This is a genomic window from Bradyrhizobium sp. SEMIA, assembly GCF_014844175.1.
Taxonomy (GTDB): Bacteria; Pseudomonadota; Alphaproteobacteria; order Rhizobiales; family Xanthobacteraceae; genus Bradyrhizobium; species Bradyrhizobium arachidis.
This window is the reverse complement of record NZ_CP046601.1, coordinates 8,419,061-8,534,403: the sequence shown is the minus strand read 5'-3', so window position 1 is coordinate 8,534,403 and position 115,343 is coordinate 8,419,061. Positions and strand designations below refer to the sequence as shown.

The 115,343-nt window shown below is 61.9% G+C and carries 97 protein-coding genes and 6 pseudogenes (2 of these 103 running past the window's edge); 64 read left to right on the top strand and 39 right to left on the bottom strand.

Features of this window, described 5'->3' with window-relative positions; translation table 11 throughout:
- Positions 1-379: the beginning of an urea ABC transporter substrate-binding protein gene (gene urtA, locus FOM02_RS40870; protein WP_027557088.1), read on the bottom strand. 881 nt of this gene lie to the left of the window's left edge; 379 of the gene's 1,260 nt are visible here — the first part of the coding sequence; its start codon is at positions 377-379; its stop codon lies beyond the left edge, outside the window.
- A gap of 171 nt (positions 380-550) precedes the next feature.
- Here urtA and FOM02_RS40865 point away from each other — a divergent pair, with 171 nt between their 5' ends.
- The 23 genes and pseudogenes from FOM02_RS40865 (at position 551) to FOM02_RS40755 (ending at position 27,542) form a co-directional block, all read left to right on the top strand.
- Positions 551-3,919, top strand: coding sequence for an ATP-binding protein (locus FOM02_RS40865; protein ID WP_027557087.1), 3,369 nt, complete (start codon positions 551-553; stop codon positions 3,917-3,919).
- Entirely contained in the window at positions 3,909-4,835 is a 927-nt protein-coding gene (locus FOM02_RS40860) for a DNA-binding response regulator (RefSeq protein WP_027557086.1), read from the top strand. The genes FOM02_RS40865 and FOM02_RS40860 overlap by 11 nt, the downstream gene beginning before the upstream one ends.
- A 303-nt stretch (positions 4,836-5,138) precedes the next feature.
- Positions 5,139-6,389 (top strand): ABC transporter substrate-binding protein, encoded by a 1,251-nt coding sequence (locus FOM02_RS40855; RefSeq protein ID WP_027557085.1) that lies wholly within the window; start codon positions 5,139-5,141, stop codon positions 6,387-6,389.
- Positions 6,390-6,513: 124 nt separating this feature from the next.
- Complete coding sequence (locus tag FOM02_RS40850) at positions 6,514-7,341, top strand: helix-turn-helix domain-containing protein (protein WP_027557084.1); 828 nt, start codon at positions 6,514-6,516, stop codon at positions 7,339-7,341.
- Positions 7,342-7,532: 191 nt separating this feature from the next.
- Entirely contained in the window at positions 7,533-8,543 is a 1,011-nt protein-coding gene (locus FOM02_RS40845; protein WP_027557083.1) for a branched-chain amino acid ABC transporter permease, read from the top strand.
- Between the two features lies 1 nt (position 8,544).
- Positions 8,545-9,627, top strand: a complete 1,083-nt coding sequence (locus FOM02_RS40840) for a branched-chain amino acid ABC transporter permease (protein WP_027557082.1) — start codon at positions 8,545-8,547, stop codon at positions 9,625-9,627.
- Positions 9,620-10,401, top strand: a pseudogene (locus tag FOM02_RS40835) (ABC transporter ATP-binding protein). Before FOM02_RS40840 ends, FOM02_RS40835 begins: the two are co-directional and overlap by 8 nt.
- A complete protein-coding gene (locus FOM02_RS40830) occupies positions 10,394-12,604 on the top strand; it encodes an ABC transporter permease (protein WP_027557080.1) in 2,211 nt (736 codons plus the stop codon). The pseudogene FOM02_RS40835 and the gene FOM02_RS40830 overlap by 8 nt, the downstream one beginning before the upstream one ends.
- 3 nt (positions 12,605-12,607) lie before the next feature.
- A complete protein-coding gene (locus FOM02_RS40825; RefSeq protein ID WP_027557079.1) occupies positions 12,608-13,441 on the top strand; it encodes a phosphoenolpyruvate hydrolase family protein in 834 nt (277 codons plus the stop codon).
- Between the two features lie 26 nt (positions 13,442-13,467).
- A pseudogene (locus tag FOM02_RS40820) lies at positions 13,468-16,338 on the top strand (flotillin domain-containing protein).
- Between the two features lie 10 nt (positions 16,339-16,348).
- Positions 16,349-16,786 (top strand): SRPBCC family protein, encoded by a 438-nt coding sequence (locus tag FOM02_RS40815; RefSeq protein ID WP_027557077.1) that lies wholly within the window; start codon positions 16,349-16,351, stop codon positions 16,784-16,786.
- A gap of 2 nt (positions 16,787-16,788) precedes the next feature.
- Positions 16,789-17,232: an SRPBCC family protein gene (locus FOM02_RS40810; RefSeq protein ID WP_027557076.1), complete on the top strand. Its 444-nt coding sequence runs from the start codon at positions 16,789-16,791 to the stop codon at positions 17,230-17,232.
- Positions 17,233-17,235: 3 nt separating this feature from the next.
- Entirely contained in the window at positions 17,236-18,054 is an 819-nt protein-coding gene (locus FOM02_RS40805; RefSeq protein WP_027557075.1) for an FAD binding domain-containing protein, read from the top strand.
- A gap of 6 nt (positions 18,055-18,060) precedes the next feature.
- Positions 18,061-18,537 carry a (2Fe-2S)-binding protein gene (locus FOM02_RS40800; protein ID WP_027557074.1) on the top strand — a complete coding sequence of 159 codons (477 nt, stop codon included), beginning with the start codon at positions 18,061-18,063 and terminating at the stop codon, positions 18,535-18,537.
- Positions 18,538-18,549: 12 nt separating this feature from the next.
- Positions 18,550-20,089: pseudogene (locus tag FOM02_RS40795) on the top strand (xanthine dehydrogenase family protein molybdopterin-binding subunit).
- 1 nt (position 20,090) lies between these two features.
- Positions 20,091-21,113 (top strand): xanthine dehydrogenase family protein molybdopterin-binding subunit, encoded by a 1,023-nt coding sequence (locus tag FOM02_RS40790; RefSeq protein ID WP_027557072.1) that lies wholly within the window; start codon positions 20,091-20,093, stop codon positions 21,111-21,113.
- Positions 21,114-21,123: 10 nt separating this feature from the next.
- Positions 21,124-22,005, top strand: a complete 882-nt coding sequence (locus FOM02_RS40785; RefSeq protein ID WP_027557071.1) for an AAA family ATPase — start codon at positions 21,124-21,126, stop codon at positions 22,003-22,005.
- Positions 22,002-23,113: pseudogene (locus tag FOM02_RS40780) on the top strand (vWA domain-containing protein). The gene FOM02_RS40785 and the pseudogene FOM02_RS40780 overlap by 4 nt, the downstream one beginning before the upstream one ends.
- On the top strand, positions 23,110-23,994 hold the full coding sequence (locus FOM02_RS40775) for an amidohydrolase family protein (protein ID WP_027557069.1): 885 nt from the start codon (positions 23,110-23,112) through the stop codon (positions 23,992-23,994). Before FOM02_RS40780 ends, FOM02_RS40775 begins: the two are co-directional and overlap by 4 nt.
- Positions 23,995-24,024: 30 nt before the next feature.
- Positions 24,025-24,873, top strand: coding sequence for an MBL fold metallo-hydrolase (locus tag FOM02_RS40770; RefSeq protein ID WP_027557068.1), 849 nt, complete (start codon positions 24,025-24,027; stop codon positions 24,871-24,873).
- 93 nt (positions 24,874-24,966) lie between these two features.
- Positions 24,967-26,541 (top strand): isochorismatase family protein, encoded by a 1,575-nt coding sequence (locus FOM02_RS40765; protein ID WP_027557067.1) that lies wholly within the window; start codon positions 24,967-24,969, stop codon positions 26,539-26,541.
- 3 nt (positions 26,542-26,544) lie between these two features.
- Positions 26,545-27,171, top strand: a complete 627-nt coding sequence (locus FOM02_RS40760) for an FMN-dependent NADH-azoreductase (RefSeq protein WP_027557066.1) — start codon at positions 26,545-26,547, stop codon at positions 27,169-27,171.
- Between the two features lie 26 nt (positions 27,172-27,197).
- Positions 27,198-27,542 carry a hypothetical protein gene (locus FOM02_RS40755; RefSeq protein ID WP_084334096.1) on the top strand — a complete coding sequence of 115 codons (345 nt, stop codon included), beginning with the start codon at positions 27,198-27,200 and terminating at the stop codon, positions 27,540-27,542.
- A gap of 33 nt (positions 27,543-27,575) precedes the next feature.
- Here the strand turns inward: FOM02_RS40755 and FOM02_RS40750 are convergent, their stop codons facing one another.
- Both FOM02_RS40750 and FOM02_RS40745 read right to left on the bottom strand, forming a co-directional pair.
- The gene (locus FOM02_RS40750; RefSeq protein WP_141262995.1) at positions 27,576-27,776 is read right to left on the bottom strand and encodes a hypothetical protein; all 201 of its coding nucleotides are present in this window, start codon (positions 27,774-27,776) and stop codon (positions 27,576-27,578) included.
- A 466-nt stretch (positions 27,777-28,242) separates the two neighbouring features.
- Positions 28,243-28,662 (bottom strand): annotated as a pseudogene (locus FOM02_RS40745) (SIS domain-containing protein); the annotation flags it as partial.
- 393 nt (positions 28,663-29,055) lie between these two features.
- On the opposite strand from FOM02_RS40745, the gene FOM02_RS40740 reads away from it, so the two are divergent.
- Positions 29,056-29,292, top strand: coding sequence for a DUF6894 family protein (locus FOM02_RS40740; RefSeq protein ID WP_027557062.1), 237 nt, complete (start codon positions 29,056-29,058; stop codon positions 29,290-29,292).
- A 115-nt stretch (positions 29,293-29,407) separates the two neighbouring features.
- Here the strand turns inward: FOM02_RS40740 and FOM02_RS40735 are convergent, their stop codons facing one another.
- Positions 29,408-30,070: a LuxR C-terminal-related transcriptional regulator gene (locus FOM02_RS40735; RefSeq protein ID WP_051377960.1), complete on the bottom strand. Its 663-nt coding sequence runs from the start codon at positions 30,068-30,070 to the stop codon at positions 29,408-29,410.
- A 548-nt stretch (positions 30,071-30,618) separates the two neighbouring features.
- On the opposite strand from FOM02_RS40735, the gene FOM02_RS40730 reads away from it, so the two are divergent.
- Positions 30,619-31,419 carry a LuxR C-terminal-related transcriptional regulator gene (locus FOM02_RS40730; RefSeq protein WP_084334094.1) on the top strand — a complete coding sequence of 267 codons (801 nt, stop codon included), beginning with the start codon at positions 30,619-30,621 and terminating at the stop codon, positions 31,417-31,419.
- A 452-nt stretch (positions 31,420-31,871) separates the two neighbouring features.
- Here FOM02_RS40730 and glmS read toward each other — a convergent pair whose 3' ends face one another.
- The gene (glmS, locus tag FOM02_RS40725) at positions 31,872-33,698 is read right to left on the bottom strand and encodes a glutamine--fructose-6-phosphate transaminase (isomerizing) (protein ID WP_027557061.1); all 1,827 of its coding nucleotides are present in this window, start codon (positions 33,696-33,698) and stop codon (positions 31,872-31,874) included.
- A 620-nt stretch (positions 33,699-34,318) separates the two neighbouring features.
- Here glmS and FOM02_RS40720 point away from each other — a divergent pair.
- Positions 34,319-34,555, top strand: a complete 237-nt coding sequence (locus FOM02_RS40720) for a DUF6894 family protein (protein WP_027557060.1) — start codon at positions 34,319-34,321, stop codon at positions 34,553-34,555.
- Between the two features lie 116 nt (positions 34,556-34,671).
- Here FOM02_RS40720 and FOM02_RS40715 read toward each other — a convergent pair whose 3' ends face one another.
- The gene (locus FOM02_RS40715) at positions 34,672-35,292 is read right to left on the bottom strand and encodes a LuxR C-terminal-related transcriptional regulator (protein ID WP_231164332.1); all 621 of its coding nucleotides are present in this window, start codon (positions 35,290-35,292) and stop codon (positions 34,672-34,674) included.
- A gap of 437 nt (positions 35,293-35,729) precedes the next feature.
- Between FOM02_RS40715 and FOM02_RS40710 the strand changes: the two genes are divergently transcribed.
- A complete protein-coding gene (locus tag FOM02_RS40710; RefSeq protein WP_051395235.1) occupies positions 35,730-36,536 on the top strand; it encodes a response regulator transcription factor in 807 nt (268 codons plus the stop codon).
- A 721-nt stretch (positions 36,537-37,257) separates the two neighbouring features.
- Complete coding sequence (locus FOM02_RS40705) at positions 37,258-37,473, top strand: DUF2934 domain-containing protein (protein ID WP_231164331.1); 216 nt, start codon at positions 37,258-37,260, stop codon at positions 37,471-37,473.
- Positions 37,474-37,857: 384 nt separating this feature from the next.
- Here FOM02_RS40705 and galE read toward each other — a convergent pair whose 3' ends face one another.
- The gene (galE, locus tag FOM02_RS40700) at positions 37,858-38,883 is read right to left on the bottom strand and encodes a UDP-glucose 4-epimerase GalE (RefSeq protein WP_027557058.1); all 1,026 of its coding nucleotides are present in this window, start codon (positions 38,881-38,883) and stop codon (positions 37,858-37,860) included.
- Positions 38,884-39,547: 664 nt separating this feature from the next.
- Between galE and FOM02_RS40695 the strand changes: the two genes are divergently transcribed.
- From FOM02_RS40695 to asnB, 4 genes are all read left to right on the top strand, one after another.
- Positions 39,548-40,327, top strand: a complete 780-nt coding sequence (locus FOM02_RS40695) for a 4'-phosphopantetheinyl transferase family protein (RefSeq protein WP_084334090.1) — start codon at positions 39,548-39,550, stop codon at positions 40,325-40,327.
- Positions 40,328-40,382: 55 nt separating this feature from the next.
- Complete coding sequence (locus FOM02_RS40690) at positions 40,383-43,289, top strand: non-ribosomal peptide synthetase (protein ID WP_231164330.1); 2,907 nt, start codon at positions 40,383-40,385, stop codon at positions 43,287-43,289.
- A gap of 69 nt (positions 43,290-43,358) precedes the next feature.
- Entirely contained in the window at positions 43,359-44,537 is a 1,179-nt protein-coding gene (locus tag FOM02_RS40685; protein ID WP_051378484.1) for an acyl-CoA dehydrogenase family protein, read from the top strand.
- A 105-nt stretch (positions 44,538-44,642) separates the two neighbouring features.
- Positions 44,643-46,595: an asparagine synthase B gene (asnB, locus tag FOM02_RS40680; RefSeq protein WP_265441022.1), complete on the top strand. Its 1,953-nt coding sequence runs from the start codon at positions 44,643-44,645 to the stop codon at positions 46,593-46,595.
- A gap of 121 nt (positions 46,596-46,716) precedes the next feature.
- Here asnB and FOM02_RS40675 read toward each other — a convergent pair whose 3' ends face one another.
- Together FOM02_RS40675 and FOM02_RS40670 are read right to left on the bottom strand one after the other, a co-directional pair.
- Complete coding sequence (locus FOM02_RS40675) at positions 46,717-47,724, bottom strand: NAD-dependent epimerase (protein ID WP_027557054.1); 1,008 nt, start codon at positions 47,722-47,724, stop codon at positions 46,717-46,719.
- A gap of 12 nt (positions 47,725-47,736) precedes the next feature.
- On the bottom strand, positions 47,737-49,020 hold the full coding sequence (locus FOM02_RS40670; RefSeq protein WP_027557053.1) for a nucleotide sugar dehydrogenase: 1,284 nt from the start codon (positions 49,018-49,020) through the stop codon (positions 47,737-47,739).
- Between the two features lie 811 nt (positions 49,021-49,831).
- On the opposite strand from FOM02_RS40670, the gene FOM02_RS40665 reads away from it, so the two are divergent.
- The 3 genes from FOM02_RS40665 to FOM02_RS40655 all read left to right on the top strand — a co-directional run bounded on the left by FOM02_RS40665 (position 49,832) and on the right by FOM02_RS40655 (position 55,243).
- Positions 49,832-51,583 (top strand): hypothetical protein, encoded by a 1,752-nt coding sequence (locus tag FOM02_RS40665; RefSeq protein WP_027557052.1) that lies wholly within the window; start codon positions 49,832-49,834, stop codon positions 51,581-51,583.
- 580 nt (positions 51,584-52,163) lie between these two features.
- Entirely contained in the window at positions 52,164-53,291 is a 1,128-nt protein-coding gene (locus tag FOM02_RS40660) for a glycosyltransferase (protein ID WP_027557051.1), read from the top strand.
- Positions 53,292-53,782: 491 nt separating this feature from the next.
- A complete protein-coding gene (locus FOM02_RS40655) occupies positions 53,783-55,243 on the top strand; it encodes a lipopolysaccharide biosynthesis protein (RefSeq protein WP_027557050.1) in 1,461 nt (486 codons plus the stop codon).
- A 765-nt stretch (positions 55,244-56,008) separates the two neighbouring features.
- Here the strand turns inward: FOM02_RS40655 and FOM02_RS40650 are convergent.
- From FOM02_RS40650 to FOM02_RS40640, 3 genes are all read right to left on the bottom strand, one after another.
- Complete coding sequence (locus FOM02_RS40650) at positions 56,009-57,409, bottom strand: O-antigen ligase family protein (protein WP_027557049.1); 1,401 nt, start codon at positions 57,407-57,409, stop codon at positions 56,009-56,011.
- A 67-nt stretch (positions 57,410-57,476) separates the two neighbouring features.
- Complete coding sequence (locus FOM02_RS40645; protein WP_159073910.1) at positions 57,477-58,361, bottom strand: heparin lyase I family protein; 885 nt, start codon at positions 58,359-58,361, stop codon at positions 57,477-57,479.
- Positions 58,362-58,381: 20 nt separating this feature from the next.
- Positions 58,382-59,467, bottom strand: a complete 1,086-nt coding sequence (locus FOM02_RS40640; RefSeq protein ID WP_208617492.1) for a hypothetical protein — start codon at positions 59,465-59,467, stop codon at positions 58,382-58,384.
- A 140-nt stretch (positions 59,468-59,607) separates the two neighbouring features.
- Between FOM02_RS40640 and FOM02_RS40635 the strand changes: the two genes are divergently transcribed.
- On the top strand, positions 59,608-60,777 hold the full coding sequence (locus tag FOM02_RS40635) for a glycosyltransferase family 4 protein (protein WP_027557047.1): 1,170 nt from the start codon (positions 59,608-59,610) through the stop codon (positions 60,775-60,777).
- 278 nt (positions 60,778-61,055) lie between these two features.
- Here the strand turns inward: FOM02_RS40635 and FOM02_RS40630 are convergent, their stop codons facing one another.
- Positions 61,056-62,429 (bottom strand): glycosyltransferase family 4 protein, encoded by a 1,374-nt coding sequence (locus tag FOM02_RS40630; protein WP_084335015.1) that lies wholly within the window; start codon positions 62,427-62,429, stop codon positions 61,056-61,058.
- Complete coding sequence (locus FOM02_RS40625; protein ID WP_027564558.1) at positions 62,410-63,672, bottom strand: nucleotide sugar dehydrogenase; 1,263 nt, start codon at positions 63,670-63,672, stop codon at positions 62,410-62,412. The genes FOM02_RS40630 and FOM02_RS40625 overlap by 20 nt, the downstream gene beginning before the upstream one ends.
- A gap of 446 nt (positions 63,673-64,118) precedes the next feature.
- On the opposite strand from FOM02_RS40625, the gene FOM02_RS40620 reads away from it, so the two are divergent.
- From FOM02_RS40620 to FOM02_RS40595, 6 genes are all read left to right on the top strand, one after another.
- Positions 64,119-64,718 (top strand): hypothetical protein, encoded by a 600-nt coding sequence (locus FOM02_RS40620; RefSeq protein ID WP_141263482.1) that lies wholly within the window; start codon positions 64,119-64,121, stop codon positions 64,716-64,718.
- 311 nt (positions 64,719-65,029) lie between these two features.
- A complete protein-coding gene (locus tag FOM02_RS40615; protein WP_051377966.1) occupies positions 65,030-66,154 on the top strand; it encodes a Gfo/Idh/MocA family protein in 1,125 nt (374 codons plus the stop codon).
- On the top strand, positions 66,141-66,800 hold the full coding sequence (locus FOM02_RS40610; RefSeq protein WP_035729934.1) for a sugar transferase: 660 nt from the start codon (positions 66,141-66,143) through the stop codon (positions 66,798-66,800). Before FOM02_RS40615 ends, FOM02_RS40610 begins: the two co-directional genes overlap by 14 nt.
- A gap of 42 nt (positions 66,801-66,842) precedes the next feature.
- The gene (locus FOM02_RS40605) at positions 66,843-68,024 is read left to right on the top strand and encodes a DegT/DnrJ/EryC1/StrS family aminotransferase (protein ID WP_265442264.1); all 1,182 of its coding nucleotides are present in this window, start codon (positions 66,843-66,845) and stop codon (positions 68,022-68,024) included.
- Positions 68,021-68,770 (top strand): N-acetyltransferase, encoded by a 750-nt coding sequence (locus FOM02_RS40600; RefSeq protein ID WP_035729937.1) that lies wholly within the window; start codon positions 68,021-68,023, stop codon positions 68,768-68,770. The genes FOM02_RS40605 and FOM02_RS40600 overlap by 4 nt, the downstream gene beginning before the upstream one ends.
- 40 nt (positions 68,771-68,810) lie before the next feature.
- Entirely contained in the window at positions 68,811-69,788 is a 978-nt protein-coding gene (locus FOM02_RS40595) for a glycosyltransferase (RefSeq protein ID WP_347336546.1), read from the top strand.
- A 449-nt stretch (positions 69,789-70,237) separates the two neighbouring features.
- Here the strand turns inward: FOM02_RS40595 and FOM02_RS40590 are convergent, their stop codons facing one another.
- The 5 genes from FOM02_RS40590 to FOM02_RS40570 form a co-directional block, all read right to left on the bottom strand.
- Positions 70,238-70,576, bottom strand: a complete 339-nt coding sequence (locus tag FOM02_RS40590; protein WP_265442263.1) for a polysaccharide deacetylase family protein — start codon at positions 70,574-70,576, stop codon at positions 70,238-70,240.
- Positions 70,530-71,726 carry an MFS transporter gene (locus FOM02_RS40585; protein WP_265441021.1) on the bottom strand — a complete coding sequence of 399 codons (1,197 nt, stop codon included), beginning with the start codon at positions 71,724-71,726 and terminating at the stop codon, positions 70,530-70,532. The genes FOM02_RS40590 and FOM02_RS40585 overlap by 47 nt, the downstream gene beginning before the upstream one ends.
- A gap of 165 nt (positions 71,727-71,891) precedes the next feature.
- Complete coding sequence (locus tag FOM02_RS40580) at positions 71,892-72,917, bottom strand: aldo/keto reductase (RefSeq protein ID WP_027559689.1); 1,026 nt, start codon at positions 72,915-72,917, stop codon at positions 71,892-71,894.
- Between the two features lie 116 nt (positions 72,918-73,033).
- Positions 73,034-73,270, bottom strand: a complete 237-nt coding sequence (locus FOM02_RS40575; RefSeq protein ID WP_027559688.1) for a hypothetical protein — start codon at positions 73,268-73,270, stop codon at positions 73,034-73,036.
- Between the two features lie 95 nt (positions 73,271-73,365).
- Positions 73,366-74,322, bottom strand: coding sequence for a helix-turn-helix domain-containing protein (locus tag FOM02_RS40570; protein WP_027559687.1), 957 nt, complete (start codon positions 74,320-74,322; stop codon positions 73,366-73,368).
- A 197-nt stretch (positions 74,323-74,519) separates the two neighbouring features.
- On the opposite strand from FOM02_RS40570, the gene FOM02_RS40565 reads away from it, so the two are divergent.
- Both FOM02_RS40565 and FOM02_RS40560 read left to right on the top strand, forming a co-directional pair.
- Positions 74,520-75,536: a carbon-nitrogen hydrolase family protein gene (locus tag FOM02_RS40565; RefSeq protein ID WP_027559686.1), complete on the top strand. Its 1,017-nt coding sequence runs from the start codon at positions 74,520-74,522 to the stop codon at positions 75,534-75,536.
- Between the two features lie 28 nt (positions 75,537-75,564).
- Positions 75,565-76,602, top strand: coding sequence for a phenylacetaldoxime dehydratase family protein (locus FOM02_RS40560; protein ID WP_027559685.1), 1,038 nt, complete (start codon positions 75,565-75,567; stop codon positions 76,600-76,602).
- A gap of 97 nt (positions 76,603-76,699) precedes the next feature.
- Here FOM02_RS40560 and FOM02_RS40555 read toward each other — a convergent pair whose 3' ends face one another.
- Together FOM02_RS40555 and FOM02_RS40550 are read right to left on the bottom strand one after the other, a co-directional pair.
- On the bottom strand, positions 76,700-77,338 hold the full coding sequence (locus FOM02_RS40555; protein WP_027559684.1) for an HAD family hydrolase: 639 nt from the start codon (positions 77,336-77,338) through the stop codon (positions 76,700-76,702).
- A gap of 72 nt (positions 77,339-77,410) precedes the next feature.
- Positions 77,411-78,427 (bottom strand): TRAP transporter substrate-binding protein, encoded by a 1,017-nt coding sequence (locus FOM02_RS40550; RefSeq protein WP_027559683.1) that lies wholly within the window; start codon positions 78,425-78,427, stop codon positions 77,411-77,413.
- 39 nt (positions 78,428-78,466) lie between these two features.
- Between FOM02_RS40550 and FOM02_RS40545 the strand changes: the two genes are divergently transcribed.
- The 4 genes from FOM02_RS40545 (at position 78,467) to tsaA (ending at position 81,210) form a co-directional block, all read left to right on the top strand.
- Entirely contained in the window at positions 78,467-79,489 is a 1,023-nt protein-coding gene (locus FOM02_RS40545; RefSeq protein ID WP_416207745.1) for a transglycosylase SLT domain-containing protein, read from the top strand.
- A gap of 70 nt (positions 79,490-79,559) precedes the next feature.
- Complete coding sequence (locus FOM02_RS40540) at positions 79,560-80,339, top strand: AzlC family ABC transporter permease (protein ID WP_265441019.1); 780 nt, start codon at positions 79,560-79,562, stop codon at positions 80,337-80,339.
- Entirely contained in the window at positions 80,336-80,686 is a 351-nt protein-coding gene (locus FOM02_RS40535; RefSeq protein ID WP_027559680.1) for an AzlD domain-containing protein, read from the top strand. The genes FOM02_RS40540 and FOM02_RS40535 overlap by 4 nt, the downstream gene beginning before the upstream one ends.
- Before the next feature lie 32 nt (positions 80,687-80,718).
- Entirely contained in the window at positions 80,719-81,210 is a 492-nt protein-coding gene (tsaA, locus tag FOM02_RS40530; protein ID WP_027559679.1) for a tRNA (N6-threonylcarbamoyladenosine(37)-N6)-methyltransferase TrmO, read from the top strand.
- A gap of 3 nt (positions 81,211-81,213) precedes the next feature.
- Here tsaA and FOM02_RS40525 read toward each other — a convergent pair whose 3' ends face one another.
- From FOM02_RS40525 to FOM02_RS40510, 4 genes are all read right to left on the bottom strand, one after another.
- Positions 81,214-81,639: an HIT family protein gene (locus tag FOM02_RS40525; RefSeq protein ID WP_027559678.1), complete on the bottom strand. Its 426-nt coding sequence runs from the start codon at positions 81,637-81,639 to the stop codon at positions 81,214-81,216.
- Positions 81,640-81,702: 63 nt separating this feature from the next.
- Positions 81,703-82,944, bottom strand: coding sequence for a GNAT family N-acetyltransferase (locus FOM02_RS40520; RefSeq protein ID WP_027559677.1), 1,242 nt, complete (start codon positions 82,942-82,944; stop codon positions 81,703-81,705).
- Between the two features lie 129 nt (positions 82,945-83,073).
- On the bottom strand, positions 83,074-83,820 hold the full coding sequence (locus FOM02_RS40515; RefSeq protein ID WP_027559676.1) for a glycerophosphodiester phosphodiesterase: 747 nt from the start codon (positions 83,818-83,820) through the stop codon (positions 83,074-83,076).
- 5 nt (positions 83,821-83,825) lie between these two features.
- Positions 83,826-84,293 carry a RidA family protein gene (locus FOM02_RS40510; protein ID WP_014494672.1) on the bottom strand — a complete coding sequence of 156 codons (468 nt, stop codon included), beginning with the start codon at positions 84,291-84,293 and terminating at the stop codon, positions 83,826-83,828.
- Positions 84,294-84,549: 256 nt separating this feature from the next.
- On the opposite strand from FOM02_RS40510, the gene FOM02_RS40505 reads away from it, so the two are divergent.
- Complete coding sequence (locus tag FOM02_RS40505) at positions 84,550-85,398, top strand: cell envelope integrity EipB family protein (protein ID WP_027559675.1); 849 nt, start codon at positions 84,550-84,552, stop codon at positions 85,396-85,398.
- A 121-nt stretch (positions 85,399-85,519) separates the two neighbouring features.
- Here FOM02_RS40505 and FOM02_RS40500 read toward each other — a convergent pair whose 3' ends face one another.
- Complete coding sequence (locus FOM02_RS40500; protein WP_265441018.1) at positions 85,520-87,256, bottom strand: hypothetical protein; 1,737 nt, start codon at positions 87,254-87,256, stop codon at positions 85,520-85,522.
- Between the two features lie 20 nt (positions 87,257-87,276).
- Complete coding sequence (locus FOM02_RS40495; protein ID WP_084334347.1) at positions 87,277-88,590, bottom strand: autotransporter strand-loop-strand O-heptosyltransferase; 1,314 nt, start codon at positions 88,588-88,590, stop codon at positions 87,277-87,279.
- A gap of 571 nt (positions 88,591-89,161) precedes the next feature.
- Between FOM02_RS40495 and FOM02_RS40490 the strand changes: the two genes are divergently transcribed.
- The 4 genes from FOM02_RS40490 (at position 89,162) to FOM02_RS40475 (ending at position 93,622) form a co-directional block, all read left to right on the top strand.
- Positions 89,162-91,300 carry a type I secretion system permease/ATPase gene (locus FOM02_RS40490; RefSeq protein WP_027559673.1) on the top strand — a complete coding sequence of 713 codons (2,139 nt, stop codon included), beginning with the start codon at positions 89,162-89,164 and terminating at the stop codon, positions 91,298-91,300.
- Entirely contained in the window at positions 91,287-92,720 is a 1,434-nt protein-coding gene (locus tag FOM02_RS40485; protein WP_027559672.1) for an HlyD family type I secretion periplasmic adaptor subunit, read from the top strand. The genes FOM02_RS40490 and FOM02_RS40485 overlap by 14 nt, the downstream gene beginning before the upstream one ends.
- Before the next feature lie 89 nt (positions 92,721-92,809).
- Entirely contained in the window at positions 92,810-93,211 is a 402-nt protein-coding gene (locus FOM02_RS40480; RefSeq protein ID WP_027559671.1) for a RidA family protein, read from the top strand.
- A gap of 51 nt (positions 93,212-93,262) precedes the next feature.
- Positions 93,263-93,622 (top strand): NUDIX hydrolase, encoded by a 360-nt coding sequence (locus FOM02_RS40475; protein WP_416207744.1) that lies wholly within the window; start codon positions 93,263-93,265, stop codon positions 93,620-93,622.
- 35 nt (positions 93,623-93,657) lie between these two features.
- On the opposite strand, the gene FOM02_RS40470 is transcribed toward FOM02_RS40475, so the two are convergent.
- Positions 93,658-94,065 (bottom strand): ACT domain-containing protein, encoded by a 408-nt coding sequence (locus tag FOM02_RS40470; protein WP_027559669.1) that lies wholly within the window; start codon positions 94,063-94,065, stop codon positions 93,658-93,660.
- Between the two features lie 200 nt (positions 94,066-94,265).
- Between FOM02_RS40470 and FOM02_RS40465 the strand changes: the two genes are divergently transcribed.
- The gene (locus tag FOM02_RS40465) at positions 94,266-94,421 is read left to right on the top strand and encodes a hypothetical protein (protein WP_167336498.1); all 156 of its coding nucleotides are present in this window, start codon (positions 94,266-94,268) and stop codon (positions 94,419-94,421) included.
- Positions 94,422-94,437: 16 nt separating this feature from the next.
- Here FOM02_RS40465 and FOM02_RS40460 read toward each other — a convergent pair whose 3' ends face one another.
- On the bottom strand, positions 94,438-95,727 hold the full coding sequence (locus tag FOM02_RS40460; RefSeq protein WP_027559668.1) for a DNA polymerase IV: 1,290 nt from the start codon (positions 95,725-95,727) through the stop codon (positions 94,438-94,440).
- The gene (locus FOM02_RS40455; RefSeq protein WP_027559667.1) at positions 95,724-96,035 is read right to left on the bottom strand and encodes a DUF3572 domain-containing protein; all 312 of its coding nucleotides are present in this window, start codon (positions 96,033-96,035) and stop codon (positions 95,724-95,726) included. The genes FOM02_RS40460 and FOM02_RS40455 overlap by 4 nt, the downstream gene beginning before the upstream one ends.
- A 238-nt stretch (positions 96,036-96,273) precedes the next feature.
- On the opposite strand from FOM02_RS40455, the gene FOM02_RS40450 reads away from it, so the two are divergent.
- Positions 96,274-96,639 (top strand): response regulator, encoded by a 366-nt coding sequence (locus FOM02_RS40450; protein ID WP_008566616.1) that lies wholly within the window; start codon positions 96,274-96,276, stop codon positions 96,637-96,639.
- Between the two features lie 14 nt (positions 96,640-96,653).
- Positions 96,654-98,027, top strand: coding sequence for a PleD family two-component system response regulator (locus tag FOM02_RS40445; protein WP_027559666.1), 1,374 nt, complete (start codon positions 96,654-96,656; stop codon positions 98,025-98,027).
- 336 nt (positions 98,028-98,363) lie between these two features.
- Here the strand turns inward: FOM02_RS40445 and FOM02_RS40440 are convergent, their stop codons facing one another.
- Complete coding sequence (locus FOM02_RS40440; RefSeq protein ID WP_027559665.1) at positions 98,364-98,969, bottom strand: TetR/AcrR family transcriptional regulator; 606 nt, start codon at positions 98,967-98,969, stop codon at positions 98,364-98,366.
- A 129-nt stretch (positions 98,970-99,098) separates the two neighbouring features.
- On the opposite strand from FOM02_RS40440, the gene FOM02_RS40435 reads away from it, so the two are divergent.
- On the top strand, positions 99,099-100,337 hold the full coding sequence (locus tag FOM02_RS40435; protein WP_027559664.1) for an MFS transporter: 1,239 nt from the start codon (positions 99,099-99,101) through the stop codon (positions 100,335-100,337).
- Positions 100,338-100,434: 97 nt separating this feature from the next.
- Here FOM02_RS40435 and FOM02_RS40430 read toward each other — a convergent pair whose 3' ends face one another.
- The gene (locus tag FOM02_RS40430; RefSeq protein WP_141263017.1) at positions 100,435-100,788 is read right to left on the bottom strand and encodes a hypothetical protein; all 354 of its coding nucleotides are present in this window, start codon (positions 100,786-100,788) and stop codon (positions 100,435-100,437) included.
- Between the two features lie 651 nt (positions 100,789-101,439).
- On the opposite strand from FOM02_RS40430, the gene FOM02_RS40425 reads away from it, so the two are divergent.
- The 5 genes from FOM02_RS40425 to FOM02_RS40405 all read left to right on the top strand — a co-directional run bounded on the left by FOM02_RS40425 (position 101,440) and on the right by FOM02_RS40405 (position 105,991).
- Positions 101,440-101,895 (top strand): cupin domain-containing protein, encoded by a 456-nt coding sequence (locus tag FOM02_RS40425; RefSeq protein ID WP_028146267.1) that lies wholly within the window; start codon positions 101,440-101,442, stop codon positions 101,893-101,895.
- 75 nt (positions 101,896-101,970) lie between these two features.
- Positions 101,971-102,459 (top strand): hypothetical protein, encoded by a 489-nt coding sequence (locus FOM02_RS40420; RefSeq protein WP_027559661.1) that lies wholly within the window; start codon positions 101,971-101,973, stop codon positions 102,457-102,459.
- Positions 102,460-103,034: 575 nt separating this feature from the next.
- The gene (locus tag FOM02_RS40415; protein WP_159073925.1) at positions 103,035-103,949 is read left to right on the top strand and encodes an alpha/beta fold hydrolase; all 915 of its coding nucleotides are present in this window, start codon (positions 103,035-103,037) and stop codon (positions 103,947-103,949) included.
- Between the two features lie 441 nt (positions 103,950-104,390).
- Complete coding sequence (locus FOM02_RS40410) at positions 104,391-105,329, top strand: hypothetical protein (RefSeq protein WP_027559660.1); 939 nt, start codon at positions 104,391-104,393, stop codon at positions 105,327-105,329.
- 227 nt (positions 105,330-105,556) lie between these two features.
- Positions 105,557-105,991, top strand: coding sequence for a hypothetical protein (locus tag FOM02_RS40405; protein ID WP_141263020.1), 435 nt, complete (start codon positions 105,557-105,559; stop codon positions 105,989-105,991).
- Positions 105,992-106,027: 36 nt separating this feature from the next.
- Here the strand turns inward: FOM02_RS40405 and FOM02_RS40400 are convergent, their stop codons facing one another.
- The 3 genes and pseudogenes from FOM02_RS40400 to FOM02_RS40390 form a co-directional block, all read right to left on the bottom strand.
- Positions 106,028-107,836 (bottom strand): adenylate/guanylate cyclase domain-containing protein, encoded by a 1,809-nt coding sequence (locus FOM02_RS40400; RefSeq protein WP_027559658.1) that lies wholly within the window; start codon positions 107,834-107,836, stop codon positions 106,028-106,030.
- 180 nt (positions 107,837-108,016) lie between these two features.
- Positions 108,017-108,245: pseudogene (locus FOM02_RS40395) on the bottom strand (transposase); the annotation flags it as partial.
- Positions 108,246-108,459: 214 nt separating this feature from the next.
- Positions 108,460-110,040 (bottom strand): glycosyl hydrolase family 17 protein, encoded by a 1,581-nt coding sequence (locus FOM02_RS40390; protein ID WP_027559657.1) that lies wholly within the window; start codon positions 110,038-110,040, stop codon positions 108,460-108,462.
- A gap of 500 nt (positions 110,041-110,540) precedes the next feature.
- Here FOM02_RS40390 and FOM02_RS40385 point away from each other — a divergent pair, with 500 nt between their 5' ends.
- Positions 110,541-110,717 (top strand): hypothetical protein, encoded by a 177-nt coding sequence (locus FOM02_RS40385; protein WP_156950851.1) that lies wholly within the window; start codon positions 110,541-110,543, stop codon positions 110,715-110,717.
- Between the two features lie 223 nt (positions 110,718-110,940).
- Here FOM02_RS40385 and FOM02_RS40380 read toward each other — a convergent pair whose 3' ends face one another.
- The 3 genes from FOM02_RS40380 to FOM02_RS40370 all read right to left on the bottom strand — a co-directional run bounded on the left by FOM02_RS40380 (position 110,941) and on the right by FOM02_RS40370 (position 114,079).
- Positions 110,941-112,218: a complex I NDUFA9 subunit family protein gene (locus FOM02_RS40380; RefSeq protein ID WP_231164045.1), complete on the bottom strand. Its 1,278-nt coding sequence runs from the start codon at positions 112,216-112,218 to the stop codon at positions 110,941-110,943.
- A gap of 239 nt (positions 112,219-112,457) precedes the next feature.
- Positions 112,458-113,582 carry an amidinotransferase gene (locus FOM02_RS40375; RefSeq protein WP_231164044.1) on the bottom strand — a complete coding sequence of 375 codons (1,125 nt, stop codon included), beginning with the start codon at positions 113,580-113,582 and terminating at the stop codon, positions 112,458-112,460.
- Between the two features lie 224 nt (positions 113,583-113,806).
- Positions 113,807-114,079, bottom strand: a complete 273-nt coding sequence (locus tag FOM02_RS40370) for a hypothetical protein (RefSeq protein WP_027559655.1) — start codon at positions 114,077-114,079, stop codon at positions 113,807-113,809.
- Positions 114,080-114,281: 202 nt separating this feature from the next.
- Between FOM02_RS40370 and FOM02_RS40365 the strand changes: the two genes are divergently transcribed.
- Positions 114,282-115,181, top strand: a complete 900-nt coding sequence (locus FOM02_RS40365; protein ID WP_084334341.1) for an alpha/beta fold hydrolase — start codon at positions 114,282-114,284, stop codon at positions 115,179-115,181.
- A gap of 75 nt (positions 115,182-115,256) precedes the next feature.
- Here the strand turns inward: FOM02_RS40365 and FOM02_RS40360 are convergent, their stop codons facing one another.
- Positions 115,257-115,343 carry the 3' portion of a phosphotransferase gene (locus tag FOM02_RS40360; RefSeq protein ID WP_027559653.1) on the bottom strand. Its footprint extends 735 nt past the window's final position, so only the last 87 of its 822 coding nucleotides appear in the window; the start codon falls outside the window, past its right edge; it ends in the stop codon at positions 115,257-115,259.

Sequence of the window (115,343 nt, the reverse complement as noted above, 5' to 3'; positions counted from 1 at the left end):
TGGCCGCGACCTTGTCGTTGACGAGGAGCTTCTTGGCCTTCTCCGCGAAGGTCGGCCAGTCGCTGGCGCCGTCTTCCTGGATGACCTTGATCTTGCGGCCGAGCACACCGCCGGCAGCGTTGATCTGCTCGATCGCGAGCTTCTCGGCTTCGATCGAGCCGGTCTCCGAGATCGCCATCGTGCCGGTGGCCGAGTGCAGGATGCCGACGGTGACTTCGGTATCGGTGACCGCGAGACCCGTAGTGTTGACTGCCGAGGTCGCCGGAGCCTGCGCGAAGGACGCCTTCGGCAGCATCGTAATGGCCGGCACAGCGGCCATTCCCATCAATAGTTTGCGCCGAAGCGGCGACAACAAGCCTTTATTTGCGTCTTCTGACATGAGCACCCCACTGTTTGTTTTCGAGGACACGCGATTGGTGCCGTGAGGATGGCTCGAATTTGTGCAGCGCAAGCATACGCAAGATCGCGTATACTGCACCGCAAAATGCCGACGTAGGCTTTTGGTACGGGATTTGCGTGGCTTGCGGGTCCGTATCGGGAGTGGGGTTAAGTGGCAGGGCGGCAGCGAATAGACCGCGTCAGGCGCCAATACAACCAGTGGGTTGCCAACCAGACGCTGGAAGACTACGCGCTGCGCTTCACCGCCAAGAGCGCGCGGCGCTGGTCCGCCGCCCGCGTCGCCAACACCGCGCTGGGCGCAATCTCCTTCCTTGCGCTTGAAGCGATCGGCGGCACCATCACGCTGAATTACGGCGCCAGCAACGCAACCGCAGCGATCCTGGTCGTCAGCGTCATCATCTTCCTGTGCGGACTGCCGATTGCCTATTATGCCGCCAAATGCGGCATCGATATCGACCTGCTGACCCGCGGCGCCGGTTTTGGCTATATCGGCTCGACGATCACTTCGCTGATCTACGCCTCCTTCACTTTTATCTTCTTCGCCTTCGAGGCGGTCATTCTGGCAGCGGCGCTGGAGATGTGCTTCGGCATTCCCCGTCCGCTCGGCTATCTCATCAGCGCCATCGTCATCATCCCGCTGGTGACCTACGGCATCACCCTGATCAGCCGCTTCCAGCTTTGGACGCAGCCACTATGGGTCGTCCTTCATCTCCTTCCGTTCCTGGCGATCGCCTGGGCCAATCCGCATTCGTTCACGGAGTGGCGACACTTCGCCGGCGAGCATGGCGATCCGAACGGGCATCTCGATCTCCTGCTGTTCGGCACCGCGGCGTCGGTGGTGTTTTCGCTGGTGGCGCAGATCGGTGAGCAGGTCGACTTCCTGCGCTTTCTGCCGCGCGACCGCCGCACCTCCAAGACCTCGTGGTGGATCGCCCTGCTCAGCGCCGGCCCGGGCTGGATCATCTTCGGCGCGCTCAAACTGCTGGTCGGCTCCTTCCTGGCCTATTTCGCACTGAGCCACGGCGTCGCGCTCGAACAAGCTGCCGAGCCCGCCAACATGTATCTGGAAGCGTTTCGCTACGTGCTGTCGCAGCCGGACCTGGCGCTGGCGCTGACCGGCACCTTCGTCGTCCTCTCGCAGGTCAAGATCAACGTCACCAACGCCTATGCCGGCTCGATCGCGTGGTCGAACTTCTTCTCGCGGTTGACGCACAGCCATCCCGGCCGCGTGGTCTGGCTGGTGTTCAACGTGATGGTGGCGCTGCTGCTGATGGAGATCGGCGTCTACAAGGCGCTGGAGCAGACGCTCGCGCTCTACTCCAACGTCGCGATCGCCTGGGTCGGCGCGCTGGTCGCCGATCTCGTGATCAACAAGCCACTCGGCCTCCGCCCGCCGCAGATCGAGTTCAAGCGCGCACATCTCTACGACATCAACCCGGTCGGCGTAGGCGCCATGACCATCGCGACCATTGTTTCGATCAGCGCGTTCTATGGCCTGTTCGGCCCGACCGCGAAGGCGCTGTCGGCTTTCGTCGCGCTCGCTGCGGCCTTCATCGCGGCGCCGCTGATCGCGTGGGCCACCGAAGGCAGGTACTACATCGCCCGCAAGCCGAAGCGGAGCTGGCAGAGCGTCGAGGCGATCCAGTGCTGCATCTGCGAGCATTCGTTCGAGCCGGAGGACATGGCCTCATGCCCCGCCTATGCCGGGCCAATCTGCTCGCTGTGCTGCTCGCTCGACGCCCGGTGCCATGATCTCTGCAAGCCGCACGCACGGGCCGGCGCGCAGGTGTCAGAAGCGCTCGGCAGGATGTTGCCCGAGGCGATCCATACCCGGATCAATTCGCAGTTCGGCCAGTATATCGGCGTGTTCGCGGTATCGGCCGGTCTCGTCGGGCTCGTGCTCGGACTGATCTACCTGCAAACCTCGGCGACCGTGCACGCCGATGCGCTGCTGGCTGACGTGTTATGGAAGGTGTTCTTCGCGCTGATCATCATCATCGGCGTTGTCGCCTGGCTGTTCGTGCTGGCGCAGCAGAGCCGTCGCGCGGCGGAGGAAGAGACGCGGCGGCAGACGGCGCTCTTGATCCAGGAAATCGACGCGCACAAGCGCACCGACGCCGAATTGCAGCGCGCCAAGGAGGTCGCGGAGTCCGCCAACCTCGCCAAGAGCCGCTATGTCGTTGGACTAAGCCACGAGCTCCGCTCGCCGCTGAACGCGATCTCCGGCTATGCGCAGCTGCTCGAGCAGGACAACAGTTTGCAGGCGCGACCGCGCGATCAGGTGCGCGTGGTCCGCCGCAGCGCGGATCATCTGTCGGGATTGATCGACGGCATCCTCGACATCTCCAAGATCGAGGCCGGACGGCTCTATCTGTCCCGCGACGAGGTTCGCCTCAACGATTTCCTCGATCAGCTCGTCGGCATGTTCCGCCTGCAGGCTGCCGCCAAAGGCATCGACTTCGTGTTCAAGCGGCCGGCGGTGCTGCCGGTCGTGGTCTATGCGGACGAAAAGCGGCTGCGGCAGATCCTGATCAACCTGCTCTCAAACGCGATCAAGTTCACGCAAACCGGCAGCGTCAAGTTCGTGGTGCATTATCGCAGCCCCGTGGCCGAGTTCGAGGTCGTCGATACCGGCCCCGGCATCCAGCCGGACGATCTCGAACGCATCTTCGCCCCCTTCGAGCGCGGCGCGCTCGGCGTGGCGCAGCCCCAGACCGGTACAGGTCTCGGCCTCACCATCAGCCGCCTCCTCGCGGGCGTGATGGGCGGCGACATCAAGGTGACGAGCACGGTCGGCGCCGGTGCGACCTTCCGCGTGAAACTCCTGCTCTCCGAGGTCACCAATCCCCGGCGTGATGCCCCGGTGGAGGCGCCGATCTACGGCTATCTCGGACCGCGCAAGACGATCCTGATCACCGATGACGATCCGACTCATCGCGATCTGCTGCGCGAGGTGCTGGCGCCGCTCGGCTTCATCCTGCTCAGCGCTCCCGACGGCCCCGGCTGCCTCGCGTTGGCGCAGCACTGCCGGCCCGATCTGTTCCTGCTCGACATCTCCATGGCAGGCATGGACGGCTGGGCGGTGGCGGAGACCTTGCGTGCCAACGGCCATCACACAGCGCGCATCCTGATGGTGTCGGCCAGCGCGCTGGAGGCGCATGGCGCGCCGCTGGCGCAGCCGTTCCATGACGGCTATCTGATGAAGCCGATCGACATCCCGCGGCTGCTGGAAACCATCCGCCAGTTGCTCAAGCTCGAATGGCAGTACGAGGCCGACCAGGTGCCGGTGCCGCTGTGGAAGCCGGAGAGCGGCTCGCGCCCTCCGGTGAAATATGTCGAGGAGCTGATCGACCTTGGCCGGCTCGGCTATGTCCGGGCGATCCAGCTCAAGCTCGACGAAATCGGCACCGAGCTGCCGGAGCACGCCGACTTTGTCACCCACATGCGCGCCCTGCTCGACCGCTTCGATCTCGACCAATACATGGCGACGCTGAAAACCTTGCACAGCTATGATCACTGATCCCAGAAAACGCGACGTCGCCCTCGTCGTCGACGACTCTCCCGAGACGCTGCGGCTCCTGACCGACGCGCTGGACGGCGCAGGCATGACCGTCATGGTCGCGCTCGATGGCGTATCCGCAATGCGGATCGTCGACCAGATCACGCCCGACATCGTGCTGCTCGATGCGGTGATGCCCGGCATGGACGGGTTTGAGACCTGCAAGCGGCTGAAGCGCGATGCCGGGCTCGACGGCGTGCCGATTATCTTCATGACGGGCCTTGCCGAGACCGAGCACATCGTGCGCGGGCTCGAAGCCGGCGGGGTCGACTATGTGACGAAGCCGATCGTGGTCGAGGAGATGCTGGCGCGGATCCGCGTCCACCTCGCCAATGCCCGGATGACCCAGAGCGCGCGCGCTGCCCTCGATGTCTCCGGCCGCTATCTGCTCGCGGTCAACAGCAAGGGCAAGTTGTTATGGGCGACGCCGCAGGCCCAAAGGCTTCTCGCGGATACGCTGGCCGACGACACCATCGACGAGTTCGTGCTGCCCGACCCTATGCCGCAATGGCTCGACCAGGTCCAGAAGGGCAAATCCGCCCCGAAGACCACGACCATGCCCGCTCTCCCCGGCAACGAGCAATTGCGGCTGCAATATATGGGCAAGCTCGGTCCGAACGAATTCCTGCTTCGTCTTGCCAAGGATTCCGGCGCCGATACGCCGGTGGAGTTTTCAAGAGAGCTAGGCCTTACCGCACGTGAAGCGGAAGTGCTGTCCTGGCTGTCCAAAGGAAAGACCAACCGGGATATCGCGCAAATCCTGGGTTTGAGCCCGCGGACCGTCGACAAGCATCTCGAGCAAATCTATTCCAAGCTGGGCGTCGAGAATCGCACCGCGGCGGCCGCGATCGCGGTCAAGGCCAAAGATTTGAAGTAAGAGAGGCGCGTCGCGCGAGCGTTCCGACGAGACTGAGCCGTGCGCAGCAGTCGTCTCCCAGATAATCGTGCAGGTGGCAGCCAGCCGCGACAGGCCCTTTTCCGGCGCGAGCTTCTGCTGCAGCGCGAAACCATCTGGGCCGCAACATTCAAAAATGAGACTGCCCGTCAAGCCGGACGAGGCCTCCGCGCAGGCACCGCATTCGACTTCGGATAGCTTCCCTCGAAAGCCGCGGGCCGCTGAGAGCCACGGGCGTCGCGCTGGTTTGGCGCGGCACAAATCGACGACACAGGGAGGAGCACAATGTCGAAATGCAGTATCGGACTGCTCGCGCTGAGCAGCCTGTTTCTTTCAGGCGCGGCGATCGCCCAGGAAAAAATCAAGGTGGGCGTGACCGCGACCCTCGAAGGCACCTATACGGTGCTCGGCGAGGACGGCATGCGCGGCCATCAGACGGCGCTCAACGTGCTGGGCAAGAAGATCGGCGACAAGGAGCTCGAATTCATCGTCGCCTCGACCGATGCGACGCCGGACTCCGCAGTGCGCGCAGTCCGCAAGCTGATCGAACAGGACAAGGTGCAGATCCTGCTGTCGCCGCTCTCCGGCGACGAAGGCATCGCGGTGAAGAACTTTGCCAAGACCCACCCCGAGCTGACCTTCATCAACGCCGCATCGGGCGCGCAGGAAACGACCTATGTCGATCCTGCCCCGAACTTCTTCCGCTACAACATGGACGGCGCCCAGTGGCAGGTCGGCCTCGGCAAATACGCCTATGAGGACAAGAAGTATCGCAAGATCGCGACCGTCGGCGAGGACTATTCCTTCATCTATACCCAGGTGTTCGGGCTGGTGCTCGAATTCTGCGGCATGGGCGGACAGGTGACCAACCGGCAATGGGTGCCGCTCGGAACCAAGGACTTCGCCTCGGTGATCGCCGCCCTGCCCGACGATGTCGATGCCATCTATCTCGGCCTCGGCGGCGCGGATGCCGTCAACTTCCTCAACCAGTATCAGCAGGCCGGCGGCAAGGCGCATCTGATGGGCGGTTCCATCATGATCGACCAGACCATCCTGTCGTCAAAGGGCAATGCCAAGAACGCCCTGATCGGCACCATCGCGGCGAGCGGCCAAGCCGACACCTGGGAGGATCCGGGCTGGCAGAAATTCGTGAAGGCCTATCAGGACGCGTTCCCGCCGAACAAGCGCTTCCCGAGCCCCTCGCTGCTGGCCACCAACTACTACGGCTCGACGATGGCCTTGATCCTCGCACTGCGCGAGGTCAACGGCGATCTCAGCGACAATCAGTCGAAATTCAAGGCTGCGCTGGCGAAGATCGAGCTCGACGCGCCGAACGGCAAGATCAAGCTCGACTCCAACCGCCAGGCGATCGGCACCAATTTCGTCACCGAGGTCGTCGATGACGGCAAGGGCGCGCTGTTCAGCAAGGTCGTGAAGGTGATCCCGAACGTGAACCAGACGCTCGGTTATGATCCTGCGGTGTTCTCGAAGATCGGCCTGCCGAGCCGCACCGTACCGGAATGTAAGAAGTACTGACGCATCACCATCGGCAAGAAGCAACCGGGGAGCGACTCGCTGACGCGGTCGCTCTCCGCTCTTGCAATCTCGGCGGCGTTGTTGAACGCTGGCTGAAAAGAAGAAACATTCGGGAGGGGAAGGCATGAGCCGTGCGCTCGCCGTCTTCCACGGCCGGTTCGGCCGGGCGACGGTTTATCAGTTGAACCGCCCTTTCAATATCCACGCCCATCGTGAAGGTCATCTGATCTTCCATGTCGGCGGCATGTCTGCATGCATTGATGTCTCAGACGGACACTATGATCTCACCGAGACCTCCGTGGTCGCCGTCAATCCGTGGGAGCCACACAACTTCCTGCCGAGCGATCTCGATGGCGGCGCCATCTTCTTCGTGCTCTATGTCAACGCCGAATGGTTCGCGCCCGATACCCCGGGCACCGACCGCCTACGGTTCGGCCGCACCCAGTTCAGGCGCACGCCTGCACTCGACAAGCACATCAGACGGACCGCCGCGCTCGTGTGCGGCGCACCATCCCTCTCCAGTCTCGATTCCGAGCTGAGGCGGCTGATCGACATCTGCTACGACGAAAGCTGGCAGCAGGCCGAGATCGCGCGCGATCCGCGCGCAAGCGGCTCCGTCACCGATTTCCGCGTGCGCAAATGCATCAAGATGATGTCGGAAAGCCCAGGCGCCGAGATCGAGCTCGATACGATCGCCCGCGAGTCCGGCCTGTCGCGCCCGCACTTCTACCGGCTGTTCCGTGTCCAGACCGGCGTCACCCCGAACCTCTACCTCAACACACTGATCATGGAACAGGCGCTCGAAGCGCTGGTGGCCAGCGAGACGCCGATCGCTGACATCGGCTTCGATCTCGGCTTCTCCTCGCAGAGCGGTTTCACCCGCTTCTTCGCCGCCAATGTGGGAATGGCCCCGACCGATTATCGCCGCGCAGCCAAGGTTTTGCGGGCCTGACCGCTGCACGAAAAGATACTCACGATCAAACGTCGCCCTCGCCGCCCGGCTAGGATGCGGGCAACGCGATCCAGAGATGATCGCGACCGACGGGAGCGCACGTCCATGGCAAGGCCTGCAGCCGCTGTAGGGCTGTCCGACCTGCATTTTACGAACTTTCGGCGTGTCGCCCGGACAAGCGGACGGCGCACATGAGCCGTTTCATCGAACGCCATCCCGCCTGGGCGCTGATCACGATCATCGCCGTTGCCGTCGTGCTCTGGCTGGTCTTCGCGGTCTGGCCGCCGGGTCTCGAAGAGGTGATCGGCCGCAAGCGCGTCTTCCTCAACGCCGTCTTCAACGGCATCACGCTCGGGGGCCTCTACTTCCTCGTCGCCAGCGGCTTCACGCTGATCTTCGGCCTGATGCGCAACGTCAATCTCGCGCACGGCTCGCTCTATCTGTTCGGCGGCTATGTCGGCTACGCCATCAGCACGGCGACCGGCTCCTGGCTGCTCAGCTTCATCGTCGCCTTCGTCCTGACGGCCCTGGTCGGCGTGCTGCTGCAGGTGATCGTGTTCCGGCGCATGGAGGGTCAGGACCTCAGGCAGACCATGGTGACGATCGGGCTGTCGATCGTGTTTGCCGATCTCATGCTGTGGGCCTGCGGCGGTGATTTCTATCAGATCCAGACCCCGAGCTGGCTGATCGGGCCCATAGACCTGCCGTTGATCACGGCGGTGAAGTCCTCGGGCGAGCCGGTCTATCTCAGATATCCGATGGTCCGGCTCGTGATCTTCGCCGCGTCCGTGGTCATTGGCGTTGCGATGTGGCTCGCGCTCAACCGCACCCGGATCGGCATGATCATCCGCGCCGGCGTCGATGATCGCGACATCCTGGCTGCGACCGGTGTGCGCATCCAGCTCGTCTTCGTCCTGGTGTTCGCATTTGGCGCTGGCCTTGCCGGCATCGCCGGCGTGGTCGGCGGCACGTTCCAGTCGTTGTCGCCGGGCGAGGACATCCGCTTCCTGCTGGCCTCGCTCGTGGTCGTGATCGTCGGCGGCATGGGCTCGATCCCCGGTGCGGCGCTCGGCGCGCTGATCATCGGCCTCGCCGAGCAGCTCGGCTCGGTCTACATCCCGACCTACGCCATCGTCGTGACCTTCCTGATCATGGTGCTGGTGCTGGCGATCCGGCCGCAAGGCCTGTTGGCGAGGCGCTGACATGTCGCTCGCGCACGATGCCCGCGTTGCCGTTCGTTCTGCCGCCGGAGCAGAGCGCCCCGCGCGGACCTGGCCGGAGATCGACAATCCCGCCGCCTGGGTCGTTGCGGCCATTCTTGTCATCATGCCGCTGATTGCCAACGGCTTCTTCCTGATCGAGATCTTCGCGACCACGCTGATCCTCGGCACAATGGCGCTGAGCCTGATGTTCCTCGCCGGTTATGGCGGCATGGTCAGCCTGATGCAGCTCACCATCGCGGGCTTCTCGGCCTACATGGTCGCCGTGTTCGGCGTCAGCGGCAACGCCAATATCAGCCTGGGCTGGCCCTGGTGGCTCGCCGTTCCCATGGCGCTCGCACTGGCGACTGCCTTCGGCACGCTCGGCGGCGCGCTCGCGGTGCGCACTGAAGGCATCTACACCATCATGATCACGCTCGCGATTGGAGCTGCCTTCTACTATTTCACCAACCAGAACTGGGCGATCTTCAACGGCCATACCGGCATCAACACCGTGGCAACGCCGCACTTCTGGGGCGTCAACTGGCGCGCCGACATCCCCTTCTACTATGTGGTGCTCGCGGTTGCCGCGCTCTGCTATTTCGCCGTCGAATATCTCTCGCGCGCACCCTTCGGCCTTGCGCTTCAGGGCGTCCGCGACAATCCGCGGCGCATGGCTGCGCTGGGCTTCAACGTCAACGCCCATCGCGTCGCCGCCTATGCCTTTGCGTCCTTCGTCGCCGCGCTCGCCGGCGTGCTCCAGGTCTGGAACTACCGGCAGATCTCGCCGGGCTCGGTCAGCGTCGGGGCCTGCATCGACGTGCTGATCATCTCCGTGGTCGGAGGCATCACCCGCCCGATCGGCCCCTTCATCGGCGCGCTGATCTTCGTGCTGCTGCGCACCTTCGCACTCGACTTCCTGGTCCGGCTCGGGCTCGACGGCAACCGCTTCCGCCTGCTGATCGGGCTCGGCTTCCTCGCCATCGTGTTCTGGTCTTCCGACGGCGTCGTCGGCCTGTGGCAGCGCTGGCGTCAGAGTCAGCGTCCTCGCGCGGACCGCCCAGGCGGAGGGCGCGGTCATGGATAGCGTCGCTCATCGCCTTTCCGCCGTCGGGCCGGCGCCGCGCTGGAACTACGCGGCGTGACCCGGCTGTTCGGCGCGCTCGCCGCGCTGACCGACGTCACCATCACGGTAAAGCCGGGTGAGCGGCGTGCCGTGCTCGGTTCAAACGGCGCCGGCAAGACCACGCTGTTCAACTGCATCACCGGCGACTTCCCGCCATCCTCCGGCACCATTCGCTTCTTCGGCGAGGACGTCACCCACTTCCCGCCCTATGAACGCATCCGCCGCGGGCTGCGCCGGACCTACCAGATCTCGGCGCTGTTCCCGGGCCTCACCGTTCAGGACAACGTCTATCTCGCCTGCCGCGGCGTCTCGCGCGGACGTTTCTCGTTCCTGCGCCCGGGGCAGAACGACGCGCTGATGCATGCCGCCGACAACCTCGTCCAGGCCGTGCATCTGTCGGCCGTGAAGGACCAGCGCGTGGCCGAGCTCGCGCACGGCCAGCAGCGCCAGCTCGAAATCGCGCTCGCGCTGGCCGGCGCCCCGCGCTTCGTCCTGTTCGACGAGCCGGCCGCGGGCCTGTCGCCGACCGAGCGGGCCGAGCTGATCGAGATCCTGACCTCTCTGCCGGCCCACATCGGCTACATCATCATCGAGCACGACATGGACGTCGCGCTGCGCGTCGTCGAGAGCGTCACGATGATGCACAACGGACGCGTCTTCAAGGAAGGCTTGCCGCAGGAGATCCAGTCCGATCCCGAGGTGCAGGAGCTCTATCTCGGAGGCGGCCATGAATGAGGCTCGCCGAACTTCCGCCGCGCTCGAGGTCCGTGGCCTCGACGTCTATTACGGCCACTCGCACGCGCTGCAGGGCGTCGACCTCACGCTGGAGAGCGGCGTGTTCTCCGTCGTCGGCCGCAACGGCATGGGCAAGACCACGCTGTGCAAGGCGATCATGGGGCTGGTCGGCGTGAGTGGCGGATCGATCCGCGTCCGCGGCGAGGATGTCACGCGGCGGCCACCGGCCCAGATCGCCCGGCTCGGCGTCGGTTATGTGCCGCAAGGTCGCCGTCTCTGGCGCTCGCTCAGCGTCGACGAGCATTTGCGGCTCGCCGGCGGGCTGCGCTCCGGCGCCTGGACCGTCGAGCGCATCTACGACACCTTCCCGCGGCTCGCTGAACGCAAGGATCACGGCGGCGGCCAGCTTTCCGGCGGAGAGCAGCAAATGCTGGCGATCTCGCGCGCGCTGCTCACCAATCCGCATCTCCTGATCATGGACGAGCCGACCGAGGGCCTTGCGCCCGTCATCGTCGCCCAGGTCGAGGAGATGCTGCTGCGGCTGGGCGAGGACGGTGACATGTCCGTGCTCGTGATCGAGCAGAACATCGGTGTTGCCACCGCGATCTCGCGCAACGTCGCGATCATGGTCAACGGCCGCGTCCACCGGATCATTGACTCCGCGCGGCTCGCTGCCGACCGCGAGCTGCAGCAGCGCCTGCTCGGCGTCGGGCTTCATGCGGAGCTGGAACCAGATGTCGATATATCTACGGCCGCTGCCGGCCCGAAACCGGCGCCGGCGCCACGCCCAGGCGGGCCGATCCGCATCTACATCTCCAACCCCGCGCCACCGACGCGATGGTCGCAGCCGGTGCCGATCGCGCGCATCGAGGCAGCGGCCCGCACACGGTCGACAGAGGTCACGCGGCTGGAGGAGACGACGCGGCGCAGGCGCGAGCCGATAGCGGCGCAGACCGCAGGACCGCCTGTCGTGCTGGTCGTCGGCACGCTCGATACCAAGGGCCAGGAGCTGCGCTTCATCCGCGACATCATCGCAGCAACCGGCCTTCGCACGCGGCTGGTCGACGTCTCGACCAGCGGCAAGCATTCCAGCTGCGATGTCTCTGCGCAGGAGATCGCGCTCAACCACGGCCGCGGCGGTGCGGCCGTGTTCGGCCCTGACCGCGGCGCCGCTGTGACCGCGATGGCCGATGCGTTCGCCAGCTGGCTGCGGCGACAAGGCAATGTCGCCGGCGTGATCTCGGCCGGCGGCTCGGGCGCGGCGTCGCTGGTTGCGCCGGGCATGCGTGCCCTGCCCGTCGGCGTGCCAAAACTGATCATCTCGTCCATCGCCTCAGGCGATGTCGGGCCCTATGTCGGCCCCGCCGACATCACCATGATGTACTCGGTCACCGACGTGCAGGGGCTGAATGCGATCTCGCGCGCCGTGCTGGGCAATGGCGCCAATGCGCTCGCCGGCATGGTCAAGGCAAGGCTCGATGCGCGTGCCGCCACAGGGCGAGAGGCCGGCGGCCTGCCCTCGGTCGGCATCACCATGTTTGGCGTCACCACACCGGCGGTGCAGAAGATCGCGGCCGAGCTGCGCGACGACTTCGAATGTCTCGTCTTCCACGCCACCGGCGTTGGCGGCCGCTCCATGGAAAAGCTCGTCGAGTCTGGTCAGCTTGCCGGCGTCATCGACCTCACCACGACCGAGATCTGCGACCTGCTGATGGGCGGCGTGTTTCCGGCGACCGAAGACCGCTTTGGCGCGGTCATCCGCAGCCGGCTGCCCTATGTCGGCTCGGTCGGCGCGCTCGACATGGTCAATTTCGGCGCGCCCGACACCATTCCCGAACGCTACCGCGGCCGCAAGTTCCACGTCCACAATCCGCAGGTGACGTTGATGCGGACCACGGCTGAGGAGAACGAGCGCATGGGCCGCTGGATCGCCGAGCGGCTGAACCAGATGGACGGCCCTGTCCGCTTCTTCCTGCCCGAGGGCGGCGTCTCTGCGCTCGATGCGCGCGGCCAGCCGTTCTGGGATCCGGACGCCGACGCGGCGCTGTTCCGCGCGCTGGAGCGCGACGTGCGCCAGACCAGCAACCGCCAGCTCATTCGCACGCCTAAGAACATCAACGATCCCGACTTCGCCGCCGCCATTGTCAGTGCGTTCCGAACTCTGTTCGGCCGAACCGGCGCGCGGCGGAGATTAGCGAGGTGACCGATGGCCAGGTTTGAACGCGCAGCCCTCCTGAAGAAGTTCCGCGACATGGCGAGGCGCGGCGAGCCGATCGTCGGCGGCGGTGCCGGCACCGGCCTGTCGGCCAAATGCGAGGAAGCCGGCGGCGTCGATCTCATCGTGATCTACAATTCCGGGCGCTACCGCATGGCCGGCCGCGGCTCGCTCGCCGGCCTGATGGCGTACGGCGATGCCAACGCCATCGTGCTCGAAATGGCCAGTGAAGTGCTCCCGGTGGTCGACCAGACCCCGGTGCTTGCGGGCGTCAACGGCACCGATCCGTTCCGCGACATGGATGTCTTCCTTGACCAGCTCAAGGCACTCGGGTTTGCGGGCGTCCAGAACTTCCCGACGGTCGGCCTGATCGACGGCACCTTCCGCGCCAATCTCGAAGAGACCGGCATGTCCTATGCGCTCGAGATCGACATGATCGCGAAGGCGCACGACAAGGACATGCTGACCACCCCCTACGTGTTCAGCGAGAAGGAAGCCGCCGCGATGGCGATCGCCGGCGCCGACATCATTGTCTGCCACATGGGTCTGACGACGGGCGGCACGATCGGCGCGCAGACGGCCCTGAAGCTCAAGGACTGCCCCGCGCGGATCGACACCTGGGCCACAGCAGCGCTCAGCGTCAATCCGGACATCCTGGTGCTGGCCCATGGCGGTCCGATCGCCGATCCCGCCGATGCCGATTTCATCATGAAGAACACCCGCCATTGCCACGGCTTCTACGGCGCCTCCTCGATGGAGCGGCTACCCGTGGAGCGGGCGCTGACGGAGCAGGTACGTCAATTCAAGGCGATCGGCGCGCGGTAACGCCGGAAGGTTCGAGGGAGGGAAAGATGTCAGGAATGCTGGTCGGTGAATTGATCCTCTGGCTGATCGTCGCGATCATCGTGATCGTGGTCGGCGTCTATATCGTCAACTGGCTCTACCACCGCTCCTCCAAAGAGACGTCATTCGTCCGGACCGGTTTCCTTGGCGAACGTGTGGTAATCAACGGCGGCGCCTTCGTACTGCCGTTCATCCACGACTACACGCCGGTCAACATGAACGTGCTGCCGATGGGCATCGTGCGTTCGAAGCAGGATGCCGTGATCACCCGCGACCGCATGCGCGTCGATATCGAGGCTGATTTTTATGTCCGGGTGCAGCCGACTCGCGAAGCCGTCTCGATTGCTGCCGCAACGCTCGGCCGCCGCACCATGGAACCGGGGCAGCTACATGCCCTGCTCGCCGGCAAGTTCATCTCGGCGATCCGTTCGGTCGCCTCCGAAATGACGATGGAGGAGATGCATGAGCGGCGCGGCGACTATGTCGCGCGGGTCAAGACCAACGCGGCCGAGGCGCTCGCGCAGAACGGGCTCGAGCTGGAGTCGGTCGCGATCACCGATCTCGACCAGACCGACCTCGAATTCTTCAACCCCTCGAACCGCTTCGACGCCGAAGGTCTGACGCGCCTGATGGAGGATATCGAGGCGAGGCGCAAGCTGCGCAACGACATCGAGCAGGACTCGATGATCAAGATCCGCTCCCGCAACCTGGAGGCCGAGCGGCAGGCGCTCGAAATCGAGCGCGAGAGCGAGACCGCGCGGCTGGAACAGGAACGCGACATCGAGATGCGCCGCGCGCTGCAGCGCACCGAAGTGGCCCGCGAGCGTGCACTGCGCGAGACCGAGGCCGAGCAAGCGCAGATCTCGGCACGCGAGGCCATCGAGCGCGCCCGCATCGCCAACGACCAGGCGATTGCGGAGGCGCGCATCGCCTCGGAGCGCGAGACCCGCCAGAGGGAGATCGAGCGAACCCGGACGATCGAGGAGAAGGAGCTGCTGGCTCGGGAGGAGATCGAGAAGACTCGGATCGCGAACCAGCGCTCGATCGACACCACCCGCATCGCCTCCGAGCGTGAGGTCCGCCAGCGCGAGATCGAGCGCATGCGCACGGTCGAGGAAGCCGAGATCGCCGCCCGCGAAGCCATCGAGAAGGCCCGCATCCAGCAGGATCGCGTCGTCACCGATGCCCGTATCGCCAAGTGAAGAGGAAACACGGCGCCGCGAGATCGAGCGCACCCGCGCCGTCGACGAGGCCGAAATCGCCGCGCGCGAGGCCACCGAAAAGGCCCGCATTGCCCAGACCATGACGGTCAATGTCGAGCGCATCTCCTCGGACGAGCGCACCCGCGCGCTGGAGATCCAGCAGGTGCGCACCATCCAGGAAGCCGAGATCGAGGCGCAGCGCGCGGTCGAAGCCGCCCGCATCGCCCGCGAGCGGACGCTCGCCGCAGAGCGCATCGCCGCCGAACAGAACACCCGGCAGCTGGAGATCGAGCGCAACCAGACGCTGGACGTCGCCGGCATCGCGGCCCGCGAAGCGACGGAAGCCTCCCGTATTGCGCAGGAGGAGCGCGTGCGGTCGCTCGAGATTGCCCGCAACCGCGCCGTCGAGGAAGCCGACATCGCCTCGCGCGAGGCGATCGAGGCGGCCCGCATCGCCCAAGAGAAGGCGGTCGCGGCCGAGCGCATCCAGGCCGACCGGGAGACCAGGGCGCTCGAGATCGAGCGGACCGGCACATTGGAGGCAGCCGAGCTGAAGCGGCGCGACGCCATCGAGCGCCAGCGCATCACGGTCGATCTGGCGCTCGAGGCCGAGCGCATCAATTCCTCCAAGAAACGCGAGGTGCTCAACATCGAGCAGAAGAAGGCCGTCGAGATCGCGGACGAGGACCGCGTCATCGCCCTCTCCACCAAACGCTCCGAGCGCATCGATGCCGACCGCCAGGTCAAGCAGGCCGAGATCGTCGCGCGCAAGGAGGTCGAGACCACCGACGTCTCGCGCGAGCAGGCGCTCGAGGCCGCCCGTATCGAGCGGCGGCGTGCGATCGAGCAGCTCGAGGTCGCCCGCGTCCAGTCGCTACAGGAGGCCGAAATCGCCGCGCGCGAGGAGGTCGAGCGTGCCCGCATCGCCTCTGACCGCGGGCTGGACGAGGCCCGCATCGGGCGCGAGCGCGAGCTGCGCAAGCTCGAGGTCAACCGCGAGAAGGATGTCGAGACCGTGCTGATGGAGAAGGCGATCGCCATCCATCAAAAGTCGCTGGAGGAGTCGGCGGCGCGCGCAGCCGCCGAGGAAGCGCGGATGCGAGCCACCGAAGCGGCCGAGCGCGTCGTCACCGCGCGCGAGAGCGAGATCGCCAAGCGTCGCAAGACCGTCGAAGTGCTGCTGGCCGAGAAGCAGGCCGAGGAGACCCGGATCGCGGCCGAAGCCGAGCGTGTGCGCGCCGCTGTCGAGGCCGAGGCCCAGCGGATGCTCAACGAGGCCGAGAACGTGCTGACCGACCAGGCGCGCTACTCGCTGTTCCGCCGCAAGCTGCTCGACCGCATCGAGGGTATCGTGCGCGAGAGCGTCAAGCCGATGGAGAAGATCGAGGGCATCCGCATCCTCCAGGTCGACGGCCTCAACGGCAACGGACATGGCGGCGGCAATGGCGGCCGCAGCGCCACCGACGAGGTGATCGACTCCGCCCTGCGCTACCGCGTCCAGGCGCCGCTGATCGATTCCATCCTGTCCGACATCGGCGTCGAGGGCGGCAGCCTGGCAAAGATGCCCGGACTGATCCGCGAGGCCCGCGACATGCAGGGCATCAAGGATTCCGCGCGCAAGGGTGGCGGTGGCGGCGACAAGCCGGCGCCGAGCGCGGTCCGCGGAAGAAGAGCTGAGGTCTAGGTCATGGCCCGCGTCTACGTCTCCACCGTCGTCAATGCCCGCAACGACCGAGTCTGGGCACGGGTGCGCGATTTCAATGGCATGCCGAACTGGCACCCGGCCATCGCCGAGAGCCGCATCGAGGGCGGCGAGCCCTCCGACAAGATCGGCTGCGTCAGGGACTTTCGCCTCCGCAACGGCGACCGCATCCGCGAGAAGCTGCTCGGCCTCTCCGACTACGACATGTTCTGCACCTATTCGATCCTGGAATCGCCGATGGGCGTCGAGAACTACGTGGCAACCCTGCGGCTCACGCCCGTTACCGACGGCGACCAGACTTTCATGGAATGGACCGCGGAATTCGACTGCGCGCCGGAACGGGAGAACGAGCTCGTGAGCAATATCGGCGGCGGCGTGTTTCAGGGCGGCTTCGACGCCCTGAAGCGTGTGTTCGGAGGCTAGCCGTGCCGCATGTTGTCAAGAGCACGATCCTGAACGCGCCGACCGACGCGGTGTGGGAGGTGCTGCGCGATTTTAACGGCCATGACCGCTGGCACCCGGCAGTTGCGACCTCCTCGATCGAACGCGCGCAATCCGCCGACAAGATCGGCTGCGTCAGGCGGTTCAAGCTCAAGGACGGCTCCGAGCTGCGCGAGCAATTGCTGGCGCTGTCCGACCTCGAACAGACCTTCAGCTATTGCCTGCTTGATACGCCGATCCCGATGTTCAACTACGTCGCCCACGTCCGCCTGCTGCCGGTGACCGACGGTGACCGCACCTTCTGGCACTGGGAGTCGCGGTTCACGACCAGGTCCGAGGACCGGGACCGTATCACCCACATGGTTGCCGAGGACATTTATCAGGTCGGGTTCGAGGCAATCCGCCGGCACATGAAGGAGGCCGCTTAAGCCATGGCCGTGACGGTAAAGACCTTTGCGAATGCGAGCGAAGCGGCCGGCGCGCTGTCCTCGGACCGCAGCGCGCGCTATCTCGGCGGCGGCACGCTGGTGATGCGGGCGCTGAACGAGGGCGACGTCTCGATCTCGACGATCGTTCGCGCCAGCGACCAGGCGCTGAGCCGGATCGATGCTTCCGGCCCGCGCGTGACGCTGGGCGCCGGCGTCACCTTCGCGCGCGTGCTCGCCGAACGCGACCTCGCCTTCCTGCACGCCCCTGCCCGCTCGATCGGCGGTCCGGCCGTGCGCAACATGGGGACCATTGGCGGCAATCTGTTCGCGCCGAGCCCTTACGGCGATTTCACCGTGGCGTTGCTCGCGCTCGACGCCACCGTCGCTGTCGCAGGCGGCTTCGGCACACGCGACATCCCGATCGAGGAGTTTCTGCAGGCGCGCGACCGGCAGGCCGGCACGCTGGTGCTCTCGGTGTCCTGCACCCGGCCGGCCAGCACGGAGGCCTTCCGCTATCGCAAGATCGCGCGCATCAAGCCGAAGGGCGGCTCGGTGATCACGCTCGCCGTGCACCTGCCGATCTCTGGCGGCCGGATTGCGGGCGCGCGGATCGCGCTGGGCTCGATGGCGCCGACGCAGATCCGCGCTCGCGCCGCCGAACGCGCACTGGAGGGCCGCTCGCTGGATGCCGCGACCATCGCGGCCGCGGCATCCGCCGCGAGCGAAGGAACATCACCATCGGACAACGCGCTCGGCAGCGCCTGGTACCGCCGCGAGATCGTCGGCGTGCATCTGCGGCGTCTGCTGTCCGGACAGGAATAGATCGCCATGTCGAAGATCCCCCTGCAATTTCGCCACAACGGCCGCGACGTCGCAATCTTCGTCGACGGTGGCACCAATCTCCTCGTTGCACTTCGCGAGCTGATCGGCGACATGACGCCGAAATTCGGCTGCGGCCAGGGCGGCTGCGGCACTTGCAGCGTGCTGGTCGAAGGCGAGCTGCACCTCTCCTGCCTGACTCTCGCCGAGACGGTCGCCGGCCGCTCGGTCGAGACGCTCGACGGCATGAAGCAGGGCCCGAACCTGCATCCGCTGCAGCGCGCTTTCGCCGACCATTTCGCCGCCCAGTGCGGCTATTGCACGCCGGGCATGCTGATGGCCGCCAAGGCCCTGCTCGACCGCAACCCGTCGCCGAGCCGCGACGAGGTCGTCGAGGCGATCTCCGGCAACATCTGCCGCTGCACCGGCTATGAGCCGATCATCAATGCCATCCTCGCCGCCGCGAGCGGCCGGGTCAGCGCGTAAGGGAACGCGACCATGCTGGAACTGCGCAAGGACATTTTTGCCGACGAGCGCGACGATAATTTGAAGGAGATCGGCAAGGGCACCCAGCGCCAGGACATGCTCGGCCATGTCACGGGCACGTCCAGCTATTTCAACGACCACAAGCTGCAGGGCATGCTGCACCTGAAGGTCGTGCGCTCGACCCACGCGCACGCAAGGCTGCGCCGGATCGACACCACCGAGGCGGAGCGCTCGGCGGGCGTGCGCCGGATCATTCGCGGGGCTGATGTGCCGGTCAATCTGAACACGCTCCTCAGCCTGATCAATTTCGGCAAGGACGACGAGCCCTCGCTTGCGGTCGACAAGGTCCGCTACAAGGGCGAGCCGATCGTCGCCATCGTCGCCGACAGCGAGCGCGAGGCCTTCGAGGCGGTCGCCAAGGTCAGGATCGATTACGAGCCGTTACCGGCCGTGTTCGACGTCGAGGATGCGCTGAAACCCGGTGCGCCCGTGGTCAACGAGACCTATCCCAAGAACACCTTCACTTATCACGACGTCTACGACCACCAGAAGCTGCGCTTTGGCGATGCGGATGCGGCGCTTGCAACCGCCGACCACGTGCTCGAGCAGCGCTATCAGATGTCGCCGATCGAGCATGCGCCGACGGAGACCAACGGCGCGATTGCCGCACCCGACACCAACGGCCGCTACGTCGTCTACACCTCGACCCAGGCGCTGTTCTTCTCGGTCGACACCTGCGCCAAGATCCTGGACGTGCCATCCAACACCTTCCACTTCATCGGCGGCACCGTCGGCGGCGGCTTCGGCGGCAAGGTCGACACATTGACCGAGCCGCTCGCGATCCTCGGCGCCATGCTAACGGGGCGCCCCGTCCGCTACGTGTTCGGCCGCGAGGAGGAGATGCAGTACGGCCCGCCGCGCGGCGCTGAGCGCATCTACATCAAGGACGGCGTGATGCGCGATGGCCGCATTGTCGCGCGAAAGATCCGCGCCTATTTCGACAGCGGGGCCTATACGCGGCTGTCGAGCTATGCTGCGGTGAAATGCGCCGCGCATCTGCCGGGCCCATATACGATCCCCAACGTCTATGGCGACGTCTACTGCGTCTTCACCAACCGCACGCCTGCCACCGCCATGCGCGGCTTCGGCGTGACCGCGATGGACTTCGCCATCGAGTGCCAAATGGACAAGCTGGCGAACCTCGTCGGCATGGACCCGATGGAGTTCCGCATCCTCAACGCCTATCGCGACGGCGACATGAAGGCCCACCGGCGCGAGGCCAAGAACACCGCACTGATCGAATGCGTGCAGGTCGCCGCCGAAAAGGCCAAGTGGCCGCTCCGCGAGGAATTCAAGCGCGCCTCCTCGCGCAAGGATGGTGGCGGCAGCCGCGCTGTGATCCCGCCGACGCCGACGCTTCCGCCTACCGTCACCCGCCGAACCGCCGCGCGAGCCCCCACCACCGGCTCCGCCGCCACCCCCGCCACGGCCAGCGGCTCCCTCGCACGGCGCAACCCGTTTCTCCTCCGTCTTCGGCACCAGGAGGCGCTGAGATGACCAGGCACCGCGGACGCGGCATGGCGTCGATCAACTATCCCATCGGCATGAATCTCGGCGGCGATCCGAGCCAGGCGCTGGTGCATTCCAACCCAAGCGGCAAGTTCACGGTGGCGCTGTCGTCGATCGATCTTGGGCAGGGCATGAAATCTGTGACGCGGCAAATCTGCGCGGAGACGCTGGGTGTGCCGGTCGAGGACGTCTACGTCGACACTGCCGATTCCGACACCGGCCCGCACTGCATGGGCTCGTTCGCTTCGCGCGGCACTCATCGCGTCGGCAATGCGGTGATGGCCGCCGCCCGCGAGGCGCGCGGCGTGATGATGGAAGCGGCGGCCGAGGAGCTCGAGGTCAACGCCGCCGATCTCGAGACCGACGGCCGCGGCAACATCCACGTCAAGGGCGCGCCGCACCGCTCGATCTCGACCAAGGATGTCGCGATCGCGGCGCAGTTCAAGCAGGGCAAGACCATCTCCGGCCGCGGCATCTTCCTCGTGCCGCTGTCGGACGTCGACCCCGAGACCGGCGAGATGTCGCCTGCGACCTGCTACGCCCACGCCTGCCTCGTCGCCGAGGTCGAGGTCGACGACGAGACCGGCGAGGTTGCGATGGTCCGCATGGACTCCGCCTATGAGCTCGGCCGCGCGCTCAATCCGCGCCTCGTCGAGCAGCAGCTGGTCGGCGGTGCCTGGATGGGCGTCAGTCACGCGCTCTACGAGACCCCCGAGCCCTACTATCCCGAGCCCGTTCATGGCCCCCGCGACTTCGTCGAATATCTGATGCCCGGCCCCGGCGACATCTGTCCGCACGACATTGCCGTGCTGGAGCGTCCAGCGCCTGATGGTCCTTTCGGTGCAAAGGGCCCCGGCGAGATGTGCGCCAACCCGGTGCTGCCCGCCGTTGCCAATGCGATCTTCAACGCCGTCGGCGTCCGCATCGACGATCTCCCGATCACGCCGGAAAAGGTGCTTAGGGCGATCAAGTCACAGGGCGGCGCGCGGCCGCAGGCACGTCGCTGAAGGAGACATCGTGGCCGTTCGCAGCAACATCGTCGGCATCGACAGCCCGGAGGCGCTGGAGAAGGCCCTGCGGGCGGCCTATTACCTCGCCGACGAAGGGCTCGCGACCGCCGCCTATCTCGGCCTTGCCCTCGGCAAGCCGCTGCTGCTGGAAGGCGCACCAGGCGTCGGCAAGACGGAAGCGGCGAAGGCCATCGCGGCCGTGCTCGGCCGGCAATTGATCCGCCTGCAATGCTATGAAGGCATCGACGCGTCGGCCGCACTCTATGAATGGAACTATCCGCGCCAGATGCTCGCGATCCGCCAGGCCGGCGATGATAGCATCGACATCTACGGCGAGACCTTCCTGATCGAACGGCCGATGCTGGCGGCGCTGCGCGCGCCAGATTCCACCGTGCTGCTGATTGACGAGATCGACCGCGCCGACCAGGAGTTCGAGGCGTTCCTGCTCGAATTCCTCTCCGACTTCCAGATCTCCATTCCCGAGCGCGGCACGGTCCGCGCGGCCGAGCGACCCGTAGTCGTGCTGACCTCGAACCGCACGCGCGATCTGCACGAAGCCCTGCGGCGCCGCTGCGTTTATCACTGGATCGACTATCCCACGGCCGAGCGGGAGGCGCGGATCATCATGATGCGCGCGTCCAGCGTCGCCGAAGCCACGGCCCGCGCCGTCGTCGCGGCCGTCGAGAAATTGCGACGCGAGCCGTTGAGCAAGGCGCCCGGCATCGCCGAGGCCGTCGATTGGGCGGAGGCCGCGACGCTGCTCAACAAGGGCGGCGCGCGCTGGCCCGACGCCTTCAAGCGCTCGATCGGCGTGGCGCTGAAGGATGAGGAGGACCTGCACTTCGTCGCGCCGCGGCTCGATGCCATGCTGGCGGAGGCGACCGCATGAGCACCGAGCTGCAGCTCCCGCGCGCTGCCAGGATCTTCATTTCCTTCGTCGCGCTGCTGCGCGCCAACGGCTTTGCCGTTGCGCCGGAACAGACCACCGCGTTCCTGGCAGCGATCGAACTGCTGGGTCCGCGCGACCTCAGGGATATCAGGCAGTCTGCGCTTGCCACCCTCGCCCCGCCCCCAGAGCGCCGCGCCACCTTCGACCGGCTGTTCGACCTGCATTTCCGCGGCAGCGAGGCCATCGAGCACGCCGACGACGGCGAGGACGACGAGACCGTCCGGCTCCAGGAAGAGGGTCGCGGCGACGAGGAGCCCCTGCTCTCCGATGAGGCCAACGAGTCCGGCCTCACCGCGACGCGCACCGAGGCGTTGGTCGAGCGCCGCTTCGCCCAGCTCTCCACCTCCGATCCGCTCCGCCGCCTGGCGCGCGAGGCCCCGCGGCGTTTGCCGCGGCGGCGCGGCAGCCCTTGATGACGTGGTGATGCAGGATCAGCCGGCGGTCGCCGGAGAGATCGACCGTCCGCAGCGACGGCGAAATCCTGCGTCTCGGCCACCTGAAGCGGCGCCAGCGTCCCCGCAAGATCCTGTTGCTGATCGACGTCTCCGGCTCGATGAAGAGCCGCACCGAGGAGAACATGAAACTCGCCCATGCGCTGGTGCAGGCTGCGCCGAATGTCGAGGTCTTCACCTTCGGCACGCGCCTGACCCGTGTCACCCGCGCGCTGCGGCTGAAGCGACGCGAGCAGGCCTTGAGCGCGGCCGCACATCTCGTCAGTGACTGGGACGGCGGCACCCGCATCGGCGATGCGCTGCAAGCGTTCCTGGCGGTCCCTCGGTTCGGCGGCTATGCCCGCGGTGCCGCCGTGGTCATCGTGTCCGACGGACTCGAACGCGGCGAGCCCGACGCTCTTCGCGACGCCGTGGCGAAATTGTCGCGGCGGGCCTGGCGCCTGAGCTGGCTGACGCCGCTCGCAACGGGACCAGGCTTTCGCCCGCAGACCGAAGCGCTCGTCGCGATCGAACGCTTTGTCGACGATCTCGTGGACGGCGGATCGAGCGCCTCGATCGTCGCCCATGTACTGGCACTGGGAAGGAGAGCTGCGTGAACGATATAGTCGACGGCCATCACCACATCTGGCGGCAGGCCGACCTGCCCTGGCTGACCGGCCCCATGCAGCCGCGCATCTTCGGACCGTACGAGCCGATCCGGCGCGATTATCCGATCGAGGAGTATCTTGAGGATCTCAAGGGCACAGGCGTCAAGCGCTCGGTCTATGTGCAGACCAACTGGGCGCCGGAGCATTTCGAGGACGAGGCCGCCTGGGTGCAGCGGACCGCCGAAGAGCACGGCTGGCCGCATGCCATTGTCGCCTACGCCAATTTCGCGGCGGACGACGTGCGCCCGCAGCTCGACCGGCTCAAGCGCTATCCGCTGCTGCGCGGCGTGCGCATGCAGCTGCACTGGCACGAAAACCCGCTGTACCGCTTCGCGGCTCGTCAGGATCTGTGCGCCGACCCCGTGATCCGTCGCAACGTCGCGCATCTCGCCGATTACGGCTGGAGCTTCGACCTGCAGGTCTTCACGCCGCAGATGCCGGATGCCGCACTGCTCGCCGAGTCCTGCCCCAAGGTGACGTTCGTCCTCCAGCATGCCGGCATGCCGGAGGATCTCTCGCCGGCGGGACGCGCGGCCTGGCGCGCCGGGATGGCCCGCCTCGCCACCTGCCCGAACGTGGTCTCGAAGCTGTCCGGGCTCGGCACCTTCATCCATCGCAACGACCCCGCGCACATCGCGGCCGTGCTCGCCGATACGGTCGCGATCTTCGGCGCCGAGCGCTCCCTGTTCGGCTCCAATTTCCCGATCGAGAAATTGTGGACCAGCTATCGCGAGCTCGTCGGTGCCTTTCGCAGCGCCGCCGCGCCATTCAGCGCCGAGCAGCAGGACGCGATCTTCCGGACGACGGCTGCGCGCGTCTACCGGCTTTGACAGACGAGACACGAGACAGGAGGGCAAGGAATGGCGTTGGAGATCAAGATCCTGGACTATGGCGATATCGAGCTGGAATCGAGCTTCCTGGTGCTCGGCCGCGACTGCGGCCGCACCCGCCGCGTCCTCACCCTCGGCTTCCTGATCCTCGGCGGCCCATATCCAGTCGTGGTCGACACCGGCTATCGCTCCAACCAGATCATGGAGACTCTGGGGATGCGCGGGCTTCAGTACCATGAGCATATGATCGAGAACCAGCTCGCGCGCCACGGCGTGCGCATGGGCGATGTGCGCTTCGTCTGCCACACCCATCTCCACATCGACCACGCCGGCAAGGACGATCTATTCCCGATGAACACGACCGTCGTCGTCAATCGCAAGGAGCTCGAATATTCCGTCTCCGGCCTGATGCATCCGCAATATCCAGCGCCCGACATCAAGCACCTGATCGACCGCCTGCACACCAAGAGCGCGCTGCGCTTCCTCGACCTGGAGATCACCGGTCCGATCGAGCTGATGCCCGGCGTCTATTGCGATGCGGCCAACGCCCACACCGAGGGATCGATGAACATCATCGTCCACACCGCCGACGGCATTGCGACCATCTGCGGCGACGTGATCTACGACTTCAACGACCAGATCGTCACGCCCTTCCACGAGATCCACGACTGGGAACCACGCACCACCGGCAACCATGGCACCAGCAAGCGCGCGGAGAAGGCGGCGATCAAGAAGCTGCTGAGCAGTTCGCGCTATCTCCTTCCCGTCCACGACCGGCCCGCCAAGATCGAAGGCGGCAACGTGGTCGGACGACTGCACGATCAGGTTCCTGGCCCGATTGTTCAGTCCCTTCCCCAGCGCAACTGGTTCCCTGCGTGAGGCTTTTTTGCGCATGATCCTTTCGGAAAACCGCTTCACACTTTGCGCTAACGCGGCCCTTCGGGTCCGGATCATGCGTCCGAGGATCGACCGATGACGCATGTCACCCTGCGAAGCGAGTTCGAGAACCTGATCGACCCCTATGCGCCGGTCGCACAGATCGGCACCGGCTTTGATTTCACGGAAGGGCCGATCTGGCATCCGGTCGATCATTATCTGCTGTTCTCGGACATGCCCGGCGACGTGCGCCGGCGCTGGGATGCGCGGCGCGGCGTCGTCGAGGTCAAGCGCCCTTCGAACAAATGCAACGGCATGACCTATGACGCCGAGCTCAACCTGATCGTCTGCGAGCACGCGACCTCGTCGCTCGTCCGCGAACGCCCGGACGGACGGCGTGAGGTGCTCGCTTCGCATTTCGGCGGCCAGGAGCTCAACAGCCCGAACGACGTCTGCGTGCATTCTTCTGGTGCAATCTATTTCTCGGATCCCTGGTATGGGCGGATGCCGGTGTATGGCGTCGAGCGGCCGCGCCAGCTCGGCTTCCAGGGCGTCTACCACGTCCTGCCAGGCGGCGAGCCGAAGCTCCTGGTCGAGCGGAACCTGTTCGACCAGCCGAACGGACTGTGCTTCTCGCCCGACGAGAAGCTGCTCTATGTCAACGATACCGTGCAGGCGCTGATCCGCGTGTTCGACGTCAATGCCGACGGAACGCTCTCGAACGCACGCGTGTTCGCGAGCGGCATCAAGTCCGAGCTCGAACCGGGCCTGCCCGACGGCATGAAATGCGACCAGCACGGCAATGTCTGGGTCACCGCCCCCGGCGGCGTCTGGGTCTATTCCCCGCGCGCCGAGCTGCTCGGCAAGGTCCGCGTGCCGGAGCTGGTCGCCAACCTCGCCTGGGGTGGGCCGGATTTCCGCACGCTCTACCTCACCTCGACCCGTTCGGTGTATGCGATCCCGACCAGGGTCGGCCCGCGTCACGAGCCCTATATGAGCGGCCGGCGCGCCGGCGGCGGAGCGAGCCCGAGCTCGGCTCCGGCCTCGCCTGTTCTCGCCGAGGGCGAGATGCGGCTCGATCCGCAGCGCTGCGCCATGATCATCCAGGATCTCCAGAACGACGTCATCATGGACGGCGGCGCCTTCGCTGAATCAGGCGCGCCGGGGCACGCGAAGCAACAGCATGTCGTGGAGAACGTCCGGCGCCTCGCGGAGGCCGCGCGCGCCCGCGGCGTCGCCATCATCCATGTCTGGTTCGTGGTCGAGCCAGGCGCGCCCGGCGTCACGCTGAACGCACCGCTGTTCGAGGGTCTCGTCGATAGCAAGGCGATGGTGCGGGGAAGCTGGGGGGCGGCTCCGGTCTCCGGCCTCGAGCCGCGGCCCGGCGACTTCGTCGTCGAGAAGATGCGGATGAGCGCCTGGGAAGGCACGCGGCTGGAGACCATCCTGAAGGCCACCGGCCGCGACATGATCATCAATACCGGCGCATGGACCAACATGTCGGTCGAGCACACCGCGCGCACCGGTGCCGACAAGGGCTACTTCATGATCGTGCCCGAGGATTGCTGCTCGACCATGAACGCCGACTGGCACAACGCCTCGATCAATTTTGCCATGCAGAACGTCGCGGTCGTAACCAGGGCCGATACCGTCATCAGAGCGCTGGGATGAGCTGTGGCAAAGCTCCTGCATCTGTCCTGCTCGCCCCGCCCCGAGTCCGTCTCGAGTGCCGGCGCGCGCGTCTTTCTTGACGGCTTCCGCCAGGCTCGGCCGGATTGGGACATTGATGTCGTTGACATCTGGCGTGACCGGATGCCGGAGTTCATGGGCCCCATCGTCGATGCTAAATACGCGCGCATGAAAGCTCAGGCCTTTAACGAGGCGCAGCGCGAGAGCTTCGCCGAGGCCGAGCGCATGGCGCTGCGCTTCTCGCTCGCCGATCGGGTGCTGATCTCGACCCCGATGTGGAACTTCGGCATCCCCTACAAGCTCAAGCAGTGGTTCGACATCATCGTCCAGCCCGGGCTCACCTTTCAGTTCGATCCGTCGCAGGGCTATTTCCCACTGCTGCAGGACCGGCCGACGCTGGTCATCCTCGCCAGCGGCAGCGACTTCGCCACCGGCATGAACCGCGGCCGCATCGACATGGCAACGCCCTACCTGCGGGAAATCCTGCGCTTTGTTGGAATCAGCGATGTCCGCTTCCTGGCGATCGGTCCAACCACCGGACCGCAGCAGCCGATCGATGCTGCCCGTGAAAGGGCCCATCGACGCCTCGCGGCAATGGCCGCGACCTTCTAGAGCGGGATGGTGTAAAGGAGAGAGCGATGCCGAGCTCCAACTACCGCTTGTTCGAACAAGCCATACGCAAGCGCAAGCTGGTCTTCTGCGTATATGACGGCTATCCCCGCGAACTCTGTCCCATCATCCTCGGCCATTCGCAACAGCAGGAGAAAGCGCTCACCTATCAGTTTGGCGGCCAAAGCAAATCGGGTCTCCCGCCGCAAGGCGAGTGGCGTTGTCTATCGCTTGCAAAGGTAAGCGCGGCTCAACTTCGCGATGGGCCTTGGCGAACCGGCTCCAGCCATACCCAGCCACAAGGCTGCGTCGAGATCGTCGAGTTCGATGTAAACCCTCACAGCCCATATCGGCCGAAACATCCGCTTTCCTAGCCGTCGCACCATCAGTACGCACCCCAACCGACTCTAGGAAGGGCGAAAGCCAGGCGGCATTGCTCGCCAGACTCTGTCGTTGCGACAATAGGCACGAGCGCCCTCGGGAATGTCTTCGCCGGCGCTTCCGTCGTATGGCTCATAGAGGAGCGCCGGGAACAGCTCGCCGTTGACGATTTTGACCATATCGCCACGTCGAATGTCGGCGCCGGCCGTTCTGGTCGAAACAGACATGGTTCCTCGCGAAAGCGGACGCAAATGCCGAATGAGCCCATCGACGGGACAGGCTTGATCTGAGGCTATCTCCAAGCCGATCTGTGTTCCAATACACGTAAGGGCTACTCCCCTGACGGATCACCAACGCTTCCGCGCGATGCTGTATCGATCCGAATGGATGCGCACACGAGAACTCTCTCTACGCCCCGGCAGATTGTTCTGCTGCGCCAGCGTGGACCGCTGCCGGTCCTAGCTGATTTTCTGAGCAGCAGCGACCCCGCCAACGCTGTTACAAGATGGCGAGGCCGCCTGCTCTGCGGACCTCGGCGCTGAGCTTCAGTCCGAAGGCCGGAGGATTTTACGCAGGACCGCCGATGATGGGGATTGCTCTAAAGAGGCACCCAGTCTGGAGCGCACGTCTGTCACACCAGCATCATCGGACATCGTCCTGAAGTGTACGAACAGAGGCTGCGCGCCTGACGGATTATTCGACCGTCGCGGACTTTGCGAGATTGCGCGGCTGGTCTACGTCGGTCCCCAGAGCTGCGGCGCTGTGATAGGCCAGGAGCTGCAGCGACACAGCAAAAGCCAGCGGCGCCACGACGTCGGGCATCTCGGGCAAGCTCAACGTCGCGCAAGCACCGGATGCACCGAGTGAAGCGCCACTCTGGTCGGTCAACAGGATGATGCGACCTCCACGGGCGATGCCCCCCTGCATGTTCGATATGATCTTCCCGAACGTCGCGTCGCTCGGCGCTATGACGATGACTGGCAGGTCCTGATCTATCAGCGCGATTGGCCCATGTTTGAGCTCGCCCGCCGCATATCCCTCGGCGTGTATGTAGGCTATCTCTTTGAGCTTGAGGGCCCCTTCCAGGGCCAGCGGATAAACAAGGCGCTCGCCTTACAGAGCTTGCTCGCGGAGCGCACGAGCATCACAGCCCGATATGTCGCCCGAGCAAAAGAGCATCAACGATCTGCGTGATGGCCCGTGACGGGACGACATGAGTCGCCCAAAAGATCGCGGCCCCGGCGGGGGGCTAGGATTCGCAGGGAGCCGGGGCCGCAACGCTGCGCCGAAGTGGGCTCCGTCGACGCACCACAATCGTAACGATAACCAAGCGATCAATCACCTTGGATTCGTGATCAATCAGATCAACGTCGAGGTACCCATCAATGATGATGTATCCTCCTGCAACGGCGGCCTGCTATCTGTTCATTGTGGGTCCGATGACCCAGTTGTGATGCGCGGGGCTCGCTGCAGTCATCGGACTCTTCGCGTTGTCCGGAGACACCAATGCCGCGATATTTCTTCCATATCCACGATGGGACTTCAGTTCTCGACGACGTCGGGCTGGATCTCCCTGACATTGTCGCGGCGCGCACCGCAGCGATCGAACTGAGCGGCGAGATCCTCAAGCATGACTTGACGGAACGGCACTTGCCTCACGTATTCTGGCGGGTGGAGGTCAGCGACAGCCCCGCACTTGGCGGCCGCTCGCTATTCGTTCTTCAGTTCTCTGTGGCAGAATGAGCGCTCCCCTCTCGCTGGCCGGACGCGAGAGACAATTCTTCAGCCGCGCTTCCAGCATATCGCGCTGCAATCATCGCGGGATGATCTCGCAGTCCTCGACTCAGCGGGGTTGACCCTATTTGCGCTGCCTGTCCTGCATTGAATTTGCGCCCTCATCCTGCGAGATGGCGAGCGCAGCCAGCGCCGTGCGATTGCCGACCTCGAGCTTTTGGAAGATCTTGTGGAGGTGCACCTTGATGGTGCCATCAGCAATGTTGAGCAGGCGGCCAATCTCCTTGTTGGAGAGACCGCGAGAGACAAGGCGGATGATTTGCCGCTCTCGCTCAGTGAGCACAGCGAGTGCATTTTCCGGATTTGCGCTCTGCTCCTGAGGTACGACCTGATCTGTAGGCGCTCCCGGGACGACAGTCGCACCATGAATAACCTCACGTAAGCACTGCACCAGCGCCTGGCCCGCCATCTCCTTTAGAAGAACACTGTGCCCCGCGGGGAGCCCCGCTGAGATGAGATCGCAATCTTCGCTGGCTGCGAAGAACACCAGGCGGGTCGATCGATTCTGCGAGCGGTCGAGCGAATCGTTCAGCAGCGCGATCAACTCCGGCATTGCCGCATCGATGATCGCAATGTCGGGAGCAAGGTCTAGAACCGCCGCGATGCAATTCCCGGCGTCACCGCAGGATGCAATGACCTCGAAATCAGGTTCTGACCCGAGTAGATTTGCGAGACCGTACAAGACTACCGGATGTCGATCCGCAATCACCACAGTCGCACGACGCATCGGGCGCTCCCTAACCAGCCGCCCCCCATTTCTGTGATTGAAGCTACGGGCCCCCGCCCTGGCCGCTCCAATATTGCTTGAACACCAAAAATCTCATCAATATTCCGAAGTGTCAGTCACAAGAGCAAAACGCGTAAACCATAAGGTAGATGATCGCACGAGTCTGAAGCTCCAGTATACAGCAAGTTTGCCGCGCCGAGGCCCGTAGGACTCCGGTGGTCAATACTCAAGAGGGCACAAGTGTTCTATCCATTTGCGAACCTGGAATGACAGCGTGCTGCAGTGCATCGTAAACGCGCATTTGAGATTGCTGGCGCGTTCTCGCGCATCTCCGGCAGCTGCAACGCCGCGTCATTCGACCGCGTCGCCGCCGGTCAACCTATAACCAAAGGTATATAGGCAAAACCGAAGATTCAAATCTAACCTTCAGCAAATGCTATCGAAACAAAATCGGGAGGCCTACACGCGCTCGAGCTTTTCCTACTCAACTGTCTTTTCCCAAGCCTTATTCGTTCAAGTTGTATCGTTGCGTTGACGCGGAGGGTGATATGAGGAGGCGACAATCCTGCAAAGTGGTTTTGATTGGACGACATATTCTACTGCGAGAGGGTATTTCCCGAATCCTGCATGCGGCAGATTTTCACATCGTAATGTCGGCCTTGGGTCCCGACGAATTGCCGAGCACACTCCAAGCAGACCAGCTTCTGTTTGTAATTGTCCATGACACCGACGAGTTCCATCTCACCCTGCAGCACATCGGATTTGTAAGGGAGCACTATCCAGACGCCCGCGTCGCGATCGTTTCGGACCACTATCGGCCGGAACAATTGATTTCGGCCTACAGGGCGGGCGCCAGCGGCTACTTCGCCGACGTCAATTCATGCGCCACCTTCACAAAGTCGATCGAGCTTGTGACAATGGGCGAAACGGTATTTCCGCCCGCATTTCTGTCGTTCGTGCTCGATCTCGAGCCTAACCGCAAGGCCCAGCCGCCGGCGAGCGAAGAGCGATCAAGCGTCCTCGTTCCGGCTAAGGAACGGATCGCCCCCCATCTGTCACCGCGCGAGCAGGCGATTCTCTCCTTCTTGGTTGAAGGCAATTCCAACAAATCCATTGCACGAAAGATCGATATTGCCGAAGCGACGGTGAAAGTTCACGTCAAGGCGATCCTGCGCAAGATACGAGTCCAGAATAGAACGCAGGCCGCAATTTGGGGAATGAACAACGGATCACTGGTCCGGCCGGCCAATGGGCACGCGCTGACGCTGTCAATCGATCGGGCGGCAGCTCCGAACCAGGCCTCGAATGGGCGCGGTCATCAGGAGGCCGAGATCTCGGACATCCACTAGACCACGCAGGCAGTTCTGGCGCATCGATCGTTTGAGACGCGCGCCAGATGACTGCGCGACCAAAATGACTTCGAGATTGCGCGAAGATCACCAACGCTCCCGCGAGGTCTCCTGCGTTCAGATGATGTGCGCTAGGACCTAGAGGATCGATACATCATCGACATCCGTGGCCCCTGCAAGATCGTCATGATCGGAAGGGGCCGCGAACGTCGGCCGTCTGCCAACTCGAAGCGCCCGAGTCCGCAGGTTGTCGTGAGGCATGATACGATGTCTCCATCGACAGACCAGTCTGCCGTCGCAGACTGGTACTCCCTCACGAAATCGGAGTGTCCGCTTCCCGCTCCTCGTGGTCAACCTGGATGAGGCCGCATGATCGATGATGTTTCCGGACGGGTCCTTGATCGCGGCATCCGCGGACGGCGAGCGACCATAACCCGCCACGACATTCGCTGCTATTCGACCGTCACTGATTTGGCGAGATTGCGCGGCTGGTCCACATCGGTGCCCATGATCACGGCCGCATGATAAGCCAGCAACTGGATCGGAACCGAGTAGACGATCGGCGCGAAGGTCGGCGCCATGTCAGGCAGCAGTACCGTAGCTACGGGCTCGATGGCTGATTCCGCCGCACCTTTGGCGTCCGTGATCAGAATGATCTTGCCGCCGCGCGCCACGACCTCTTGCATGTTCGACACGGTCTTTTCGAAGACGCCGTCGAAAGGCGCGATGACCACGACGGGCATGTTCTCGTCGATCAGGGCGATCGGGCCGTGTTTGAGCTCACCCGCGGCATAGCCCTCGGCATGGATATAGGAGATTTCCTTCAGCTTCAGCGCGCCTTCCAGCGCAAGCGGATAACTGGTGCCTCGCCCCAGATAGAGGACATCACGTGCCTTTGCGACATAGCGAGCCAGCTTCTCGATCTGCGGCTCGCTGGCAAGCGCGGCGCCCATCAAGCGCGGAACCTCAATCAGCGCGCTCACGAGCTTTCTCTCCTCGCTCACGGAGATCTCGCCACGCTCTGTTCCAGCAGCGACCGCGAGGGCGGCGAGCGCCATCAACTGACAAGTGAAGGCCTTGGTGGAGGCAACACCTATTTCCGGACCGGCCAGGGTCGGCAGCACCGTTTCACTTTCACGCGCGATAGTGGAGGTCGGCACGTTCACGACAGAGACCGTGTGGGCTCCCCTCTCCTTGGCGTAGCGAAGTGCTGCCAGCGTGTCGGCGGTTTCGCCCGATTGCGAGATGAAGAGGGCGAGGTCGCCCTTGCGAAGCGGCGCTTCGCGATAGCGGAATTCGGAGGCGATATCGACATCAACAGGGATATGTGCCAGCCGTTCGAACCAGTACTTTGCAATAGCCCCCGCATAACTTGCGGTGCCGCAGGCCGTGATCGTAACGCGCCTGACATTGCTGAAATCGAACGGCAGCTTGATCGGCAGTGCGACCCGTTCGGTTCTCATATCCACATAATGGGCGAGCGTGCGGCCCACTACGTCCGGTTGCTCGCAAATCTCCTTAGCCATGAAATGCCGATAGTTGGCCTTATCGGCGACGAACGACGCCCCACCCGGCTCGAGCACCTCGCGCGTAACGACCGCGTCATTCGCGTCCCGGATCACTCCTCTCTGGCGTGACAGCACCACCCAGTCACCGTCTTCGAGGTAGCTGATGCCCTGGGCGAACGGAGCGAGGGCAATCGCATCGGAGCCGAGATAGGTCTCACCGTCGCCATAGCCCACCGCCAGTGGCGACCCCCTGCGCGCTCCAATCAGAAGATCGCGATATCCCTTGAATAGAAACACGAGTGCGAAGGCGCCGCGCAGCTGCGGCAACGACGCCTTGACGGCTTCCTGGGGCGAATAGCCCATCAACAGGTAGGAATGAACGAGGTGTGCTACGACTTCACTATCCGTGTCGCTCGCGAATTTCGCGCCCTTCGCTTCGAGCCTGTGGCGCAACGTTCGAAAATTCTCGATGATGCCATTATGGACCACTGCGACGCGCTCGGTCGCGTGTGGATGGGCATTGTATTCTGTCGGCTTGCCGTGCGTGGCCCAGCGCGTGTGACCGATTCCGGCATCCCCGCTCAGCGGCTCGGCACGCAGTCGCACCTCCAGGTTCTTGAGCTTACCTTCGGCACGCCGACGCTCGAGATGACCATCATCGAGGGTGGCCACTCCCGTCGAGTCGTAACCCCGATACTCGAGCCGTCTGAGCGCGTCGATCAATCGCCCCGATACCGCGGATTGTCCTAGAATGCCGATAATTCCGCACATCTGTCAGATCTCTCGCCTCGTCGACAATCACAAATGCACGCACACGATGATCATCAACGCCCAATACACGGTTGGTACAGATTGGGGCGGTCGAATCGGGAGAAGCGCTGCAACAAACGCGGGGTACTCCGCTTGAGCGGGTGAATGTAGCAAGCGTCCTCCTGCTTTCGAGCCCCCCGGCGGCGCGGGTCAATGTCATGAATGCGATTACCGCGGCTCGATGCGCGATCCGAAACCGAGCCGCGCATCCAGGCGCCTCACGCGCAGAGGCTCAATGATTGCAGCCCGAAGCAGGTGCGGACGCGGGCAAGTGAACCAGGAGGGCAAGCCCTCAGCCGACCTCATGCCGTCGAGGCGAGGCGATCGCGGCCCGGCGGGGGTTGATTTGCAGGAATGCCAGGGTCGTCGAACACGCCGAAGTGGACAATTGCGGCGTGACGAGACTCTAGACCGCAACGCGCAATTGTCCATGTCAACTAAGAGGATCCCGTTCGACGTTGAGGTACTCAACAATGCTCATGGACCGGGACTGTCCGCTCGTCATAGTCCCACTCCGGGACGCTACTGCGACATCCGCTTGGTCTTGTCGCGCGGATGCACCTCGTTTTCCGGATGCTCCAATGCCTCGCTATTTTTTCCACGTCCACGACGGCGGGTCAGTACCCGATGACCTCGGCTTGAATCTGCCCGACATCGACGCCGCGCGGGCGGCAGCCATCGAGTTGAGCCGCGAGATCCTTCGAAGCGAGCACGTCGGACCATTTGAGGACCATCCGTCCTGGCGGATCGAGGTTAGCAAGAGCCCTGAACCGAACAGTGAGCCGCTGTTTGTCCTCCACTTCTCGCTCACGGAATAACCCGCGGCAAGCGCCTGCTGATCTTCTAGAACCCCACTGGTGTCGGATCATTCCGCTCGAACTTCAGTTGGCCTTGGCAGCCCGGCGACGCAACACGGGCGCTCAGCGCTCTCGGCTCATTCGGACTCCGTCGACTTGACCGGAGTGCCCCGATCATTTTGCGAAATGGCGAGAGCCGCAAGCGCTGTTCGGTTGCTGATCTCCAGCTTCTGAAAGACATGGTGAAGATGGACTTTGATTGTGCCGTCGGCAATGTTCAAGCGGCGTCCAATTTGCTTGTTTGACAGTCCTTCCGATACCAGGCGCATGATCTGACGCTCCCGGTCCGTCAGCATGGCCAGCGCACTGTCCGAGGTCACCCCATGGCCAGCCGGTGTAGCCTGATCAATCGAAGGCTGCGGTAATATTCGTTCACCGCGCGCGATTTGTCGCAAGGACTGCACCAGCACTTCGGACAAGGTTTCCTTCAGGACCACGCTGCAGCCATCTAACGCGTCCGGCAACAAAAGGTCGTAGTCTTCTGAAGGCATGAAAAACGCCAAGCGGATCGAGCGATCGGCCGGATTGAGGACGGAGGAGCTCAGTGCGATCAGCTCGGGCATTGTTGAATCGAGAATCGCGATGTCGGGCGCGAGCCTCTCGATCGCCTGCACGCAACTCGCAGCATCGCTACAAGATGCAACAACTTCGAAGTCGCCTTCCGCGCCGAGCAGGCTGCTCAGACCCTGCAAGACCATCGGATGCCGGTCTGCAATTACCACCCTTGTGCAATTCATTGGCTCCTCAGTCCCCGCGTAGCCCTACGGATTAACTCAACGTGCGGAAATATTCTATGGCTGATTCATCTGTAGATTGTGCAGCCCGCCCCGGGACGCCAGTAGTTTCCGGGAGTAAACCTATAACGAACGGTATATATCGAAATCGGAAGTCCGGATTTAACGTTAGGAAAAGCTTAACCACTTGAAGGCGGGAAACCCGCCAAATGATGGCAAAAACCTGCCAAACAATGGCAAAGGCTGGAAGCACACAGCCGAGGTAGCACGAAAGGATATCCCGCCGAAAAAGGCGATCAACTGGCGGCCTGTTAGGAGGCAGCGCCGGCGCAGGTAACTTTGACTTCAAGATCTTCCATTGCAGTCGTGTAATTGCGTAGCGTACGTCGTTGGAGGGTACAATGCCGAGGCGTCAATCTTTCGAAACTATTCTTATTGGAAAGAACATTTTAGTCAGAGAGGGAATTTCACGGATCCTACATGCTGCGAGTTTCCGGATCCTGCTCTCTGTTTCGAGCGCTGAAGAATTGCCAAACGAGCTCCAGTCACATCAACTACTGTTTCTCATCATCCACAACGGCGACAGTTTCGATGTCGCATTGGACCAGATACGTTTCGTCAGGGGTCAGCGTCCTGATGCGCGTGTCGCAGTCGTATCGGATCATTATCGCCCGGATGAACTTGTCTCGGCATATCGAGCTGGTGCGAGCGGCTATTTCGTGAACGTCAATTCTTGCGACGCCTTCATCAAGTCCATCGAACTCGTGACGATGGGAGAGGCGGTCTTTCCGCCGGCTTTTCTGTCGTTCGCGCTTGACGGCATTCTTGAGCGCGAAGCAACACCAGCCGAAGAGGTCGAGCATGGCATCGTGCTCACGACGGATGAGCCGGTCGCACCACATCTTTCTCCCCGCGAGAAGGCGATCTTGTCTTGTTTGATCGAGGGCAATTCCAACAAGTCCATTGCCCGAAAGATCGACATAGCTGAGGCGACGGTCAAGGTTCACGTCAAGGCGATTCTGCGCAAGATCCGCGTCCAGAACCGGACGCAGGCCGCGATCTGGGGAATGAACAACGGATCACTGATGCATTCTGCAGATGGACACACCTTGCCCTCGATCATCCCTCACCCCACAGGTCTCGGCGCCTTGCGACCCGATCGCCAGGCTCATGTCAATCAAGGTCCCGGGGTCACTAAACTCGATTAATGGGCATCGTTCCGTGTCTAGCACCTCATCGCAACGGCGTGTCTGACCTGATGAAAGACTACTCCCACGGCACGGTAACCGTCACGCAGCTCGCAATCTTCGATAAGCCACAGCGGCCACGCTGCTGTGGCCTATCTCCTTGCACAGACCTCGACCACAGCGCACAGAATGTGTTTTGATCTTCGCGCGTTTGACACGCCAGCCATGACAGCTCCATAGCGATCGCCGTCGCGCTCACTCGCCTGCACGCAGTATCCGACACTCGATTGCGATCGCACTGGAGCCGGAATGGAACGACATCAGACGGCGGGTGTCGGCCGCTCACCGTGACCTCTTGGCGGAACATTGCCCGTCGGTGATGATGCCCTATCTTCCCCATCGGACTCTCGCATCGAATTTCGGATGGATTGCCCGTGTTCCAACAGCCGCGCCAGCAAAGGTCATCCGCTACGAGGCGTGTTCCTAGACCGCCTGACCCAGGGAGTACTTGGCCCCGGCCTACCGCGCGATCCGGTCGAGCTCGCTCCGGGAAACGCGAGCAGTTTTCTCCACTCCCAACGCCACGGCACCGCCCACATGATTCCGTGGACTTCTGCGCGGCGGACTTCACGAGGTCCGGATCACGCTTGGCGCCTGTTAGTTCGCATCAGCGACCATCAAGCGGGCGGCAGTTGGATGTTTGTGGGCGATAGAACCAGGGATTAGCTGAGGAGACAACGGGTTGATCGATACGAGCAGAGGCGGCCAATCTCACGGTCAAAGCCCCTCGGGATTAAGGCAGATGGGGGTTCTTCCAAGCCAGAAGCAGATCGAGTGCCGCGCGTATCGGCTGTGGGAGCAAGCCGGGATGCCTAAGGGGCGAGACCAAGAGTTCTATTTGGAAGCGGAGCGGCAGTTGAAGAAAGAGCTGCTCCGCGACGATCCGTCGGTGGAATAAACAGCGATGAAAGCCCAGACCGGGACGGACATTGCGCGCCGACTGAACATTTGGGCGATGGGACCACCAAGGTCCGTCTTCACCATACCTTCCGGAAATCAGCAGCCAGACAGTTATTGCCGCGCTCGCGGTCTCGGATATTGACGCAGTGGCGCGGCATTTCCGCGCCCGAGCATGTCGTTGTCGCGGTAGGATCCTATATTGTTGCGCACTCCGCTCGCTGGTATGATGGCAGCGACATCGCAGTTCGCATCATCAGTCGACATTTGTGGCTGGATCTTGTTGGGGCGGCTCTCGTGATGGGCGGCGTTCGGCTTACAGCGACACCACAGCCACACGCGGTCGACGACTTGTGCGCCTGACATCGTCCAATCGCGGCGCGATCTAACGGCCTTCAGAGTTTGTACCACGATAACCGTCGGGACACTTGCATTGCCAGCGCCAATGGTCTGCGCACATTTCCTCCAGTGATCGCACCGATCTCCACCCCAGCACCCTTTCGGCAAACGTGGGATCGGCAAAACAGACAGCGACATCACCGATCCGGCGCTTGTCAATCTCAAATGGAACTGACCTACCGCTCACGGCTTCAAACGTCCGAACAACGTCCAGAACGCTGCTGCCATTGCCCGTTCCAAAGTTCGCCGTAAGGAGTCCGGGCTGCTTCAGGCTATTCAAAACACTCAGATGACCAGACGCAAGATCAACGACATGAATGAAGTCGCGGATCCCAGTGCCGTCCGGCGTGTCGTAATCGTTTCCCCAAATCCGCAGCTTCTCTCGTTTTCCGATCGCCACTTGCGCGACAAATGGCAGCAGATTGTTCGGGACGCCCTTCGGGTCCTCACCGATCAGCCCGCTTTCATGTGCGCCGACGGGATTGAAATATCGGAGAATCCCAATTCGCCAATCATTGTCGGACCGATAGAGGTCCTTCAACATTTCTTCGATGAAGAGTTTAGTACGGCCGTATGGGTTTGTCGGCCCAAGAGGGTGGTGCTCGTCGAGCGGCAGGTACGTAGGTACACCGTAAACGGTGGCGGACGAGCTAAAGACGAGCGTCTTTACACTTGCCCTGTTCATCGCCGAAACGAGGCGCATGCTTCCGAGCAGGTTGTTTTCGTAATAGGTCATTGGACGAATGCTGGATTCGCCTACCGCCTTCAAGCCCGCAAGATGGATAACCGCCGATACTTCGTACGAACATAGTGTTTCGTAGATGGCCTCTTCATCCAAAATGTCGACCTGCCGAAAGGTGAGGGATCGCCCGCAGATGAGTTGTACCCGCTCAAGGGAGGCTTTGTTGCTGTTCGAGAGATTGTCAACTACGACGACATCGAACCCAGCATCCAGTAAGGCAATGCACACATGGGATCCAATATAGCCAGCGCCGCCAGTCAAAAGAATCATCGTGGACAGTTCCTGTGTTTACACAACCGGCCCTATTCCTGCGCATCCAACGTCTATGCTCTCAAAACTCGACCCTGATAGCGGATGCTGCAACGCGACTGCGGCAAGAGGCTTCGCCGCAGATCGCCTGAAGCGAGTGTCAGCTCCTCAGCAGCTTTGCCAGACTTCTCGCGCGTCCAACTGACTTGTCGCCACAGCTGAGTGCAACGACGCCGAGGGATTACCTCCTTTGGCTTCGCTCGCCGACGCCGCGCCGCGTTTCGTTCTTTCGCCTTTCTTGATTCGGCAGCCCTCGCATAGAGATTCTGCGTGTTGATTGCGTCGCCGCGCGTCCCGTAACTCCCCCCACTCCGCAAGACCCAAGGGTCCGTAGCTCTCCGCGAGCGCGAAGCTCGCCTGAGCGCAGCTAATCTGGACGGGGCGCGCCGGAACAATCCGCGCCCTCTACATCGCCTTGCTCGAGGAGCATGCTCCGCGATGAGCTCCGCCGCCTGTGCAATCCCCGGGCCGCTGGATGGGAAGCGGCAACAAATGGGTAATTACGATGGTCCATTGAGCCATCGCACTGCGGGATTAAACTTCCGATCCGCAACCGTTCAAATGCCGTTCCAACTCTACTGCTGGCGATCCGAAATCAGAATTTGGGCGCAGAAAGTAAGGCGTGATGAGTTTTCGCATCAAGGCCCGCGCGCAGAACGAGTGGGAGAAGGATCGTTATGGCGTTGGTGGCCAGGACCGGCCGGGCCACAAGCCTGAACGCGGGGCGCGCAAATCCAACACGGCCCTCTCGAGCCTTTTGGACAAAGCGGTCGAGCTGAGACCCCGGACCGAAATGCCGGTTTTCGAGAATGATGGATTGGAGATCCTGACATTCATGCTCGATGTGGAGCCGGACACCATCCGGCGGACAGGCGCTTGCCTCAACGACGAGGAACGTCGGCGCGCCCAGCGTTTAAGATTGGAGCAGGACCGCCGCCGCTTTATTGTTACCCGGGGGCAACTGCGCCGGGTCCTCGCTTCCAAACTGGGAATTTCGCCGTCCGACGTCGAACTAGAGTATGGACGATTGGGCAAACCTCACCTCTCGCACCGTATGCCTGCGCGCGATTTGCACTTCAGCGTCTCACGATCCGCAGATGTGGCGGTCATAGCGCTCTCGACCAGGCAAGAGATCGGGGTGGACATCGAGGCAATTCTCCCGGTGCCCGAAGCGGACGAGATCGCGGCGCTCTGTCTTTCCGCCTCCGAGTACGAGTCCTACACCGCCCTTGGTCCGGAAGACCGTCTGGAAGACTTCCTCCGGCATTGGACCCGGCTGGAGGCAATCTCCAAGGCCCTGGGGTGCGGCTTAGGACAGCGCATTTCCTGGGATGAAAAGGATTGGGTTGTCCGAACGTTCGTACCGAAATCTGGATACATCGGGAACATGGTCGTTCGGAAATGAATGATCATCCGGTGACTTGATTTGATTTTTATTTTGCCCGATGGGAGCCCATCTCATGAATGAAGTCCTACCCATCCCGGCAGAGGGCGTACCGCTTGCGCTGCTGAAAGAGGCCGACCATCAGGCGTTGGTTGTCGACTACAACGCCACGGCGGCGCCCTACCCGTCGGACAGGACGATCGTCGATCTGTTCCGCGATCAGGTGACGCGGAGTCCCGATGCCGAAGCGATCCGCTTCGGTGATGCAACGCTGACGTACCGACAGCTCGACCAACACTCTGACCAGATGGCCACGCATTTGAGCTCGACCGGCGTAGGACCGGGTCGGATTGCCGTGGTGTTCATGGAGCACTCCATTGAAGTTGTCGTCGCGATCTTGGGCATCCTAAAGTCCGGCGCAGCCTACGTGCCGCTGGATGCGGCAACGCCGAAGGGACGTATCGCAACGATCCTGAAGGACATTTCCAACGGGACCGACGGGCGGGCGCCGGTTGTGATCACTCAGGCGCGCCTGCAATCGGTCATTTCCCCGAACCTTGCCGACATCTTCGTGCTCGACGCCGATTTTGGTTCGATTTTGAATCAGCCGGATTCGGCCCGACCGTCCGCCGCTACGCCGGACGGCACAGCCTATATCATCTTCACCTCCGGCTCGACCGGCACTCCCAAGGGCGTCGAGATCGAGCACCGCAGCCTGGTGAACTACATCTGGTGGGCGGCTCGGGTCTACAGTTCCGGCGAACGTCTCGCATGGCCTCTTTTCTCATCTCTCGCCTTCGACCTTACCGTCACAACACTGTTCACACCGCTCATCACCGGCGGCCGCATCGTGGTCTATCTTGGCGATCCCGGAGCGCAGAGCATGGTGGTGCTCAAGGTCGTCGACGACAATGCCGTCGACATCATGAAGCTGACGCCGGCACATCTGGCGATGGTCCGCGACCGCAATCTTGCGACCACAAGACTGCGAAAGTTCATCGTGGGCGGCGAGGATTTCAAGACCGAGTTGGCCCGCGATATCACGAAAGCTATCCCCCATCCCACCGAGATCTACAACGAATACGGGCCAACCGAAGCCACCGTGGGCTGCATGATTCACCGTTTCGACATTGACCGGGATCGATCCGCGTCGGTGCCGGTGGGCGTTCCAGCCGCCAATGCGGGGATCTACATCCTCAGCAAGGCATATCATCCCATCGGCCCCGGCATCATCGGAGAGATGTTCATTGCCGGCGACGGTCTGGCGAGAGGTTATTTCAATCGCCCTGACCTGACCGATGAGCGTTTCCACATGGCCGCCGATCCCCGAGGTGGGTCTTCTGACCTGCGGCTTTATAAGACGGGAGATCTAGCCCGCTGGAACTCGCAAGGGCGCCTGGAATTTCTCGGCCGCGCCGACCATCAGGTGAAGATCGGTGGCACGCGTATCGAACTGGGCGAGATCGAAGCACGGCTTCTCAGGCATCCGCACGTTCAGGAATGCGCTGTCGCTGCCATTGCCACCTCGGTGGCGAAGCCAGCGACACAAATAATGCCCCAAGTCGGCCATGTCGAACCGCCAGCGGCCGAAGACGGCCTCGCACGACTTGTCGCCTACTATGTCTCATCGAAGCTCCTGGCCGTGTCAGACCTGCGCGCCCACCTCGCCGAAGAACTCTTGGAGTCCATGATTCCAACGCACTATATTCGCCTCGAACGGATGCCACTCACGTCCAACGGCAAGATCGACCGCTCCTCGCTACCCGAGCCGACGGCGGAAAACGTCCAGCCTGCACAAGACTTCGCCGCTCCCTCCACCGAGACCGAGAAGACGCTGGCCGCGCTGTGGTGCGATCTCTTGAAGATCAAATCGATCGGATGTCGCGACAACTTCTTCGACCTGGGCGGACACTCACTCCTGGTCATGCGGGCGGTGTCACGCATGCGAAAGACCTTCGGCGTCGACATGCAGCTTCGCATTCTGTTCGAGCGCCCAACCGTGGCCGAACTGGCGGAATTGATCGACGAAATGCGCATGGCGGCCGATACCCCTTCAATCTCGGAGAAACCGAGGGAGGAGATCCTCCAGTTCCATACCCGTGGCGGTAGGCCTCCCCTGTATTTCTTCAATGGGGACCTGATCGGCGGCCACTTGACTGTGCGGCGGATGGCGGAGGTTTTCGGGCCTGATTATCCGATCGTCTCCATCGATCCCCACGGTCTTCACGGGGATCAGATTCCGCCGTCGATCGAGGAGATGGCCGCGGACCGCCTACCGCTGATCCTGGAAAGGCAGGCGAGCGGCCCCTTCCTCCTGGGCGGCAAATGCAACGGCGCCTTGGTGGCGTTCGAGGCAGCCCGCCTGCTGATGGCAGCCGGCCACAAGGTCGATATGGTCGCGATGGTTGATCCGCCGACCATCAATGCCCGTCCGGTGACGCGGGCGATCATGAGGCTGATGAAGCCGGTGGTTTCGCCTTACCGTCTGCGCTGGACCTATCAACTGTTGGTCCATCTGGAAATCTTCTCCACAGCGTCAGCTAGCAAGAAAATCACCAAACTGCTGAAGCGGCTGCGGATCGGGAAGCTGTATGACGGCTTGTCCAATCCCAATGTTGATATCCCGCCGGCGTTATGGGGCGCTTATTCAGGCGCAATGGCGCAATATCTTCCTGAGCCGCTCGAGGTGCCTGTGAGTTTCTACGCGGCCGGCTCCAATGGTCGGGCGTGGCGCCTCAGCTCCCGGCTTGAAGTAACTGAGATGGCTGGGGAACACAGCGACATCCTGACCTCTGGCGCAGATCGGCTGGTCGATCATCTGCGGCACCGGATTGACGTTCTGACTGATAGCGCACCTCGGTCAATGAACCGCACGCGCCCGCCGACGCCTGCTGAGAGGCAGGGGTTGCGAAAGGGTACGTCCAGCCCGAGCCGGCAGCCAATTGTCGGCGCCATGCTATCGAACAACGATCGGGGCCCGTAGATCTTTGAAACGACCAAAACTGACAGCTTCTGAACGGAAGCTTCTGCGTTGGGCCTCATAGCCGAGCGGATGAAGATGATGGACAAAGCTTGGGTACCGGTGCGAGGACCGGGGCTGCCTTGGGTGGCGGAGGAGTACGAGTCCCTACGGGACCAAGTCCGCCGGTTCGTCGAGGAAGAGATCAAGCCCTGTGCGGATCGCTGGGAAGAAGACGGGTTCATTCCCCGCCCGGTCCTGCGCCGCATGGGCGAATTGGGCTTCTTCGGCATCCGCTACCCGGCCGAGTATGGTGGTGCCGAGATGGACGCGGTCGCATCGACGGTCTTCGCCGAGGAGCTTGGGCGCTCGACCTATGGCGGCGCGGCCGATGCGATACTGGTCCATACCGACATGGCTTCCGGGTACGTCTTTCACGACGGGACCAATGCCCAGCGCGCCCGCTGGATGCCGGGCATTATCAGCGGCGATCTGATCACAGCGGTCGCCATCACGGAGCCGGATGCGGGCTCGGACATGAAGGCCATCCGCACGCGCGCGCGCCGCGAAGGCGACTCCTACGTCATCGACGGCACGAAGCTCTACATCACGAACGGAGTCCACGCGGATCTTTACTGCGTCGCCGCAAAGACCGATCTTTCGGCAGGAAGCAACGGGATAACGATGTTCCTAATCGAGAAAGGAACGCCGGGCTTCCGCGTCGCGCGCAAGTTGGACAAGCACGGCTGGCGGTCCTCCGATACGGCGGAGCTCGTCTTCGACGGTTGCCATATCCCGGCCGAAAACGTGCTCGGCACGGAGGGACAGGGCTTCTACTCCATGATGCGCAACCTCCAGAACGAGCGCCTTGTGCTTGCCGCCCTGGCGATAGGGACTGCCGAGGCGGCGATCGAAATGACCCTCACTTGGGTGAAAGCTCGCCGCGCATTCGGAGCCGTCCTATGGGACATGCAGGCGATCCGGCAACGTCTCGCGATGCTCTCTGCGAAGGTGGAGGCGAACCGCCAGTTTCTCTATGCCACTGCTTGGCGCATGGCGGCGGACGAAGATTGCATGCGCGAGATCTCGATGTTGAAGGCCATCTGCGGCGAACTCGTCAACGAGGTCGTGTATACGTGCGTGCAGTTCCACGGAGCTATGGGCGTAATGCGCGAGAGTCCGATCGAGCGCATAGCACGTGACGCCCGCATCCTGTCCATCGCCGGCGGCGCGACGGAGGTGATGCTGGAGGTGGTCGCGTCGATGTCCTGAGGACATCGCACTGGCGTTGATTGTAGCGGGCTTGCCATGAAGCGGATCACAACAGGCGTTAGTTCCTAGACGGTTGGTTTGTCTCCTCATCACCAGGAGCGGTTCATGTGTTCGATCTTCGGCATTTTCGGCCTGCAGGCCGGCGACGACCTCCCAGCGCTGCGCCGCCATTGCCTTGATCTGTCCCAACGCCAGCGCCATCGCGGCCCGGACTGGAGCGGCGTCTACGCGGATGCGGGGGCCATTCTCGTCCATGAGCGCCTGGCCATCGTCGACCCGGCCGGCGGCTCACAGCCGCTCCTCTCCGAGGATGGCGGCCTGGCCTTGGCAGTCAACGGCGAGATCTATAACCACCGCGAACTAAAGGCCGAACTGGCGCAGCCCTACGCCTTCCAGACCGGCTCGGACTGCGAGGTGATCAACGCGCTCTACCGCGAAGACACCCCGGCCTCTTTCCTGAACCGCCTCAACGGCATCTTCGCATTTGCGCTGTGGGACCGCGGGCAGCAACGCGCGCTAATCGCGCGCGATCCGATCGGCGTGGTGCCGCTGTACTGGGGTCATGACAAGGACGGGCGCCTTGTGGTCGCCTCCGAGTTGAAGTCGCTGGTCGACATCTGCGCCGACGCCGCGCAGTTCCCGCCGGGCCACTGGTACGACAGCGCCGCGGATACGCTGACCCGTTACTACGAGCGCCCGTGGCGCGACTACGACGCGGTCGAAGGCGTGGCAGCCGATCGTACCGCGCTGCGCGAAGCTTTCGAACGTGCGGTACACCGCCAGCTGATGACCGATGTGCCGTACGGGGTGCTGCTGTCCGGCGGCCTCGATTCGTCGCTAGTCGCCGCCGTAGCCGCGCGCTACGCACGCCACCGCATCGAGGATGACGACCAGAGCGAGGCATGGTGGCCGCGCCTGCATTCGTTCGCCATCGGTCTGAAGGGCTCGCCCGACCTGGCCGCCGCGGCGATCGCCGCCAAGGCGTTGGGCACCGTACACCACGGCTTCGAATATACCTTCGAAGAAGGCCTGGACGCCCTGCCGCAAGTGATCCGCCACGTCGAAACTTACGATGTAACCACCATCCGCGCCTCCACGCCGATGTTCCTATTGGCACGCCGGATCAAGGCGATGGGGGTGAAGATGGTGCTATCCGGCGAGGGCAGCGACGAAATCTTCGGCGGCTATCTGTACTTTCACAAGGCGCCCAATGCGCGCGAATTTCACGAAGAGCTCGTGCGCAAGCTCAACGCGCTCAATAACTACGACTGCCTGCGCGCCAACAAGTCGATGATGGCCTGGGGCGTGGAACCGCGCGTGCCGTTCCTGGACCGCGAGTTCCTCGACGTGGCGATGCGCATCGATGCCAAGCACAAGATGGTCGGCAAAGGCGCCGACGGCGCGCGACGGATCGAGAAGGCACTGCTGCGTGAAGCATTCGAAGGCTATCTGCCGGATTCGATCTTGTGGCGGCAGAAGGAACAATTCAGCGATGGCGTAGGCTACGGTTGGATCGACGGGCTGAAGGCACACGCCGAATCGCAGGTCAGCGCCCGGGTGATGGCCGCAGCCGACAAGCGCTTCGTGCACAACCCGCCGCAGACCAAGGAGGCGTATTACTATCGCCACCTGTTCGAGCAGTTCTTCCCGACCCAGGCGGCGGCCGCAACCGTGCCGAGTGGCAAGTCGATCGCCTGCTCCTCGCCGGCGGCGATCGCTTGGGACGCCAGTTTTGCAGCGATGGCCGACCCTCCGGGCGCGCCGTGGCCGGCGTGCACGAGCAGGCGCTGGCCTGATCGCAGGCACCGATCTGCGGCGTGGCCGCGCCGTCATCGCCGAGTTGGTGTGCGCAAGCTCCTTTCCCTCGCGCCCCTCGGCTTTTACGGTGACGCCGACAGAGCGCGCGCCGCCTATCCTTTGCGCGATCATAGCGACCGTCCGTGCCGGGACGACAAACCGCAGTGCGGTTCGCGCCGCGCTGACGGCGATCGGGATACTGCTAATAAAGATCGAACGATCGAAAGACTGAGGATTCGAAGCGAGATCGGCGTATCCTGAAGGATCGAGCGCGGTCCGAACACGGCAAGAACTGCTTCAGCCCGACCGCGCGAGGCGGACTCCAATCGTGTGCCGGCGCCCATACTTGATCAGTGCTTGTCATTTCACTGATCGCGACCTGCTAAAGCCGGTGATACTCGCGATACCATTTCGCGAACCATGCGATGCCCTCGCCGATCGTCGTCGACGGGCGGAATCCGATGTCGCGTTCGAGCTCGGCAATATCGGCGTAGGTCGCCTCAACGTCGCCGGGCTGCATCGGAAGCATTTCCTTGATTGCCGTCCTGCCGAATTCCTTCTCCAGCAGCGATACCACGTCGATCAGATCTTCAGGACGGTTGTTACCGACGTTGTAAATTTTCCAAGGGGCGCTGCTGGTCGCAGGATCGGCGGGCGGCCCCGGCTGTCCCTGGGGTGGACGGTCGATCAGGCGCATGATCGCCTGGCTCACGTCATCGACATAAGTGAAGTCGCGCCGCATCGCGCCATGGTTAAACAGCTTGATCGGTTCACCGGCAAGGATTGCCTTGGCAAAGATGAACATCGCCATGTCCGGCCGGCCCCAGGGACCATAGACCGTGAAGAACCGTAGGCCGGTCGCTGGAATGCGATAGAGATGGCTGTAGGCATGTGCCATCAGTTCGTTGGCTTTCTTAGAGGCGGCATAGAGGCTGATCGGATGGTCGACATTGTCCCGCACCGAAAAGGGCAGCTTCGTATTCGCGCCGTACACCGACGAAGAGGATGCGAAGATGAGATGCCGGCACCCGTTGTGACGACAGCCTTCCAGCACATTGACGAACCCCTCGAGATTCGCATCGATATAAGCGTGCGGATTTTGCAGTGAATAGCGAACGCCGGCTTGAGCCGCGAGGTGAATCACGATCGGAAATCGATGCTGTTCGAACAGTGCGGCTGATGCGGCGCGATCGGCTAGATCATGCTTCACAAACCTGAACTTCGAATCGCGCTTGAGAATCTCGACGCGCGCTTCCTTCAACTTGGGGTCGTAGTAGGCATTGATATTGTCAACGCCGATCACTTCGCGACCATTAGCCAACAGTTGTCGAGCAACATGAAAGCCAATGAAGCCTGCAGCTCCGGTCACCAATACTTTGTCGTTCGCCATCTTGTCTCCAGATCAGAGCCGCCACAGGTCGATGGCGGCGGGCTTTGCGGCTCGATCGAGCTTTGTCTTGATGTCGAACACGAGGCCCTCGCCGTCGCGCAGCAAGTGTCGAACAAGCGGCCAGCCGCCGTCGACATAGCGCTGATGGGCGACGGCAAGAACGATGGCATCTGCAGGTTGTAGGGCGTGCAGCTGGGTCAACGTGACCCCAAGTTCATGCCGCGCGTCGGCGGCGTTCACCAGCGGATCATGGATCTGCACCGTGAGCCCGAAAGACTGAAGCTCGCGGATGATGTCAATGACGCGGGAATTGCGCGTATCGGGAACGTCTTCCTTGAAGGTCAGCCCGAGGATGGTCACAATCCCGGTTTGACCCTTGCGCCGCAACAGCCCACGAACGCATTCCCGCGCCACTCGCTGACCCATGCCGTCGTTGATGCGTCGCCCTGCGAGAATGACCTCGGGGTGATAGCCAGCCTTTTCGGCACGATAGGTCAGGTAATAGGGATCGACGCCGATACAGTGGCCACCGACGAGTCCCGGCTGGAACGGCATGAAATTCCATTTGGTGCGGGCCGCAGCCAGGACGTCACCAGTATCGATATTAAGCGCCCGGAATATTAGCGACAGCTCGTTCATGAAGGCGATATTCAGATCGCGCTGGGTGTTCTCGATGACCTTTGCTGCTTCCGCTACGCGGATGGAGGGAGCACGATGAACGCCGGCGCTGACCACAGATCCGTAGACATCCGCGACGATCTCAAGCGTTCTGGCATCCTGCGCCGAGACCACCTTGGTAATCGTTTCGAAGCGGTGCTCCTTGTCGCCGGGATTGATCCGCTCGGGCGAATACCCGACAGTAAAATCTACTCCGGCCTTCAAGTGAGAGATTTGCTCAAGAGCCGGAACGCAGTCATCCTCCACCGCGCCCGGATATACGGTCGATTCATAAACGACGATGTCGCCCCTCTTGAGCACCGCGCCCACCGATCGCGACGCGGCAATCATTGCGCGCAGGTCCGGATTGCGAGCCTCGTCAATCGGAGTTGGCACTGTGACGATGAAGAAATCGGCCTTCGCCATTTCAGCCGGATCCACCGTGAAGCGTAGCGTTTCCCGACGCAAATCATCGCCGTCAACCTCGCGGGTCCGGTCCTTTCCTTCCCTGAGTTCAGCGACACGTCCGCGATCCACGTCGAATCCAACGACCGGAACTCCGGAACGCGCAAACGACACAGCCACGGGCAATCCCACGTAACCAAGCCCAATCACCGCAATTTTTCGGCCGTGCATCATGGTTGATGTCCAGTCGTCTCTCTGAATTGGCTCAGGTCCTGGTGAGCACCGCTACGTGAAAGTAACTCCCCCCGGTGGCGCCAGCTCCTGCGGAATGTATTCGGAATCTGAGAACCCCGTCGCGATCACGTGCGCAGATGACCCACTTATCATAGGCAAACTTCGCGCTGCGCGAGAACCCTTCCGGACTACCCCCTCGACTTTCCCGCTTCGCACTCATCCGATGCCGTGAGCAGAGATCGATCGATTGGTCGATCATCGCCGCTCCTTTCGGTGACATAGCGTCCGCGAGGGCCGCGGCCGCTTGCGTTCGCGGTGGCGCGAGCCCTGCCCGCATCCATTCGTCCGCAGATGCAGACAAATCCGCCCATCGAGAGCGTCCGGCAAGAAGCCAATCTAAGCGCAGGCGGAGCGAGCGTTAATCGCGCAAGGCGATGAGAATTGGTGCACCAGGCACGTACATCACGAGCGGCAAATTATGCCGCTCCACAATTGGAAGCGCTCGAGACCTTATCGCGGAGGCCATCGTCGAAAGTCAGAGCCGTATAACGGCGCGATCGACCTTTTCTCAAGACATTCATCGAGGCCGCTGACGACACCTAGATTTTTGCAGTGCAAAATGATAGATTTTGCGCGGCAGCAATCCGGTAACACAACATGGCACAGCGTGGACTTGGTACCTCCAAGGGCACATTGATCAGACAGTCGCGCGAACGCTAAGACATGCACTCTCACCATTGGCGACCGACATCCGCAGGATGCCGGTGGCCTTCCCGAAGGATGACGCGTCAACGCAGGAACGCCGACGCCCATGGACACCGGCTCTTCGATCGCGCTCCTGCTTCGCGGGGACACTCCGTCGCCCGACGATCGCAACCTGGTTGAAGTTCTCGATTTTTTCGGAATCCCATGGACGGCCATGACAGTCGGCGAGGCGAACGGTAGCAATCTGGCTGCGCTGACCGCCGATCATCCGCAGTTCTCAATCCTGACTTCCGCGCCCCGTCTCATGGAAGCCCTGCAGTCTGCTAAGGCCGGAATATTTCCGGCCTGGATGGCCGCAGCCGCTTCCGTATTCGTCTATGGATTTCAAGCGTCGGATCCCTGTAGGGCGCTGCTGCGCGAGATCACGGGAGACCCGGATGCGGACATCCGTGGCATCGACCAGCGGCCGATAACCGTGTCCGTCACTGATACTTTCCCAGACATGTGCGGGCCAATGTCGGGCCTGCGAATCCAACTGCAGCCTGGCGCGGCGGATGCGGCGCTTGCGATCGCGCATAGTGACGAATTGCAAAGTATCGTCGCCGCCCCCGAGGGGTATCTGTTCGCCGGGCTCACTCATTCGGGCTTGCGTTTTTTTGCCGATGCGTCACGGGCGATGGTGGACATTCACGAACGCGCCGCGAGCTATTTTGATGTGAAGAAGCGTTTCGCCGGCGCAGTTCCAATCGTGATGTATCTGAGGTCGGCGTTCCGCGACGTCTGCTGGATCCCCCCCGAAACAAACGCCTGCCTTACCATCGACGATCCACTCCTGAGGCCACGGTACGGATTCCTCGATTTTGACGAACTACTGCAGTTGGCCAACAAGCAGCGCTTCGCCACGACCCTCGCCTTCATTCCATGGAACTGGCGACGAACAAATCGCGACACCGTTGTCGCCTTTCGGCAAAACAGCGGAAAACTGTCGGTCTGCGTGCACGGCTGCGATCACACCCGTGGTGAATTTGCCGCCCGTTCGGCGAGCTTGCTCGACAGAAAGCTAAGGACCGCCACGCGTCGGATGCAGTCCCTACGCGACAAGACCGAGCTCGAATACGAAAACGTGATGATTTTCCCGCAAGGCGCATTCTCGCCCGAAGCAGTGTCCGCGCTCAAACGAAATGGCTTCGTCGCAGCGGTGAACACCGGAGTCGCACCGGCCGACAACGCGCTGAACGAAACGACACTCGCCGACCTGTGGAGCGTCGCCATCACCCGGTATGGGGGATTCTCAATTTATACCCGGCGGTACATTGACCACGGCGTCGAAAACTTCGCGTTCGACGGACTCCTGGGCAAGCCGTGCCTCCTTGTCGGGCATCACGACCTTTTCCGGGACCACGGCAACGAACTATCGGAGTTCGTCCGAGAGCTTGCTTCCTTGCGATGGAAACTCCGTTGGCGAACTCTCGGGGACGCGGTTTGCCGCAGCTACAGCATTCGACGCGAAGGCGGGACAATCACAGTCAGGATGTTTGCCGAACAACTTCGTATCGAGAACATGGAGGCGGTAACGCGACGGATTCGGGTCGTGAAGCCAGAACCACAGGTCGCTTCTTTGAGGGATATTACAGTCAACCAAGACGTCGTCACGTATGATTACATCGATGGATGCCTTCGATTGATCGTCGACATCCCGCCCGGCAAGACGGCCAATATACGCTGCGTTTATCACGAACAGCGGGATGCCTTTCCGGATTCAGAGTCGCTCTCCTACCGACTTAAGGTGGCGGTTCGACGATATCTATCCGAACTTCGAGACAATGGCGGAGCCTACCTGTTTCGTCTTCGCCTGTAGCCGGAGGCCATTCGAGCTTCCCTTCGTCGGAACCGGAATAGGTAGCCCGAAAAAGTTGACGCTCAGCGCGGGCGCAAGAATACACTCCGCAAAGCGCGACGTACCGTCGGTCGTCGACCCGCTTTGGCGAGGGATGGGAGACAATATGATAGTTCTCGGCTTGGCTTCGTGCGGCGCTCATGACTTTTGCGAACCTGGGCTCAAAGGCTGACCGGAAGCATGCTTGCGTGACAGCGCGGTGGACAATGCGAGAACCCCAGTCTGAGCGAGTGCCTCTCGGCGATCCTATGGGTGCCCGGTTGGGCCGCCAATGTTCTGGTGCTTCCACCCTTTGGTGCAACTTTCTTGATGTCGAGGGTTGAGAACCTAGCGCTCACAGCGGGACCGTCATTCGTCCTCCAGTAAGGCACGAGAGCAATGGACTGATCGTCAAACCAACCAAGACCGAGGGGAGCGCTGCATTGGGTCTTCGCTTCATTGAAGCTGGGTACTCGAGACGGCGTCTAGGAGAAAATGGGAAGATACATCGACATTGAAGTTTGCGCCGAACGCAACGTTGCGACTTGGACGGAACTAGTCCATGCGGGAGGGCGCTGAAATGCGCATATTGCACCTCACCGAACGTCTAGGGCCGGGAGGAAAAGAACGACAACTCGTCGAATTGCTCCGGGGACTGTTCGTCTGCAGCGACATAAAGTCATTTGTCGCGGTTACGGACGAAGAGAAGATTCGTTACGAAATCAACCGTGAACACGCGGAAGTTATTCAGCTCGTCCGGAAGCGCAGGAGAGATTTGAGCCTGTTTAAGAGTTTGCACCAACTGGTCTCCGATCTGAAAATAGATATCGTTCACTCTTGGAGCCCGATGTGCTCCGTTTATGCAGCTCCAATTGCGAAACTGTGCGGCTCGGCTTTCGTTAACGGCTTTGTGCGAGACGCGCCGCCGCAGCTGTCGCGGTGGAATAAGGACTATCTAATGGGCAAATTGACCGTCCCATTTTCGGATATTGTCGTCGGCAACTCACGGGCAGGCCTGGCTGCCTACCAGATTCCGGAGCGTAAAGGTCTATGTATCTACAATGGGTTCAATCCCGAAAGAGTCTCCAACTTAACGGCTGAGGCAGAGCTTCGCATCAGTCTCGGAATCACGACGCCTCACGTCGTGGGGATGGTTGCACACTTTACGCCCAGAAAGGACTATCCAACCTTTGTCGAAATGGCATGTCGCATTTGCCATCGTCGGGACGATGTCACCTTTGTGACCGTCGGCGCTGGGCAAATGCTACCGCAGATACGTGATAGCGTCCCATCGGAATATTCGTCACGCATAAAGTTTCTGGGACTGCGGAAAGATGTAGAAAGTATCGTCAATCTCTTCACCGTGGGAGTTCTCGTTAGTCACAGCGGAGAGGGCTTTTCGAACGCGATAACCGAATGCATGGCATTGGGTAAGCCAATTGTTGCAACAAGGGATGGGGGCAATCCTGAGCTGATCCTCGAAGGACGGACGGGATTTCTTGTGCCGCGCCACGACGCGGAAGTGTTGACTGATCGCGTGCTCAAGCTCCTCGACAATCGCGGGCTTGCCAATCAATTCGGTACGGAAGGGCGCCGGAGGATTGAGACGTCGTTCTCGCTCGATACTATGACTAGCGCGTATCTCGGCCTTTATCGGCGAGTGGCGGATAGGAGGGCACGCGTGACCTGAGCCTGGACGCTATCGCGACAGTTCCAAGTGTCGCTGCCAAGGATTGGACGGGCGTGCATCGAAATGCGAAGCGATGCCCCCATCAAACCGATTGGGCTCAAATCAGCTCAAAATCGATCCCATTGCCAGACGAAACCAAGATCCGGTCAGGTCATCCCCTCTCCTACGGCGACGTCGACTGCGTTACCGCATACCCCCGAATGGGTAGCCACTCAGTCACCGATGGGCTCGATCGAGTGCTTCTATTCCTGGTCGTTTTGCTTACACTTGCTCAAAATGGCGCGACGATTGGAATTCTCGGATAACTCCGCAATACAATCACACGTCGACGATTTGTCGAAATACACCTCGCCGTGGGCAACGGCTGAAGGCCCGTTGCCTCAACAAGGAACAGAGCGGCGTTGCGTCCGCGACCGTTGGCGACACAAGAAGGGGCGTCCGATGTTTCTGACCAGCTTTGTTTTCATCGCCGGTAGCGCCTAGGCTGGTCCATGGCATCAATCATACGTCAAGGCATTGCACTCTCCGCCGCACGCTACCTCGAACAGGCCATCACGATATTGACGCCGGTCGTTCTGGTTCGAACGATCGGTCCCACAGAGTTCGGCGAATACCGGCTGTTCTGGCTACTTGTAACTACCGTAACATTGTTGTTCCCCTTTGACGTGCCCCGCAGCTTGCTCTTCTTCTTTGTCCGCTTGGATTCGGAAGGACGCCGGATTTACGTCGGGCAGACGATGCTGTTCCTGCTCGCGACGACGACGATCGCGGCGCTTCTGATTTTTGCGTCTGGCAATGTCCTCCCGTCGGGCATGAAAAACCTGTTGCACAACCATGGGTTTTTGCTCGCAGCTTTCCTGTTTGCCTGGAATGTGGGCTTGATGCTCGATGTATTACCCAACGCCGCAGGGCAGATCCGCTGGCAGGCACAGGCTATCGTGGCCACATCTGTGCTTCGGGCCGCGCTCATTCTTTCCGCGGCGGCATTTTTCCGAGAACTCGAGCTGGTGCTGGTTGCGACATTGATCGCCGCCTGTGTGCGCCTTGGGTTTTTGGCCTATTTCATTGCACGCTATAGCGGCATTCGACTGTTCCCGCTGGACAAGCCGAAATTTCGTGAACAGCTTCGGTACGCCGCGCCATTTGGCGCGGCCACACTGCTGTTCCACATGCGGAAACAGACCGAGCAATGGATTGTTGCCACGGTGTTTTCACCGACCGTGTTCGGCGTTTTCTCGATTGCAACGACGCTCACGATGCCCACTGAAGTCCTGAGATTCGGGGTGGCGAATTTGCTCTTGCCCACAATGAGCCAACTCCATGCGCTTGGTGATCAAGAAAAACTGCTGCGTCTCAATAGCCAAGGCAACGTAATCCTCAGTGCGATCATATTCCCCACCATTGCAGCATTATTCGCCTTTTCCCACGAAATCATCCAGTTCCTGTTTACGAAGGAGTACGTGAGCGGCTCGCCGGTGTTGCGTATCTATCTCGTCCAGACCTTGGTTTATTCGATAGAAATCAGCACTCTGCTGAACGTGTTCCAGCAAGGGCTGTCGAGCATGCGGTATGAAGCCCTATGTTTTCCAGTTGCCGTCGTCTCCAGCTTGATCGGCATCTGGTATTACGGTTTACCTGGCGCAGCTGTCGGCTCGGTATTGGCAAGCTTGATGGTGTACGCGCTGGTTCTAAAGAGACTTTCAGACGTGACGAGCGTTCCTGTCGGAAAATTGCAGGATTGGAAGAACCTTGGAAAGCTCTGGAGCGCATCGGTCGTTTGCGCGCTCGTCGCACGTTTCGCGGCTGATCTGCTGACCCTACCGGCTCCAATTGCCGCGATAGGCGGGCCTGCTGCAGTATTGGTGTTGTTTGTCATCATCTTGTTCGCGACGGGGTACTATCGAACGCTAGCGGAGATACGACGACAATGGGGATCCATACGCGTTGCCTAGTTCGTTCACATTCAACACCCGCGCGCTTGCCGATCAACTGAACCTGCTGTCGTAGACCTTGGTGTCCGCTGCCACCGGCCTCCCCATTTGCCCGGGACTCGATGACGCAGCTCCGTTCCTGCCTTCAGAAGGAACACGCCGAGCGCCCTGGATGTCCGGATAAATTGGCGCGTACCGGCGCGCCTCACGAAGACCAGTGGATCGTCAGCCAGACGCCATCGCCCATCGACTACTCGCCGAGCGCGACCGCGACATCATCACGTAGCGGGACCAGCGAGTCGGCGATGCAGCCATCGATATGCTGTCGCGGCGGCCGGACCGAGCTGGTGCTCCCGGGACCCGGCATTGCCCGCGGAAGCGGCGATGATGCAATTTCCTATCGCGTAAATGATCGTCCGGCGGTGCAGGTCACATCCGCCGTAACAGCATTCGGTCCTGGCGTTGCGTTCGCCGGGGATGTTGTTCGCTTGCTGCAGTCGCTTGCAGATAGCGGGGACTTTATTGTCCTCCTCGCAATCCGCCCTCACCCGCACCGACGATTCGGCTGCAATGAAGCAGAAAAACATCACCTGATCCTGCAGACGACCCCGCCGCGATGAATCTCGCGCTCAACACCGCAACGAACGTGGCAATGTCACAGGACTCTGGCGACGGGGTGCAGATCGAGGTAATCACGATTTGGGCCCGGCCATCGCAGCGGTAAGCACCTAGGCGACCATCGCCACGCTGCAGCAGACCGAAGATGAACGGTCTTCGGAGTTCACGTCAGATCACTTCTTGTGGACCCATTCGACGCTGATAGGCATCCAGATAGCGCAACCGCGCCAAGTTGATCATCATCGCAATGATCGGGAATACATACATGTTGTCAATAGTTGGAAAAATCTCACGCTCAGTTGCCATGCCAATCCCAAATCCGAAGATGCCCGCGAACAGAGCCCAATATAGGTCACTATTCAACCTCCGCCCCGTTCGCCAGGCGGTGGCTACTCCAACAAGAAGGAGGACGATAAGCACACTGGAAAAAATGGCACCGCAATCAACAAAGAAATTGATAATTGCATTGTGCGCGTGACCCATGTGGAGCAAAGCTCCTGTGTCCCAACTTTGGCTTGTCACTATTCCGTAGCGACCAGCGCCAAACAGGAACAGGCCGATATTGCTCGTCCATTCATTTAGCAGAGGAGCCCAAATATAATCAACGCGGCCCGTCAGCAAGGCATCGGCCGAGAAGTCAGAACCGGTTTCAAACCCGATCGAAAAAAGAGCCTCCACAGTTGGTGCGACCCATAGGAGCGATGCGATCCCAAGCACCGCAGCGCCGGCAAGCAAGATATCAAATCTGCGCCTCTGAATCAGAAGCAGGCAAAGCGAAACTCCCACTGTGATAAGCGCGCTGCGTGACCCGAGGAGAAGAATTGCCAGAAGCGATAGACCGAGAGGTACGATCCAGAGAGCTCCGCGCGCAAGAAATCGATGGAGCAACAAGGGCGCACAACAAATATAGATGGTGCCAATCGTATTGTAATGGACACCAAAATAGGTTGCGCACAGCTCATTCATTCCGCCTCGCTCCCGGCTGTCTCCGCCAATTTCGGCAATTTCGGGCCGGCTCTCTGACAGAACGGACGGATGCGTCAGGATGAGTATGATGAAAGCGGCTGAGAACAGCAATATCGAGAGGCAGATCGCCGTCGTGATCCTCTCGAGCTCGTGATCGGAGCACATGCGCTTAAGGGTAAATAGAAATCCTAAAATGTAGAAGGCCGGAACGATGCAAGAAGACAACGTAAAATCGAGATAGGTCTCGGGAAATGTAGTTGGAAGTCGGCTATGAAGCAGCGGAGCATTGGGAATTGATCGAATATACGCAATTGCAAAGGTTGCGAAGTAGAGGAGAAAAATTCTGAGGGATCTTTGCTCGATCTTATCCGTCGCGTATAAGGGCGCGCTTTGGAGTACCAAATAGGCGAGGACGATAGCTGACAGCAAGTTGAACGGCTTGAGGCCCTGGATACCGAGCAGATTGTCACCGAGAAATGGCATCCGCTGGAACGGCAAGATAAAAAGGAACACGAGAAAGAAAACTCTTCCACTTTGCGCGACTGAACGCGGAAGCGTGAGCTGATAAGGGGTTGGGCCGCTATAGCTCAATAGATCACGCATAACGCACCGGATCCTTCATTCTATCGCAATCGTATCCAGCCACGCCGGTGACGTTGCGCACCATAAGTCAGCGTCGCAATGAAGTGGCCCCAGGCGGCCCAGCCACAGTTGTTATTGTCATATTTCGAAATTTGGCGGCGACAGTCTCGGGTGCTGGACTCCGATAGAGCCCGTACTCCCAGTAGGTGGGATCCCCAAAGCCCAAGGGGCCCTGATAGTTCACAACCTGAGTACCATTCACCCAGACGCCCAAATACCCGCTACTGTCGTTGGATATATTGGCCGATATTTTGGTCTCGTTGTACTGGCCAACTCGAATTGGATTCGGGTCGGTCCAGAGCGTGAGATGCGTAAGGTTGCCGGCCGCATTGCTCGGATTCAGACCCGTAGGACAATATAATGCGTTAACTTGTAGATGGTCGCCAACAAGATTGACATAGAATGGAGGCGAGGTAGGTACACCACCAACGGCGTCGTCATTGTGCAGTTGGCCAAGGATAAAGTACGATGATGCTGTGTTCGTAAATGACCCATTGGCCCCGTTTGGCTCCACCATAAAATCATAGCTTATGTTGATGAGAGTTCCGACCGGAATTCGTGCATCGTTTTCAATTTCGGCGCGATCGACAGATCCAGCATCATACCAGGCTTTATCACCCGGCCGGACTTCGAACCGCAGAGTCTGTGGGTCAGGATTGGTCAGGCTATAGCTCTTGCCCGCCGTCTGAACTTGGTAGCTATCGCCACCGATATAGAACCGCATTTTTGGTGTCGTGGAAAACGACGTAATCGATGAGACAACTGGTACACTTGCAGGCCGCAATATTGCGGTCGAATCCTCAGTCGTATCCGTACCCGTGGCGGCGATGACCTGAACGTCGGACGAGCCTGCATCCACTGTCGTCGTCGCGATGAACGCGGCAAGAATAGCTGGCAACAGCTTCATCGCCATTCCTATTGCCCGCATTTTGCTCAATCGTCGGCGCATGACCGCACCACCCTATCGTAAAATTCGCTCAGCGTACTGCCGCGGAAGTGTTTCGTCGCTTGTGAAAAGAGCTCGTTCAAATCCCGATACAGCTTCTCGACTGATTCAGCCGTCGGAAAATAAGGACTTCCGCCAGGCATCAGCTCTGAGGAATGCGTCATGAATTCCACATAAGGCCGATCTTGCGAGATCGCGATGTCGAGAATGCGCAGCATCGACGTCAAGTTCGACCCGTTCGGGCGCAGCCACTCCAGAGGCCAAATGTAGCGCCGGGTCCTATCCGGTAAGTCGGATATATCTTCGCACGCTTGGGTCGCGCGGGTCAGAAAAGCGGGCGATCGGTTGATGATCGTCATTGGAACCTCCAGTAGCGAAGTCCCTCCCCCGAGCCCGATATCTCGCTCGCTCATCCAATAGTGCTGCTCGGGAAACCCTCGATAGTCGCTCCCTCCCGCACCGCCCGGATCTCCCTTGATTCCGCTCCAATCCACGTGAGGGGTTACCGAACAGTCCACCCTGAATCCCAAATCTCTCAAAACGTTGGCATAGAATGCATTAAGGGCCCACCGGCCTGATCGGTGGCTCAGCATCTTGACGCCAAACACGTCCTCAAGAAGATGCGTCTGATATTCAATCTTCTTCCGGATTTCATCTTCCGGATATTCAATCAGAAACGGCTGGTGCCATGAGTCATTGCTGGTCAGGCGATGGCCTGGGGGGGCATTCCAAGCATGCAAATGCATCCCGATTTCGCCAGCACCGCGTGCGATTAGATCGCGGCCAAATTCAATAAAGCCGGGATCGTTGGCCATCTCAAAGTTCACCAGGTAGGTGGGCTTCAGTCCGAAGGTCTCACATAGCGACTGGAAGCGGGGAAGAAAGGAAGCATTTCGGGTTTCGACGCTTGACCGCCTGCTCCAGATGTCATCTCCCTCTGTGTCGATGGTAATAAGAAAGCTTCTCAAGACATCCACTCTACCTAGCAGCGCGTCGACGTCGCTACCGTCCGGGCGCTGTGCGGGGCACTTGGCGAAGGCCGGCAAATTGCCAAAGAGACGCATCCCCAGCACTTTGCCGCTCGGTCACTGCGAGCCGGAATCAGTACATGCCGAGTCACGGTATGGAAATTGGCGATAAATGGGTAGTCAGATTGGTCCATTGAGCCGCGGCGGCGCCGGGACTAAAGCTCGATGAAAGCCCAGGGTGTCAGGTGCGTATTCTCTCGATAGATTTCTACATTCCCTATCTGCTGAAGGATGAGAACTATCCGATCGGCGGATGGGCTATCGAACTCACGACATGGCTTCGCGCGCTTGACAACGCCGGCCACGAAGCCGCGGTGCTTACCTGGAAAGGCGCTTTGACCCACGTTGGTTCGAACCCGCCAATAACACTTATCGAGACCTACGATCCAAAGCGGGGGGTACGGATTGCGAGGTGGTTCTATTCATTTATTCCCAAACTATTGGCGGCCGCCCGCGCCTATCGTCCGGATATCATCATCCAGGGGGCACGCGGGTTGGGCACCGCCGTCATGGCTTTCATCGCAGACCAATTGGGGGTTCCGTTCGTTTACCGCGTTGTAAGCGATGCAGACGTCGACGAACGATACAAGATCGGTCTTCGGCAATATGAACAGTTATCCTATTCCTGGGCCCGGCATCGAGCAGCCGGATTTCTCTGTCAAAATCAGTATCAACGCGATCAATTGGCAGCACTCTTTCCTGGAAAACCCATTCACGTCCTTCATAACCCTATTGCTATCTCGGAGAACGCGACCGCTCCTTTGCCGCGCGCGGAACGCAGATATGTCGCGTGGCTCGGAGTCTTCCGCTATCCAAAGAACTTGCCATTACTTTTTCGGATCGCTCAGGAACTTCCTGACGTCGAATTCCGCGTGGCCGGAATGCTTGCCGAAGCTGCCGATCAACCGACTATCGATGCCGTGAATGGCTTGAGCCGTCTCCAGAATGTGAAAATGGTCGGTTATGTCCGGAGAGTTGACATTCAATCGTTCCTTTCGGAAGCGACGATGCTTCTCTGTACATCGCGTTACGAGGGCTTCTCGAATGCGTTCCTGGAGGCGCTGGCCGTTGGTACACCTGTTGTGACGAGCCGGCCAGTCGATCCGGATTTGATCGTCCTGCGTCATGCCCTCGGTGCATCTGCTGCGGACGAGTTGGCACTCTGCAGATCCGTGAGGGCAATTTGGGACACCGACGCGAACGATTACAACGCGCTCGCGCAACGATGTCAGACCTATGTGAAGGCCAATCACTCGCCAACGGTAAAGGCTAGTGAGTTGATTGTTGCTTTGACGCCTCTTGTTGCTAAGTCAAACGCGGCGCGACTACGTGATCACGATCTACCGCCAGCGTGAGCGCTACCCGCCCGAAGTAGAGCGCCGCGTCGACTCGCAAACGTGGCGTGATCATAGCCGAAACGAAACTCGGAAGGAGCACCGCCCCGCTGGGGTACTACGACCTTGAGATGTTGTTGCGCCGGACTTGGTATTTTGACCGCGATTCTTTCGGTCAAGTTCGCCCGCCAGGATTTCTTTCATCGTCTCCTGCTTGAACGCTGGGCGCTTCGATCGCTCGTCCGTTATGTGGAAATGATCTGCGTCGGCTCAATTCAAAGCGCCTCGCTCGGGCTTGGTCAGCGCCTTAAATCGAATAGTTTTTCATAAGCACTTAGAAGGCTTACGGCCCCGTGGTCCCAAGCGAGCACGTCATAGACTCTTTTCTGGCCGAATGCGCCCATATGGTCACGCCGCACTGGATCATCCAGAAGCTCCAGTATCTTGTCGCCGAACTCCGCCGTATCCGCATTCTGTACATACAGAGATGCCTCTCCGGCCGAAACGCGCCCTTCGGTGAGGTCAAATTGGACAATAGGCTTACCCAAGGCCATGTACTCCATGACCTTGATCATCGTTGATTTATCATTCATCGCGCTAGGGCGATCCGGATTTACGCAGACGTCTGCCGTCGAAAGTATTGTGAACAGCGTGGCGTCGTCAACACGGCCGGTGAATGTGACCACTTCATCCAGCTCAAGGGCCGCGGCTAGCTTCTTGACCTCGTCCAACTCCGGCCCATTCCCGACAATGACGAATTGGACGTCATCTCGATTTCGCTCCCCGCGGATATGGCTGATTGACTGCAATAGCAGATCAAGCCCCTCCTGCTTTCCAATAACCCCCACATACGCGGCCAGGAATTTTCGCCCCTTTTTCCAGGCCGGGTCTGAGGGAAGTGATCGAACGCGCGCAAGATTTGGACCGGAACGCACAACGAACACACGTTCCGGATCCATTCGCCCTCGTTCAAGGGCAATGCTACGATATGACTGGTTTGTTGCTATCGATACGTCAGCTAATGCGAATGTAACACGCTCAAGCAAGACCATGATCCGCCAGAGAAGGCCACGACGTCCAAATTTTGCTTCGTACAGCTCTGGGCTGATATCGTGCTGATCGAAGATAAACGACTTTCCGAATAGAAACTTGTAGAACGCACCAACCACAAAAATGAGATCCGGAGGGTTGCAAGCGTGGATTACGTCAAAGCCGCGCGTTGCGAGTATCTTCAAACTCAGCGCAAACTCCCAAAATAGTGCCGCGCTGTACTCGGCAAAATAGCCTAGCACCCCACGTCCTTCTTTTGGCAGCCAGTGGCGATAGACCGCAATTCCCTCGATCAGTTCAAATGGGGCCGTTGCCTGCGGTCCCTTGGGACAAATTATCGACACTTCATAGCCGTGCCGTGCCAATGTGCAGGCTTCCGACCACACTCGGCGATCGAATGGTACTGAAAGATTTTCGACGATGATAAGCACGCGGCGGCGCGCTGAGCCATTAATCACGGATTGGGCAGCCTGCGCGGCGTCAACGAGCCCCGCAGAAGTATCGACGTCCGAACGAGCCAATTCGCACTGTTCGCTCGAAGCGCCGGTCGCCCCTGGTGGTTTCGCTATCACGGCTTGATCAGGTTCGCTTGCACTGCGATTGTCACGAAAGAGTGTTAACATCGATAACCCGCCTGGCGCGAAGCGCCATTTGCCTCGCCCATCCTCTAGTATCGATGACAAGGTCGAACAGCTGCGACTCGGCCACGGATTTGGAGATTAGAAGCTTGCGGAGTGCAGGCAAATTGGAGAACGCGTAGCCGAGATTCTGGCCTAACAATCTGGACGGTTCGACGTGGGGATCGTAGATCGACAAGCCGATATGCGACTGAAGGAATTTGCGAGCCAAGTCGATATTGGGGCTCTCGCGAAGATCATCGCTGTCCTCTTTGAAGGAAAGCCCCAGCATAAGCACTTGCCCGCCGGCCCGAACTGTCTTCATGCAATTCTCAAAGAGAAAATTCTTATGCGCGTCATTCGACCTCAGGACCGAATCCACCAGATGGGTATGTGCCCCGACGTCGCTTGCGATGTATTGGAGCGCCCGAACGTCTTTCGGCAGGCATGAGCCGCCGAATGCGCCACCAGGCCTCAAATAGTAGGGAGAGATGTTGAGCTTCGTGTCGGCGATGAAGATCTCGTGAACTTTGGATGCGCTGATATTGAGCTTATCGCAGACGCGACCAACCTCGTTTGCAAACGCAATCTTCACTGCGTGAAACGCGTTGTCGACGAATTTTGTCATCTCTGCCGCACGATAAGTCGTATAGAAGACCGGCGCTTCAATCCTGGCATTCAACTCGTCAAGAGCCTTGCACCGTTCTCCGTTCCTGGTCCCAATCACGACCTTCGGTGGATGGAAGAAGTCTTCGATTGCGACAGATTCACGCAAGAATTCTGGATTGTAGACAAGCTCGACTAGATCCATCCTGTCTTCCAATGCGTCCTCGAAAATCGGGAGCACGAGTTCCTCGATCGTACCGGGCCGCATCGTAGAGCGAAATACGATGGTCAGCGGCATCGATCGAGCGGGGCCGACCAACTCCGCAATCTGACGGGAAACCTCCACGATAAAGCTCATATTGTGAGATCCGTCCGGCGCACTAGGCGTTCCCACACAGACTATGGCCATGGCGCAACTGTCGAGATGTTGGCTCACATCCTTCGTTGCGCTCAGTAGACCCTTCCTAACCGCACGGGCCACGAGGTCTTCGAGGCCAGGCTCGGTGATCGGCGACTTACCGGCATTGACGATCGCCACTTTTTCGTTGCTGACGTCAATGCCAATGATTTCGTGGCCATCCCTAGAGAGGCAGGCGGCGGCAGTCATGCCGACGTAACCAAGTCCAAAGACCGCTATCTTCATCGTAGTCCCTCGCTTCCACTGCCCCTAGTGTAGCGTTGGGGCATGCCGAGCAAGGGGAGGCAAAAGGGCTGGTACCGGCGGCTGATTGGGTACCCATTTGTAAGTACTCGGCGACAAACTAATTGGGGTACAAACCAATTGCCAAGCACCGCACATACAGCATCGAGTTCAAACGCCAGGACAATCGCGAAGCCAAAGGGCCGGCCACAACGAATGCGATTGCGGCCGAAGACGCGTCACAAAGCCCTGATGAATTTGCGCGAAAGGAAAACGATCGCATATGACCTCAGCTTCTCCCGATGTGACCTGCCGGGCTCCGGTCTTCGGTCGGCCTTGAATGAGTTCCGGCGCTTCGGCAGCGGAGTCGTCGCCTTCAGCAACGAGTCAGGCTTATGTCTTTGCTTTGACATGACCGGGTGCGTGCCGGGCCCGTCGAGAGAACGGAGTTGCAGCTGCTGTTTGCCGCCAAGATTGATTGCCGCACTGCGGTGCTGCAAAGTCGCGATGCTCGCCGTCGTCTTGCTACTCTTTCCGCCTATCTGCTTGTCGGGCGGCGTTGCGACGCCGAGGCGCTGCCTTGGTTGGCTGGTGTCACCGAGCGCTTGCGATCTCGCAGCATCGCCGACCCTGCCGGTATCGATTCGCTCGCCGGAATTGCCGAGGCGGACGACGTTTGCGCGAAGCAGCGAACAAGGTCGGCCTTCAACGCCTTTCTGACCTACAAGCAAAGCTCGACGCCCGCGCCGCCGCTCGGGTGGTGGCGGAGCCGACGCCGCAGGTGCTCGGCGAAGGAATTGTCGCACTGCTCGAAGGACGAGGCCGCCCGCGAGCGTATGCGGAGCTACGGCCGGGAGCGCGCCGGCGACAGATTTCGCTGGGAGTTGAAAAGCGTTCCCTCCTCGCCGCCTATGCGAGCCTGGCGCCGAGGCGCGCACGATGACGCAGCTCGATCCGCGCGTGCGCATGCGAGGCAGCAGGGAAGATCAGTCGCTCTGCACGCGTCGGCACACACGATGCCGTATCGCGCGGATCAGCGACAATCGTGAGATGCGCGCAAAAACCGCACATCGTCGACCATCCAACTCGCTGCGTCGCACAAGCGCTAGCGGTTGCCCCCACCCCGCGTGGCTCGCGGCTCAAAGCCAGGTCCCTTGTACCACTGGAAAACCAGAGCTTTTTGGGCGGCCTTGCGCCGGTATTTGACCGGCCGATTAATCACTTTGGCCATGGCTACAGCTGCGTGGCGCGGGGGTGTACCCCAAAAGAGCGTAGATCATTACCCGTGTGCTTCAGCAGCGCGCGCGCTCAATCGGCTATCTTGAATGGAGCGCACGTTAACGGCCTTCAAGGAGCCAACATGGCGAATAACCATGATCGTGAGGACGCCGAAATCCAGATCGCGAACGACGGCCCGTCGCTCGCGGTCATCGGTTGCGGTTACTGGGGTGCGAAACACATCCGTGTCGCCTGCGATATACGCGGCGCAAGGATGGCGATGGCCGTTGATCCGCGACCTGACAGGTTGGAATATATCCGCTCACAGTATCCTTCTGTCGCCGTTTCGCGCGACATCAGCAACGCACTGAACAACCCTTCAATAGACGCAGTCATTCTTGCTACGCCCGTAGAGACGCACTTTGAATTAGCACGGGCGGTGCTCCAGGCCGGAAAGCACGTGCTCGTCGAGAAGCCGTTGGCCATGAAAAGTGCGGAATGCCGCGAGCTGAATGCGATTGCCGAACAGCACAAGCGCGTTCTCATGGTCGGGCACACGTTCGAATATCATCCGGCTGTGACTGCCATGCGCCAGATGATTCAGAGCGGCTCTCTTGGCGAGCTTTATTACATCGACTCGAGGCGCCTGAATCTCGGTCTCTACCGGCAAGACGCCAATGTCCTTTGGGACTTGGCGCCACACGACCTTTCGATCATCCACTTCCTACTGGAGGAGGTCGCGCAAAACATCGGCGCTTGGGGTTGCTCGCACGTTCTACCCGGCGTTGAGGACGTTGTATATGCCAAGCTGGGGTTTAAGAGCGGCCCGACCGCTCATGTGCATGTTTCCTGGTTGGACCCGGTCAAAGTGCGCCAGATCACGATCGTCGGAAGCGATGCCATGCTGGTGTTCGACGACGTACAGCCGTCCGAGAAGGTGCGCGTCTACCAGAAGCGCTTCAGGCCGCAAATAAACGGCGACTCCTACGCCGACTTCCAGTCAGCCTATCATCATGGCGACGTTCATATCCCCGCGATATCCAGCACCGAACCGCTCAAACTCGAGATACTCGACTTCGTCAATGCGATCGTGACCGGGGAACGGCCTCGCGCGGATGGATTGCATGGACTGCGCGTTGTCGAAGCGCTCGAGGCGGCATCGGCGTGTCTACGGCGCAAGCACCAACGCCGTACCAACGGTAAGGATCAACCGGCTTTTCGGCGGCGGAACGTGTTGGTGGGAGGTCCCGAAATTGCCGTCACATGAGGCCACGCGACGGAATGCGGTTCTGCGGGAATTTGGAAAACGGGCGCTCGACGTCGCGATCAGCGTTCCTGCGATCGTGGTGCTGACTCCTGTCTTCATAGGGATATGGATAGCAATCCATCTCGACAGTCCCGGACCTGCAGTCTTCTGCCAACGTAGGATCGGGCGAGACGAAAAGCCGTTCAACTGCTTCAAATTCCGAACGCTTCATCACAACGCCGACCAAAACGTCCATCGCGAGGCGATCCGGCGCGCTTTTGCGAAGGAACCACTCTCGAACGATCCCGATGCCCCGTACAAGCTGACAGACGATCCTCGCGTGACGCGCGTGGGGAGACTGCTGCGGAGAACCAGCCTCGACGAGCTGCCTCAACTCCTCAACGTATTGAGGGGCGAAATGAGCATTGTCGGTCCGCGGCCAGCGATTCCATATGAACTCGAACACTTCCGGGATTGGCACCATAAACGTCACATTGTGAAGCCCGGCATCACTGGAATTTGTCAGGTCCGCGGCCGGGGTCGTATCTGCCCCGAGGCCATGCTCGAGATGGATGTCGAGTACGCAATGAATTGGACGTTTTGGACCGACCTGAAGTTGATCGCGCTGACTGTTCCCGCGGTTCTGTGGGGGCGCGGTGCCCGATGAGGTTCTCGAGTGAAAGAGCCGGATTCCCATGAGGTTAAACAAATGCAAATTCCGTTCGTTAATCTCAAAGCGCAATATGAGACGCTAAAGGACGAGGTAGCTGAAGCAATACAGGGCATCCTAGACTCCGCGCAGTTCATAGGCGGCGAGGCGCTTGCCTCGTTCGAAAGAGACTTCGCTGAGTATTGCCAGGCGCGCCATGCGCGCGGCGTGGCGAACGGCACCGACGCGCTTCATCTGGCGATACGAGCCTTAGGTATTGGCCATGGCGACGAGGTGATCACAACCGCCCACACCTTCATCGCCACCGCGGCCGCCATCGCCGCGACGGGAGCGCGGCCCGTGTTCGTTGATATCGATCCTGATACCTGCACCATCGATCCGAGGATGATCGATCGCGCGATAACGGATCGTACAAAGGCAATCGTCGCAGTCCATCTCTTCGGCCAGCCTGCTGATATGGATCCAATCAAGGACATCGCACGACGCCGCGGCCTCTACGTGCTAGAGGACGCGGCCCAGGCGCACGGAGCGGAATATCAGGGAGTCCGAACGGGGGCGCTCGGCGATGTCGCATGTTTCTCGTTTTACCCGGGGAAGAACCTCGGCGCCTACGGCGACGGCGGAGCGGTAACCACCAACAATGCTGCGATTGCCGAGCGGATCGAACGACTGCGTGACCACGGTCGAACCAGCCACTACAGCCACGCCGAGATCGGGTTCAACAGCCGGCTCGATGCCCTCCAGGCGGCAATCCTGCAGGTCAAGCTTCGGCGCCTGGATGAATGGAACGCCAATCGGCGGCGCGCTGCAGAGTGGTACACCGCGGAGTTGGCGCAGTCGGGGATCAAGACGCCGTTCGTTCGAAAGGGATCGACGCACGTCTACCACTTGTATGTGATCGCCACGAAAGAGCGGGACGCAATACGCAAAACGCTGGACGAGGCCGGCGTGGCGACCGGGATCCATTATCCGGTGCCGCTCCACCTACAGCCTGCTTTCGTTCATCTCGGCTACAGGCTGGGCGACCTGCCGTACTGCGAAGCGATGGCCGCTCAGTCACTGTCCCTGCCCATGTTTCCCGAGCTTGCACGCGACCAGGTGCGCCGTATCGCCGCGATTGTGCGCGCTGCGACCGAGCAGGACAGCCAGCAGGAATTGCAGCGGGAGTCACCGTATTCGCCCGCCGCGCAGCGCGCCGAGACCGCGAAGGAGCTGCGATGACGCGAATCAGTGCATGGGCGATTGTCGAGACCGCAGCGATCGGTGAGGCGGTGACGATCGCCGAGTTCGCCGTGGTGCGACCTAATGTTACGATTGGCAACGGAGTGATCATTCACCCGCATGTCGTGATTGAAAGCGGCGCAAGGATCGGAGACAACGTCGAAATATTTCCGGGAGCCTATATCGGCAAGGCGCCCAAAGGGGCCGGCGCATTGTCGCGCCCGCCGCGTTTTGAGGCCTGGGTCGATATCGGCGCTGATTGTTCTGTTGGACCGCACGCGGTAATTTTCTACGACGTCTTGGTCGGCGCGGGCACTCTGATTGGTGACGGCGCCTCAATCCGTGAACAATCACGGATCGGCTCGAAGAGCGTCATCGGGCGTTACGTCACGGTCAATTACAACACGCGCATCGGTGATCGCGTTCGGGTGCAGGATCACACCTGGTTGGCGGGGAATATGACGATCGAAGATGACGTGTTCATTTCGGGCTGCGTCGGCACTTCGAACGACAATGCGATCGGGCGCAACGGCTACGACGGTTCGCCCATGCTAGGGCCGCACATCGCGCGCGGCGCCGCGATCGGCCTGGGAGCCAACTTGCTGCCAGGCGTCAGAATCGGCATTGGCGCCATCGTCGGCGCCGGCGCCGTGGTGACGAGGGACGTGCCCGACAGTTCGCTCGTGATGGGCGTCCCGGCGGAGGTCCGACGACGGCTCAAAGAGGTTGGCGGCGCAGATCTGTGACTTGTTAGCAGCTCGTGCCAACGTCGAGGGAGCACCAATCGTGCGGATACTCTGTGTCACCAACATGTATCCGAGTCCAGACAGACCGGGCTCCGGCGCCTTCGTATGCCATCAGGTAGAGCAGCTGCGGCGGTTCGGCCACACGGTCGACGTGATCGACATTCTCGGATCCCAGTCCAAGATGAATTACTTGCGGTGCGCTCTTGACGTCATGCGAATGACTCGCGCGGTGGCATATGACGTCGTCCATGCGCATTACGGCTATTCGGCATATCCTGCAATGTTTCGTTCGAAGGCGCCACTCGTGATCACGCTACACGGGACCGACGTGCTCGGAAGTGCCTTTGAAAGGCTGTGCACGCATGCTGTGTCGCATTTCGCCGATGCCATCATCGTCGTTTCCGAGGGGCTGCGAAAGCGGATTCCGGGAATCGTGATTCCCTGCGGGGTCGACCTTGGCGTATTCAGGCCGTACGATCGCGACAAAGCACGAGCGCGGCTGCAATGGCCAACAGACAAGTATATCGTTCTGTTTCCGTTTGATCCGGCTCGCCGTGAGAAGAGATATGATCTCGCGCGAGCGTCAGTCGAGCGGCTCGTGCAGGAGGGCGTCGACGCGGAATTGATGACGGTTTTCAATATGGCGAACGGCGAAATGCCGTGGTGTTACAGCGCCGCCGACGCCATGCTCCTCTGCTCGGATCGTGAAGGGTCGCCGACCTCCATCAAGGAAGCTCTCGCGTGTAACCTTCCGGTGGTTGCGACGAAGGTCGGCGACGTTGGCGAGCTTCTAAGCGGCATCGCGGGAACGCGAATCTGTCCGCCGGACGTCGGCACGATTGCCCGCAACCTTCGAGAGGTTTTTGACTGGTCGCGGAGCAGCGAGTTCCGAGGGCGAGCGGCGATGGCGAGGTACGATCAGGTCGTCACGGTGGAGAAGATCGTCGAGGTATATGCCGACGTTCTCTCCAACTTCAGGGCAAAGGCAGTGGACAGGCGTTTGCTGCGCAGCGGATGATCATATTGAGACGGCATGGATCTTCACCGGCGAACGCAGCAGCTCGCGGCTGGGATCGAGGCAGCGTTGGTTTCGAAACGAGCGCGCTCGTTCATTCGCTCATGTAACCCGGCGACCTATCCCTTGGCCGGCTCTAGACCAACGGCCATCGATCGAGCGAAGGACGGCACGGTTGAAGGCCGGGGCACTCCCGCACACACCGGTGCCTTGTTGGACTTAAAGGCACGTTGCTTCATCCAGGATCACTTTCCGCCGCTGCGGCCTCTGCAGCGGCGATCGCCTCAACGGTGGCGGGCGCCCTCCCCTAAGACGTGCGGCGGTGTCAGCGCGCTGTCGGCCGAGTCAGGTGCGAAGCTTCTTTCGACGAATGACGACGTGATCGTTTCGCGAGAAGCGCCTGCACTGCCAACTGTACCCCGCTTAATCGAGCAGCAACGGAAGCTTCTGTGTCATTGCACTGCCAACTGTACCCCGCTTAATCGAGCAGCAACGGAAGCTTCTGTGTCATACGTACTGTCCACCCCAATGCGGGGAAGCGCGAATGGGTCGAGACGATCGCCGGTTAGCTGATCGTGTCGTGTTGTTACGGCGCTCGCGTATCCCGCTTCGTTGGCGAGATACTCCTCTCGCAGACCGCACGCGCCGGGGGTTCCATAAGGATAAGCGAGGTGCCTGACAGGCAACTGAAGTAGATTCTCCAGATAGTTCCGATTATCGATCAGTTCGGCTCGCGCTGAGGTCTCATCCAGGTCTGAGAGCGCTCGATGTGAGGTCGTGTGCCCGCCAATCGACGCGAGAGGATGACGCGCCAGACTTTGGAGCTCGCCCGGATCCAGGAAATACCGCGATGTCGAAGGCGCCGGGCTCGGCCGGCAGCATGGCGAGCGAGGCGAGCCCGCCTGCGAACAGCAAGAGGCCAATGCCGCCGAGCAGGCCGGCCGGGTAGTGCTCGACCAGCCGCCCGGCGAGCGGGGCGGCGAACGCAACCGTGATCGGCCAGGGCGTGATCAATAGCCCCATATGCACGGCCGAATAGCCGAAGCGGCTTTGCAGGTAGAACGGGATCGCGACGAAGGCGAGCATCTGGGCGCAGAAGGAGGCGATCGAGGTCGCGATCGACAGCGCGAAGATCGGGATGCGCAGCAGATCAACCGGCAGCAGCGGCGCGGCCATATGCGTCTCGCGCCAGATCAGGGCGGCGCCCGCGACCGCGGCGATGGCGAATTCGATCAGGCAGGTGAGAAGCGGCTCGCCATGGCCGACGCTGTCGACCGCGAAAATGCCGACGCCGAAGGTGACGGCGCTCAGCCCCGCGCTCTGCCAGTCGAACGAATGCGCCGCGAGGCGCGTGTGCGGCAGGCACCGCGCCCCGAGGACAACCGCGACCGCACCGATCGGCACGTTGATCGCGAACATCCAGGGCCAGCTGCCCACGGCCAGGATGCCCGATGCCAGCGTCGGCCCGACCGCCGCCGATACCGCCACGACGAGCGCGTTGCGCGCAATGCCGCGCCCGAGCAGCGCATGCGGATAGGTAAAGCGCACCAGCGCGGTGTTGACGCTCATGATGCCGGCCGCGCCAAAACCCTGGATGATGCGCGCGATCGTCAGCATCGGCAGCGATTGCGCGACCGCGCAAAACGCGGAGGCGATGGTGAACAGTGCAAGTCCGGCCAGGTAGACGCGCCGGTAGCCCACGATCTCGCCGAGCGAGGCGAGCGGCAGCAGCGAGATGGTGATGGCGAGCTGGTAGCCGTTGACGATCCAGATCGAGAAGGCCGGGCTCGCCTTGAGGTCGGCCGCGATGGTCGGCAGCGCCACATTGGCGATGGCGCCGTCAATCACGGACATCGTGATGCCGAGCGCGATGGTGAGAATGGCCCATCGGCGCTGCGGCAGCGGCAGGCCGTCGGCCTGCTCGATCGTGACTGTCGACATTGTGAGCGGCGTCTGGTTTGGCGAATCAAACGTGCCAGCTGGCGGAGTATTGCGCCAACCGGACAGGACCGCGATAGTTCCGCAACCGGTCTCCACGACCGGCGTGGTCATCTTGCGCCAGATGTAGAGCTCAATAAGCCCGCGCCGAGGCAGATCGACCGGCTGCTAGACCGCCGGTGGATTACGGTCCGTGAAGGTCACGCGCTGGTGCCAATAGGGATAGGGTAGCGTCACCTTGCTCGCCTCATCGAGCTTGGCGATCTGGTCCTTGGTCAGCGACCAGCCGACCGCGCCGAGATTCTCGCGCAGCTGCGCCTCGTTGCGCGCGCCGATGATCAGTGTCGACACCGTCGGACGCTGGAGCAGCCAGTTCAGCGCGATCTGCGACACGCTCTTGCCGGTTTCCTTCGCGACCTCGTCGATCGCATCGACCACGCGATAGACGTGCTCGTCCGGCACGGGCGGACCAAACTCGGCCGTCTTGGGCAGGCGGCTCACCTCGGGCTTCGGCTGGCCGCGGCGGATTTTTCCGGTGAGGCGTCCCCAGCCGAGCGGCGACCAGACAACGGCGCCGAGCCCCTGGTCGAGGCCGAGCGGCATCAGCTCCCATTCGTAGTCGCGTCCGATCAGCGAATAGTAGGTCTGATTTGCGACGTAGCGCGGGAAGCCGTGCTTGTCGGCGACTGACAGCGATTTCATCAGGTGCCAACCCGAAAAATTCGAGACGCCGACATAGCGGATCTTGCCGGCGCGCACGAGCACATCGAGGGTGCTGAGCACCTCCTCGGGCGGCGTGAAGGCGTCGAAGCCGTGGAGCTGGAACAGGTCGATGTAATCGGTGCCGAGCCGGCTCAGCGAGGCGTCGATGGCGGTGAGCAGATGCTGCCGCGACGAGCCGATGTCGTTGGGGCCATCGCCGAAGCGGAACGTCGCCTTGGTCGAGACCAGCACCTTGTCGCGGCGGCCCTTGATGGCTTCGCCGAGAACGCGCTCGGATTCGCCGAGCGAATAGACGTTCGCGGTGTCGAACATCGACACGCCAGCCTCGAGGCAGATATCGAGAAGACGCCGCGCTTCGGTTGCGTCCGTCGTGCCCCAGGCGGCAAGGCGGCCGACGCCGCCGAACGTGCCGGTCCCAAGACTCAAAGCGGGCACCATGAGGCCTGACCGGCCCAAGCGTCGGTATTCCATTGATCTGCTCCTCGGCCGGCCGCTGATTGATCAGTGCGGCCTTGGGGTGCAATGGTAATGCAAGTACGCGCGCTGTCCTACGCCACGCTCACATACCGGCCTTGCTTGGAAACGGCCTAGTCGTGCAGACGCATGTCATCGAGTGCGGCATCGGCAACGCGTGGACCGGGCGTCTTTGCCGAAGACTGCGCCTCGACCTGTGTCGCGGCCGCCGGAAAACAGGCGACTTCGGTGTCACGCGCCTGCCGCGGCAGGAGCGTCAGGCTCCAGCCCACCAGGACGAGGACTGCGAGCCGGATCGCGATCACACCCAGCAGCAGCTCAGATCCGCTTATCGTGCCGTGAGTCCTCATGTGGGCCAGCCTGATCCAGGCTGCGAGGCAAGACAATCTGGAATTGGCGAGCATTGCCTTCGCTTACGGCGAAGGCTCGAGGTGATGGCTGACCGTCAGTGCCGCAGCTGGCTCTGCCGGAAGTCGCGCGGCGACATCCCAAAATGCTCACGGAAGACGCGGCCGAAATGCGAGAGGTCGTTAAAGCCCCAGGCAAACGCGATCTCGCTGATGTGGCGGTGCGCAAGCACGGGCGAAGCGAGGTCGCGCCTGCATTGGGCGAGACGCTCGGCAAGCACATAGCGCTGGAACGACATGTCCTCGTCGGCGAGCAGATCGTTGACGTAGCGCGGCGAGATGCCGAGTGCGGCGGCGGTTTCCGCCGGCGAGAGTTCGGGATCGGAGAGGCGCGCGCGGATGTGCGCCTTCAGCCGGTAGAGCAGGGCGGAACGGTGAGTCGAGGACGGCAGGGATGCCTTGCCAAGCCGTTCGCTCAGTGCCATCGCCAACAGATCGACGGCCTGCTCCGACAAGGCCGCGGCATGATCCGGCGCAAGCTGGTCCGCGCTCTGGCAAAGCCGGAAGATGAAATCGTACGCCAGCCTCTCCAGCGGTGCGTCAGCCCCGAACGACATCGCAGTGAGCGTCTCGGTGGCGCCGAGTCGCCGCTGCAACATCTCGCGCGGCACCTTGAAGATGGTCTGCGTGAAGGCGTCGTTGAACTTCAGCTCATAGGGCCGCGTGGTGTCGTAGAGCGCGAATTCGCCGGGATGGATCACGGTCTCGCGGCCGTCCTGCACCACGCCGCCGTGACCGCGGTTGCCGAGCGCGACGAGCACGAAATCCTGATCCGAACGCGCGATGCGCGAGGGCGTGCGGAACACGTGCTGGCGGTCGGAGCAGACCTCCGAGCACACCGCCTTGCCGAGCGGGGCCTGCGTGACCGAGCCGCGAAAGGCGCTGCCGAGATCGGACTTGCAGTCGAGCCCGACGAAGACGTCGCAGACGATGTCCTGCCACAGCGCCAGCCGCCGGTAGCCGGGGCTGCCGTCTGTCGTGAACTGGATTGGCATCGGCAAGCCTCCCTTTCACATCCTGCAAAACTGCATGCTGGCGCGGATCGAGCCTTGGCGGAGGCAAATTCCGTACCGGGTCGGCGCTTCCGTCCAGTCGAGTTTTTGTTCCGCCGCGGTCGAGCGCGCGGCCGCCCGGCTTGGCCAAATAGACTGCATCGGACGTGGCTTCCGATCAACCGGCAATGGAGGCGGGAATGGGCATCGAACATCCGAAATACAAGGTGGCGGTGGTGCAGGCGGCGCCGGTCTGGCTCGATCTCGACGGCTCGATCGACAAGTCGGTCGCGCTGATCAGGGAGGCCGCCGAGAAGGGCGCCAAGCTGATCGCCTTTCCCGAGGCCTTCATACCCGGCTATCCCTGGCACATCTGGATGGACTCGCCGGCCTGGGCGATCGGCCGCGGCTTCGTGCAGCGCTATTTCGACAATTCGCTGGCCTATGACAGTCCGCAGGCCGAGCGGCTGCGCGAGGCCGTGCGGAAAGCGCGGCTCACCGCTGTGATCGGCCTGTCCGAGCGCGACGGCGGCAGCCTCTATCTCGCGCAATGGCTGATCGGGCCCGACGGCGAGACCATCGCAAAGCGCCGCAAGCTGCGGCCGACCCATGCCGAGCGCACGGTCTATGGCGAGGGGGACGGCAGCGATCTTGCTGTCCACGCGCGGCCCGACATCGGGCGCCTGGGGGCGCTGTGCTGCTGGGAGCATCTCCAGCCGCTGTCGAAATACGCGATGTATGCCCAGAACGAGCAGGTGCATGTCGCGGCCTGGCCGAGCTTCTCGCTCTACGATCCGTTCGCGCCAGCGCTCGGGGCGGAGGTCAACAACGCGGCCTCGCGCGTCTATGCGGTCGAAGGCTCCTGCTTCGTGCTCGCGCCTTGCGCGACCGTCTCGCAGGCGATGATCGACGAGCTCTGCGACCGGCCCGACAAGCACGCGCTGCTGCATGCCGGCGGCGGCTTTGCCGCGATCTACGGCCCCGACGGCAGCCAGATCGGTGACAAGCTGGCGCCGGACCAGGAGGGCCTCTTGATCGCCGAGATCGATCTCGGAGCCATCGGTGTCGCCAAGAATGCGGCTGATCCCGCCGGGCACTATTCGCGGCCGGACGTGACGCGGCTCCTGCTCAACAGCAAGCCCTACAAGCGCGTCGAGCAGTTTGCACTGCCGGTCGATACCGTCGAGCCCACGGACATCGGCGCGGCGGCGAGCTGATCGCCGAGAGCAAGGGGAGAGCACGATCATGGAATCCGCAATTCCTCTGCATCTCGAAACGGCGCGTACGCGCCACAAGCGCGTGCCTGATGACTACCAGCCGCCATATCCGTCCTTCGTGGCGCGCTACAAGCCGGCCGTGAGCCGCGTCGTGATGGCCTATTTCGGTATCCAATATCGCGGCACGGCGCCGGCGGCCGCAACAGCGGCGCTGGAAGACATCGCCGGGCTCTTCGTGGAGAACGGCCCACCGCATTGGGACCGCGCGCATTATGTCGACCAGGCCGGCTACGAGACCATCGTCTCGGTGGCCTATTGGGACGACGTCGCGCGCTTCGACGCCTGGTTTGCGCCGGCGCGCGAGGCCTGGACTGGAAAGCCGCGCGAAGGCATCGGCACCTTCATCGAGGTGCTGCGTCCTGCCGTCGCGCGGCACGAGACGCTGTTCTCCTCGCCCGACCGGCCCGAAGGCGTCGCCGTCATCGCAGGCGGCATGAGCGGCGAGATACAGGAGCACGCTTATTGGGGCGGCATGCGCGATCGCATTCCGCTGTCGCAGACCGATCCGATGTCGCCGGGCGGTGCGCCTGAGCTGATCCGCGATGGCGCGCGACTCCGCGTCAAGGCACACGATAATCTGTGCCTGATCCGCTCGGGGCAGGACTGGAGCGATACCGAGGCGTCCGAGCGGAAGCTCTATCTCGACGACGTCGAGCCGGTGCTGCGTGAGGGCATGGATTTTCTGCGCGACGACGGCCTTGGCATCGGCTGCTACGCCAACCGCTACATGCGCGTGCTCGCGGATGACGGCAGCGCGAGCGAAAAGTCCTACGGCCAGAGCTGGTGGAAGAGCCTCGCTGCGCTCGAGCGCTGGGCGGAGTCGCATCCGACCCATGTCAGGATCTTCGGCGCCGCGATGAAATACCTCTCGACGCTCGGGCCGTCAGCCAAGCTGCGGCTTTATCACGAGGTCACGGTGGCTGCCGCGGACGAGCAGTTCTTCGAGTATCGGAACTGCCACGCGAGGACCGGCATGCTTGCGGCGGTGGAAACCGTCAGCGCCTAAAGCGCGATGAGATTAGGATGAATCGTCATCGCGCTTTAGCTTATTGTTTGAGCATGATCTTTTCGGAAAACCGCTGCGCACTTTTCCGGATCATGCTTTAGGCCACGCAGTGGCCGAGCAGCTCGGGATGCGCGGCGCAGATGTGATGCGCGCCGGCATCCCGCAGCTCGGCCTCGCTGCCATAGCCGTAGAGCACACCGATCGCGGTCATGCCGTTGGTGCGCGCGCCGACCACGTCATGGCTGCGGTCGCCGATCATGATCGCATCGGCGGGATCGACCTTGGCCTCGTCGAGCGCATAGCGCAGCAGGTCGCGCTTGTCGACGCGCGTGCCGTCGAGCTCGGAGCCGAACACGCGCTCGAAATAGGGCCGCAGGCCGAAATGATCGACGATGCGGGTGGCATAGACTGCCGGCTTGCTGGTCGCCACGAACATGCGCTGATGCGTCGCGGCAATCGAGGACAATGTGTCCTTGATCCCGCCATAGGCCTCGTTCTCGAACAGGCCGACATCGCTGAAGCGCTCGCGATAAAGCAGGAGCGCGCGGTCGGCGAGTTCCGAGCTGCCGGTGAGCTTCTCCAAGCTGGCATGCAGGGGCGGGCCGATGCACCAGGTCAGCTCGTCCTCGCTCGGCACCGCGACGTTCAGCCGCTCCAGGGCGTACTGGATCGAGCGGGTGATCCCGGGTTTCGGGTTGGTCAGCGTGCCGTCAAGATCAAAATAGATTGTTTGCATCCGGGCCCGTCCCCTTGGGGTAAGACGGGTCCGTTGCTAGTCGGATCAGGCGTCAAGTCAAGGCCCGTCGCGTCATTGCTGCCGGGCCCATGCGACGATCGCTGCGGCGTCTGGACCGGCCTGGGCTTCCCAGGTGGCGATCGTGCCGGTCGCGGCGTTGCGGAGCGCTCCGATGAGAGATTGCGGCGCGGGCTCGGCGATGGTGACGCCGTTGTCGCGCATGCGCGCGTAATTTTCGGCGGTGCGATGGGCGAGCAGCGCGAACTGGCTCTGCTCGGTCTCGGCCGCGGCCGCCATCACCTCGCGCTGCATCGGCTCGGACAGCTCCGCGAACGCTTCGCTGCGGACGAAGGCGATCGAGATCGGCATCGCATAATTGATGGCCGTGAAATGCGGCAGGAAGTCCCAGAGCTTGCGTCCCGCACCGCCATCGCCGGAGGTGAGGAAGGCGTTCAGCTGGTGTTCCTTCAGTCCGGCGAGCGCCTTGTCCATCGGTAGGAACTGCGCATTGGCGCCGGCGGTGCGCATCACCGCGCTGGAATTGGCGTCGTAGGCGCGCAAATTCAGCTTCGGCAAATCGTCGGCGCCGCCGAGCGCATGATCGGACCAGAGGCCCGTCGCCGGCCAGATCGTCACATAGAGCAGCTTCAGCCCGCGAGTGGCGAACGCCTTCTCGTAGAGCGTGCGGGCCCGCGCATTGGTGGCGCGCGCGACGTCGACCGATTGCACCAGGAAGGGCAGGGTGGACAGGCCGAGCACCGGGTCGAGGCCGGACAGCGCGCCCGCAAAGGCATCGCCACCGGCGATGCGGCCATCCAGCGCCGCTCGCGGCATCTCGCCTGAATTGATCTTGAGCTCGTTGTCGAACGCGCTCGTCACAGTCACGAAACCGTTTGTGCGCACTGCGACGCGATCGGCGAAAGTGGTGAGGCCAATGCCGGAAATGTTGTTTTGCGGGTATTCGGTGGTCATCCGCCAGCTGACTTGCGCCAGTGCCGGCGCGGCGGACAGGACGAGGGCGGCTAGGGCCAGGATCGCGCGGATCCGTTTGGCGGGGGAGTGCATTGGGAGAAACAGGTCAGGCAGCATATATTGGCAACTCGTCGAACCATGGCACGATGCCACAACATGGCGGATCATCTTGTCGCATGTGGCGCCGGTAGGCGCCACAGCGTTGCTTGGGCAGAGTTGGCGCGAATTGCGTCAATCCTCGTTGTCGCGCTGCTCGTCCCGACGTCGCAGGCGGCGGCGTGGGACAGCTCGCCGGCAAAGACCAATGTCGCTGTTCCCAGCGTCGAGGAGCTTGCGATGCCGCCGCCAAAGCCGGCGGATGCGCGCGAGAGTCACACGCGGGAATCGATCTGCCTGATCGTCGAAGCTGCGGCCCGCGATGCCAACCTGCCGCTGGAGTTCTTCGCCCGCGTGATCTGGCAGGAGAGCCGCTTCCAGGCCGATGCGGTGGGGCCGATGACGCGTAGCGGCGAGCATGCCCAGGGGATCGCGCAGTTCATGCCGGGCACCGCGAGCGAGCGCGGGCTGCTCAATCCCTTCAATCCTGTCCAGGCGCTGCCGAAGTCGGCCGAATTCTTGAACGAGCTGCGGAACCAGTTCGGCAATCTCGGCCTCGCGGCCGCCGCCTACAATGCCGGCCCGCGTCGGGTGCAGGAATGGCTCGCCGGCACCGGCGGCATGCCGGAGCAGACCCGCAACTATGTCTATGCCATCACCGGCGCGAGCGTCGATGCATGGGCCAAGGCCGGCAGCACCGGCAAGGGGCCGCCGAGCTCGCCGCCGACCAGCTGCCGCGATCTGATGGCGCTGCTCAAGCGCGCGCCAAATCCGTTCGTCGCCGAGCTCGAGCAGCATGTGGAGCTCGCCGCCGCAAAGATCTGGGGCGTGCAGCTCGCGGCCGGCTTCGACCGCAACAAGGCGCTGGCGATGTATTCCCGGGCCGTCACGAAGCTGAGCGCCGTGATCGGCGAGCGTGATCCGAGCCTGCTGAGCTCGGTGATGCGCAGCCGTGGCACGCGCGCGTTCTACCAGGTGCGCATCGGCGCGGACACCCGCAACGAGGCGGATGATCTGTGCAATAAGATCCGCAAGGCCGGCGGCGCCTGCTTCGTGCTGAAGAACCGGGGCGTGAGCGGGTAGGTCTGCTGTCTCCCCGCGCATGCCAGCCCCGCCGCGTGCTTCCTTGACGCGGGCCGCCGCATTGCCCGTTATGCAGGCACGATTCCGCAACCTCGCCGGCCGCTCCTTCGGTGCGCTTCCTCCACTCGATTCCCCTCAATGGCAAAGTCCCTGGCGCGCCTTCGGCTGGGGGCTGCGCTCGATCATGCAGACGATCCTCACGCTCGTCCTGTTCGCGACCTATCTGGGCATCGGCGCGCTCGCCCATGACAGCCATTTCAGCCTGCTGTGGGCGCTCTGCTCGACGCTGTTCGTCTGGGCAGGTCCGGCGCAGATCATCCTGATCACCACGCTCGGGTCGGGTGCGACCATCATCCAGTCGGCGATCGCGGTGACCGTCAGCGCCATCCGCCTGTTTCCCATGGTGGTCTCGGTGCTGCCGCTGATGCGCACGCCGACGACCAAGCGGCGGGAGCTGTTCTTTGCGGCGCATCTCACCGCCGTGACGCTGTGGGTCGAGTGCCATCGCTTCCTGCCGCAGGTGCCGCGCGAGCGGCGGATCGCCTTCGTCAACGGGCTTGGCTTCGGTCTGGTCTCGGTGTGCCTCACCGCCAACACGGTCGGCTATTTCCTCGCCGCCAACCTGACGCAGACGCTGGGCGCGGCGATCCTGATGCTGACGCCGCTGTCGTTCCTGTTCTCGACCGCGCGCAACAGCCGTGAGGTCGCCGACGTCGTTGCGCTGGCGCTCGGGGTTCTACTCTATCCGCTGGCCGCGAAGATGAACTCCGGGCTCGACATCCTCGTCAGCGGCCTTGTGGCCGGCACCATCGCCTATGGCGTGCATTGGTGGCGCGAGGTGCGCGCATGAGCTACGCGCAGCTCATCGGCGACTGGCATGCGCTCGTCGTGCTGTTCGTCGCCGGCGTCGTTCCCAACCAGATCTGGCGCATGCTGGGCCTGTGGTTCGGTGGCGGCATCGACGAGGGTTCGGAGTTGCTGGTCTGGGTGAGGGCGGTCGCGACCGCGATCCTGGCCGGCGTCATCGCCCAGATCGTGGTCCAGCCGCCGGGCGCGCTGGCCAGCGTGCCGGATGCCTTGCGCTACGGTGCGGTCGGCGCCGGCCTCATCGTCTTCCTGCTGACCCGCCGCTCGATTTTCGCGGGCGTGGTGACGGGCGAACTCTTCATGCTGGCCGGCAAATGGTGGTTGGGCTAAAACCGCCGGTGAACAGCCAAGGAACTGGAAATATGGTTCGCGAAAACGAGCTCCGCGAGGGCGAGGTCGCCATCGAGCTGCCGCCTGTGGAGGATGCCGGCCTCGTCTTCATCGGCCGCATCCGTACGCCCTGGACCTCGCGGCTGGAGACGCCGCGGCAGGGGCGTCATGACGGCCCGATCTGCCGGCTCGAGATTTTTGAGCCGTTCGTGCCCGCGATCAAGGGCGTCGATTTCTACAGCAATCTCGAAGTGCTGTACTGGCTCGACAAGTCGCGCCGCGACATCGTTCTGCAAAGCCCGAAGAACAACGAGAAGACCCGCGGTACCTTCTCGCTGCGCTCGCCGGTGCGGCCCAATCCGATCGGCACCTCGATCGTGAAGCTGGTCGGCATCGAGGGAAATACGATTCTGGTGCGCGGCCTCGACTGCATCGACAACACGCCGCTGATCGACATCAAGCCCGATCGCTGCGAATTCACCCCGCTGGCCGCGCCGCAGCCGGGGGACTTTCAGACGGAATGAGGCTCAGCCCTTCAGCGCCGCAATCAGCTTCGCCGCATGCTCCTCGAGCACCTTGATGTCTTCCTTGCGGCTCGCCGGCGGCAGCATCGCGACGCCGTCATGGCGTGGCATCACGTGCATGTGGAGATGAAACACCACCTGTCCGCCGGCAGGCTCGTTGAACTGCTGCACGGTGATGCCGTCGGCGTCGAATGCCTTCATCGCGGCGGCGGCGATCTTGTGCGCGCCGCGCGCGACATGGGCGTAGTCGTCCGGCTTGATGTCGAGGATGTTGCGGGCAGGGGTCTTCGGGATCACCAGCGTGTGGCCGGGCACGCGCGGCATGATGTCGAGGAAGGCGAAGACGTGCTCGTCCTCATAGACCTTGTTGCAGGGCAGCTCGCCGCGCAGGATCTTTGCGAAGATGTTGTTGGTGTCGTAGGCGGTCATGGCGGCTCCCAGGAATTCTGAGCTTGGAATTTTGCGCTTACTGTCACCAGCGACGGCAAACCGTCAAGGCGCCTCGCCGATGCCTTTGCGGAACGGGCCGAGCTCGGCGAGCTCTCGTCCGGCTTCCGCAACATAGGCGCGCTCGCGCTTGAGGTAATCGCCGATGGCGCGGCGCAGGCCGGGATCGGCAATGAAATGGGCGGAATGGGTCGTGCGCGGCAGGTAGCCGCGCGCGATCTTGTGCTCTCCTTGAGCGCCCGCCTCGACATGGGTGAGGCCGCGCTTGATGGCGAAATCGATCGCCTGATAGTAGCAGACCTCGAAATGCAGGAAGGGATGATGCTCGACCGCACCCCAGTTGCGGCCGAACAGCGTGTCCGAGCCGATGAAGTTGATCGCGCCCGCGATCCAGCGGTCGTTGCGGCGGGCCATCACCAGCAGCACGTCCTCTGCCATGGTCTCGCCGACCAGCGAGAAGAATTCGCGCGTGAGATACGGCCGGCCCCATTTGCGCGAGCCGGTCTCCATGTAGAATTCGAAGAACGCGTCCCAGGCGTCTTCGGTGATGTCCTTGCCGGTGAGCCAGTGGATGCTGATGCCGGCCGCCAGCGCATCGCGCCGCTCGCGCTTGATCGATTTGCGGTGGCGCGAGTTCAGCGTCGCCAGAAAATCGTCAAAACTCGCAAAGCCCTCGTCGCGCCAATGGAACTGCTGGTCGGTGCGCTGGAGGAAGCCGTGCTGGGCCAGCAGCTTCCACTCCGTCTCGCGGGCGAAGGTGACATGCACCGAGGAAGCCTTGCTGACACCGCACAGCGCGACCAGCCCGCTCGCCAGCGCCTCGGTGATATGCTCATGGTCGACGCCGTCGCGCACCAGCAGCCGTGGGCCCGTGGCCGGCGTGAAGGGAACCGAGACCTGAAGCTTTGGATAGTACCGTCCGCCGGCGCGCTCATAGGCATCAGCCCAACCGCGGTCGAAGACGTATTCGCCCTGGCTGTGTGATTTGAGATAGCAAGGCACGACGCCTGCGACGCGGCCGCCGATCTTGGCCACGAGGTGGCGCGGTCCCCAGCCGGTGCGGATCGTTGCCGAACCCGATTTCTCGACGGCAGATAAAAATGCGTGTGAGACGAACGGGTTATAGGCCGGTTTTGAGAGGCCGAGGGAGCCGCCTGGACGAGCGGATGAGGTTCCCGCGCCAAGCCCATTGCACTTGCCGCCGGGATTGGCGCAGGCGTCCCAATCCTCGGCAGACACCTCGCCAATGGAAGGGACCGCCTCGAGCGTGATTTCAGATGATGCCATCGATCCCAAGATCGTGCATTGCAGCAGCGACTTCAAGAGGCGGGGGAACACAGCTCTCGTGCCTCGGCTCTGCGCAGCAACGCTGGCGCGTTGCAGCGCCTCCGGGACACGAAAGCGCCGTTGGCAAGCCTACGGCACGAATCCCTCAAAGATCATCTGATCGGCATACTGCCCGACCCGCGTCCGCTGCTCGGGTGTGCGAACGGTCCAGCCCAGCAGGGCGCAGCCGAACACGTTGCGGGCGATCCAGGGGGCGGGGGCCGGGAGGTGGTCGACCTTGAAGGCGACGAAATGCGGCTGGGTCTGAAAACCGTGGCGCAGGTACAGCATGCTGTCGCGCTGCTCCTGGGTCAGGTAGGCCCAGTACTCGTCCTCATAGGTCTGCTGCGCGACGATGCCGCGCGGGCGGCTCGGCAACAGCTCGCGCAGCGCCAGCACCTGGTCGGGATCGAAGGACATCCCGACGGCGGGGCCGTCATAGGACGCCAGCACCTCGGCCATCCGCTTCACCAGCTTGCGGTCGCCGCCAAAATGGCTCTTCACCTCGATCACCAGCGGCACGCGGCCGGCGACCATGGCGCAGAGATCGCTGAGCGACATCATCCGCTCGTCGGTGTCCTTGAACTTGATCGCCCTCAGCTCCGCCGCGGTCTTCGAGACCACCTCGCCGGTCGCCTCGGTGAGACGGCCGAGCGCGTGGTCGTGGTGGATCATCGCCTCGCCGTCGGCGGAGAGCTGGATGTCGACCTCGATCGCGAAATTTCCGGCGATCGCAGCCTGCACCGCGCCCGGCATGTTCTCGACGATGCCGCGGGAGATGTCGTGCAGGCCGCGATGGGCGACCGGCCGGGCTGTCAGCCAATCCGGAGCGCGCATGCGCGTCAGGCGACCTCGAACACGCCTTCGACCTCGACCGCCGCATCCGCGGGCAGCGAGGCGACTCCGACGGTGGTGCGGGCGTGGCGACCCTTGTCACCGAAGGCGGCGACCATCAGGTCGGAGGCGCCGTTCAGCACCTTCGGCCCGTCCAGAAAGTCCGGCGCCGAGTTGATGAAGCCGCCGAGGCGTACCACGCGCACGACCTTGTCGAGGTCGCCGAGGGCAGCCTTGACCTGGGCCAGCAGGTTGACCGCGCAGCCGCGCGCCGCCGCAGCGCCGTCCTCGATCGAGACGCCGGCGCCGAGCTTGCCCTTGGCGATCAGCTTGCCGGCAGGGTCGAAGCAGACCTGGCCGGAGACGAACAGCAGATTGCCGGTGCGCACGAACGGCACGTAGTTGGCGACGGGGGTGGGGGCCTCGTGCAGCTTGATGCCCTGTTCCGCCAGTTTCTGCTCGACCGTGCCCGCCATGTTCGACCTCGTTGTCCAAAAATTCGTCCAGGATTCGTCAGCCGGGGCGCTATCTGTTGGCCCGGCACGTCCTGTTTCGCCCATCGTACCGCCACATGCAAGCAACCGGAGGCGACGCATTTTGTTGAGGCAGGGCAGGCGGTTCAACGCAAAGGCCGCAACTTTACGTGAAACGGCCTCAGTTGCGACGCAATGGAACAGTCATTAAAATGTCGAATCTGCGCTTTCGCCAAGGACGCGTCTCCAAGGAACAGACATGGTGCACCTTTTCCGGACTTCGCTCGGTGTGATGGCGCTCGCGGCGGCCAGTTTCGGCCCCGGCTGCGGGGCGCAGGCCGCCAACGGTCCGTTCCTCGCGCACCAGGCGCTGTATGATTTGAGCTTGGTGAAATCGCGCTCCAATTCGGTCAACAGCGCGCGCGGCCGCATTCTCTACAACTTCACCGGGAGCTCCTGCGAGGGCTACACCTCCGAATTCCGCCAGGTCTCCGAGCTCGACAGCGGCGAGGGCAAGGTCACGCTCAGCGACCTCCGCTCCAATTCCTGGGAAGATGCCGCGGGAAAAAGCTACCGCTTCAAGATCGAGACGCGGATGAACGAGGCCGATGCCGGCCGGGTCGACGGCTCGGCGGAGCGCGACGGCGACCACATCAATGTCAAGCTAAAGTTGCCGGCGCCCAAGACCTTCACCCTCGACGGCAAGATCGTGTTCCCGACCGAGCAGATCCAGCGCATCATCGCTGCTGCCAAGGACGGCAAGTCGCTGCTCGAGCTCTCCGTCTATGACGGCTCGGACGACGGCCAAAAGGTCTACAACACGCTGACCGTGATCGGCCAGCCGATCCCTGCCGACCGCGCCGCCACCTCATCCGATCCGTCGACCTCCGACGAGCACATGAAGTCGCTCAGGCGCTGGCCCGTCACCGTCAGCTATTTCGACCGCGAGTCCCAGCAGAAGGAAGGCGAGCAGACGCCGGTCTATGCGATGGCGTTCGAGCTCTACGAGAACGGCGTCTCCCGCCAGCTCGTGCTCGACTACAACGATTTCGTCATTTCCGGCGCCATGGGCAAATTCGACGTCAAGGACAGCAAGCCCTGTAACTAGGCACCAAGTCCCGGCGAGCATTTGCGCGCCAACAGCTTGAAGAAAAAGGGCGCAGCCTCGGAAAGGCTGCGCCCTCGATGTTTCAGGGCATGCGGAGCCGAGGCTCCGCCGCCGTTCGCGATCAAGCCGCCAGCGCGTTGGGCGCGAGGTTCGCCTGCTGCACGGCGATGTGCTCGGTGATCATGGTGCCGCCATGTCCATCCGAAGCCAGCGCGAAGTTCGCGGCCGAGTACTGGCCGAGCAGGGCCAGCGAGGCTGAATTGACGCCGTCGCTGATTGTCAGCGTGCCGCCGCCGTTGCCGGGATCGGCTGCGTAGCCCAGCGTCGTCCCCGCGCCGAAGGCGATGTCGCGGAGATCGATGATATCGGTGTCGCCGAAGCCGGAGATCTGACCCGAAAACAGGTCGGAGCTGTCGAGCTGAAGCGTGCCGCCTTCGCCCTCGAACGTGACGTCGACCGCAGCCCCGCCTACGGCAACATGCGCGAGACCACCGGAGATGATCGTGCCGTTGGCGACGCCGCTGTTCACGAGCTCGACGCCGCCGCTGTGGACGATCGTTCCGTTGGTGATGCCGCCGGACACGGTCTGGAGGCCGCCGCTGTTCACCACCGTGTCGTTGGCGATGCCCATGACGTTCTCCTTGCCGTGATTTCCGATCACGGTGTCATCGACGACGCCATAGACGTACTCGATGCCACCCAGATTGGTGGTGTTGTCGGCAGTGCCGTAGACGAACTGGTATCCGGCGCTGATGACCATGTTCATCGCAAGGCCGCCGACCTGGATCATGGCGTAGCCGCCGGCCAGCACCGTGGCATTCTTCGAGATGCCGCCGGTGTCGACGACCTCGTAGCCGCCGGAATTCACGGTCGTGTTCGTCGAGGTGGCACCGGCGCTGACGATCTCGTAGCCGCCACGATTGACCGTGGTCGCGAACGAGCTTCCGCCTGCGCTAACGAACTCGTAGCCGCCGCTGTTGACGATCGTGCCGCTGGTGACGCCGCCCGAAGTGACGACTTCGTAGCCGCCGCGGTTGACCACCGTACCGACCGCGAAGCCGTAGATCTGCACCTGCTGCGTTGCGCTGGTCAGGGTCGTGCCGCTCACCACGCCGCCGCCGAGCACGGTCTGCGTGCCGCCGGTCATCACCGTGTTGTTGGCGACGCCGTCCCAGACGATCTGGGCGCCACCGCTCATATGCGCGCCGTTGGCCGTGCCGCCGGCCAGCACATATTCGAAGCCGCCGCTCATGGCGGTGTTGTTCGCGACACCGCCGTTTCCGATGAACTGCCACCCGCTGGTCATCGTCGTGTTGATCGCAAGGCCGACGACGTCCTGCTGGCCGCCGGCAATGGTGGTGCCGCTCACGGTCGCGCCGCCATAGACGGCCTGGTAGATGGCGTTGCCGAGCGTCGTGCCGCTGGCCACGCCGCCGGAATAGACCCATTGCGCGCCGGCGCTCAGGTTGGTTCCGGTCGCGATGCCGCCGTCATAGATGCCTGACGCCGCGCCGGTCGTGCCGCTCGCCGTGCCGCCGGAGTAGACGTTCTGCGTGGCGCCGTCCAAGGTGGTGTCGATCGCCTTGCCGCCGTTGAAGATGTTCATGACGGCGCCGCCGGCGATCGTCGCGTTGATGTCGGTGCCGAACACGTTCTCGACGGCAAGGCCGCCGAGGAAAGAGTCGACAGCCGTCCCGCCGGCGTCCACCACCAGCACGCCGCCGCCATTGACCACCGTCCCGTTGGCGGTGCCGCCGGCGTGGATCTCGAGCGTACCGCTCCACAGGACCAAGGTCCCGTCGACGGTCGCCCCGGAGCCGACCGCCAGAGTGTCGCCCGGCTGTACTACGTCAGTCATCGCATTTCTCCTGGTAAAATTCACTGTGTCCTATGTCCGTTTCGCGTCCCGAAGCCCGGGATGGTCTCGATCGTGCGTCTCACTTGGTCGAAGGTGATCAACCGCGTGCACTCGAATTGTCGCGGCGTATCCTTGTGGCGTGGACACCACAGGAAGTCTTTGTGGTCGAACCTGTGAACAGGATCGTTCCAGCAGGAATTGCAGGCGTGATAGTTGACGACGCGGTAGGGCGTCGTGAACTCGTTGGTCGGATGCGTGAAGCCGCTGATGAGCACGACCGGCGTTCCGCTCGCCCAGGCAAGCCATGACAGACCGCTCGACAGGCCGATGAAGAAGTCCGCGTGCTTGAGCCAGCGCGCACGCTCCTGGAGCGGGCGATCTCCCGTCTCGTCCTCGGCGCCGTGCGGAATCTGCGTCCACACCATGCCGGAGCCGTGAACGGGCTTCTGGTCGATGCAGATCACGCGATAGCCCGCTTGCTTCAGGAAGCGGACGGTCTCGCGCCAGCCGTGTGGATTATTCCAGTATTTGCACTGGGTCGTGCTCTGCACGGCGATGCAGACATAGGGCCCGGCGATGGGTGGGGTGTCATCCGCCACCGCAATCCGCGGCGGCTGCTCGGCGGGATCCACGCCGAGGATGTAGCCTGCGGTGCGATGCAGGCCGACATGGCGAAAGTCGCTGGGCTGATACACATGGTTCTGATCGTCGAAGAACAGCCCGATGTTGTACGTCGCGTAGTAGCGGCGGGGATCGACCTCGCCGTGACCGAGCAGCGTGATGTCCGGATAGGCCTTGCGAAACAGTGGGATGACCTTTTCGGACATCGTGCAGGTCAGGCGGCAGCCGTGGCGCTCGCGAAATCGGTCCGCGTAGGGAAACCACCCGATCGTATCGCCGAGCGTCATCTCGGGAAGCTGGATCAGGACGTCGCGATCTGTGGCCGAATAGTCGTGCTGGAGGACAACCTCGTTTTTGACCCGGATCTCGAGACGGATGCGCACGAAGTAGCGCTTGGTCGAATTGATGCGGCCCGACTTGATCTCGGTTTCGAACAGGACATTGCCGCTGTCGATATCGCTCAGCCTGGCTTGGTAGGGGCCGTTGCCGTCGGGGAGCAACACCCGGCAGCCGTCGTTGAAGTCGAAGCGGATGCCGAGCGGGCCGGACTGGGTCGGGATGTCGGCCGGCGGACGGAATGGCGGCTTGTCCGGCCCCGCCGACGGTGACCGCGCGCTCTGCGGCAACGGCGCGGCATCGCCCTGCGCGGGTGCCGGAGGCCGGGACGAGCCGTTCGTACCGGGAGCAGCTGTTGGGATGTGCGCAATATTCATAGGTGAGTGGTCGGCAAAATGGACTTCATCTGACGGTTTTGGCGCGGAATGGCTTGCGGTCGCTATCGCAACGACCGGGCCGTCGCTGTCGCGGCGACGGGTAGGCAATTACGACATGCGCATCAATTTTGTTATCATAACACAGTGAGTGATGGTTTATTCCCGTCCAATGTTATGTGATGTTGCGTCGCGTTGACGCGTCGGGCCGCGCCGAACGACGCCGCAAGGGTGTCGCGCCGATCATGAGAATCTGATCGGTGCATTTTCGATCATGAGGCCAAATAGGGCCTATTTTGTTGATGCGGAGAGCGATGCAGGCCTGAGGATAAGGTTCACCCAAATGTCGTCGGTGTTGAGTAAGACCCCCCTGATCGCGGGCGTCGGGATCGCCGTTCAATTGAATTTACGTTCGTATGTGAGTCGTGCTTGTTGCATATAACATATATCGCAAGAATATCATATGAATTTCTGCGCGGCCGCTCGCCTCATGCCCGACGAGGGATGTTGGGTGCAGCCGCGCGGCCGTCGAGGTGTCCGCGGGTGACTGAGTTGAGACATGACGGGGCGGCACATGGCTGAAGACGCGGCACGCGAGTCGTCCGGCGATCCGGGCCTTCACGCGATCGTCGCCTTGCTGCGTCTGAACGGCGTGGGGGCGAGCCCGGACCAGGTCCGGCATCAATTCGGCAACAATATCGGCGTCACCGAGATCCTGCGTTGCGCAAAGGGCTTCGGCCTGAAGGCGAAAACGGTCTCCACGAGGTGGGAGCGGTTCACCGGGATAGCGATGCCATGCATCGCGGTCTTGCGCGACGGCGGCTTTCTGCTGCTCGGCAAGGCCGGGGAGGACAAGATCATCGTGCAGGTGCCGGATGCCGCGAAGCCGGACCTGATGACCCGGGCCGAGTTCGAAGCCGTATGGGACGGCCGGGTGATCCTGGTCGCCAAGCGCTCGCTGTTGACCGACCTTTCCCGGCGTTTCGACATCACCTGGTTTCTGGGAGCGATCCACAAATACCGGCGGCTGCTCGGTGAGGTGCTGGTCGGCTCGCTCTTCCTCCAGCTGTTCGCGCTGGTCTCCCCGTTGCTGTTCCAGGTCGTGATCGACAAGGTGCTGGTCCATCGCAGCATGACCACCCTTGACGTCGTCGTGACCGGGCTGGTCGCGATCGCGATCTTCGAGACGATCCTCGGCGCGCTCCGGACCTACCTGTTTTCGCACACGACCAATCGAATCGACGTCGAGCTGGGCGCGCGGCTGTTTCGGCATCTCTTGGCGCTGCCGATCGGATATTTTCGGGCGCGCCGGGTCGGCGATTCCGTGGCGCGGGTGCGCGAGCTGGAGAACATCCGCAATTTTCTCACCAGCTCCGCGCTGACGATCGCGATCGATCTTTTCTTCACCATCGTCTTCATCGCGGTGATGTGGGTCTATTCGCCGCTGCTCACGCTGGTCACGCTGGCCTCGTTTCCATTCTATATCGCCATCTCGGCCGGCGTCAGTCCCGCGTTCCGCTGGCGGCTCGACGAGAAATTCCAGCGTGGCGCGGAGAACCAGGCATTCCTGGTGGAATGCGTCACGGGCGTCGAGACCCTCAAGGCGATGGCGCTGGAGCCGCAGATGCAGCGGCGCTGGGAGGAGCAGCTCGCAAGCTACGTCGCGGCGAGCTTTCGCGTCATCAGCCTCGGCAATACCGCGAGCCAGGCGATCCAGTTCGTCAGCAAGGTGGCGACGGCCGCGATCCTGTATTTCGGTGCAAGGCTCGTCATCGGCGGCGATCTGACCGTAGGCGAGCTTGTTGCGTTCAATCTCCTGGCCGGCCGCGTCAGCACGCCGGTGCTTCGTCTGGCCCAGATCTGGCAGGATTTCCACCAGGCGCGATTGTCGGTGCAGCGGCTGGGCGACATCCTGAACACGCCGGCAGAGCCCGTCTACACGCCGGGGCGCGCGGCGCTGCCGGCGATCCGCGGCGACATCAAGTTCGAGCACGTCACCTTTCGTTACCGGATCGACGGTCCCGAGATTCTCAGCGATGTGAGCCTGAGCGTGCCGGCGGGGCAGTTCGTCGGGGTGGTCGGCACGTCGGGATCGGGCAAGAGCACGCTCGCCAAGCTGATCCAGAGGCTGTACGTGCCCGAGAGCGGGCGCGTGCTAGTGGACGGCACTGATCTCGCCATGGTCGATCCGACCTGGCTGCGCCGGCAGATCGGCATCGTGCTCCAGGAGAACATCCTGTTCAATCGCACGGTCCGCGACAACATCGCGCTCGCCGATCCCACGATGCCGATCGAGCGCGTGATCGAAGCCGCGAGGCTCGCCGGCGCGCACGATTTCATCCTCGAGCTTCCGGAAGGCTATGACACCATCGTCGGCGAGCAGGGGAGCACGCTGTCCGGCGGCCAGCGGCAGCGGATCGCCATCGCGCGGGCGCTGATGACCAATCCGCGCATCCTGATCCTCGACGAGGCGACGAGCGCGCTCGACTACGAGAGCGAGCGGATCGTCCAGCAGAACATGGCGCAGATCGCCAAGGGGCGCACGGTCTTCGTGATCGCGCATCGGCTGTCGACCCTGCGCATGGCCCACCGCATCATCACGATGGATCGCGGCCGCCTGATCGAGGACGGCACCCATGACGAGTTGATCAAGACAGGGGGCCGCTACGCCACGCTGTTCCGGCTTCAGGCGGGCTTGCATGAAATCAGCTAGCAAGGTCGTGCCGTTTCCGGCCTGCAGAGCTCCGGTGCGCAGCAAGGACGAGATAGCCTTCCTGCCGGCCGCGCTCGAGATCGTCGAGGCGCCGCCCAATCCGGTCGGCCGCGCCGTCGGCGCCGTGATCGTCGCCGCCTTCGCGGTGGCGACCGCCTGGGCCTGTCTCGGCACCATCGATATCGTCGCGGTGGCGCCGGGCAAGGTGATCCCGAGCGGCCGGACCAAGGTAATCCAGCCGTTCGAGACCAGCGTCGTGCGCGCGATCCAGGTCGCCGATGGCCAGACGGTGCGGGCAGGGGACGTGCTGGTCGATCTCGACTCCACGATGAACGAGGCCGAGCTCGGACACCTCAAGAGCGATCTCGTTGGTGCGCAGCTCGAGGCGGCGCGGCTGCGCGCGGCGCTCACCGGCGGCGGCGATCCGGTCGCCAGCTTCCATCCGCCGGAAGGCGCTCCCGCCGAACTCGTGAAGGTCCAGCGCCGATTTCTGGCAAGCCAGGCCGCCGAGCAGGCCGCCAAGCTGGCCTCGATTGAGCACCAGGTCGCGCAGAAGGAGGCCGAGCGGACCACGATCACGGCGACGATCGGCAAGCTCGAGGCGACGATCCCGCTGCTCCAGCAACGCGTCGACATGCGCAAGCAGCTGTTCGACAAGGAATTGGGATCGAAGATCTTCTATCTCCAGGAGCTGCAGGATCTGGTGGGCCAGCAGCAGGAGCTTGTGGTTCAAAGGAGCCGGTCCAAGGAGGCCGACGCGGCCCTCGCTGCACTGGTCGAAACCGGGACGAAGACGACGGCCGAATATCAGCGCTCGCTGTCGGACGACCTCGCCAAGGCCGAGCAGAAGGCCGCGGGCCTGATGCAGGACGTCGTCAAGGCCGAGCAGAGGAGGAGCTTCCAGCGCCTGGCCGCGCCGGTTGACGGCGTCATCCAGCAGCTTGCCATCCACACGGTCGGCGGTGTCGTCACGCCCGCGCAGTCGCTGATGGTGATCGTGCCGCTGGAGAGCCGGTTGGAGATCGAGGCGATGGTGTCGAACCGCGACATCGGCTTCATCGAGGTCGGCCAGGACGTCGCGATCAAGATCGATACCTTCAATTTCACCAGGTATGGGCTGGTGGACGGCAAGGTCACGAGCGTGTCACACGATGCCATCACCCGCGACAAGCCTGCGGACAAGAATGGCGACAAATCGCTGGGCACCGAACAGGACAGCAGCGAGCCCAAGGGGCAGGAGCTGGTTTATTCGGCCCGGATCGCTCCCGCCAAGGACCGGATGCTGATCGACGACAAATCCGTCAATCTCTCACCCGGCATGGCCGTGACGGTCGAGATCAAGACCGGGACGCGCTCGATCATCAGCTATCTGTTGTCGCCGCTTGCGCGCTATCGGCATGAAAGCATGCGGGAGAGATAGCGGGGGCATCGTGCGCCGCATCTTTCCTGCTGGCTCCGATCTCGCGATCCGGATAGGCTGCCCGACGAACAAAACGCCAGGGAGCCCCCATGCCCAAGCTCGATCATCTCCGCCCCAGCGGCCTTCATCACAATCCAGCCTATTCCCACGTCGTCACCGCCTCCGGCGCCCGCACCATCTACATCTCCGGGCAGGTGTCGGTGGATGAGGAGGGCCGCATCGTCGGCGAGGGCGATCTCGCCGCACAGACCACGCAGGTGATGCAGAATCTCGGCCACGCGCTGAAGGCGGCCGGCGCGAGCTATGCCAACATCGTGAAGATCACGACCTTCGTGGTCGGCTACAAGCCGGAACTCCGACCCATCATCGGCAAGGCCCGCTCCGCCTTCTTCGAAGGCATGGAGCCGCCGGCCTCGACCCTCGTCGGCGTCTCCGCGCTCGCCGCGCCGGAATGGCTGATCGAGATTGAAGCGATCGCGGTTGCGGATTGAGGTGTGGACGGAATGACGTCGCAAAGTGCCATTCGGATAGCGGCCGCATTGATGAGCAGGAGCGATGGACGCGTCCTGCTTGTCAGGAAGAAGGCCACCGAGAGTTTCATGCAGCCCGGCGGAAAGATCGAGGCCGGCGAGCATCCGCAAGTCGCGCTCAGGCGGGAATTGTCCGAGGAGCTCGGGATCGATATCGATCCGAACGAGATGACCTATCTCGGGCGATACACCGCGCCAGCGGCGAATGAGCCGGGCCGGCTGGTCGATGCGGAGGTTTTCCGCATCGTCATCGCGCATTCCGTCAGTCCCGGTGCGGAGATCGAGGAGATCCTGTGGCTCGATCCGTCCTCGCCGGGAGCAGTCAAACTCGCGCCTCTGACACGCGACCAACTGCTTCCGCTGTGTCCGTGAGTCCGTAGCCCGGATTGCGCTTCGCTCCATCCGGGCTACGCGTGCCTCCCGCCAGACATCTCCTGGAGAACAGCCATCGCTTCATCGGCCTGCTCGACAGGTACAAAGAGATGGTCGTGATAAAACGCCGACACGGCGTTCACGCTGATGCCGGATTCGGCCAGACGCGCCGTGATTGCCGCGAGAAAGCCCACCGCATCGAGCGCGGAGTGAACTGTCAGGGTGATCAAGCGCGAGAGAAATTCGTGGCGTAGTCCGGCACGTTCAGCGTCCTCGTGCAGTATCACCAGCGTCGTTCCTTCGCGTTCGCGGAACGTCAGCATCGGGCTGATGGTGGCCGGAATGCTCGCGCTTGGCGCAAGCGTGCAGAACACGAAGATTCCGTCCATGATCTCCGGCTTCATGTTGCTCAGCAGCGCGTCGAGATCGCGTTCGCCTGTCACGGTGCCAGCCTCCGAACCGGTAGGATCGTTTGAACCCCTGCGAAGCTGTTGGCGCCAGCGGCCGCTAAAGCTAGACGCAACATACCTTTGTATATCCCCTCTAATCCTTCTCATACCCTGATCTTACGCTGGTACAATTGAGCGACGGCGGGAGATTCTTACAATTTGAGTCCACTCGGGTCACTGCGAGAAAGGCTCAAATGAACGTCGTCATTCGGAAGCTCAACGGCCTGTGGCACCTCATCGTCGGGTCTTGCCAGATCCGAACGCCGTTCCTGGAAACTCAGGATCGGCAGTTGGTCGTTCGCTATGCCAGGCGCGCCTATCCGGGTGCACGGATCTTCGAATGCGACTGAGTTGAGCAGGGCACGATCACTCCTGCGCCTTCTCCGGCCCGTCATAGGCGATGCCCCGGATCACTGCGGCGCTGCCGAATTTCTTGCGCAGACTGTCGACGGCGCGCTCGGCATGGGCGGCGCGGCGGTCGAGCATGTCGGTGTCGTCGGCGGGGGAGCCGTCGCGCAGTGCGCTGACGCCGGCGCCCATCAGGCGGAAGGCGGTGCCGTCGATCTCTTTGGCCAGCATCTCGCGGCAGATCGAGAAGATCTTTGCGGCGAGCTGGGTCGGGGCTGCGATCGACTGCGAGCGGGTGCGCTGGCGGAAATCGGCGGTCTTCAGTTTCAGGGTCACCGTCGAGCCAGCGAGCTCGCTGCTCTTGAGGCGCGACGATGTCTTCTCGCACAGCCGCCACAGGATCTTCTCAAGGCTCGCGAAATCGCGGATGTCGGTCTCGAAGGTGGTCTCGCTGGAGATCGTCTTGGCGCCGCGGTCAGGCTCGACGCGGCGGTCGTCGATGCCGCGCGCGAGCCGCCACAGCCTGCGGCCGTCGCTCGGAAATTGCCGCATCATCTCGATCTCGTCGGCCTTCTGCAGATCGGCGATGATACGGAAGCCGCGCTGCACGAGGCGCTCCTGCGTCGCCGGTCCAACGCCGAAGATGAAGCCGACCGGCTTCTCCGCAAGCATGATGCGGGCTTCCTCCTGGTCGAGCGCGGCAAAGCCGCGCGGCTTGTCGAGATCGGAGGCGATCTTGGCGAGGAACTTGTTGCAGGACAGCCCGACGGAAACGGTGATGCCGACGTCGCGCTCGACGTTGCGGGCAAAGCGCGCCAGCACCTTGGCCGGGATCATGCCGTGCACCCGTTCGGTGCCGGAGAGGTCGAGGAAGGCCTCGTCGATCGAGAGCGGCTCCACCAGCGGCGTCAGCGCCTGCATCGCCTGCCGCACCTCGCGCCCGACGCGGACGTACTTGGCCATGTCGGGCGGGATCACGATCGCATGCGGGCACGCCTCCAGCGCCTTGAACATCGGCATCGCCGAGCGCACCCCATAGGTGCGCGCGATGTAGCAGGCGGCCGACACGACGCCGCGCTTTCCCCCGCCGATGATGACGGGCTTGTCGGCGATGTCAGGATTGTCGCGCTTCTCGACCGTCGCATAGAAGGCGTCGCAGTCGATATGGGCGATGGTCAAGCCCGACAGTGCGCGGTGGCGGACGAGGCGGGGGGAACCGCAGGCGGAACAGCGCCGCACGCCCATATCCAGATCGGCCAGACAATCCCGGCAGAAGCAGCGGGGCTCGGCCGTATCAGGAGCGGTCACGGCACGTCGCGCTCCCAATTGGGGTCGCCGAGCGCGTCGCCAAGGACCTGCCGCGCCGCGGCAACGTTGGTCGGGTGCAGTTCCGAGGCCTTGGCGAAGGCCTTCACGGTGTCGTCATCGCGCAGCACGAAATCGAGCACGCTGAGGAGGAAATTCGGGTCTGAGGCGGCATTGCGCAGGGTCTCCGGACCGACCCCTGTCTCGGCCAGGAACAGGCCCAGCCGCTCAGGCTCGCTGGCGACGAAGGACAGCGCCTGAATCGCAACGATTTCAGCGACTTCGCGGGGGTTGTGAACAGGCTTTTTCAATGGCGCAATTTGCCTTTCCGTTAACTTTCGGTGTCTACTTTGGATCATGCCCGAGTCTCAGCCTTGAGTCTTGCGGCCCGGGACAAGCAACTGGAAACCACATCGCAGAAAGTGGGCCCTCGGGTTTAACGAAACTAGAGCGAATCTGAGGCTAGTTTGAATCCAGTTTTCGAAGCGCCGGGAAGAGGCGCCTGAGGCGTCACATGTATCGGTCTCTCGGACCAAACAGGAGGGCGGGATGGCTAAGACCGTCCTGATCGTGGAAGACAACGAGCTCAACATGAAGCTCTTCCGCGACCTGTTGGAGGCGCACGGCTACCAGACCTCCGGCACCAGCAACGGCTACGAGGCGCTCGACCTCGTGCGCAAGATGCGGCCCGACCTCGTGCTGATGGATATCCAACTGCCGCAGGTCTCCGGCCTCGAGGTGACGCGCTGGATCAAGGACGATCCGGAGCTGCGTGCCATTCCCGTCGTCGCGGTCACGGCGTTCGCGATGAAGGGCGACGAAGAACGCATCCGCGAGGGCGGCTGCGAAGCCTATTTGTCCAAGCCGATCTCGGTCGGCAAATTCATTGAGACGGTCCGGCGCTTTATCGGATAGGAAGTGAGTTCACAGTGTCCGCGCGTATCCTGGTTGTCGATGACGTTCCCGCCAACGTCAAACTCCTCGAAGCCCGCCTGTCCGCCGAATATTTCGACGTGATGACCGCCTCGAACGGTACCGAGGCGCTGGCGATGGCCCGGCGCGCCGAATGCGACATCATCCTGCTCGACGTCATGATGCCTGATATGGACGGCTTTGAAGTCTGCCGCCGGCTCAAGACCGACCCGGCGACGCACCACATTCCCGTCGTGATGGTCACCGCGCTCGACAGCCCGGCCGACCGCAACCGCGGCCTGGAAGCTGGCGCCGACGATTTCCTCACAAAGCCCGTCTCCGACGTCGTGCTGATCGCGCGCGTGCGCTCGCTGACGCGGCTGAAGATGATGACCGATGAGCTGCGCATGCGCGCCATCACCTCGCTCGAGATCGGCATGCAGGCGCCCGAGCGCAGCGCCGTGGCCGACACCGGGAAGGGCGGCCGCATTCTCCTCGTCGACGACCGCCAGTCCTCCTATGAGCGGCTGGCGACGACGCTCGCCGCCGAGCACACCATCGACGTCGAGCCCAATCCGACGGAGGCGCTGTTCCACGCCGCCGAAGGCAATTACGACCTGCTGATCGTCTCGCTCGACCTCAACAATTTCGATGGCCTCAGGCTCTGCAGCCAGGCGCGCTCGCTGGAGCGCACGCGCCACGTGCCGATCCTGGCCATCGCCGACCCCGAGAACTCGACGCGGCTGCTCCGCGGCCTCGAGATCGGCGTCAACGATTATCTGCTGCGCCCGATCGACAAGACCGAGCTGCTGGCGCGCGTGCGCACCCAGATCCGCCGCCGGCGCTACACCGATCATTTGCGCGACAACGTGCAGAACTCGATCGAGATGGCGATCACCGATGCGCTCACCGGCCTGCACAATCGCCGCTACATGGAGAGTCATCTGGCGACCCTCGCCGAGCAGGCCTCGATCCGCGGCAAGCCGCTCGCGCTGATGATTTTGGACATCGACTACTTCAAGTCGATCAACGACAATTACGGCCACGACGCCGGCGACGACGTGCTGCGTGAGTTTGCCGTGCGCGTCCGCAAGTCGATCCGCGGCATCGACCTTGCCTGCCGCTACGGCGGCGAGGAGTTCGTCATCGTGATGCCGGAGACCGATCTGCACGTCGCCGGCATGGTCGCCGAGCGACTGCGCCGCTCGATTGCGGGCGAGCCCTTTGCCGTCCACAAGGGAACCAAGCGCATCGAGGTCACGATCTCGATCGGCCTCACCACGCTGGAACAGAAGGGCGAGGCGGTCGCCGACGTCCTCAAGCGCGCCGACACCGCGCTCTATCGGGCCAAGCACGACGGCCGCAATCGCGTAGTGTCGCAGGCGGCGTGAGGCCGGCTGCGCATAAAAACGCGAAAACAACCCCATGCACAGTAGCCGGAGCTGATCGGATCAAGGGGATGCCGGTCACGAAGAGCGGCATTCGGATTTTTGGAATTTTGCTTGACTCGTCGGGCAAAACAGGGGCATGTTGGCATCATCGCGAAGTGGCGATGACGTGCAGTCAGGTGTCGTCGCCACATCCTCAGCTGTCGTCCCCGCGAACGCGGGGACCCATAACCCCAGGGAGGGGTTATAGCGCGAGCTGGTAACTCCAAGTCTTCGTCAAATTGCGCCCTGTGGGTATGGGTCCCGGATCGGCGCTTCGCTTGTCCGGGACGACAGCTGTTATTGTGGCGCGGGCTTGCCTCGCTTCACCGCCTTCGCATCCCCACCGACATCCACCCCCGCGTTCCGCAACAACACCTTCGCCGCCTCCTTCGCGGCGCGGGCCATCGCGGGATCGTCGCGGACGAGGTCCTGCGCGATGGAGCCATCGACGAGCAGCACGAGCTGTGTCGCCAGCGCCTCTGCGTCGGCAACACCAAGCTCGGTCAAGCGATCACGAAACCACACGCGGCGGCTTTCCTTGAAGGCGATCGCGATCTTCTTCACCGCGCGATCCGCGGGCCCAAGCTCGGCCACCGCATTCACGAACGGGCAGCCGCGAAAATCCTTGGCCGCAAACCGCCGCTCCAGCGAATCGAAGGTGGCGAGGATCTGCTCGGCCGGCGGCTTGTCGGAGGGGCGCTGAGCTACAAAGCGGCGCTCGAGATAGGCCGCGATCAGCGCGTCCTTGGATGGGAAATGGTTGTAGAGCGTGCGCTTGGAGATGCCGACCTCGGCCGCGATGGTGTCGACGCCGATGGCGCGAATGCCTTGCAGATAGAACAGCTTGTCGGCGGTCTGAAGGATCCGCTCTTTCATCGTCTGTGGAGGGGGCAGGGGAGCCATGCGGTAGCGCGCATCCTGTTCGCTTGACAGCAACAGCCTTCTATAGCCTAAGTACACAGGTCTGTGTAACCAAAATGATCGCGAATTGCAGACGCCGGCGCGTGCGCCGCGCCGACGAGGGAGAAAGATATGCCCCTATTGCAGGTCCTGCGTCCGACATTGCCCATCCTGATCGGCGCCTCGATCATGCTAACGCTGAGCATGGGGCTGCGGCAGAGCCTGGGCATCTTCATGCAGCCGTTGACGCATGACATCCACATCTCGATCTCGGATTTCACGCTGGCGCTGGCCGTGCAGAACCTCGCCTGGGGCTTCCTCCAGCCGCTCGCCGGCGCGATGACGGTGCGCTACGGCTTCCGGCCCATCATGATCGTTGGCGCGCTGATGTATATCGTCGGCCTCGCGCTGATGGCCATCGCGAACGGGCTCGTCAGCATCATGATCGGCGCCGGTGTGCTGATCGGCACCTCGCTCGCCTGCACCGCCGCGGCGATCGCGATGTCGGTGGCGGCGCGCGCGGTGCCCGAAACGGTGCGCTCCACCGTGCTCGGCATCGTCTCCGGCGCGGGCTCGCTCGGCGCCTTGCTGTCGGCGCCGATCGGCCAGATGCTGAACGAGGGCTTTGGCTGGCGCATCGGGCTTGCCGGCTTCGTCATCATGTCGGTGCTGATGATCCCCGCGGCATGGTATGCCGGCCGCATCGACGCCATCCCGCTGCCGAAGCCGGCCGCCGACGACATCGGCGATGCCACGGCCGCGTCGGTGACAAAGGCGGCGTTCGGAAATGCTCCCTTCGTGGTGATGACCTGCGCCTATCTCGTCTGCGGCATGCAGCTCGTCTTCCTTACCACGCATCTGCCGTCCTATCTCGCCATCTGCGGCCTCGATCCGATGCTCAGCGCGCAGACGCTCGGCATGATCGGCGGCTTTAATGTGCTGGGCTCGCTGTTCTTCGGCTGGGCCGGCCAGCGCTGGAACAAGCTGGCGCTGCTGGGCGGCATCTACATCCTGCGCTCGCTCGCGCTCGCCTGGTACTTCATGCTGCCGGCGACGTCGTTCTCGACGCTGCTGTTCGGCGCGATCATGGGCTTCCTCTGGATGGGCGTTGGCCCGCTGGTCGCGGGCGCGGTCGCCGAGATGTTCGGCCTGCGCTGGCAGGCGATGATCCAGGGCCTCGCCTTCATGAGCCACCAGATCGGCAGCTTCCTCGGCGCTTACGGAGGAGGGGTCCTCTACGACGCGCTCGGCTCCTATACCATGGCCTGGCGCATCGGCGTGGCGCTCGGCCTTGCCGGCGGCATCATCCAGGTCGCCTTCGCGCTGATCCGGCCGTCGCAGCCGCCGGCGCCGGTGTTGAAGGCGGCGTAGGTGAACGGTGTGGTCACTCTCGTCAACTTGGATGGCGGACGTCACGCTGCTTGGACGTGATGGCCGCTTGTGACCCATTGCGGACTTAGCCATTTTCCTAGTTTTTGACCTTGCTGTTCACGAATGAAATCAAGTGCCTGATAGTCGCCTCGCCGCACTCGAAGAAGCATCGCTCGACCGTAGCTGCAAAACGCATTTGCACGTCGTGGGTCAGCTGTATCTTGACGTGAGTCATCGGGGGCTGGCGGTAGAAGGTTATCTGCTCGCCCCAATAGTCTTTCAGATCGGTGGCATCGAATTGATATAGATCCAGCCGCGGCCGCCCGGATGGCGGCATAAGTCGCGAGATATCCCGAAATTCAGTTTCTGAACGCGTGTAGTTGACGAAGAGCCGCTGACGCACGATCGGCTCGGATTGCACCCGGTTCAAAGGCAATTGTGGTCTCTCCAAATCGGAGCTCCAACAACTCCGATTTTCTCTCTAGCGCTACAGGCAACTCGGTCGATGCTGCAAGCAGCGGAGTACTCGACGCTGCTCCGCAACAGACGGCGAAGAGAAACGAGATCAGCAGCGAATGCGATCGTGGGGTGACCATAGTGGCTAACCGGAGGGTTGCGCCTCCACTCTTAATGGTTCGGTTAGAAAGTGATACTCGCTTTGGCGAGATGCGAGAAGACCGCTTGTGGCCCTAAGGTGAAGATCGCGGTCGCGCTCGGTATTCAGCAGTGGAAGCCAGACCCGACGTGCCGAGAACGCCGCCAGATCGACGCGAATGACCCAACTCGGACATCGGAGCCAATGGCTTGGACCGGATTTTTTTGGCGTCTCTTCGCCGATAAGAGGGACTTTTGGGCCGGCGCGGGATGCTGTAGTCTTCTTTAGAGCTGCTTTTCGAGATGGGGCGTGCCGACGTCTCCGTTCGAGGTGAATGCAGCAAGGAATGCCTTCGGCGGGCATCGCACTTCCTTAAACCGACAATTCTTTTGCGCCGGTCTACTTGTGGGCAATCCGCAATGCGCGCGGGCGCGGGATAGCGCTCGATTGTGCAGGCAACGCCCTCGGTTCGCTGAGGCTCCTTTGGAAAAGACGAGGAGGAGTATCATGACGCTTGCAAGCAAGATTGGTTTGAGCATCGCCGCGCTCGGCGCGGTCGGTGTCCTTAATGCCGTCGAAATGGCAAAGGCCGACGACGTGCCTGATGCGCTATCCGTCGAGTGGCAAGGCAAGAAACCTTGCGAGAAGCTTTTTGACGACGCAAATGTCAGCGTGGTCCGGTGCACGTTCCAACCGGGGGCTGTGCACGTCTGCCACTCACACCCGGGTTACCTAAGCTATGTGGTGAGCGGAGGCCAAGGACAGATCCGGGACGAGAAAGGAATGCGTAAGATCAATGTAACTTCCGGCGCATTGTTAGATGTACCTCCGACCCCATGGCACGAGTTTGCAAACGTAGGAGACACCACGATTCAATTCGTTGTCATCGAGAAAAAATACCAGCCTGTAACCCCAGTGAGTCAAACCGCATGCCCGAAGGAAACAGTGGGTCGCACGCAATAACGGATGGTAGGGACCAGCCGCCAGGCTCGCTTTCTGGGTTCGCGGGTAAGAAGTGCACATAGGTAGGAGGGCCTGATGAAGACTGCCTTTCTTTCAACCCTGATCCTTGCACTTTCGACAAGCGCCGGCTTCGCACAACAGCCCGCGCAGTGCCGAAACTTCGAGGCTACAATTGCGCTTCAGATGACCAAGGAAGGTTGCTTAAGCCAGATCGACCTTTGCACTGTCGGAACAGTCATGAGCAACGAGCCCGCTCTAAACGGCGCAACGTGGCTTTTCACGGCGCACGGGATGGCCGAAACCGCTGGACTGCCTTCGTTGCCCAAAACACTGCAATCTTACGCGGGAACGGTGCTAGTCACGGCAAAAGGGGGAACATTCACGACCAGCACTGTTGGCGTGTACGAAACCGAGCCGCCGGCGTTCAGCCAATTGGATAAGATCGTCAAGGGAACCGATCGATTCAGCAACTCCACCGGTCGGCTCATTTTTCTCACCGGCATCGGTCGGCAGGCTGGCGGATTTGATTCGCACGCTCGCGGCGAGTTGTGCGTGAACGAATAACGAGGCCGTTCCGATAAGCCGAGGTGGAGGCTCGAGACGCGGGAACAACCGCGAGGCGTTGAGAGGGAGGTTCTGTTGGTCCGAGCCAAGCCTTCAATGTCGCCTGTTGGCCCGTGGCTGACTTCCCCTCTTGGCCTCGCATAGTCCGCTTCCGAGGGCTGAGCAGAAAGCTATCGTGGAGACGCCGAGGGCAGCCTTTGACCCTGAGCCGACGTCGACCAGCCGTCAGCTGCGCAATCGCTCGCGAGGCGATCCTGGGGAACGGTGTGACGTTTTGTGCACCCCCTGCGTGTGTTTGAACTGGTAGTATTGGTAGCGGTGGGCTCACCTCATTGCCCCTTGCCGATCCGGCGCCCTGCCCACCAGACCCGCCTGATCGGCCACTCTGGCCGCGTCGCGCGTATAGGCCACGGGGACTCGAACCCCGAGCCACCGGATTCATAGGGCGTAATCCGACTCCTAGAGTCCCACCTTACCGCCGAGAATCGCGGATTAGACCACAGCTTACTAAGCGAAACCGAAGCAGAAAGGTCTCACAACACCAGGAGAGTCATATGCAACCGAGAACGCTCCTCTTGAAACACATCGTCCTCATATCGGTAGCAGCCATGTTCTTCGTCGCGAGTCCGTCGTTCGCGCAGCAGAAAGGTGCGTCTTCTTCGGAGATGAAAACAAAAGAGGTGGGAGTTGATGGCCTCACACTCCATTACATTGAGCTCGGGCAAGGAACTCCAGTGGTGTTGGTGCACGGCACACTGGAGGATTACCGCACGTGGGATGGACAGCTCGAGGCGTTCTCGAAGGGATATCGACTGATCTCGTACAGTCGTCGGTACCACTATCCAAATGAATGGCCCAAAGTTGCAACGGATTTTTCCGTCACGCTACATGCAAAAGACCTGGCTGCATTCATCAAGGCACTTAATCTACCCCCGGTTCATCTCGTTGGTCATTCGTATGGGGCGTTCATTGCGTTCCTGGTCGCACGAGATCACCCGGAGGTCATTCGCAGTCTGACGCTGGGCGAACCGCCCGTATGGCCGTTACTGAAAACGACTCCTGAAGGAGATGCTCTTCTTAGCGCCATTATCACGAGGTCAATCGCTACGAGCGAAGCATTCAAGCAGGGGAATGACGAAGAAGGAGTGCGTCGATTTGTGAACGGCGTACTGGGCGATGGTTCGTACGAGAAAATCCCACCTCCCGTTCTGAAGCGCGTCATGGACAATGTTCAAGAACTGAAAGGCGAAGCCTCATCGCGAGACCTCTTCCCGCCCACCACATGCGAGGACGTGCAGAAGGTGAAGGCGCCAACATTGCTCGTCGACGGGGGGCTCAGCCCTAAGGTGTTCCGTCTCGTCGACGACATGCTGGAGCACTGCCTGCCGAGCGTCGAACGTGCAACGATTCCGGCGGCATCTCATCAGATGGAGGTTGAGAACCCCCAAGCCTTCAATGATACGGTGCTTGCATTCATTGCAAAGCACTGAACTGTTGCATCTCGTTCAATATCGTTGATGCCGTTTTCCGGGAGCTCGGCCGGACGATCGAGCGCTTCCGGGCGGCCGCGCTCCGGCGCGCCGCCTCGCACTGATAGTGCCGCAGGTTGGGCCCTTGCCGGGCTCGATTGGGTCACGATGCATCCAATGTCGCCTTTTGGCCCTTAGCTGCCTTTCCTCTTAAGCGCCTGAACGTCGGCTTTCCAGCCGCGAGCGGACTACAGGTGGACGGTGCCAGGAAGCCCGCTTGTGACCCCAGGCCGACCTCGATCAAGTGGGAAATGACGACTTCGCTCACAACGGCGGCGTGGCGGCTCAAAATTCGGCTGAACGCTTCGGCCGCCTTGTGCGACCAATCCTCGCGGAGAACAATCGCTGGCGGCTTGAGCAACGAGCCGGATTGCGCCCGCCTCAACCAACGGAAACACGCGAATGTCGCTGCCAAGTTGTGCCCTGCCGGCGCAAGCCTATAACCTCGAGCTCCTGCACGAGGAGGGGCGCCCTGGCCCGGAGAGCCATGGCTGGTGCTTCGGGCTGCCGCCTGGCATCTCGGCCGAGCAATGGCCGCTCGATCCGCTCACCGGCTATCCGCTTGTCCACGGTCTTACGCTGCGCTTGCCGCCGGACTATCGCTGCCACGGTCCGGATGTCACGGGCCTGAGTTTTTTCGGCTGTTGCAACGAGCACAGCGAGGGCGGCACGAGCCCGGACGAGACCATTCACGCCACCATGACCGGGGCCGCTGCGCCCGCGGACCCGCGCTATCTCCCGTTTTGGACCGCTGTCCAAAACAGCCATCCGCGGCTGCACCGCATGATCGACATCCTTGATGACAACTATGCCGTCATTCTCTTGACGGAGTCAGAGCTCAATGGTCCGCTGTGCCGGCCGCCGGACACGGCGGCCGCGCGCGCCCTGAGCTGCCACGCGGCGCCAAAGTGGCTCGAGATTGGGGGCGCTCGCGCCTTCTTCGATGAGCTGATCGGCTCAACGGATCCGCGAAAGCACTACTTGCCAAAGGTTCTGGGCGGCGCGCCCGACTCGAAGCTCGCCTGGAGCCGCGGCTTGCGCTGGCGGCCGCGTGCGGTCGATCCAAACGCCGGCAAGGCGCCGCAAGATCCGTTCACCGGCGACAAGGCCGCAGGCTATCAGCAGCCTTATTATTACGAAGGCGAGAACTATCTCGACCAGGCCTGGACCAAAGACCATGCGCCCAATCATATCGGCGGCACGATGCGCCCGACCCAGGCGACGCCGCGCTTCAGCCCGTTCTATCTCGAATTCGCGGAATATCTCGGTGGCTACAATTTCGGCACCGGAAATTGCCAGCTCGACTTCTTGAACATGAAGCTTGACTGGGCCTGCGGCTAATCGCTCGAACGCCTCCTGCGCGCTCGCTGCATAGTGGCCGCTTTGCGCCAATACCGGCCGCCCCTCGCAACTCAGCTTCTGGCCCGAAGCTGCCTTTCCTCTTAAGCGCCTGAACGTCGGCTTTCCGGCCGCGAGCGGACTACAGGTGGACGGTGCCAGGAAGCCCGCTTGTGACCCGAAGCGGACGAACCCGTTTATAGAAAATTGAGCATCTGCGGCACGATCGATTGACGCGCCCGCACACACAACCAAAAGCTGATTTGCCGGTATATGTGTTGGAAGTAGCGACGGAGGACGGCAAATTGGGTTTGGCACTTCTAACCCTAGCGGTCGGGATCATAGCTATCTTCACGGCATTGGCGTTCTTACTGTTGCGAACACCGATACCCACTGACAGCCTAACCGGCGAACAAGCATTGGCTCCGGTCGAAGCAAACCCCGCCACCCACAAAGCTTGTGGCGCGGGCACGACCTTGATCGCTGCTGCTGGGATCGGGATACTTTGGTTCTTTATTTGGAAGTTGATAGCGATTGCGCTGCAATACCTGTTTGTGAGCGGAACTTCGTCGCGTGCATTTCCGGTAGTGCCACTGTCCTTTGCCATTTCGATTGCGACGATGTGCGTGGTGGTTCTGCTTGTACGTCGCGCTAGCAGATGGTAGGCGTGCCCCCTGTAGCGCCGTCCGCTTGTGTGGCCCTTAGCCGAGCAAGGTTGGGGCCGTTTCCGGCACCCCCGCCAGCCGCATTCCCTCAACGAGGCGTTCGTGGACAGCAAGAAAAATCGGATTGTCGCTCGGTACGTGAGCGCGAAACCGACAGATGGTGAAGCTTGGATCAAGCGCAAGTCCCGCTCGTACCGTGGCGCGCGCCTGGTCTAGTTCGCCAAGCCACGCAAGCACTGCTCCGAGAGGGAAGTGGGCGAACGAATGGTTGCGGTTTGCATCGAGGCCCCGACGCATCCAGATGACCGCCTCGTCATCGACACCGAGCTGCGCCTTGGCAAGGCCAACATATCCCATCCAACGAGCGGCATAGGTGTCGCGAGGAGAAAGGCGGAACGCCTCGTTTATGTGAGCTTCGGTTTCTGCGCCTCGACCAAGGAAGAACTTGGCCAAGCCGATGAGAGCATGAGCGCGGGCTAAATTGCGATCCAGCGCCAATGCCTGCTGGCACTCCGCGATGCCTTGGACTGCGCGTTTCGTAAATATTTGCGAGTTGCCCAAGGTCAAGTGAGCCAAAGCGTGGTTTGGCGCGAGGGATAGTACCCTCATTATGGTTGTCTCCGCCGCAGCAAGCCGCGCTGAATGGTCATCGGCTATAAAGGAAGCCCCTATTGAGGTGTCGACCCGCGCCAAGCCGACCATGGCCTCAATGTTTTCGGAATCGAGCGCAAGGGCCCTCTCGAAAAAACTGCGCGCTCGTGTCAGGCAATTGGGGGTCTGCCCCTTGTTGAACCAGCTGCTGCCTTGGAACACCAAGTCCATCGCGTCTGGGTGCAGTGAACACTCGGCCCGCCGCGCCTCCGCGGCAACAAGTTCGGCATCAAGCTCGTTAGCGAGTCTCGATACGATTTCATCCTGCATGTCAAGGAGGTCGGCAACAGGCTTGTCAAAGCGTTCGGCCCAGAGGTGATTGCCTGTATTGGCGTCGACCAACTGCACGTTCACACGGAGGCGGTTGCCGCTTCGCTGCAAAGAACCTTCGAGCACATAACGGACGCTAAGCTCACGTCCCAGCTTCCTTACGTCCAGGGCTTTGCCCTTAAACGTGAAGGCGGTGTTGCGCGCAATCACAAACGCGCCACCGATGCGCGATAAGTCTGTAGTGAGGGCCTCGGTCACCCCATCCACGAAGTACTCTTGTTCCGGATCACCGCTGAGGTTCGTAAAAGGAAGCACTACTATGGAAAGGTGAGGCGCTGAAGCCGTGTCCCACTTTGCGCGCATACCGTGGGTCGCGGGGCTTTGCTCTTCCCAGACGATAGAGAAGGCCCGGACCGGGCGAGCAATGTTTTTAAGGCTCTGCTCACCCATGTCGGCGAACTCGACGCCAACTTTGCCTCGGACGTGATCATACGCAGACAACGAGATGCAGATGCCGCCGGGCTCTGCGATCGTCTCAAGCCGCGCCGCGATGTTTACGCCATCGCCGAATATGTCATTGGGCTCGATGATTACGTCTCCAATGTTGACTCCCACCCGGAAGGCTATGCGACTGTCTTCCGCGTCTCCTATTGTAAGTTCTCCAACTCGGATTTGGAATCGTACAGCAGCTCGGACTGCTTCAACCGCACTCGGAAATTCTGCCAAGAACCCATCGCCAGTGTTCTTCACGATGCGGCCACGATGCTCCGCAATCGCGGGGCCGACAGCTTCCGTCAGGAGCGTCGTAAGTTTGGTATGAGTAATTTCTTCGTTGTCGTGCATTAGCCGCGAATAACCAACCACATCGGCGGCCAATATTGCCGACAGTCTGCGCTCGATCCGGACTGGCCGCTCTTGCACCATGGCTCGCAAACCTAATCCACGGCACACCGTATAACGGATAACAGAGCGCAACTAAACCGGCTGTGACGGGCGACCGCCTAACCTGAGTGTTCGTTGCTTATCGATAGAAAGGGCAGGCGCGCTGACCGATGCTACGGCTTGCCGAACCACTAAAATGGGCGCTCGGCTGAAGCGCTCACTGCCTCGCTTGCACCAGCGCAGTGCCTGTGTGGTTCCGAGCACGAAGCGGTTGTAGCATGTGGTGTACGGACCAAACATCTCGGGCAGATCACGCCAAGGTGCTCCGGAGCGGGACCCAGAAGATGCCATTGAGGACACGACGGTCGTTAACCCGAGGAACGCCACGCGGCTTGTTCGGCAGCATGGGCTTGATGGCAATCCATTCATAATCGGCCAGTTCGTAGCGCATGATTCGTGCCCCCAGTTTGGAAGCTTGAATCACAGGGGTCTGGCCAGACGCAACGCTTCCGGGCAGGCCCCGGTTGGACGCTTGGGGGTAGAAGCGGATATCAGCCAGCCGACTATCTCAGCTGAAACCGTCGAAATGACCCGATGCGGTCATCGTGTCGCTCGCGCCGCGTCAGCTTTTGGGCCCAAAACGGAAGTCGGCTGACCAGGTTTTCTCAAGCGCGCGCGCGCCACAGCGTAACTGCAAGCAGGATATAGGCAGCACAAGTCCACAGCGACTGCCAATTATCCGGCCTTTCGCTAAGCGCTGCATAGATGGCCGCCACCAAGAATACGCCGGCAAATATCGCTTCCGCCATGGGGCGGATTCCTTTCTTGGGGCGATTGAGCTGAGTCATAGCCGCGAAAGGGACCGCCGCCATAGTGAGGGCCGCAAAAGGAAAATCCTTCTCGCGCGGGTCAAATATAAAGCCCAGCGCGGTCTGCGTGCCGATCACGATGGTTACGATCAAGATCAATCCGTGCATGATCGCCAGCCCCGATGGGGTCCGGAAGTCCTCCGGACCCAGCAATTCCAGAAATGTGGGCGGTGCGCGCCCGGAGATCAGGGCATTAGCGCCAAATAGCGGCGAGGCAGTTGCCGCCACCAGAAGTGCGCCCCACAGAAGCCAGCTGCCCGCGTCGTAGCTTTCATAGAACATCTTTTGAGCGGCCACCCCAAACAGGGCTCCGGCGGTGGTCGCCGATATTCCGACCGCAAACCATGAGGCGAGCCGAGGCTGCGAGGGCTTCCGGCGCGAGCTCAACCACGCAGTCCCGAACACCAGGATCGCCAGCGCCATTCCGCTGCTCATTTGCAGTTTCCAGAGCGGATAATTGCTGACGGGGATGCCCGGCGGATATTTCAGCGTGCGCTGCGCGGAATCGAATAAGCCCCACGATCCGCCGACGGTGCCCTCGAACTCATGCTTCCACAATTCATCATACGCCTCGAACAGGTTGACGCGGAAATTCTCGCGCCGGGCAAGATCGAGGATCTCCGAGATCACTCGCGCCTGATTGGTGCGCGACGGTAGCGCCGAGCCGCGCATCCGCCCTTCGCTCGGCCAACCTGTTTCTCCGATCAGGATTTCCTTGCCCGGAAACGCCAACGCCATCTGCTTTCGGATGGCGTCGACGTGAGCAGCGGCAGATTTCGCCGGGACCGGGACATTTTCCCAATATGGCAGGATATGAACGGTGACGAAATCGACGGCGTCATCGAGTTCCCGATAGCGCAGCCAGTACTCCCAGACGTCGGAATAGGTGACGGGGACCGGCACCTGTGCCTTGACCGAGCGGATCAAGGCAGCAAGGTCGGAAGGCGTCATCTTCCGATGCAACAGAACCTCGTTGCCAACCACGAGTGCGGTGATGGTTTCCGGATATTGCTGGGCGAGGCGTATGCCCGTGGATATCTGCGTCGCGTTCTTCTGTCGGTCCCTATCGAGCCAAATTCCCTGAATGACTTTCAGCCCTACCTTGGACGCGAGTTCGGGGATCTGATCGAGACCAAGATCAGTCGCATAGGTACGGATACAGTCGGTTATTTTGACAAGCTGCGCGAGATCTTCCGCGATCTGGTCTCGCGGCACTGGTGTCGGCGACTCTGACGTTTGGTTGTTGCGGAAGGGCGCGTAGGATATGCATTGCAGTTTGGCATTCGGATCGATCGGTGCGCGCGCCAAGTCAATCGGTATGGCCAGCCACCACCACACCGCGGCGATCGCACCCAGGGATATGATGAGAAGCGCCACAGGCGTGCGAAGCGAGATAGATCGACCCTCCAACGTAGAGATCGTCGGTCAACCGGCATGCTGTTGTGACCCGACAACAACAGAAATCATCGTCCGCCGGTATCTACTTGATCTGTGAAATCTGCCGCCAGATCGTCCGTGCCGCAAGAGGCGAGTCAATATCGAACGATGGCCATGAGATTTTCTCACTCTGAGTTCTTCGCATTATGACCCAAAAAAGACATCGGAGTACTGGACGGCAGATCTCAACGAAGCCAGACCATCATTCCCGCGTGGCATCGCGAGCTGCGCTCAGCGCGCTAGCCGCGTTTCAAGCGCGCCACCGTTGTCGGCTCATGGCCCTTAGCGGACCAATCGCGGCATCGTGCGCCACGGCAGCTTTTGACCCATCTGCGACATCAGCGCGCATATTGCTGTGATGCACGATACCGGCGGGATTTGAAGTACATGTTAGGCTGTCGCTCGGCCTTGAGGGCGACGTAATGCGACGGCGCGATTTCATGACGCTTGTCGGCGGCGCGATGGTGGCGTTGCCGCTCGCAGCGCTGGCCCAGAAAGCGGGGCGGATCTATCGCCTGGGTTGCTTGTTTCCGCATCCTCGCGACATCTCTTTTAACGTGCGTTTTTTCGTGGGCTGGAAGATCGGGCCGTCGAGCTGGTGCCGATACCCCCGGTGAACAGTGTGGATGCGCTCTTCGCAGCCAATCGGGATCGGCTCGCCACAGAAGCACTTCGACCACCCGCCGCAGATAGAGGCGACGTGATTTGCTGGCGGCGAGTATTACACCTCGTGACGCCCTGGGCCGACCATCGATCTATCGCGCCTAGTGGGCGATCTCGGAGGCGAGCCACTTCCCGACATCAGTAGTCACGTCGCAACATAGTAACAAAATCTGGCGCTTACCTGGTCCGAGCCTTCTTTGCCTTTTGAGTTTCCTCGTTTGCATGCTGGAGCATCGCCTTGAGTTCTTCCTCGAGCGATCGCGGCGAAATTCCGACTAGCCCAAATCCCGGCCGGCTGCCGGAGGCCGTCGTGTCGATCTGCATAAGCTCAACCTGATTGCGCGTGAGCGGCGGGTGCGGCAGGATCTCAGCGAGGCCCGCGGCTGCACTCCAGAAAGCGAAGGGTATTCGCACCAGCATTGGCCGCAATCCAGCGGTGCGCGCAATGGTCCGCAACAGCTCCTCGTATGAGTAAATACGCGGGCCGGCCAGTTCGTAGATTGGGTACGGTCTTTGCGTTTGCCGCAGGACTTGTGCGATCGCCTCGGCGACGTCGTCCACGTATACCGGCTGAAGCCTCATCCTGCCGTCGCCGAACAGCGGATAAGCCGGCAGGATCCGAAGCAGCGAAAGAATTGTCGTGAGAAAGGCGTCGTCCTTTGCGAACATTACCGCCGGGCGGATAACGACTGCGCCAGGGAATGCGGCTTGCACGGCCGCCTCGCCTTCACCGCGGTTGCGAATATAGGGCGAAGGCGATGCGGGGTCAGCGCCTATTCCTGATAGGTGCACAAACCGTTTGATCCCGGCCCGCCGCGCCACTCTAGCGATCCTGGCGGCCGCTTCGACGTGCACCGAATGAAATGTGTCGCCTCCATGCTCGGCGTAAAGGCTGATGGCGTTGACGACGCCGTCGGCACCCATAACGGCGGCCTCTACAGAGCGCTCGTCATGTGCATCGGCTGTGATCTTTTCTACGTTGTCTCCCTCGACCCGCACAGGATGCCGCGAGGCTATGCGGACCGTAACGGTTGAGACGCTCAAATGGTGCACAACGCGACGACCAACAAAGCCCGTTCCCCCAAACACGGTCACGCGGTTCATTCCCCGGTCCATCCCACGATCCTGTGCGACGTTCTCTATTGACCCGCCGAGCGCAGCGCGCACTGCCTCAGCCGCCTCCGCCGGCGAACTGCCTTTGTTGAGATGATGTGAAATCACATCAATCAGAATTTGCGCTGCGGGGCCGACCGTTTGCAACTCTATCCTGGCTTGATCGATCAGCGGCTGCGCTTCAATGTAGAGCGCATGTGCCTGTTCGATGATCGGATGTGCCTTATTGAGAAGATCGATCAGCGCCTTGGTCGCTGGCAATGACCGCTCAATTTGTTCAAGCTGCGCGTCGCTGAGACCGGAAACGTGACCAATGACTTCAATGAGCAAGTGTTTCAGCATGGCGCAACCCTGCTGGTAGCGACGCTAGCTCAAGGCAACCAAGCGTCGGCGCGGGCTCGGGGGGCGTCAGTTGTTGTCTGAGCCGACAGGGCCCGGCCGCCAAGCCATCTGAGCCCGGAACAATCGCCCGCAATGGTGGCTGATATTTGATACCATATCAATCGTGTCCAGCATCCGGATGCCATGGGCAAAGGTTTATCTGGACCGGGCCGACTTGGCGCCGGCCGTTAGAAGTCGGCTCAAAAGTAGCTCTCCAACGTGCCGCGCCGCCGGACATCGAGCGTGGCGCAATGGAAGGCGCCACCAAATGCCGCATAGTGTAAGAACTCGCAGGGAATCGGCTCGAATCCCCAATTCTCCAACGCACGCATCGTTGCGGTATGATGTGGATCTACGATGACGCGCTTCTCGTCCACCATCAGTACGTTCATGTTGAGCCATTTACCGCATAGCGAAGTGATCCTGAGCATAGGATCGGTTATCGGGTCGGGCTCGGGGGCCACGAGGATGTCCCATCTTTTCAAGATGGCCGGAAGACGGTCGACGTCTATGTATTCGGGATTGATCAGAATCTTGCCGGGCCCAAGCGGCAATATGGTGGTGTCGATGTGCATCGGATTGGGGCAGCGGCTCTCGATCTCATGGATGCGATAACCGTCGCCAAGGTGGCGCCGCAGCCATTCAATACCAGACGCGTTCGTGACGTTGCTGCGAGTCACGAACAGGTCGCGCCCGCAGCGAAAGAAGTCGGCGGCGTCAAAGACCGGTTCGAATTCGGTGAGGATGTATGAGATCGGCTCGCCTCTTTTGGGGACGCGAAATTCAGGGACGAACAGTTCGTCCGTCAGTTGCGGTCTGGGCGCGCCCGTCCACCGCGCGCCACGTTGAAAATAATCCTTCAGAATCGGACGAAAGGAGTGCGTCTCGAAGTAGCGACAGGGCCAAACCATTGGGGTTTCAATGATCTCGTCGCCGATCACGAGCATGCTGTCACGCGGGCAGGAATTGCAGAAGCCGCGCGAGGACCATTCCGGCGTGCTGAAGCGCTTTCTGTGGTCGACGGCGTCCGGCCGCCTCACGACGATGTCCAGCGACCGTAGCAGCGCAACAAAGCCATCAAGCTCACGCTGCGCCGGTTCGATCATGATCTTTGGGTAACGGAAGCCTGCGAACAGCGACTGGGCACGCGCTGCCATTCCCGGGACGTTGCAGGTGACAACCGAATGATCGGACGGGATACCCGCACCCTCGAGCCTTCCGACTATCACTTCCTCCAGCGTGTCCCACTCGTTGTGTGAGTTCACCGGAGAAACTCGGTCCGATGGGACGGCATCCGAAGCGCGAGCGCGCGTGATCATGTCCATGCATGCGGCCTTCTGTGTGCTACAACAGCCGCAGGTCCTGGAAGTTCCAGAGGTCCGACCGCCGGTTGCCGGGTCGATCGCAAATTCTTGATGTCGCCTGTTGGCCCTTAGCGGACCAATCGCGGCATGGTGCGCCACGGCAGCTTTTGACCCCAAACAGACATCTGGCGAGAGCGGGACGTGTCCTAAGTAGAATTATGGGGTGTCCTGATTTGCGGAAGACCTCAGATGCGCCACTCGACGAACTCTTGGAGGAATTGTTTACCTTCTGGCGTCCATGTGCCGAAGAGCCCACTGTCCGACGAGTCCACTAGCCCAAAGACAGCGAGAGCGTTGATAGCATGCTCGCCTGCCTGCATAGCGCCGCTGTCTACAGTGTCGCCGAGCCGGCCAAAATATTGCTCCACCATCTTAGCCAAGGCGACCAGCAACATCCTCTCACGATCCGTCATAAGCATCACTCTTACGAATGCCGCCGCGCTCGGCGGAAGCTTCATAGCAAGCCACCTGCGATGTCGCCTATTGGTCCTGAGCCGAACCAGGTTCAGCCCATTATGGTGTCGGCTACCGTCGATATAGCGGACACCGGTCGCGCTGGCTTTGATGGGCGCTTGTGACGCATAGGAGGCAAACCGGCCAGAAGCGTATAAGCTTCTGAAGAGACATGTTTCTCCCTATGATTGCATTTGCGAGGCCACAATGTCTTTTCAAAAAGTCGTCGGCTCCGTCCTCTTTGCAGTTGCTGCGATAGCCAGCAGTTTGGCCATGGCTGACGACGTAAAGCGAATCTCCGCCAACGGATACGAAATCGCCTACGTTGAAGCGGGCCAAGGCGATCCCGTCATATTCGTCCACGGTGGTCTGCAGGACTACCGGATGTGGAGCGAGCAGCTTCCGAAATTCGCAGCCCGATATCGCGCGATCGCGTACAGTCGTCGAAACAACTATCCCAATCAGACAAGTCCGGAGGGTACACCCGATGCTGCAGCCGATGTGCATGGTGAGGACCTTGCAGGTCTCGTGCGCGCTCTGGGGTATTCCAAAGCCAGGGTCGTGGCGCATTCATCCGGAGCCCACGCGGCGCTTTTCTTCGCCGCAACGCATCCCGACATGGTCGTCAGTCTCGCCGTGAATGAACCGCCTGCGCTTGGCATCCTGAACGGTCTGCCCGACGGCAGTGACATGTTGAAAGAGCTGGGTGCAACGCTCGCCCCCGCCAGAGAAGCCCTGAAAATCGGCGATGTGCAACGCGGCATTCCCCTGTTCGTCAATGGCGTTGGCGGGCCGGGCGCATATGAACGTCGCTCCGAAGCCCATCAAAAGATGAACTTGGACAACGTTGCATCATATCAGGCGGATGCGACGACCAAGCGGCCAAGGCCGGTCTTTACCTGCGACATGGCCAAGGCCATTGCGGCTCCGACGCTCCTATCCGCGACCGAACGAAGCCCGCGATTTTTTCATCGAATCGTCGACCAATTGGAGCGTTGCTTGCCGAACAACGAAAGAATCGAGATCGCTGCGAGCTCGCACACCGCGCCATGGGAGAATCCGGCCGCTTACGATCAAGCCGTCCTGGCCTTCATGGCGAAGCATTAGCCAGCAAGTCGGCTTCTGGTTCCGAAGCCGACACCGAGTGCAGCCGCATCGACGGCCAAGCGCGCGATGAAGAATTCAGCCTTGCGGGCGCAGGGCCGCTTCGGCGCGCTGCATCATCCGCTGCCATCGCTCGCTTGTCGGCCCGCCCATGAGCAGGAAATA

Bases quoted from the DNA above. Each gene is read 5' to 3' on its own strand.
- FOM02_RS40860 (WP_027557086.1), top strand. From the start codon at position 3,909: ATGATCACTGATCCCAGAAAACGCGACGTCGCCCTCGTCGTCGACGAC.
- FOM02_RS40855 (WP_027557085.1), top strand. From the start codon at position 5,139: ATGTCGAAATGCAGTATCGGACTGCTCGCGCTGAGCAGCCTGTTTCTT.
- FOM02_RS40850 (WP_027557084.1), top strand. From the start codon at position 6,514: ATGAGCCGTGCGCTCGCCGTCTTCCACGGCCGGTTCGGCCGGGCGACG.
- FOM02_RS40845 (WP_027557083.1), top strand. From the start codon at position 7,533: ATGAGCCGTTTCATCGAACGCCATCCCGCCTGGGCGCTGATCACGATC.
- FOM02_RS40840 (WP_027557082.1), top strand. From the start codon at position 8,545: ATGTCGCTCGCGCACGATGCCCGCGTTGCCGTTCGTTCTGCCGCCGGA.
- FOM02_RS40830 (WP_027557080.1), top strand. From the start codon at position 10,394: ATGAATGAGGCTCGCCGAACTTCCGCCGCGCTCGAGGTCCGTGGCCTC.
- FOM02_RS40825 (WP_027557079.1), top strand. From the start codon at position 12,608: ATGGCCAGGTTTGAACGCGCAGCCCTCCTGAAGAAGTTCCGCGACATG.
- FOM02_RS40815 (WP_027557077.1), top strand. From the start codon at position 16,349: ATGGCCCGCGTCTACGTCTCCACCGTCGTCAATGCCCGCAACGACCGA.
- FOM02_RS40805 (WP_027557075.1), top strand. From the start codon at position 17,236: ATGGCCGTGACGGTAAAGACCTTTGCGAATGCGAGCGAAGCGGCCGGC.
- FOM02_RS40800 (WP_027557074.1), top strand. From the start codon at position 18,061: ATGTCGAAGATCCCCCTGCAATTTCGCCACAACGGCCGCGACGTCGCA.
- FOM02_RS40790 (WP_027557072.1), top strand. From the start codon at position 20,091: ATGACCAGGCACCGCGGACGCGGCATGGCGTCGATCAACTATCCCATC.
- FOM02_RS40770 (WP_027557068.1), top strand. From the start codon at position 24,025: ATGGCGTTGGAGATCAAGATCCTGGACTATGGCGATATCGAGCTGGAA.
- FOM02_RS40765 (WP_027557067.1), top strand. From the start codon at position 24,967: ATGACGCATGTCACCCTGCGAAGCGAGTTCGAGAACCTGATCGACCCC.
- FOM02_RS40755 (WP_084334096.1), top strand. From the start codon at position 27,198: ATGCCGAGCTCCAACTACCGCTTGTTCGAACAAGCCATACGCAAGCGC.
- FOM02_RS40750 (WP_141262995.1), bottom strand. From the start codon at position 27,776: ATGTCTGTTTCGACCAGAACGGCCGGCGCCGACATTCGACGTGGCGAT.
- FOM02_RS40740 (WP_027557062.1), top strand. From the start codon at position 29,056: ATGCCGCGATATTTCTTCCATATCCACGATGGGACTTCAGTTCTCGAC.
- FOM02_RS40735 (WP_051377960.1), bottom strand. From the start codon at position 30,070: ATGCGTCGTGCGACTGTGGTGATTGCGGATCGACATCCGGTAGTCTTG.
- FOM02_RS40730 (WP_084334094.1), top strand. From the start codon at position 30,619: ATGAGGAGGCGACAATCCTGCAAAGTGGTTTTGATTGGACGACATATT.
- glmS (WP_027557061.1), bottom strand. From the start codon at position 33,698: ATGTGCGGAATTATCGGCATTCTAGGACAATCCGCGGTATCGGGGCGA.
- FOM02_RS40720 (WP_027557060.1), top strand. From the start codon at position 34,319: ATGCCTCGCTATTTTTTCCACGTCCACGACGGCGGGTCAGTACCCGAT.
- FOM02_RS40715 (WP_231164332.1), bottom strand. From the start codon at position 35,292: ATGGTCTTGCAGGGTCTGAGCAGCCTGCTCGGCGCGGAAGGCGACTTC.
- FOM02_RS40710 (WP_051395235.1), top strand. From the start codon at position 35,730: ATGCCGAGGCGTCAATCTTTCGAAACTATTCTTATTGGAAAGAACATT.
- galE (WP_027557058.1), bottom strand. From the start codon at position 38,883: ATGATTCTTTTGACTGGCGGCGCTGGCTATATTGGATCCCATGTGTGC.
- FOM02_RS40695 (WP_084334090.1), top strand. From the start codon at position 39,548: ATGAGTTTTCGCATCAAGGCCCGCGCGCAGAACGAGTGGGAGAAGGAT.
- FOM02_RS40690 (WP_231164330.1), top strand. From the start codon at position 40,383: ATGAATGAAGTCCTACCCATCCCGGCAGAGGGCGTACCGCTTGCGCTG.
- FOM02_RS40685 (WP_051378484.1), top strand. From the start codon at position 43,359: ATGAAGATGATGGACAAAGCTTGGGTACCGGTGCGAGGACCGGGGCTG.
- asnB (WP_265441022.1), top strand. From the start codon at position 44,643: ATGTGTTCGATCTTCGGCATTTTCGGCCTGCAGGCCGGCGACGACCTC.
- FOM02_RS40675 (WP_027557054.1), bottom strand. From the start codon at position 47,724: ATGGCGAACGACAAAGTATTGGTGACCGGAGCTGCAGGCTTCATTGGC.
- FOM02_RS40670 (WP_027557053.1), bottom strand. From the start codon at position 49,020: ATGATGCACGGCCGAAAAATTGCGGTGATTGGGCTTGGTTACGTGGGA.
- FOM02_RS40665 (WP_027557052.1), top strand. From the start codon at position 49,832: ATGGACACCGGCTCTTCGATCGCGCTCCTGCTTCGCGGGGACACTCCG.
- FOM02_RS40660 (WP_027557051.1), top strand. From the start codon at position 52,164: ATGCGGGAGGGCGCTGAAATGCGCATATTGCACCTCACCGAACGTCTA.
- FOM02_RS40655 (WP_027557050.1), top strand. From the start codon at position 53,783: ATGGCATCAATCATACGTCAAGGCATTGCACTCTCCGCCGCACGCTAC.
- FOM02_RS40650 (WP_027557049.1), bottom strand. From the start codon at position 57,409: ATGCGTGATCTATTGAGCTATAGCGGCCCAACCCCTTATCAGCTCACG.
- FOM02_RS40645 (WP_159073910.1), bottom strand. From the start codon at position 58,361: ATGGCGATGAAGCTGTTGCCAGCTATTCTTGCCGCGTTCATCGCGACG.
- FOM02_RS40630 (WP_084335015.1), bottom strand. From the start codon at position 62,429: ATGTTAACACTCTTTCGTGACAATCGCAGTGCAAGCGAACCTGATCAA.
- FOM02_RS40625 (WP_027564558.1), bottom strand. From the start codon at position 63,672: ATGAAGATAGCGGTCTTTGGACTTGGTTACGTCGGCATGACTGCCGCC.
- FOM02_RS40615 (WP_051377966.1), top strand. From the start codon at position 65,030: ATGGCGAATAACCATGATCGTGAGGACGCCGAAATCCAGATCGCGAAC.
- FOM02_RS40605 (WP_265442264.1), top strand. From the start codon at position 66,843: ATGCAAATTCCGTTCGTTAATCTCAAAGCGCAATATGAGACGCTAAAG.
- FOM02_RS40600 (WP_035729937.1), top strand. From the start codon at position 68,021: ATGACGCGAATCAGTGCATGGGCGATTGTCGAGACCGCAGCGATCGGT.
- FOM02_RS40585 (WP_265441021.1), bottom strand. From the start codon at position 71,726: ATGTCGACAGTCACGATCGAGCAGGCCGACGGCCTGCCGCTGCCGCAG.
- FOM02_RS40580 (WP_027559689.1), bottom strand. From the start codon at position 72,917: ATGGAATACCGACGCTTGGGCCGGTCAGGCCTCATGGTGCCCGCTTTG.
- FOM02_RS40575 (WP_027559688.1), bottom strand. From the start codon at position 73,270: ATGAGGACTCACGGCACGATAAGCGGATCTGAGCTGCTGCTGGGTGTG.
- FOM02_RS40570 (WP_027559687.1), bottom strand. From the start codon at position 74,322: ATGCCAATCCAGTTCACGACAGACGGCAGCCCCGGCTACCGGCGGCTG.
- FOM02_RS40565 (WP_027559686.1), top strand. From the start codon at position 74,520: ATGGGCATCGAACATCCGAAATACAAGGTGGCGGTGGTGCAGGCGGCG.
- FOM02_RS40560 (WP_027559685.1), top strand. From the start codon at position 75,565: ATGGAATCCGCAATTCCTCTGCATCTCGAAACGGCGCGTACGCGCCAC.
- FOM02_RS40555 (WP_027559684.1), bottom strand. From the start codon at position 77,338: ATGCAAACAATCTATTTTGATCTTGACGGCACGCTGACCAACCCGAAA.
- FOM02_RS40550 (WP_027559683.1), bottom strand. From the start codon at position 78,427: ATGCTGCCTGACCTGTTTCTCCCAATGCACTCCCCCGCCAAACGGATC.
- FOM02_RS40545 (WP_416207745.1), top strand. From the start codon at position 78,467: ATGGCGGATCATCTTGTCGCATGTGGCGCCGGTAGGCGCCACAGCGTT.
- FOM02_RS40540 (WP_265441019.1), top strand. From the start codon at position 79,560: ATGCAGGCACGATTCCGCAACCTCGCCGGCCGCTCCTTCGGTGCGCTT.
- FOM02_RS40535 (WP_027559680.1), top strand. From the start codon at position 80,336: ATGAGCTACGCGCAGCTCATCGGCGACTGGCATGCGCTCGTCGTGCTG.
- tsaA (WP_027559679.1), top strand. From the start codon at position 80,719: ATGGTTCGCGAAAACGAGCTCCGCGAGGGCGAGGTCGCCATCGAGCTG.
- FOM02_RS40525 (WP_027559678.1), bottom strand. From the start codon at position 81,639: ATGACCGCCTACGACACCAACAACATCTTCGCAAAGATCCTGCGCGGC.
- FOM02_RS40520 (WP_027559677.1), bottom strand. From the start codon at position 82,944: ATGGCATCATCTGAAATCACGCTCGAGGCGGTCCCTTCCATTGGCGAG.
- FOM02_RS40515 (WP_027559676.1), bottom strand. From the start codon at position 83,820: ATGCGCGCTCCGGATTGGCTGACAGCCCGGCCGGTCGCCCATCGCGGC.
- FOM02_RS40510 (WP_014494672.1), bottom strand. From the start codon at position 84,293: ATGGCGGGCACGGTCGAGCAGAAACTGGCGGAACAGGGCATCAAGCTG.
- FOM02_RS40505 (WP_027559675.1), top strand. From the start codon at position 84,550: ATGGTGCACCTTTTCCGGACTTCGCTCGGTGTGATGGCGCTCGCGGCG.
- FOM02_RS40500 (WP_265441018.1), bottom strand. From the start codon at position 87,256: ATGACTGACGTAGTACAGCCGGGCGACACTCTGGCGGTCGGCTCCGGG.
- FOM02_RS40495 (WP_084334347.1), bottom strand. From the start codon at position 88,590: ATGAATATTGCGCACATCCCAACAGCTGCTCCCGGTACGAACGGCTCG.
- FOM02_RS40490 (WP_027559673.1), top strand. From the start codon at position 89,162: ATGGCTGAAGACGCGGCACGCGAGTCGTCCGGCGATCCGGGCCTTCAC.
- FOM02_RS40485 (WP_027559672.1), top strand. From the start codon at position 91,287: ATGAAATCAGCTAGCAAGGTCGTGCCGTTTCCGGCCTGCAGAGCTCCG.
- FOM02_RS40480 (WP_027559671.1), top strand. From the start codon at position 92,810: ATGCCCAAGCTCGATCATCTCCGCCCCAGCGGCCTTCATCACAATCCA.
- FOM02_RS40475 (WP_416207744.1), top strand. From the start codon at position 93,263: ATGAGCAGGAGCGATGGACGCGTCCTGCTTGTCAGGAAGAAGGCCACC.
- FOM02_RS40465 (WP_167336498.1), top strand. From the start codon at position 94,266: ATGAACGTCGTCATTCGGAAGCTCAACGGCCTGTGGCACCTCATCGTC.
- FOM02_RS40450 (WP_008566616.1), top strand. From the start codon at position 96,274: ATGGCTAAGACCGTCCTGATCGTGGAAGACAACGAGCTCAACATGAAG.
- FOM02_RS40440 (WP_027559665.1), bottom strand. From the start codon at position 98,969: ATGGCTCCCCTGCCCCCTCCACAGACGATGAAAGAGCGGATCCTTCAG.
- FOM02_RS40435 (WP_027559664.1), top strand. From the start codon at position 99,099: ATGCCCCTATTGCAGGTCCTGCGTCCGACATTGCCCATCCTGATCGGC.
- FOM02_RS40425 (WP_028146267.1), top strand. From the start codon at position 101,440: ATGACGCTTGCAAGCAAGATTGGTTTGAGCATCGCCGCGCTCGGCGCG.
- FOM02_RS40420 (WP_027559661.1), top strand. From the start codon at position 101,971: ATGAAGACTGCCTTTCTTTCAACCCTGATCCTTGCACTTTCGACAAGC.
- FOM02_RS40410 (WP_027559660.1), top strand. From the start codon at position 104,391: ATGTCGCTGCCAAGTTGTGCCCTGCCGGCGCAAGCCTATAACCTCGAG.
- FOM02_RS40400 (WP_027559658.1), bottom strand. From the start codon at position 107,836: ATGGTGCAAGAGCGGCCAGTCCGGATCGAGCGCAGACTGTCGGCAATA.
- FOM02_RS40385 (WP_156950851.1), top strand. From the start codon at position 110,541: ATGACGCTTGTCGGCGGCGCGATGGTGGCGTTGCCGCTCGCAGCGCTG.
- FOM02_RS40380 (WP_231164045.1), bottom strand. From the start codon at position 112,218: ATGCTGAAACACTTGCTCATTGAAGTCATTGGTCACGTTTCCGGTCTC.
- FOM02_RS40375 (WP_231164044.1), bottom strand. From the start codon at position 113,582: ATGGACATGATCACGCGCGCTCGCGCTTCGGATGCCGTCCCATCGGAC.
- FOM02_RS40370 (WP_027559655.1), bottom strand. From the start codon at position 114,079: ATGAAGCTTCCGCCGAGCGCGGCGGCATTCGTAAGAGTGATGCTTATG.
- FOM02_RS40365 (WP_084334341.1), top strand. From the start codon at position 114,282: ATGTCTTTTCAAAAAGTCGTCGGCTCCGTCCTCTTTGCAGTTGCTGCG.